Consider the following 115343-nt stretch of genomic DNA (forward strand, 5'->3'; position numbering starts at 1 on the left):
GATATTAGAGCCGCATACCATGCCTTCGGAGAGCTTGCCGCCTTTGTGTGGACAGCGATTTTCCACGGCTTGAATCGATCCGTCGCTCAGTCGGAAGAGGGCGATCTCCAGTTCACCTAGTGTAAAACGGCGTGCGCCTTTCACATCGATATCTGAAATATGTGCAACCTGATAACGGTTCATGTCGGATTCCTCCCTTATTATGGTGCAGATGGCGATGTGCCAGCGAGTGCCGCAGAGTCGTTTAGATCGGTAAAGTTTTTACGCAGCTCGTCGTTCTGGATAATGTTCTGCCATGGGTCGCTGGTGTAGCTAAGTGTGTTTTGTAAACGTGCTACCAGTGCTGCACGTGTATCGCTATCGGCGAGCACTTCCTGTACATGTGCCAGACCGACACGCTCGATCCATGCGGCAGTGCGTTCATTCCAGCGTGCTTGCTCACGATAATATTGCAGGAAGGCGGATGTCCATTCCATTACTTCTTCATCGGTTTTGACGGTACAGAGCAATTCGCCGGCGCGGATCTTCACGCCTCCATTACCGCCTACATATAGCTCCCATGCGCCATCCAGCGCTACAATGCCAACATCCTTGATGCCAGATTCCGCACAGTTACGCGGACAGCCAGATACAGCGAGCTTCACCTTCGCTGGAGCGTCCATACGTTCAAAGGCTTTTTCGAGCTGAATGCCCATGCCCATCGCATCCTTTGTACCGAAGCGGCAGAACGTATCGCCTACGCAGGTTTTGACCGTGCGAAGGGTTTTGCCGTACGCATGACCAGATGGCATGTCCAGCTCCTCCCAGATATGCGGCAGGTCTTCTTTACGAACACCGAGCAGATCAAGGCGCTGTCCACCAGTGAATTTGACGAGAGGGACGTTATATTTCTCCGCCACATCGGCGATTTTTTTCAGATCGGTAGGTGATGTTACGCCACCATAAATGCGCGGTACAACCGAGTAAGTGCCATCCTTCTGGATGTTGGCATGATAGCGTTCATTCGTGAAGCGCGATTCCTTCTCGTCCTCGTACTCTCCTGGCCACAGCATGCCGAGATAGTAGTTGAGCGCTGGACGGCATTTGGAGCAGCCTTCGGGTTCCGACCAGCCGAGTACATTCATCGTTTCTTTGACTGTTTTGAGCCCCATACGCTTGATCTCTGAGACGATCTCGTCACGATCCAGTGAGGTACAGCCGCAGATGCCTTCCTTGACGGCTACGCCTGCATTATCGCCCGCATAGAATTGAAGTAATCCTTCCACGACAGGTGCACAGCCACCACACGATGCAGATGCCTTGGTGCATGCTTTGAGCGACTTCATCGTATTGCAGCCTTTGCCAATGACAGCTTCGCCGATCGCGCCCTTGCTGACGCCATTACAACCACAGACGATCTCATCGTCTGCCATCGCTTCAAGGCGTTGTAGAGGCGAGGCAGTCGCACTGCCACCCGCAGGCTGTCCGGTGAGCAGTTCCTTTTCGCGACCCTGTACCGATTCGCCGCTCTTAATGAGGGAAAAGAGTGGCGCACCATCGCTAGTATCGCCGAACAATACCGCACCGATCAGGCGACCGTCGCGGATGACCAGCTTTTTGTAAATGCCATCGATATCATCCTGCATGCGCAGTGCTCGCGTATCCGCGCTATCTTGAAATTCACCTGCGGAAAATACGTCGACACCGGATACCTTCAGCTTAGTTGATGTGACAGACCCTTCGTAGGGTGGAGTATCAATACCAGCAAGACGCTTGGCAAGAACAGTTCCCTGTTCATACAGTGGAGCAACAAGTCCGTAGCCGATGCCGCGGTGCTCTGCGCATTCGCCTACAGCGGAGATGCCAGGTACATTCGTACGCATATAATCATCTACTACGATCCCGCGATTCACTCGCAGTCCCGAAGTTGCGGCAAGCTCTACATTCGGACGAATCCCGACCGCCATGACGACTAGATCCGCATCGATCGCTGTGCCATCGGTGAAGCGTACGCCAGTAACGCGGCGTTTCCCTGTCAGCTCCACCGTGCGTTTACCGAGTAGAAAATTCATGCCCTGTTGCTCTAGCTCCTGCTGAAGCATGAGTCCGGCTGGACGGTCGAGCTGACGATCCATCAGATGCTCGTTAATATGAATGACCGTGACGTCCATGCCCAGATTAAGTAGGCCTCGTGCCGCTTCCAGTCCAAGCAGACCGCCACCGATGACGGCAGCTTTTTTGTACTGCTTGGCGGTATCCATCATCGTCTCGCAATCCTTAATATCACGGAAGCCGATGACCCCATCTTTATCTGCTCCTGCAACTGGCAGGATGAAGGCGCTGGAGCCTGTAGCAAGAATTAACTCATCGTAGGCAACCTGCTTACCGGAGGTAGAGTGTACCTGCTTCTGCTGAGTATCGATGGCAGTCACGGCATCGCCTGTATACAGCTCGATACCATGCTCGCGATACCAGTCCAGATCGTTGATGATAATATCGTTCATGCCTGCACCACCAGCGAGTACGGATGATAATAGAATCCGGTTATAGTTGGGATGTGGCTCTGCTCCGAAGATCGTAATGTCGTACTTCTGTGGCGCCAGCTTGAGCAAATGCTCGAGCATCCACACACCCGCCATTCCATTACCTACCAGCACCAGCTTTTTTCGATTCTCCATCTGTATCTCTCCCTCCGCGTAATAAGCAGCCTATCCGTTACGATGATTACTCTATGGAATGCTCTGGCAATCATTCGGTATGATCAATAAAAAAAGCCTGTCCCGCACTTGTTCGCAGACAGGCGTGCACATACGTACACATGTCGCGAGCAAGCACGGAACAGGCTTCATTGCCGTCCAGTATGGATACATCATTGTATCCTTTGTCGTTGCTTGAATATGGGCTTAACTATAAAAGAAGTTGATTTACATGTCAATATAAATAACATAAAAATTTTATTTGAAATTGCAGGTTAATTATGTTTACATGAAAAATATCGGAATATTCGAGTAGGAGAATAGCTTTATATTAAGGTTTTCTATACATTATAGAAACAACTAGAAGTGAATGTTCGTTATTTCCATCTTTTCTATTCGCAAAATGTTATCGTATAATTGGAGTATATATGTTAGATTATATATCATAAAAAGCGATTCAGTTACTAAAATGCCTGTCTGAATACTAGACATCCAAACTGTATGGTATAAAGATAGACATCGCGCAAACACGCAAATTTAGAGACGATATCACATGCTTGGGATAGAGATGACAGGAGGGAGCATCTGCATAATGCGTTCGTTACTCATTATCCGAATGGAAAAGAACATCTACGATCCGGATCAGATTGCGTCAGGCATGATATACCCTGAGCTGCTGCTGGGCAACAACGGTTATCAGGTGCTGGTCGCCGATGGAGACGACAGCTCGACGGCTGTCTTGAAAATGCTGAGTGAAGCGGATGCTGCAATTTTGGATCTGCCGATTGAAGATATTCCAGATTGGGAGAAGCTATTGTCTCAATCGAGACCGATCCCGATGCTATGGTGGTGCAGCCCGGACACGGCATCTGAATCCGTAGAGGCATGTGAGACAGAGATTGCGATCGATGGCATTTTGACGCCAACGATGCGTGATCGGGAGCTGCACTGGGCGCTGCATTTCGCTGCACGTCAATGTATAGAGCGCCAGCAGTGGATAAGTGAGCGCAAGCAATTGCAGTCCAGGCTGGAGGAGCGTAAATGGATCGATATGGCGAAGGGTATTTTAGCCGATATGAAGCAGATTTCCGAAGCGGAGGCGTATGATCTCTTACGCAAAAAGGCGATGAACGAACGTAAACGCATGGTCGATGTCGCTACCGCCATCGTCAAAGCACATCAGCTACTGCAATCGTAGAGCAGGGAGGAAGAAACCAGACATGAACATGACCGAGATACTGAAGGAAGTTGGACGCGGCAAGCGCGGTTCACGAGACCTGACCTATGAAGAGTCACTTCATGTGGCGAGCATGATCATGAATCGCGAAGCGACCGATGTGCAGATCGGTGCCTTTTTTATGGCAGAGCGTATGAAAATGGAAAATGTAGACGAGATGCAGGCATTTGTGGACGTATGTCGACAGATGGCGCTGCGTAGCTCGTTTAAAAAGGGCGGTATAGACTGCGCTGGCCCCTATGATGGTCGACTCAAATCCTTTATCGCTGGCTTTGCGACCTCGTTTGTACTGGCAGCAGCAGGCGTTCCGGTAACCCTGCATGGGAGCGAGCCATTACCACCAAAATGGGGAGTGACACTTCCTGTACTGCTGCGCCAGATGGGAGTAGATACCGCTTCACTCACACGCGAGCAGGCATTACATGCTGGCAACGAAACGGGACTGCTATTCGTTGCTGCCGAGCAATGGTGTCCGTCACTGGGCGAGTTACGAGAGCTGCGAGAGCAGATCGGTGTGCGTACCGTGTTAAATACCGCAGAGAAGCTAATGAATTATAGCTATTCGCCGTATCTCGTATATGGCGTATTTCATAATACATTTTTCGAGCGCATGTCTCGTCTGTTATTGCGGCTTGATTATGAGCGTGCTTTTATCGTACAGGGGCCGGAAGGATCAGAGGATTTGTTTATTGATCGTCCGACACGTACGTATGCGGTAGAGCATGGTGAGGCGCGACTGGAAATTATTGATCCCGAAGCATATTACCTTGATATGTCTGTACCAGAGATGGAGTGGACAGCAGAGACGCAGATTCGTGTGACCGAGCAGGTACTGTCAGGGCAGGCGGACAGAGCCTTTTATAATCAGGTGCTGCTGAATAGCGCCTATCGTTTATATCTGGCAGGGCGTTCTGGCTCGATTGAAGAAGGCGTATATGATGCGAAGGCATTGCTGGATAGCGGGGCTGCGTATCGATTGTACGTAAAATGGGGAAGTCTGATGCGAGGAGAGCAGCCGAATGTGCTGCCGACTGGAAGTGTACGCTAGAGAAATATATAATGCTGATGGTAAGCAGATAGAAGCAACAACTGCCATACAGAGTATAGCCGATACCTTTATAAGGATATCAAAAAGTAGAAAAAAGGCTTCCTTCAACGATTATTGAAGGAAGCCTTTTACATGTTATTTATTCGATCCTACAGACGATGAAGTTTGCCCTACAGGTTGAATACCGACTCGCATCTCGTAATGATCACATCGTATAGAAAATGAATATCCGATGCTGAATATCGTATACTGCGTATTACTGAGCTTGCTCAATCGTTTGACGTACCGAGGCTTCCATAATATTCGCATAGTTTGGATAGCTGGTTGGCACGTCTGGCCATACCGGTGCGACTGCTTGAGCGGCAGGCTGGCGATTAAACAGCAGATTGAATGCCGTAATGGCATCCGAGCGAGTAATCGGATCGTTTGGATGGAAGAGTCCGTCTTCCATGCCGCTGAGCATTTGATGATTAACCGCTTTGGCGATTGCATCGGAAGCCCAGTGCTTTTTCACATCCTTGAATGTGATCGTTGCATTATCGTCCATATTCCATTGACTGATATTCGCCAGCACCTGTGCAAATTCTGCACGGGTTACAGGGCGTGCAGGCTGGAACTTGTTGCCTGGATAGCCTTTCAGCCAGCCTTGCTCAGTCGATGTATGAATCGATTTATTTGCCCACTTGGTTGAGGCGATATCTTTAAAAGCAATATCTGACTGTGAAGGCGAATTTTGCGCAAGGACACGGGTCAGAATGGCAGCTAGCTCGGCACGGCTCAAGCCGCGCTCCGGATAGAACTTGCCATCTGGATAGCCGCGCATATAAGGCTCACGTACAACAGAAGCGACATTTGGCTTCAAGTTGAAGTTATAGTTCACAATCTCGGAGCCTACATGAATAATGCCATCCTTCACATAGCTATCGGCGCCATGTTGCTCAGAGCGTGTATCCTGACGGCTATCATACGGTGCATAGCCATCACGCTGGGCGAGGATGTAATAGTCTCCATTGCTGAACACCATCCAGCCATATTCGCCATTAACATTTGACCATTGTGGGACATGGTTCTGGTTGGGCATGAATTTAGGTAGCTCTGGCAGATCAACCAGTGTATTAGGTGTTCTACCTTTGGAGCGATTAAGCTCCGTATCTGCCCAGTAGATTTGCAGCTTGATGCCACTGATCGGTTGTCCGGTGACTTCGTCCTTAATCGTTCCATACGGGTCAACCAGATCGTAGGTCATCGTTGCACCGCCCTGGCTGTTCACAGTGAGCTTGGCACTCGTACCTGCTAGCATCTGTCCATTCGGTGCAGCGATCTGAACGATCATGCTGTACGAACCAGCAGGGAGTGTCGGTACAACAAAGCTACCGTCTGTGTTCAGTGCAATATTGGCATTGATCACTTTACCGCTGGCATCCATTAACTGCCCACTAGCCTTCAAATCTGTTCCAATGACTTGCATCAGCGTGGTGCTTGCTTCTGTTTTGCCGGTTACTGGATCGATTACTTTGGGAGTAATCGTAGTTGGTGCAGCGACCGTGGTTGATTTGGAGCTACCGCCTCCGCCGCTCGTTACCGGTTGAGGTAAAGTCGTGAAGGAGATCGTATTTCCGTAAAACACACCCTGCGAATTAACGATATACGCACGTGCATAATAGGTCGTATTCGCATTCAAGCTTGTTACTGGAGCGCTAAAGCTACCTGTACCATTGCCAAGAACGGCAGCAATTTTAGCATCCTGTCCTATCACAGGCTGGTTGTTCGTAGCATATACAAATCCACGCTCCGTAATAGAAGAGCCGCCATCTGCGATAGCCACACCTGTTAGTGTGCTACCGCTTGTGCTGATATTGCTTGCAGGAGCGGTGCTCGCAGCAGGCAGATTCAGCGTCGTAAAAGAAACCGTATTTCCGTAAAATACACCCTGTGAAGTGATGATATACGCACGAGCATAATATGTCTCATTCGCATTCAGGCTGCTTACGGACAGATCATACGTACCTGTACCGTTACCGAGTGCTGCAACAAGCTTTGTATCCTGCGTTATCACAGGTTGATTAGTTGTAGCATATACAAAGCCTCGTTCGATGATCGGCGTGCCGCCATCCTCTGTAACCGTACCTTCCAATGCTGCGCCACTCGTGCTTACAGCGCTAGCTTGCTCTGTACTGGCAACAGGTATTTTCAGTAACAGGAACGTATTGTTTTGTAGCAATGTGTTCTTTTCTGTCTCTATAATCGTTCCATTTGTTGATAGGCCCTGGAAGACAACGCTTTGCAGACCCGATGAGATCGTATCTGGAAGGATGTAGGTTGTGTTTTTCCATTCCTTGAAGCCGTCCTGTGCATAGGTCGTTGGATTAGCAAGTGTTAATTCCACCTGTTGTCCATCCACAAGAGCAACGACGCGATCCGTCTGGATGGAGCTGATCGCATCCATTGCCAGCACATCGCCCGGCGATTTGGTTAATGGCCCTGACGTTGGAAGGATTCCGAGTGATCCGTCCAGATCAACGCTTGCTGACACCACGAATGTAGTGGACGTTGTGTTTTTGCCGTCGCTTACCGTAAGTGTGATCGTGGTGCTGCCTGTAGCGGCAAGCGCTGGTGTAATCTTCACTGTACGTGCCGTGCTGGAACCGCTCAGTGTAATACCACTTACCGGCACAAACTGTAGATTGCTAGACGTTGCAGTTACAGTCAATGCATTCGCATCGGTTTCAAAGTCCTCTACGGTAAATGGTAACGCTGTGGTGCTTTGATTGACGAATAGATGCTGATCCGCTACCGAAGAGATCGTCGGCTTCTGATCAACCGGGATAACGTTCAGATACACCGTTTTAAACGCCGTTAGTGAACCGCCTTCACCGGTATTACCTTGATCATTTGCGGTGAAATTCAGCTTATCAATACCGTTGAAATTGTGATTCGGTACATACTGTAAAGGAGCAAGCGCCTGATTGATCTGCGTCATGCTACCGCTCAGTGTAATGCTCGACTGATTGTTGCCACCTTGCAGCACAGTTACTCCCGAAGTGCTTGTATCCAGATGGAGCACACCGTTATACGTATCCAGTGTAACCGTCATGCTGGCATTTGGCGTTTCATTAAAATCAACGTCTGTGACGGTTGTACCGTTCAGATCGGTACTGCTGTTTGTATTTTGTAGCATCGTTGAGGTTGGAGGTACAGTCGGGTCATTGACCCATTGCGCGCCTACAATTGTGGCAGAGTTGAAATGTCCACTCGTATCGCTCAGCGTGGTGCCCTGACCTTCAATCGCTGGCAAATACGTGAACAGATTCGCTTCTTTACCGGAAAGTAAGGATTTGTAGGAATCATTAATCTGTTGAGCGGTACGCACTACGCTCCACATCCGTATATCACGTAGCTGTCCCTGGAAATAAGCATCCTGAGCCCAGTTACTGCGACCGACGAAGTTTTTCGTACGCGTAATTTGCTCGGTAATCCCGATATTGCCTGACGTCTGCAATACACCGTTCCAATAAATGGACGCATTGCCTTGATTGTCGATGGTGATGGCAACATGCACCCAGGTGTTGGTCGGAAATACATTGCTTGTCGTGATTGCCTTGCCTGATGAGCCGCGATAGCTCATCAATTGCATTTTACCGCTATTGCTCTCATAGCCTAGATAAACGTTAGAGCTATTGGTTCCATTACCAAAGTCAAAAATCCGGCTCCACGTCGAATACGGATTTGTACTTTTTACCCACGTCTCAAACGTAAAGTTTGACGGCAGATTAACTGTAGGCATGTTCACGTACTTGGTTGAACCATCAAAGGTCAACGTTTTCGGTGTAATGGGGAACAGTATATCTGGTGGGGTATTGACAGGTGTAACCGCGATAGAGGCGGTTTGGGTTTGCGCACTGTAGTTGGTGTCCGCTCCATTCGTGGATACGTCCAGTATCGTACGAGCGGATTGATTGGCTCCGGGATCATTGGCACCGTCCCATGCGCGGTAGGTGATCGTCGCCGTTCCATTCCAGTTTACTGCCGGACGGAAACGGATCTTTTCCCCTGTTCTAATCATGGTAGCGTTCGTATTGCTTGCTTCATTACCACCCGGGCTAATATTCCACCATGTACCACCGGCACTGTATTGTACTTCCCAGGTGCCTGATCCAGTCGTACCGATAACGGCAATATCCGGATGACTATTGCTTCGATTCAAGGTAATACTGTTGCCAACTAGATCGGCAACGGCTGTGCCACTATCGCCTATCGTCGAGCCTTCTTTGATCGTAGTGAACGTAGGTGAGAAGTGTGGATCAATCTCAGGTGATAGGTAAGTCTGCGTTGTTACTGTCGATGTAGTGTTGGTCGATTGTGTTGATGTATCGGTTGTGCTTGTTTGCTGCGTAGTGGAGCTAGTGGACGTATTGTCCGTCGAGCTGTCTGCAAATGCAGTTGCGATGCCTGTACTGCTTACGGTTAATGCCAGACAAACAAGCAAGCTAGCATTGCGTAGCAGAAGTCTTGATAAATTCATTCTAAACCTCACCGTCATTCATAATTTGGTGTCACCATGAACCCATTCGTTTGAAAACGAACCCCAATTAACCGTCCTTTCCGTATCGTTTTGATGTCACTCTATTTATATCGGTCTTTTTACCTATTTTTTAAGGTGCTTAATTACTTTTTTGCGAAAAAGTGAATTTTCACCATAAACAAGAAAAATAATATCTGCTAACAAAATGTAGCAGATTATTTTGGAGACATAATAACGTGTAAAACCGCTGTGTACATGGGAAAATATAACAAAAAACCCGTGTTCTCAAAGAGACACGGGCTGTTCCACTTACAGTATAGGATACAAATTAATCCTGTGTATTCTCGCCATCTGCTTGTTCATTGTCTACGGAATGACGTGTGATTTCCAGCTTGCGATAACGACGTACACCACGGCGAAGGACACGAATCGTCAGATTCTCAAACTCGTATACAGCACCAACCGGAAGGTCTGGACGCTGTCCATACAACCAGCCACCAATCGTATCCAGCTCATCATCATTCAGCTCGATATTCAAAATATCGTTCACGCGATTGATGAATACTTTACCATCGACGATCAGACGATTTTCCTCTACACGCTGAATCTCATCCTCTTCGTCCGCATCGAACTCATCGCGAATCTCACCGACGATCTCCTCCAGAATGTCCTCAATCGTGACCAGACCGGATGTACCGCCATATTCATCGACCAGAATCGCGATATGTGTACCTTCACGCTGCATCCGTTTGAGCAGGTCTTTGACTGGAATCGTCTCCGATACTGACATCACCGGGTGAATGAGGGAAGCGACATGCAGATCCTTCTTTTCCTCAGCGGCAAGGAAGAATTGCTTCGTATTCACCATACCTACGATATTATCCTTGCTGCCCTCGGCAACCGGGAAGCGTGTATATTGCTCACGGCGAATAATTTCGCGGTTTTCCTCCGGTGTCTTATCGGTAAACAGGCAGACCATATCGGTACGTGGCACCATCAGCTCCTTCGCGATCATCTCATCAAAGGCGAAGATACGGCTAACGTAGCCATATTCACTCTGGTTGATTTTACCGCTCTCATAGCTTTCATTCAGCAGAATATGCAGCTCTTCCTCACTATGTGCTTCGTCACCCTCGCTTGCTGGACGCAAACCGATCAGCTTGAGCAGCAGGTTGGCAGAACCGTTCAATATCCAGATAAACGGATACATTACACGGTTAAATAGAATGATCGGACGCGCGGTGTACAGCGTGACCATTTCTGCTTTACGCAGTGCAATTGTCTTCGGTGTCAATTCACCAACAACGACGTGGAAATACGTTACCAGAATCAAGGCAATCGCATAGGATAGCACATGAGACAGTGCAGCCGGCACATTCATATCGTGGAACAACGGCTCCAGCGCTGCTTCAACCGTCGGTTCCCCGAGCATACCAAGACCGAGCGCGGTAATCGTAATTCCGAGCTGACACGTAGACAGATAACCATCTAGATTAGAGATTACCTGCTTGGCATAACGAGCATTTTTGTTGCCTTCGGCGATCAGCTGATCGATGCGACTACTACGTACCTTTACAATCGCAAATTCCACCACAACGAAAAATGCCGTCATAATAATCAAAATAATAAATAATGTTAAATTCAAGCCTATATTAATACCACTGTCCGTCAAAAAAATTCTCTCCCTCCGCGCACAGTCCAAGTATCGATTGTCCTTACGGTGAAGCAAGGAACAGATACGGCTGTACGCACCGATTCATTATATGGATAATGCAACACTAGCAGGTGTCATAAGCGTTTCAACAGAGTAAGACATCAGGTGTGTATCATCTGTGGAGCCTCCATATAATTCGACCGGTACTTGAGCGCTGCCAGCAGCAGACGCTTGAGCAAGAGAGGTATACAGGAAAGCAGATGAGTGCGATCTAATGCAGATAACAGAACGAGGCTGAATATCACGCTAAGCGAGATCCCGCCGCTCGGTTCCGGCGTATCCCCACCATCGTGCACAAAGCGTGCATGCCCGGATAGCAAGGAGCCTGGAGCGATTCCGTTCGTTACAGCAAAATCATAGTCTGTTTCGTCTGCCGACTGAAACGGCACACAAAACAAAAACATGATTAGACCGAAGGCAAACGCACTCATCTGCCGCCTTCGTGAAGGTAAATTGTCCAATGAGCATCTCCCATTTAAATGACGGTATGTCCGTCCTTTGATAGTCCTGTCTGCCGATTCGTTAGTCATGATCGCAGACAAGCTGTACAGCGATTATCCATCTGTCCGTGCTTGAAAGAGCCGACAAATGAAGAACCGACAAAAATAAACGTTCCAAACGTCCATCTCTGTCGGAAAACACGCATCGGTCAACGCCGAATGCGCAGCTAATCGTGTATACGTATTGTAACGCAGCAGGTTTCAAAAGCACATCAATTTTTTTATATTCATGTTGGCATATGAATGATTATACGATGGAGTAGGTGGTAATGAAGATGATCAAAATGCAAAGACGCAAAAAAAAGCCCACCACAGAGGGCAGGCATTTCTTTGTATTTAATATAGAGTTAGACATGCTAATGACATGATAATCAGCTAGCTTCTAACCGATACAGCGGTAAGCATCGACCATTCCCCTGCACTTTGTCATTACGAAGCAAGCAAAATAAAGAAAACGATCGCCAGTACGAAGCGATACACTGCAAATACAGTCAGTGACAGACGTTTCAGCAAGCTCAGGAATGTCTTAATCGCAACCATAGCCACGATAAAGGCAGCGATAAAGCCAGCTGCAAAGAAGCCAAAGTCGTCCATGCTCAAGTACTGTGCACTTTTGTACAGATCCAAGCCCGTTGCGCCGAACATAACCGGTACAGACACAAGGAATGTAAATTCCGCTGCTGCGGTATGCGATACGCCGAGCAGGATACCACCGGAGATCGTCGAGCCAGAACGCGAGAAGCCCGGCCATAGCGCGAGACACTGGAATAGACCGATACCAAATGCCTGCTTATACGTAATATCGTCGACCGTCATTTCGCCAGCGCTACGACCTTTACGCCATTCCGCATAGATCATCAGCAAGCCGCCGACAACAAGGCTGTATACAACCGTTTGTGGGCCGAACAGATACTTTTTGATCACATCGTGCAGCAGCAAACCGACAACGACTGCTGGCAGCATCGCAAGAGCAATATGTAAAATATTCAGGCGGCGGGGTGCTGCAATACCATTGCCTTGCTTGACCCTTCCCCGAAACACGTCTGGAATCGTCATCAGAATATCGATAAACTTGCGCCAGTAGAGTACAACAACGGCGAGTACGGCACCGAGCTGAACGACAATTTCGAAGGTTTTGACCTGTTCGGAGTTCTCGTTAAGCCCGAGCAGATAAGCAGTCAGGATCATATGCCCTGTACTGGATACCGGCAGGAACTCGGTAAGCCCCTCAATAATACCCATAATAATGGCTGAAATAATATCCACGAATGGACCTCCTTTGGATGTGTGTCTGCGAATAGGCAAACACGATTGGACTGAATTGATAATGATCGAATGAGTAACCATCCTATACATGCTGCTTCGTCCAAGATGAACTCGCTTCTATATAGTATGAGAAAAGATAGATGCTCGTCAATTTACGCTTTTTGCACGGAACGGCGTCGCTTTTAGGGCTAATGGCAAGGTTCTGAATCGAAAGCGCTAGACAAAAACCTACCCCTGTATAAAGTAATCGCTTTCAATAGAAGAAACACCATTCGGATACACATCTAACGGTCGAACGCTGTCGATGTAATTAGGGCTAAAAATGTATATTTTCCTGATCCGAAAGTTTGGTTAAGATAAGGATAGTTGCCATGTCGGTTCAACCGACATACCATCTTCTATGATTCAATACAGTAAGTGCTCTAGTGTTAGCGATCTTCTAACACGGGGTGAAATGAAAGGTGATTTTTGCGAAGCAAATTATTTTACTACTATAAGGGAGGCTTTCAAATGGGGTTTAGAATCAATAATTTAACAGACAACAGTAACACGGTGGTTCGTGAAAAGCTGGGTGGCTTTACCGTACTAGAATACATAAAGGATCTGAGCTGTACATCGGTTATGGATGCAACCGCTCAATATTATATGTCTCAGAGCAATATGCGACGCAAGCAGCTGATGATCGAGCTGAACAACAGCGAGATTATGATGAAGGCAGGCGCGATGCAATATACAGTTGGACGGATGGAGATGACAACAGGGATTAATGGTCTGGGCGGCCTGGTAAGTGGCATGTTCAAATCAGCAGCGAGCGGCACAGGTACTGTTAAACCACATTATCGCGGTACAGGCACGATTATGCTGGAGCCAACGTATAACTACATCTGGCTGATCGATGTGGACAATGATGAGGTTGTAATCGAAGATGGACTATTTCTTGCTTGTGACACCTCGCTCAATATCGGCGTAACCGCACGTAGCAATTTCTCCTCCGCCGCACTGGGGGGCGAGGGTCTGTTCAATATGACGGCCAAAGGGAAGGGCGTACTGGCACTCGAAGCACCTGTACCGGCAGAGGAAACGGTCGTGGTCGAGCTTGAAAATGACGAGCTGAAGGTAGACGGCAACTTTGCGATGATGTGGTCGAACACACTCAAATTTACCGTGGAGAAGTCCGGTAAGACGAAAATTGGCTCTGCTGCTTCTGGTGAAGGGCTTGTGAATGTGTATCGCGGCACAGGAACCGTATGGCTCTCTCCGCTGGCATCGTACAGCTAAACTTTTTTAAAATTAGACTTTTCAAATTCAATCCCATCTGCTATGATTAAATCAGGAATTAGAATAAGTCTAAATTTAAAATAAAGAAAAGAGGAACCTAACATGACAACAGTAAATAACCAATCCCATACATCTGAGACTACACAACTGGAAGCCCTCTATAACGCCCTGAACGTACAAATTGCGAACTGGTCTGTTCTTTACACGAAGCTGCACAACTTCCACTGGTATGTAAAAGGCGAGAACTTCTACACCCTGCATGCCAAATTCGAAGAGCTGTACGATGCAGCAACATTGCATATGGATGATGTAGCAGAGCGCCTGCTGGCAATCGGTGGCCGTCCAGTGGCAACACTGAAAGAACAACTGGAAACCGCTACACTGCTCGAAGCAACAGGTAGCGAATCTGCAAGTGCAATGGTAAGTGCAATCGTAGAAGACTATGCAACACTGTCCGGCGAAATGAGCGAAGCGATCGGTCTGGCTGAGCAGCTGAGCGACCATCCAACTGCTGATCTGCTGACAGGAATCCGCGCAGACGTTGAAAAAGCGGCTTGGATGCTGAACGCATACCTGGGACGTTAATTCATCATACTCAAATGAATATAGCACGATAAAAAAAGCACCGATCCGTCTTGATGTAAGACGGATCGGTGCTTTTTGGGTACATATGCTTAATCATTGTATGCGTATAGCGATTTGCCAGAGCTATTTTTAATCTGTACCTGAGTTAGAGCCGTATAAGAGTTTGGATGCTCTTTATCTATAAACACATGAGCGTTGGTATGAGCTAAGGAAATTTTTTCTGTATAACCATTCGCCAATTGTACCGATAGTATGTTAGATGGCTGGAGCAAGCTTCGATCATTGACTACAACGGCTGTGTATGGGTAGCCTGTCGTTCTGCCTAAATGCTTAACTGTAGATTTTTTGTCACGATTGGTTTCTATTTCTTTTTGAAATTGTAGCTTATCATCTTTAGTTGTAACGATTCCTGTTCCCATCTTATCGCTCGATTCATATAAAATAATAGCGAACGGCTCAGGCAGATCGTTGGCAATCGTGTGAGTGATAAGATGTAGCTTTTCAGCTTTAACGAGAGCTTGCACATCTTCATCATTAATCCAGACTGGTGCAGTAGCGGTCTGAGAGCTGGCAACGTAGATACCGATACTTAGCAACAGAGATACAGCGATATAGACATGTATTTTATTCATTTTAAGCCTACCTTTCTTCATGATACATTCATATCATGATGTAGTCGTTCATAATGGATTGCGCGACCATTCCTGATTGATCAGGTGGTCATCACACAGGAGGAGAAGCGATATGTATCGTAGAAGCCTAGGGACGCTCCTATTATCATCGCGTAATTTTAGGAAAAAGTAAAATAATATAAGAAATTGATTTATATGGTACATATAGACTGTTTTCAATAGCTATATGCTTTGCTCATAGCTAATAATGTGAGTTCAAAGAGAATGTAGAAGTCATAATGAGGATGTAGAAGTGTTAATAGGGTTAAAGTTATCTATATTGTATGAAGGAAGTGGACGTAATGGCGGTAACCTATCCGCTGCTGCAAAAGGCAGAACCATTCATCCGCCAGTGCTACGAGGAGCTGGGCAAACGCGCAGACGAGACGGAGCAGCGACTGATGGAGATTAACGAAGCGATTCAAACCACAGGAACCTATACGCACACGATCGAAGAGCTAGAGCATGGCGCTAAGATGGCGTGGCGCAACAGCAATCGCTGCATTGGGCGTCTATTCTGGGATAAGCTGGACGTGCGCGATGCACGTCATGTGCATGGAACGGACGCGATCGCAGAGGAGCTACTGGAGCATATTCGCTATGCGACCAATGATGGTAAGATTCGCCCGACGATTACGATCTTCCGTCCGCGTGATCCGCAGGGCAATGAAGTGCGCATCTGGAACCATCAGCTGATCCGATATGCTGGATATGAGACGGAAAATGGCATCGTGGGCGATCCCGCATCGCTTGCGTTTACGAAGCAATGTCAGGAGCTTGGCTGGACGGGCGGTCAGGGTTCCTTTGACGTGTTGCCGCTGGTAATCAGTGAATATGGAGGCAAGCCACAGCTATACGATATTCCGGCAGAGGATGTGCTGGAGGTGCCGATGGAGCATGCGGATTATCCGGCATTTACAGAGCTGGAATTGAAATGGTATGCTGTTCCCATTGTGTCAGAAATGCGGCTGAATATCGGTGGGATTCAGTATACGGCGGCGCCATTCAATGGCTGGTACATGGGTACTGAAATTGGAGCGCGCAACTTTGCAGATGAGGATCGGTATAATCTGCTACCGGATATGGCGCGTCTTATGGGGCTGGATACGTCCAGTAAGTCCACACTATGGCAAGATCGCGCACTGGTCGAGCTAAATGCGGCTGTGTTATACTCCTACAAAAAAGCGGGTGTTAGCATTGTCGATCACCATACCGCGGCTACTCAGTTCCGCAAATTCGAGGAACGAGAGGAAGCGGCAGGGCGTGAGGTGAGCGGCAACTGGACATGGCTGATTCCGCCCATGTCTCCAGCGACAACACATATTTTCCATCGTCCGTATCCGAATCGAATCGTCACACCGAACTTCTTTTATCAGGAGCGGTTGTACGAGCAGAGCACGGTGGACATGGATTCCTATACGCATGACGATCAGCATGATCAGAGCGAAGTCGATCAAAGTAAACAAATGGGCGGTGGGAAATGCCCGTTCCATTGAGAGGATGAAATGTAAAACATGCTAGGCATTGGTAGAAACGCAGCCGTGCGCCGGATGAACCGGCAAATGCAGAGCTTTGTCCATCCGACAAGGCTCATTCCAATGGGCTTTGCCATTCTGATTGCAATCGGCACGGTGCTGCTGATGCTTCCCATCTCAGGTGCACATGGACATTCGGTCGGCTGGCTGAACGCATTGTTCACGGCAACATCGGCGGTATGTGTGACCGGGCTGGCGGTCATCGATACCGGTACGGCGTTTTCGGTTTTTGGACAGGTTGTGATTATGGTATTGATTCAGATCGGGGGTCTGGGCTTTATGACCTTCGGGATTTTGTTTGCCGTTTTGCTGGGCAAGCAGATTGGCTTGAAGCAGCGTCTGCTCATTCAGCAGGCGACCAATGCGGTATCCACGCAGGGGCTGGTTAAGCTGTCACTGAATATTTTCTCGATCGCTTTTGTATTGGAATCGGTCGCGATGATTACGCTGGCACTCCACTGGACACCGGAGCTTGGCTGGAAAAAGGCGTGGTATTATGGAGCATTTTATGCGATTTCCTCGTTTAATAATGCTGGCTTTGCCTTGAAGCCAGATAGCTTATCCGAGCATGTAGGCGATCCGATTGTAAATACAGTTGTCATTACGCTGTTTGTTATCGGTGGTCTTGGATTTATCGTGGTGACAGATATTTTGCGTAAGCGGCGCTGGCATAAATTTTCCTTGAATACGAAGCTTGTACTCGTCTCCTCGCTTATTGCGACGGTATTCGGCTTTATGTTTGTAATGATTGTAGAATGGAACAATCCAGCCACACTGGCACCGCTCAGCCTGGGCGACAAAATCTGGGCTGCCCTATTTCAGGGCGTCATGCCGCGGTCGGCAGGCTATAATACGGTCGATATTGGCGGGCTGATGGCAGCGACACAGTTTGTGTTTATTATGCTGATGTTCATCGGGGCAGCGAGCGGATCGACTGGTGGCGGCATCAAGATTAATACATTTGCGATTTTGTTGCTCTGTCTGTATAGCGTGGTGCGTGGACGCTCGGAGATTCATGCGTTTCGCCGGAAAATTAGCTTTGATACGGCATTTCGAGCGCTGGCGATCATTATGATCTCGCTTGGGATCGTCGTCGTGTTAACGATCATGCTGACGATCACAGAACAGGGCTCCAGCGCGACATTTCTAGAGGTCTTTTATGAGGCGGTATCGGCTTTCGGTACGGTAGGTTCCTCGATGGGACTGACACCACATCTGTCGCCAGAAGGTAAGATCGTCGTGGTTATTACAATGTATATTGGACGTCTGGGGCCGCTGGCACTCGCGTTTGCACTGGCGCGTAATAATAAGCCGACCAAGTACAGCTATCCAGAGGAGAAGGTATTGATTGGTTGATGAGATCGTGTAATAGATCTGATCGTCTCCTAAATAATGATCAAACGTAAACAATAACGCTCCAAAGTGGAGTATTAAGAGCTGAATAGCAAAGCTGATGGTAAAAGATAAGCATTATGCTTTAAGTGCTAAAAGCTAATTTGTTCACTGATTTTTATATAGAAGGAATAAAATCAAAAGCTCCAACCCATCGTTGCAGGCACAGGAACATGCCGCAAAACGAATGTGTTGGAGCTTTTTTATAATGACTATTCTGGAGCTGATCTAAAGCTTATCTAAAGCCCGTCTAAAGCTCATCGCCCATCATCACAATGCATCTACAATGGAACGTACACGATACTTGAACTCTATCTAATCCATCCCACTCAATGCTGCTCCGATTGATTCATTCGCCGCTCCCACCAGCCCAGCAGCTTGCTGAGTGAATAGGTGAGAATCAGGTAAATAAGCGCGGCGGTCAGATACGGCTCCCAGATGCGTAGATATTGCCCGCGCATCAGGTTGGCATAATACATCAGCTCCTTGGCGGCAATGATCGTTAGCAGAGAGGAGTCCTTGATCAGCACGATAAACTCATTACCGAATGCTGGAATCATACGCTTAATCGCTTGAGGCAAAATGATATAGCGCATCGTCTGACGGCGATTCATACCGAGCGATAGCGCGGCTTCGGTCTGCCCTTTTTCCACCGATTGAATACCCGCACGGAAAATCTCGGCGCTGTACCCGGCAGAGTTGAGGGTTAGTGAAAGAATCGCTGCCACGAGCACGTCTGTCCGATCAATCAGCAACGGAACAACGCCAAAGTGAACGAGCAAAATCTGTACAAGCAGCGGTGTACCACGGAAAAAGTTAATATAACAAGCCGCTGGCAACCGCAGATACGCATGCCTCGACATGCGCCCAAAGCCAACGATTAGTCCAAGCACCGAGCCTAGCAAAATGCTGACAATGGACACGCCAATTGTCAGCAATGTGCCTTTGAGCAGGAGCGGTATATAGTACAGAATAATATCAATCCGAAAATCGCTCATCGTTCCTGCTCCTTTTAGCCTTTAGCCATCTCTGCTTTCAGATTCGTCAGATCCGGCTCAGTGCCAAACCATTTTTTGTAGATTTCAGCGTAGGTGCCATTGTCGATAATCGTCTGAATCGCTGGATCAAGCTTAGCTTTCAGCTCGCTGTCTTTTGGATATAGAATGCCATAGTATTCAGAATTGAAGTTCTTGGAATCGCTGATGCTGACCAGCTTCTTATCCGGGTTGTTTTTAATATATTCGTTAACAATTGCGATGTCGGCAACTACGGCGTCTGCCCCACCATTATCCAGCTCCAGCAGAGCCAGTGCATTGCTCTCAAAACGGCTCAGATTGCTGTTGTCCTTGCCCATAATACCGGACATGAGAATATCTGCGGTCGTTCCGTTTTGTACAGCGACCTTTTTATTTTTCAGATCGAGTGCGGATTTGATATCGCTACCTTCTTTGACCATAATCACATTGGTCGATTCAAAATAAGGCAGGGAGAAGGAGTAGCTTTCTTTACGATCGGCAGTAATCGATACAGAGGAAATGCCAGCTTTGTACTCTGTGCCCTGACGAACACTTTCCAGCATCGTATCCCAGCCCGTATTGGTTACTTCATATTTCATACCCGCCTGCTTCATAACGGCATCCAGGAAATCAATATCAAAGCCCTTCACCTGATCCAGATCCATGAACTCCATCGGTGCATACGAAGCATCCGTAGCAAACTTGATCGGTGTATCATCTGTTGTTGCTGTTTCTGTACTGCTGCTTTCTCCGCTGGTTGCTGCGGCTGGTGTATCCTGTGGCGGTGGTGCTCCACAGCCAGCTAGCACCGCGAAGATCAGTGTGAACAATAATAACATGAGTGGCTTTTTCAAAGTGGTTCCCCCATTTACTGGATTTTTATAGTCGTAATTTTAACAGCAAATGATAGGAACTACAATGTATATTTATACTTTATGTTATATTATTTAACTTTAATTGTTGTATTTAAATGAAAAGAGATTGTATAAAGATACTCGTATCGGAAATTTACGTCAGTAAAGTTTACGTTGATCTAGTGTTGGAAACTGCTGGACAGCGAAGCATGGACGGTTATGATACACTTAAGAAATGACCTAACCTGAATGTAAAGGATGGAGAACGATGAACGAACAACGAATTGAGATCAGTAAAAATGTGCTGATTGATTGTCTGGGCTTGCAGGCGGGCGAATCGCTTGTCGTGGTAACTGATGATAGTCGTAAGGAGCTGGCAGAGGCGCTGTATGAGGGCGGCAAGCGTCTGGGCGCAGAATCGATGCTGGTTGTAATGCAGGAACGTAGTCGCTCCGGTGAAGAGCCACCAGCATCCGTTGCTGTCGCAATGATGAACGCTTCGGTCGTCGTGTGCGTGACGCGCTATTCCTTAACCCATACCGCAGCCCGTAAGCAGGCAGCAGCGGCAGGTGCACGGGTAGCAACGATGCCGGGAATTACCGAGGATATGTTCACTCATGGTGCGATTACGGCAGATTATGCGGAAGTGAAAAGGCTGACAGAGCGGGTAACAGGCTTACTTACAGAAGCTTCCACGGTGCGGATCGAGAAGGGCGGCTACCAGTTTACCTTTTCTATTGAAAATCGGGAAGGTGTACCAAGCACAGGTCTGTATTTGAATCCTGGCGAATCGGGGAATCTGCCTTCAGGTGAAGCCTATATTGCACCGCTGGAAGGAACAGCCTCCGGTCAATTGCTGGCAGATGGCTCTGTAGCAGGTCTGGGCGCGCTGGAACAGCCGCTGCTGCTGACAGTAGAGCATGGAAGACTGGTCGCTGCGGAGGGTGGACTCGGTACCGAGCTGCTGAATATGCTAGGTGATGAGCAGGGACGGATGCTGGGTGAGTTTGGTATCGGTACGAATGATAAAGCGCGTATTACCGGCGTGGTGCTGGAGGATGAGAAGGTGTATGGTACGATCCATGTTGCCTTTGGCAGCAATAATACGTTTGGCGGAACGATTGCCGCAGGCGTACATATTGATATTGTTGTGAAGCAACCGGATGTGTATCTGGATGACCGTCTGATCATGCGCGCTGGAGAATTGATTGAAGGAAAATAAGTCTGCATCGTATGCTGGATAGCGCAGGCTGTAATGAATGGATGTAATGGCGGTGAATCGAAATGACAACAATAGAAATGACCGTACGTGAATTGCTACAGCTGCCGATTATGCAGGGTGCATCCGTGATTAGCGGTGCACAGGGGCTGAAGCGCGCTGTACAGGAAATCGATATATTAGAGCTGCCCGAACCGGAGCAGGGCGTGAAGCCGGGCATGCTACTTATGACGAGCGGATATAGCTTACGTGATCAGCCTTCATGGCTCGCACATATGATCCGAACACTGGCTGGACTTGGAGCGGCAGGTCTGGCGATTAAGCCGGATGGCTATTTACCCGTGCTGCCGATGGAGGCGGTTCAGGCGAGTGAGCAGTATGGCTTACCTGTGCTGGAGTTACCGGATGGCACGAATTATGCGGCGATTATTCAAGCGGTGTCAGCACGTATTGCGAGCCGACAGGCGGTGGCAGAGCAGCATTCGGATGATGTCTACCGTAAGCTGACCGCCATGGTGCTTGAAAATATCGGTATTCAGGCGGTAAATGATCATGTGTCCGGCTTGCTGAAAGCCCCGGTTGCAGTGATTGATAATAGTGGCGCAACGATTGTTGCTTCTCCAGCTGGCTGGGATTATCGTCATGCGATCCATCCGCTACGCCGAACGATTCAGGTGGATCGTCGGAATGTAGCCACCTTAATCGTAGATAAGGAAACACTCGATACGCTGGAGGAAACGGGCATCGAGCAGGCACGGCTTGTACTGGCACTGGAGCTGATGCGTAACCGAATTATTATGGACACCGGGCATCGGCTGCGGGGCAACTTTATCGACGAGCTGATGACACCACCCACACCGCCGCGTCATGAGGTCGAACAGCGTGGTCGTCAGCTTGGTATGGACCCATCTCAGCTATGGGAGGTTGCCGTGATCGAGGGACAGACTGCACCAGAAGAAGAGTGGATCAGTCAACTGCTAGAGCCAGAAGCAGCTCGCTATGGAGTCCGTCCGCATGTGGAGTTTCGCAGTAATCGTGCGATTCTGTTCCTCCCCACGCCTGCTGCTGCCGATGAGCATGAGGCACGGCGTAAGCAGGAGATTATTCCGTGGACAACGATTGTGGGTGGCTGGCTAGAGGATCGTCAGGGGATGCTCACTGGATATCGCGCGGGCATTGGACGTCCGACCTGGCTGTGGGATATTCACGAGAGCTACAGTGAGGCACGACACTCGCTATCTATTTCCAGCCGCTTGAGTGGCGGTGGTGCGATGACAGCATACAAGGATATTGAGATTTATCATTTGCTGCGTGCAACGGTGGATGAGCGTGGCTTTGGTGAGCTATTTGATCGTAAGCTCGGTAAGCTCAAGCAATACGATGAGGAGCATAATAGTGATCTGCTGCGCACGCTATTCTTTTATTTAGAGAGTCGTGGCAGTCTGATGGATACAGCGGCACAGCTATTCATTCATCGCAATTCGGTCAAATATCGGCTGGAGCGTATTCGCGAGATTGCGGGCTTTGATCTGAATGATGCGCATGAGCAGTTTGTATGTCATCTGTGTCTGATCTATTATTATTTGCTAGAGAGCCCGGATTGATCATTGGAGAAGGGTTGCCTAGCTTTAAGCGATTATACGAACAACAGTAAAGACACGACAGTGGTCGTATGTAATATGGATCGTGTGTACTAGGATCAATAGGTCGAATTTCCATGGAGCTTGAAGCATGAAGTTTTCAATGGAATACCAAGATGTACAAAGCACGAATTTCTAAAGCAAGAATTTCTAAATAGCGTAAAGAAATGCAATTATGTGATGAACCAGCCTGAACGCCGAGTGATCGGAGGTTCGGGCTTTTTTATGTATGTAATTGTACATAGAGCAAGAGAATGGACATACTGGATACGAAGAGGGAGAATTTGCTGAAAATAAATAAATTATTTCATGAAAAAATCAAAATTTTAACTAAATATATTAACTTAGCGACCACTCTCGTCCGATAAATGAACAGTCAGTCACTTTTACGAACTTATTCAGGCATACATGATGACTGAGGCGATCTGATCGGTCCGCAAAGTGTGTTATCGTTCTTCTGCGGCATGGAATCATGATGTAGCATCAATAAGACAGGAGAGTTATCGAAGAGATGGGAAAGATGAGTTTTAAGGCTAAGATTATATTATCAGTCTGTCTGGTGATCCTGCTAGGAAGTGGATTGCTGGGCTATTATGCTGTGCAACAGGCAAGTACACAGCTACAACAGGCAGCGCAGAAAAAGCTGCAAGGCGATCTGGATACCGGATTGCTGCTATTGGATGCCTTGTATCCCGGGGAATGGTCGATTCAGGGAGAAAAGCTGTATAAAGGCACAACCGTAATGAATAACAATATGGAATGGCTGGATACATTCGGTCAAAAGACAGGTGATACCGCCACGCTATTCCAAAATGATACACGCATCGCGACCAATGTAGTGAAGGAAGATGGCAGCCGTGCAGTCGGAACGCAAATTTCCGAAAAGGTCGGTAACATCGTATTGAAGCAAGGGCAATCGTATATGGGCGTAGCTGAAGTAGTCGGTCATACGAATCAAGCAGCCTATGTTCCACTCAAAGATGCATCCGGCCAGATCATTGGGATCTGGTATGTTGGCGTGCCTAATGCACCGTATGAGCAGGCAACTGCACACTTCCGTAATAACATTATGGTGTTCATTGCGATTGAGGTGATTGCTGCCATTCTGGTGATCTGGCTGCTGACCCGTCGCCTGCTGCGTCCGCTCGTTATGATCACCCGTGCAGCAGAGCAGGTTGCAAGCGGTAGCTTGCAGGTAGAACTGCCCAAAGTACAGAGTCGGGATGAGATCGGACGTCTGTCTACTGCCATTCAGGGGATGATGGAAAATCTGGGTTCACTTATGCAGGATATCCGTCAAAATATGTACACGACTGCCAATAGTATTAGCGCGTCTTCGGAACAATTCTCACGCTCGCTTGAGGAGATGAGCAGCTCCTACAGTCAGGTCGTGCTGAGTAATAAGGAAATGAACGACAATGCGCGTACCGGTCATACGGTCGTCCAGCAATCCGTTCATACGGTAAATTCACTGTCTAATCTGATCTCACAGGCAGCACAGCGAGTAGATGGTGCTGTGCAGGATTCGCAATATACGCAGGAAACGGCGCTACGTGGTAAAGAAACGATGGAGCAGACGATTCAGGCACTGGAAACCTTCGCTCAGACATCGCATCAAAATGCACAGATCGTAGGCAAGCTACAGGAGTACTCTCAGGAGATTCGCCAGATTGCGGCGACGATCTCCGGTATTGCCCGCTCGACCAATCTGCTTGCGCTTAATGCCTCGATCGAGGCAGCTCGTGCAGGTGAGGCAGGCCGCGGCTTTGCCGTCGTAGCTTCCGAGGTACGTATACTGGCTGAGCAAGCGAGTGAGGGTGCAGGCGCCGTAGAGGATTTTACGAGCAAAATCAGTGATTCCCTCACACAGGCCATCGATATGCTGAATAATGGCCGTACTCAGCTAGAAGAAGGTAGAATTGCTGCCAAATCGTCAGAGGAAGCACTGGAAGCGATCTGGGGGGCGATTGGTACGACATCCGCGAGTATTCAGGAGGTATCGGTAATCGCCAAGCAGAAGGTCGAGCATGCGCGCGAGGTGAAGCAGATGCTGAGTCAGCTAGAAAGCACAATGGAGCATACGTTATGTGCTTCGCGTCAGGTGCTGGAGGTATCGGAGACAGCTGCTGGAGAGTTGGAAAATCTGGCAGCAGGCTCGGAGGAGCTGGATGCGATGTCGTCACAGCTACAGCATGCCGTGTCTCGTGTGCTGACGTAATCGATCTTCGCATTAATGCTGGAGATCAATCATGACTGTTGACCATCAATGATGATCAGTTGCTGTGAATGGCGAGGAAATGATATCGAAACGCACTCAAAGCACATGATATGTAGGAACAACGATAGGACAACAATAGATATAGGATAGTAACAGATGATTCAGCATAGAGGGATCATAGCATAGCGAAAAAGCGGGCTTCCTCATCATATGAGATGGGGAAGCCCGCTTTATTTTTCAAACGGATGTAGTGCCCAATCGGCATCAAGGTACAACCTACCGCCGATTGGGCTATTCTAGCTGATCGGCTTGATCGTCCGCTGCTTTCCAGCGCAGATCGGCAGTAGGTGGCAGCTCGTGACTAACCGCCTGAATTAGCTCCTTCGGATCGGTCGATATGAATAAACGCTGCATGCAGCTGGCACCGGTAAAGCCCTCCTGCACACTATGCTGAAGCATCTGGAGCAGTGGCTCATAATACCCGCGAATATTGTACAGGCCAAGCGGCTTATTATGAATGCCAATTTGTGACCAGCACAGTACCTCGAACAGCTCTTCTAATGTGCCCAGACCACCGGGTAACGAGATAAACGCGTCTGCGGTTTGCTGCATCATCGCTTTACGTTCATGCATGCTGCCTACACGAATGAGCTCGGTTAGCCCTTGATGCGCACGCTCGCCATGCAACAGACCCTCTGGCATAATACCTATTACCTTACCGCCAGAAGCGAGCGCCGCATCGGCTACTGCACCCATCAGACCTAAGCGTGATCCACCATAGATCAGCTGATAGCCAAGTCCAGCGATATGACTGCCCAGACGTGCAGCCTGCTCCATATAGTCGGGATGATGTCCTGTGCCGGAACCGGCGAATACGCAGATTGATCTCATGCTGTACACTCCTCATCAGGAAATAAATTACAGTAACTTCTACTATACCTGAATTGTGTTTGGAGAGGTAGCTTGGAAGTGATGAATTGTGAAAATTTTGAATTTTTGCTGGGTGGGGGGAGGGACGGAATGGTGTTGTGCAATGTTTTGTGGGGGTGTTTAGAAGTATAGAGACAGAGGCTGAAATACAAAGACATAAGCATATAAAAGAGATGAAAATGTCAAAAGGATATAGTATGTTTCTTGAATGATTTTAATGTGAAATGGGGGCACCACTCCGGCAAGGAATAAGGGAACGGACTCGGGTGGAGCCGCGGGAATCTTTTGGAATGGGGTGTAAATGAAGATTCTCGCCCCTCCAAAGGAGTCCTTTTCCCTTATTTCCTTGCCTCCGTTCTGTGGCGCTTGCATCATGTTCATTAATAATTAATACATAACACGGGGGTCAATGGAAAGTGATTTTTATGGGACAAAATATCTTACTGCTCAAGTATAGTGTCTTTTTAGTAATGACTTCTTTTTTTAATCAATTTAGCTATTAAATTGATCTACTTAGCTATTTAAATAATTCTGTTATATGTAAGCTCTAGCTGAGTTTTTGCTTTCGCAAACGCTCAGCTAGAGCGAAAATACATCGGATTAATTCAGGATCAATCTCATTCGGTAGCTCATGTGCCACGAGCGCAAAACTTTAAACTTTTGAGGGGAAGTAGCCGTTAAGTAACAATCTTACAGTTTTTTTGATTTTTCTTACTGCGGGTTGTTTGTCCAGATGCCGGCAGATTTTAAGACGACGCGGGAAGGGAGCTTTAAGCCTGCGAGTACGAGCTGGGCTACGTCTTCGGCTTGCATCATGCGGTCTTCATCGCCGATCGGTAGACCTGCGTTGACTGCCAGTGGGGTGTTGACGGTGCTTGGTGTTAGGGCAGTTACGCGGATGTTGGATTTGCGTACTTCTTGCATGAGGGCTTCGGTCATGCCGAGCAGGGCGAATTTGGATGCGCAGTAAGCGGAGCCTGTGGCAAAGCCGCGTTCGCCGGCGGTTGAAGCGATATTCACGATATCACCGCTTTGTTGCTCCAGCATACCTGGCAGCAGCTCGTGAGTAACATAATACGCGCCCATCAGGTTGACGCGGATGATTTGCTCCCATTGTTCAGGGTCCATGTCGACCATTTTGGCAAATGCGCCTGTACCGGCGTTATTGATCAGAATGTCTACGCGTCCGAGTGAGCTTGCTAGCGAGGAGACAGCAGCACGAACCTCTGTGGAATTAGCGACATCAGCTGTAGCCGTAAATACCTTAACGCCATAGCGACTGCTCAGATCCTGCTGGAGCTGCTCCAGATCGCTCGCCGTACGAGCGAGTAGACCGAGCTGTACGCCCTCAGCAGCGAGTGCTTCTGCGGTTGCTTTACCGATTCCTTTACCTGCACCTGTGATAATTGCGGTCTTGTTTGTCAGTTCCATATGATAAATGCCTCCTGAATATATAAGTTCGCAAACGGGTCATGCCCGCGCCTGATTATTATACTACTTATCCGGATTGCAAAAAAATGGTTTCGTTTTCCGAACAAAAGGGTAAACTATTAGGTTACATAATCCGACATATTCCTGTATAATGGTTTGAATGTTGTTCTGTTGAGAAGTGTTACAAACACGAATAACGCAGAACCAAATTTCAGGAAAGTGTAGGGATGCCCGTGAACCAGCGTCATGTTAAAACCACCATTGAGACCTTGCTTCATCGTGCCAGCAGTGATGTTCGGGTTCGCACCAGAAAGAAATTTCCCGGTTCGCGTTCAGTCGGCGGCAAATTTTCAATGGGCAGCCGGATGATTACCCTGTACTTGCAAGAGATCGAAGAGCAATGCTTTCAGATTTTCGGCTCACTTCGCTCGGTAGATGACTATGTGATGATTATTTTGGCGCACGAGATGGGTCATGCACATGATCCGTTGCTTGAAGAGCTATCGGATGAGCTGGATGGCTGTGAAGAGCCACTAGCAGCGGCACGGCTCGCTCTGCGAATTGAACAAAATGCCTGGGATTATGCGTCCGAGCTAATTCCTGAGGTCGATCGCTTTGTATTTGAGAAAATTGTAGAATGCTCGCTCGAAGCCTACCATGAACGAATCCAAGCAGCAACAACCGCCAGTGGCGAGCTTGAAGTGATTGCTTGAATCGCCTACAATGACCGTATGATGACTCGTATAACGAACGGGAGGTACGGATGGCTAACTATATCGGATGGATACGTTCCAAAACAGGCACCGCCAAAATTTTCACGAATTTTGCCGGTGCCCTTATTGTAAATGAGCAGGGACAGCTTTTATTGCAAAAGCGTCAGGATAACGGACAATGGGGCTTCCCCGGCGGCGCTATGGAGCTAGGCGAATCCGCTGAGCAAACTGTACTGCGCGAGGTGCTGGAGGAAACAGGCTACATCGTCGAGGTTGATTATTTGCAGGGCGTCTACACTCGCTATGACTATACATATCCCAATGGCGATGAAGCACAGACGATGCTGACCGCCTTTGTCTGCCAGATCGTCGGTGGCGAACCGCTGACTGCGAACGAGGAGACAAAGGAGCTGCGTTTCTTCGCACCGGAAGATGCACCGCCCTTATTTAATCAGCAAAATGTCGATATGCTGGCTGATTTTGTAGCAGGGCGACGTGGTGTGTATCGTTGATAATGAATAGGTTCGATGTTTGATAGCAGAAAGATCACAGCAAAGCTGCTTTTTTATCAAGCCCAGCCTTGCATAGATAATCTCAACATAAAAAGGCGCTGATATCACATCAGCGCCTTATCTTCATTTCCAGCAAGTACTCCATCTTCCAGAAAATATTCCATCGCTATCATGTCTGAAAAGTACAGGCTCGAATCAGAGCATCAAGCTATTCAGCAATTCACCCATGCTGACTCGCAGCAATCGCCTGCTCCAGATCGCCAAGCAGATCACGAATATTCTCCGTGCCTACCGACAAACGAATTAGCTCTGGATTCACGCCAGCGGTCAGCTGCTGTTCTTCCGTCAGCTGTTGATGTGTCGTGCTGGCAGGATGGATAATTAGCGACTTGGAATCTCCGACATTGGCAAGGTGAGAGAACAGCTTCACATTACCGATCAGCTTACGTCCAGCCTCAGCACCGCCACGAATACCAAATGTTAAAATGGCACCTGTCCCCTTAGGCAGATACTTTTGTGCCAGCTCATGTGATGCATGACTGCTCAGCCCCGGATAGCTCACCCACTCCACATCGGCATGCTGCTCCAAATATTGCGCCACCTGCAAAGCATTTTCACTATGACGCTCCATACGCAGATGCAGTGTTTCCAGACCTTGCAGCAATAGCCACGCGTTGAATGGAGAGATCGGTGCGCCCAGATCGCGCATGAGCTGTACACGCGCTTTGATAATATACGCCAGTGGCCCAAGTGCATCTGTGTACACCAGACCATGATAGCTTGGATCAGGCTGCGTCAGGCCGGGGAATTTATCATTTTGTGTCCAGTCAAATGTACCGCCATCGACGATAATGCCACCGATCGATGTGCCATGACCACCGATGAATTTGGTGGCTGAATGTACGACGATATCTGCGCCATGCTCAATCGGACGCAGCAAGTATGGGCTTGGGAACGTGTTGTCGACGATCAGCGGAATACCATGCTCATGCGCGATAGCAGCAACCGCTTCGATATCCAGCACATTACCGCCCGGATTGCCTACGGTTTCCGCATATAATGCTTTGGTGCGCTCATTAATCGCTGCACGGAAATTCTCAGGTTGATCTGAATTGACGAAGGCGACTTCAATGCCTAGCTTGGGTAATGTATTCGCAAATAAATTATATGTACCACCATACAGGCTCGATGCCGATACGATATGATCGCCTGCGCCTGCAATGTTGAGGATGGAAAACGTAATCGCTGCCTGACCAGATGCCGTTGCCAGTGCGCCTACGCCACCTTCCAGTGCAGCAAGACGTTTTTCCAGTACGTCTGTCGTCGGATTCATCAGACGCGTATAAATATTGCCAAATTCCTTCAGTGCAAACAGATTCGCTGCATGCTCACTATCTCGAAAGCCGTAAGAGGACGTCTGATACAACGGTACAGCACGAGAAAAGGTTGTCGGATCAATCTCCTGTCCAGCATGAATTGCGAGCGTTTCCAGTAAATAAGGGTTAGGTTCAGTCATCGTCATTCTCCTTTGTATGGGTCAAAATCATAGCGCCATGTATGACATGATCCAACCGGTTATATGGTGATGCTGTCATGTGGTGTCAGCGGTTGAATTGAAACTATTCTCGCACGAGCGAATCGACTATTCAATAACTAAATTGGGATTTGTGGAATATTCTATAACTGATAGAAAATCCAAATGGTTGGGGGGAGCTTCTATATCCAGGGTGTATGCGCAGATTTATGGTATGGAGTAGGCACCACTCCGGGAAGGAATAAGGGGACGGACTCGGGTGGAGCCGCGGGAATCTTTTGGAATAGGAAGGAATGAAGATTCCCGCCCCTCCAAAGTCGTCCTTTCCCCTTATTTCCTTCCCTTCGTTCCGTGCTGCTGATATACATAAGTGGTGTATATGCTTTGGATATAAAAGTGTTGGGGGAAGAAGTAATGGGAATATGTAAGATAGATGCATAAGGCGAATGTATAAAATAAATATACAAAATAAATACGCAGCCGGTATGTTTATAAACCGGCTGCGTATGGAGAGTTGAATGATATAGATGAGTACATTCTGGGTTGCTAATTGTGTAGCGAATGGATGGTTTTAATCATTTTTCTTTGCAGGCTCTGCGTATTCAGCGAATGCTTTTTGTAGGATGTCGTAGCTTTTCTTTTTGCGTTCATGGGTTACAGGCTCGTTCCAGGATTGCCAGGTGTAGCTGCCGAATTGTGGGGCTTGGGCAGTGGCGGAGCTGGATTTGGCGACTACAACTGGGCTAGCTTTGACGGCATCGACGGTCTGTGGCGCGATGCCCTTAGCTTTGTATGGATTCTCCCATGCCATATGACTGCTTGGATCCATAAAGCCGAGCAGCATCCACGGAATTGCCATTTCGATCACATTGTCTTTGACATAAAAGTCGGACAGATTGTTAAAGTCCGGACTATTCGGATCGTTGATGCCGTAATGCAGCTTGCCCACTTCAAGCTCCTCGAACGGCATCGTTACTTTCGTTTGTGGCAGATATAATTGGCGATTGAGCGCCAGTTTCCACGGAAGGAAGTAGCCTTTGGTGCCATCTGCATATTTTGCATCGTACGGAATCTCCTTGCGGCTATATCCATACAGGTACGTATGCTGATCGTAGGCACTATTGATGTAGATATGACCGCCCTTATCTGAGGCTTCTCCAATACTTAGCAGGAATCCGATTGGACCAGGGAAGGTGATGGCTGGTGCTTTGTCCGCAGTCACACTACCATCCCCAGTTGTCTGGAAGCCGACATACAATTGATCCTTATCCAGATCCCAATTGCCGTTTTTCTTTTCCAGCTTCACGTAAAGATTCGCGGCATCGTGAGACATTTGCATCGTCATATCTGGATAATCGGTCGTTGCTACATCCGGGCGCTTTGCCCAATCCTCGGTTTTGCCATCCAGATGAATCATATCGTCTACACTGGCGTCAGGCTCGACCGCAATCACACCGAAGTGCTCCTCATTTGTCAGACGATTACGCCACATTGCGCGGCGGTCGGCAGGCTCCATATCGATCGTATTCCAGGTGAATTTGAACCATTCATCCTGCCACTCGAATAATAGCGCGCCATCCAGACCTTCGTCATAAATGTCTTTGAGCAGTCCAGCATCCAGCGTGCCTTGCTCCTGCTCCGTATGCATGCCCTGATTACGTCCGTTCGGGCCATAATGCGCCATCCCGCGCGAGCTTGGCATCCCGTACTCGGCAACGATCAGCGGTATCCCTTTATGATGCTTGCGCATCGCATTCAGATAGCCTGCATAGGCACTGCTTGTACCATCGGCTTTTTTGAATGTTTTGTATTCCGGCTGCTGACGTAGTAGATCCGGATAATACGGATAAATATGATATGAAGAGAAATACCCGGCTGTCCAGCTATCCTTAACTGGCTGAATATTCATCGGATCAACGGATACCAGATCCTCTTGCTCCAGCGGTTCATTAGGATGAGAGAGCGGATCGGTTGTCACCCAGTTTGTAAAGGACATCGGATGCTGCCATCCGTATTTCATATCGGCCTCAGCAGCTACGTCCAGCATACTGGCAACCCAGCTTTCAAATGCGGTAGCGTCCGATGCTGCACTAAAATATTTCCCCTTATACGGAGGCTGATTCGGATGCGCCTTGTCCGTCACATCAACAGCAAATGGATACCACTCCGTTCCGACTACCCAGCCCAGTACATAGGGAGAGACGTCGGCTGTAAATGTACCATGTGCATGGCCTTGCTTTTCCGCAATGGTCACTTTGCCATGGATTGCGCCGACAGCATCCTGAATCTCTTGCTTGAATGCCTCGGTGATCTCAGGCGTGTACGCATCGCGTCCTTTGCCATCCTCACCGATGAGTTCTTCCTCTGGCGACCACACACCCTGCATGAGGTACAATGGCTCTTTTTGCGTCGCATTAAACTCCTGTAAAGCTTCATAGAAATAAGGCGGCAAAATCGTATAAATACGCAGCACACGAATATTCATCGCCTTCATCTCAGGAAACCAGCGTAAATAATCCTCCTTAGTTGGACTCAGCTCACCTGGATAATGTCCGGGTGTGGTAGCGCCCAGGTTCATGCCTGCCCAGAAGGATGGCTGCCAGCTTTTGCCGTCATACGTTGCCAGCTGTTCACCTACGACGGTGGACGTGCGCTTGATGCCGTCCTTTTCTACAATCGGCAGCGTATACGCAGGCGCTTCTGTAGCGGAGCCGCCTGGCTTATCTGCTGATGAGAACCATCCTCCTATCCCTGCGCGTACTAGCAAAAACGAACCGACAGCGACTACAACAACAGCAATGATAATGGTAACAATAAGGGGGACACGAGAGCGTCGATGGGCTTGTTTTCGAGATCGCATAGTTTCATCCTTTTTCATTTTATGGAATAAATAGTATATTTATAGATTAAACAGTTATTACTAATTTGACAAATGCTGTTATAGCTTCTCTTATAGCGGGTAAGTGCCACAAAGGGAGGGTTGCATCATGAATAAACAACAACCAGAAGTGAAACCAACTCCAGAAAAGAAACGAAAAATCTGTATTCGTCGTCCAGATTCCTATAAGCTAGCCATCGAATTCAAGCGTCGCCGGATCGTAGCAAGTAACCGCTATGAGATGGTGAGTGTGCTAAACGATATCATTACGACGATCTGTTTTCTGATCGGTAGTTATTTCTTTTTTCATAAGCAAACGGAAACGGGAACGATCATGTTTATTATCGGTAATGCCAATACGTTATTTAGGGCGATCATTCGCTTAGTACGCAAAATTCATATCGAATGGATTCAAAATGAATCCTCGGAAAGTGTGAATTTGAAGTGACATGTCACATCATACAGCTCGGAACGAAGTGATATAGCCATCACACTACATGTAGAATAAATAAAGACTGGAAACGCAGGTAGTAAAGCCCCTATTTTTGGACAGTTAAAAAAGCTCTATCCAGTAAACTGGCGTCGGTACTCTATCGGCGTCAGTTTCTTTAATTTTCCACGGCTACTTGAGCTTCGGCTCGTGTGCGTAATTGACGGATATCGCTCAGTGGCGGACGTCCGAATAAACGTGCATATTCCCGATTGAATTGCGACGGGCTCTCATATCCGACACGAAACGCAGCTTCCGCTGCCTGAACCGGCTCGCTGAGTAGCATCTGGCGCGCCTCCTGCAACCGGATTTGCTTTTGAAATTGTAGCGGGCTCATCGCTGTGACCTCACGGAAGTGACGATGCAAGGAGGAAGAGCTCATGCCTGCTTCGCTTGCCAGCTCCTCGATCCGTAGCGGTTCATTATAGCTTTCGCGTATGCGGCGAATCACCTCAGCGATCGAAGCGGCATGCCCTGCACCCGGTGCCATCTGCCTCAGCACAGCGCTCTGACCATCCTGTAGGGCACGATATAGAATCTCGCGTGCTGCCATCGGAGCTAATACGTCTATATCCTCTGGCGTGTCCAGCAGGCGTACAAGGCGCAGAAACGCATCCAGCATGCCCGGTGTTGCCTGACTCACATATAAGCCGCGTGCCGCTGTTCCTCGAGCTGTACGCTCATGCTCCTTGTTCTGAATGAACTCCACCACCTGCTGAGGGTCGATCTGTAGCCGAACAGCAAGATAAGGATGCTCCTCTAACGCCTCGCTCACCTGACCCGAGATCGGCAGATCCACTGATACGGCAAAATATTGAGAAGGCCCATAACGATAAGCCTCATCGCCTAGCATCACAAGCTTGCTGCCCTGGGCAACAAGACAGATGGACGGTTCATAGACGGTATAGACGGGAACGGCAACCTCTGCATTGCGAATGAGTGATAATGGGGCGAAGTCGGTTGAGTACGTACCATCACTTGTACAGAATTGGGCAATCAACCTAGCAAGCTCATCCAGCTGCTCCATCGTCCGTTTATCCGCTGTAGCTGTTGATTTCACAGGAATCCTCCTTTAGTAGATCGCATTCCACGTTTCCCTTATTATATATCCCTTATGTGTCGCTGCGAATAGACTTGCGCGAAATAGGCAATTTTTTGCGTCGATCGTTCTACCTCCTTATACGGCATAGGGGTCATACTGAATAAGAACCCGAACAAGAGGAGGAATCAGCATGAATGCAGGACAGAAGCCGAGTGGACTTGAAGCAGCACACGACTATGTAGGGATGTGGGTGACCGCAGATGGCGTCATAAGGCAGGAGCTGCTGCCCAATGGACGTTATGATGAAGCCCGTGGCCATCGTGCCAGTGCGTATACAGGAAGCTATAGCATTAAGGGCAATCATATTGATTATGTGGATGATACAGGCTTTACCGCAGATGGGGAATTTCAGGGCGATGTGTTATACCACGGCGGCATGATTTTTTACCGACAAAAATAATTCAGGCTTTGTTGATAACTAAACCTTTAGAGGAGGAGCAAGTATGAATACACAACAACCTATGCATGGAACGGAAGGAAAAGTGGTCTTGATTACAGGAGCAAGCAGCGGGATCGGAGAAGCAACTGCACGTTTGTTAGCAGCACGCGGAGCAAAGGTTATGCTTGGCGCAAGACGGGTGGAACGGCTGGAGGCACTAACCGCGCAGATTCGTGAGGAGGGCGGAACAGCCGAATATCTTGCGCTGGATGTAACGAATTGCGATCAGATGGAAGCTTTTGTACAGACGGCAGTAGAGAAGCTAGGGCGCGTCGATGTGATCGTGAATAATGCAGGTGTGATGCCATTATCCAATCTGGAGGAGCGCAAGATCAATGAATGGAATCGGATGATCGATGTGAATATTCGCGGTGTGCTACACGGAATCGCAGCAGGTCTGCCTGTGATGCGCAGTCAGGGAGGCGGACAATTCATTAATGTCGCTTCTATCGGTGCATATGAGGTGACACCAACTGCCTCTGTATACTGTGCAACCAAATACGCAGTACGAGCGATCTCCGAGGGATTACGTTTGGAAACCGAACGTGAGATTCGCGTAACCCTCATCTCGCCAGGTGTAACGGAATCTGAGCTGGCAGATACGATCTCAGATGAGCATGCTCGTGCAGCGATGCGAGAATATCGCCGTATCGCCTTGCCTTCTCAAGCGATCGCCGAAGCTATTGCCTATGCGATTGCCCAGCCTGAGGGTGTCGATGTGAACGAGATGGTGGTACGCCCTTCGAAGGCGAGTAGCTAAATGCAGAGACAAAATGCATTCGATGGTAAGTATACAAATAGCCTGGCAACATAGCACAAAAAGCTCGGACACATGCATCATACATGTCCGAGCTTTTCGTTTGCGCTAGGCTCTGTAGCAAGCCGCCCTGCATTTCGCAGTTTGGCGAGATCAGGATGGTTATTGTACATAATGATCTAGCAATAGTACCTATCACAAGCGAATGCTATGTTCTACAGACGCTGTGCATGATGCTTTCCATGCAGGAGCTCAAGCTCATACAATGCACGTATAGGCAGGCGAGAAAGTAGGTAAGCAGGGTAACCTACTTTACGTAGAGCTACCTACGATTCATCGAATAGAATTTCTGCTCAATCAGCGCTTTTTCAGCGGTTCCGTAGGCGGCCCTTCCAGCACCTCGCCTTTATAATCAAATCGTCCACCATGACAGGGGCAGTCCCATGAGCGCTCAGCCTCATTCCACTGTACCTCACAGCCCATATGCGTACAGGTCGTATCCACCAGATGCAGATTGCCCTCGGGATCGCGGTAAGCTCCGGTACGTTTACCACGCTGCCAGACTACCGCACCCTGATCAGGCTTGAGATCCTCTGCCTTATGCCGATTAAAATCGAGCTTGCCGGTAACCAGTTCCTTTGCTACCGTCATATTGTGCTCGACTGCTGTTTGCATTCGTTTCAGAAACGGAGTTTTACGAGCAGGATCGAATAGCTCTGCATACCGATTGTCACGCCCCATCACCTGATCGGTGAGCATGATCGCAGCGAGCGTCCCTGTAGTCATGCCCCATTTAGCATAAGCGGTGCCGACAAGAATGTTAGGCGTATCCGAGGTGAGCTGTCCAATACACGGTAGCTTATCCAGAGAATACAGGTCTTGAGACGACCAGCGATATGGAATATCATGCAACCCGAACAGATTCCCTGCGAACATCTCCAGATCTGCATAATGCATAATCGTATCGCCTTCCTGCCCGGTGCGGTGACCTTTACCACCGACAATAATATACTGCTGGTCGTCAAAGGTCGCCGAACGCAGTGAATGCTTTGGCTCGTCCGCGCTAATATACATGCCGCCTTCAAATGGCGTTTCCGCACGAATCGCCAGCGTGTACGAACGCTCTGGCTGTAAGCGGGCAAAATAAAAGCCATTCTGGTCAGTTACCGGATAATGCGAGCCAGAAATCACCGTATCACAGCGTATACCAAAGTCACGATCCTGCACGAGTAAGCGCGGACGCTCCTCATTCTCGACCTCGCTGATCATCGTATTTTCATAGATTGTGCCACCGAGACGCAAAAACTCCAGCAGCAGAAATTTCAAATACTGTAGCGGATGAAAACGTGCCTGTCCCGGTAAAGCAATCGCGCCTTCGATCGACAGTGGGATCGGCAGAGACTCCACCCATTCACCTGGCAAACCTAACTCACGATAGGCGTCCATTTCTTTTTTGAGCTGTTTTAATCCGCCATCCTCATTCTCGGCATATATATAGGCTGTTTCCTCCTGCCAATCGCAGTCGATGCCGTTATCCTGAACAAGCTGCTGCATAAATGCCTTCGCTTCTTCTGCGCCTTCATAATAGAGCCGTGCCTGCTCATCGCTAAAATGGCTACGCAGATGATCATAGATCAGTCCATGCTGCGAGGTGACTTTCGCAGTGGTATGACCTGTCGTACCATTGAGCACTCGGTCTCCCTCCACCAGCACAACCTTACGTCCTTCCAAAACAAGCAAATAGGCCGCCGTAATCCCGGTAATGCCTGCTCCCACGACAGCAATCTCAGTATCCAGCTCCTGTTCCAGCGTGGGAAAAGCAGGGAACTCGGTTGTTGCTCGCCAGAAGGAATAAGGCTTCTCAGGCAGCTCTGTTTCTGCTGTCTTGCGTGTGAGATCGCGATTCGAATCGTATTTCATAAAAGTCCTCCTTATTGTGGATGATAGGTCGTTTTCGCTACCTCTCATTACCACTTTCAGGAAGAAGTCTAACCAGATAAAGCTTTGTACACGGTCAGCCCGTTGTTGAATGAGATGATATCGTTCATATATCCAACACATCTATATAACGTAGCAGCATGTAGGAGGAGGCTAGAACATGTATAATAAAAGCACATAGTCACCGATGCGCTGTTCTCTAGCTTGAGCTGCGACAGCGAGCCGATATCGGTGAAAATCAGAAGACTATAGAACAGGAGCTATTTCCCTATGAACATGAGAACGATGCTAATTATACGAGGCATCACCTGCCTTGCTATCATCGTGATTGCCTTTTCGATTATTTTGCGTAATCCTTCCAGCCCGGATCGGATCTATGCTTATGCACTGATGGTTGTCGCTGTGCTCACTTTTGTACTGCCGATTCTGATTCAAAAGTTCATTCGCCGTACGATGCAAAAGCGCGGCAATAGTCGGAAATAAGCCAGCGCATCGTAGTGTAAGGAATGGAAGACAGCGCAATAAAAACACTAAAAGCCGTCATTCTCCAGTAGCCAGCTAGCTGCTCGAAAATGACGGCTTTTTTAGTGATGCAACATTCAAAATAACGAGCGATCGTGCACGCATGGGTAGCAGAACGTGCTAGCCCAACCCCAACCCCAACCCCAACCCCAACCCCAACCCCAACCCCAACCCCAACCCCAACCCCAACCCCAACCCCAACCCCAACCCCAACCCCAACCCCAACCCCAACCCATTTCCCCTTATCGCCGCAGCTCTTCCAGCGTCAGCCGCCAGCGTTCGAGCACCTGCTCTGGCTCATGCAAACGATACGTTACGCCAGTTAATAGCTCAGCATATTTCGCTACATCCTCACGTATATGCTGGATTCTCGCCTGGAATCGTGCGCGTGGATAGGCTGCATCCGGTAGCTCAGGCAATGCTTCTACCTGTAAACGTAAGGCGTAGGACACGCCATCCACGACTACTGTCAGCAATGCCTTGCCATCTCGCCGCAGATTAGCTGTCGTATTCGTGCCCCTCCACAGTGCAATACGCAGGGTCTGCTCATCTATCGCTAGCACCTCACCTGCACTAACCATCGCCTGATGCGGATAGCCATCCTCGCTAATCGTAAGCAGCGGCATAGCTAGATGCTGCTTATGCTCCAGCTCCTGCCCATTCCAGAGCGATTGTAGCGTTGTTGGTAGTGAAGCAGGGGGCTGCTGTGAATCGGTATGGATCGTCTGATCATTCATCTTCGTAACCTCCAGTGCTGTAGCCTCTATTTTTGTACGTTGTATAACGTGATCTTATAGAATCTTGCAAAATATTGAATCGTATAGAGTATGGTGATCAAGGGGAGAGGAAGGGCGATTATTCAGCTGCTCTGCTATGGTTACTCAGCCGATCCGCTATATTGTTCTATTACACTATGTTACCTCCGCTATATGCATGCCCCATTACACTATGTACACGATACATAGCTATCGTACAGGGAGCAACGACATTTTGCACATGGGAGCGCCAGCCTTTACAATAGCTCATAAGCTTAGAGCCATTCATAAGCTCAGAGTTGTTCATTGGGTTCGGGGCTACTTATTCGGTTATCGTTAGATCATCTTCGTGAGTATTGCCTATGTGTTTATAAACCAGCTTGCCAATTGTAGTCCATTTCATGTAACCGTTAAGAGTCCATGCTTCACAATATAACGGATCATATAACGAATACACCTGTACAGCTTCAACTGAGCTACTCACCCGAGGGTCAATATATAGAACATAAAGTACAGATGTACAGAACAGGAGAGAGAGGATGCTCACATTTAATGCTTTTATCTGGGTAATTGGCTTGATGATCGTCGCAGCGGGCTTGCTAATTGCGCAATCGGTCTACCGCAAGCCAGTATCATGGCTACTTGTCGCCGGATTATTCGGTATATATATGCTTAATGTAATTCGATACACGTTTTTCCCTTTTCCGATTCATTCGCAATTGATCGAGCTGATGCGTACAGCGATGGGGGAGCACGGGATGGTGCGACTCAACCTGATTCCTTTTCATTCTCAGTATTACAGCTCGATCTTTCAGGATAAGTCCAATTATTTGAACATTGTGATGACCGTTCCATATGGCATCCTGTTACCACTTTTAATACCGATGCATCGCAAGCGGATGCTGCTCTATGCGCTTGGCATTGGGGTGACGATCGAAGTGCTACAGGGACTGCTTAATCTGGTGCTAGGCTACACGTATCGTACGGTAGATATCAACGATGTGATCTTTAATTTTATCGGTGCTATGATTGGCTGGGAGCTGCTGCGATTACTTTGCCAGACCACCTTTGGTAAAAAAAGGCTTGCCAGATGGCTTCCAGTCGTGGTAAAAAAGTAATAACAACGACGTGTGAATCAGTCCATCGTTCCCGGGAAGGAACATGGGGTGCTGGATCAGACGTTATACCAAGGAGGTGAGGCAGGATGTTGAATTTCCCATTTTCTATGACGCTAGATTGCAGAGTGCAAGGCGTTTTTAGTATTTCAAACACATTTTATGAAGACGGGAGAAGTCTGTCCAAAAATGAATACTACAAAAATGGCGAAATGCCGCTCCTGCCTTCAGCCTCGGTCGGGTTATTTGAGTAACTGTTCAGCGTAATCGGGATACACCGCGAGTGTGTCGCACTGCGATAGTTTGCTGTACCTTTGTTGTACACCACTATTACAGATTGATGATCGCTGTTCGTCTGTGTTACAGACAACCACCGAATTGCTATGATTTAAGCCGCAGGTATGATTACCTGTGGCTTTTTTATATGTTTGCCGATGCTGACGCTAGTCTTGGATCATAGACGTCGCTAGAGTAAGATTATCCGCTCGCTGTCCTTTTCGAGAAGCGATCTGATATCGTTACGATGCAGAGTCGAGGATCAAGCAAGCATATCCGGCAATCACAGCAAGCCTATGCCTATCGGCTGACAGGCAGTAGCATGCATTTCTCCATCATCCACCATTACAAATAATTGGCACATTTCTGCCCATCTAACGATTCCTTTGCAAAAAGCACATCGAGATGGCGGTATGCTGCCCGATGAGGAGAATATACATGTCTATTATGATCGCCTGTCATCAGGTACAACAATATTACGGAGCACAGCAGGTGCTCTCCAGCGTTACATTAGAAATTCACAGCGGCCGCAAGGTTGGTCTAATCGGAATGAACGGAGCAGGGAAAACAACGCTATTTCGCCTGCTATCCGGTCAGGAACGTCCCTACCAGGGCAATGTACACATTCAAAAGGGTGCCAAGGTCGGCTATCTAGCACAGGTGCCAGACTATGCCGCAGGCACGACCGTCATGTCGATTCTGCGTAGCAGCTTCAGCGATCTGCTGGCACTACAGGAGCGGATGGAGCAGCTTGCGCTGCGTATGAGCGATGCAGACCAGAGCGAACAAGCGCTGGACAAAGCAATTCGCGATTATGGCGATGCCCTGGAGCGCTTCGAGCAAGCAGGCGGCTACGAAATGTCCGCCCGTATCGATAGCATTGCCAACGGTCTGGGCATTCCAGCTAAATATTACGATGAGCCTGTCGATAAGCTGTCCGGTGGCGAAAAGACAAGAGTGGCATTAGCTGCCATGCTGCTGACCAACCCGGATATTTTACTACTGGACGAACCGACCAACCATCTGGATATGGAAGCTGTCGTCTGGCTGGAGAACTTTATCGCGCATTCCAGTGCAACCGTCGTCGTGATCTCACACGACCGCTATTTCCTCGATCGCATCGTACAGGAAATTATCGAGCTGGAGGATGGAGAAGCGACCGCCTACCCGATGAACTATTCAGCTTATCGAGATGAAAAGCAGCGCCGACTCGTGCGCCAATTCGAGGATTATCAGGAGCAGCAAAAGGAAATCAAGCGCATTAAGGAATCGATCAAGCGCCTGATCGATTGGGGCAATCGCTCCAATCCACCGAACCCCGGCTTCCACCGCCGTGCTGCATCGATGCAAAAAGCATTGGATCGGATGGAAAAGGTCAAGCGCCCGGTCATGGATCAGGCTCGTATGGATCTGGAATGGCGTCAAAAGGGACGTTCAGGTGAACGTGTACTCGTACTGGAGCAAGTATGGAAAAGTCACGGCGAGCGTATGCTGCTTCAGGAAGCGAGCGCACTGCTGCGCTATGGCGAGCACGCCACGATTATCGGCGGAAACGGAGCAGGGAAAACGACACTGCTGCGCATGATTCTCGGCGAGGATCAAACCGATGCCGGTACGATCCGAATCGGCTCCCGCGCCGATGTCGGCTATCTAGCACAGGAGGCAGCACCACCCGATGCAGGTGAAACCGTGCTGGAATGGTTCAAAGTACACGCCCGCATGGAAGAAGGCGCCGCCCGCGGACAACTTGCCAAATTCCTATTCTACGGTGCCGACGTATTCAAAAAAGTTTCCGGCCTATCCGGCGGCGAATGGAGCCGTCTACGATTGGCGATCCTAATGCACCAGCGCCCGAATCTACTAATTCTGGACGAACCAACAAACCATCTGGACATTTCTGCACGCGAGGCGCTGGAAGAAGCGCTGGAGGAGTTCCCAGGTACGATTCTTGCTGTATCGCATGATCGGTATTTCATTAATCGGATTGCGGAGCAGGTGTGGAATTTGCAGGATGGGAAGTTGAAGGTGACGATTGGGAATTATGAGGATTATAAAGAACATGAGTTGGTTTAAATGACAAAAGCCTGATCACTTAATTAAGTGATCAGGCTTTTGTCAGGTATAAATGAGAATTATGCACCAAGTCCATTACTTTGAGTAGTAATAACTGGACTTTGATGAATATTTCCAGAAGGAATTAGACTAATCAAACCTACTACTAGTACTAACGTATAAACTAGCTTTTTCATATTGGTTAGCCTCCTTTATAATTTGATTAAATAACTCTAATTGGTCTGAATTGGCTACATGTCTAAACTGTTCAAAGAGTAATACACGTTCCAGTGTTTTAGTTCTATTCGAAATATTGAAGGAGATACTTAAACTTTCGAGTAAATGATTTATGCCTTTAGTATAATTCTCTCGTCTAAATTCGTATACTGCTAATTGATAATAAAGATCTACATAGCGATTTATTGAATTAGTCTGGGAATAATAATTTTTATCAGAATGATCATAAGTTAGAAGGTTTTCTAGTAGCTTATTTACTACATTATCAATTTCAATATTATGTTCATTAGCGGATTGCAGTATTATGCTTAAACTTGGAAGAATTTCCAAGGGATTGGCATGAAGAAAATCAACGTACTCATTTAAATAAGAGAAGTCTCCAGAAAGTAAGTTTAAGTTGTGCATATTAGCTGTTGCAAAAAGTTTAAACTTCTCAACTTCTTTTATGCCTGTTTCATCAAGAATCTCAAACCAACTTAGGTCTGAGTATGAAGAAATTAATTTTTTTGCTTCGTCGTATCTTTTTAAATATTCTAATGCCAATGCTTTAATGAGATAACCTTGTCCATAATATACTACTAACCTACGCTCTGTATTGAGTTCGGGATAGTTACCAGTTTCTTGCTTATACTTTTTTTGTTCATTATAAACAGCATGACTCAAGCGAATTAGTTCGTCGCCACATCTTTCTAGGTAATACCAATTTTCCATTGTGTAATAGACACTAGCAAGTCTTAATAATCCATCTAACATGAATCTTTCAGGAAGTCTATCTCTAAAAGGTTCAAATCTAATCGTTGCTCTAAAGTTCTCTTCTGTATTTTCGCCAATCGAAGCCCGAAATACTCGATAATGCGCAATAGCGAGCCTCTCCGAATGCTGATGCTTCTCATTTTCGATAACGCATTCATAAAAAGGAATAGCTTCCTTCACTTTTCCTTCTTCATATAACTCTTCTGCCAATCCAAATACAGAAATCGTATTCGACAAATCCTCCATCAAACGATCAAGAACCGCCTGAATGCAGTCATAACGCCCAATCTCTGTACATCGCAGTAAGAACGCTTTAATCCGACGCCAATCTGCTTTTTCGTTAATAAAACATTCATCCACATAATATTCATACATCCAGCCTTCTTCATGACCGAGTGCTTCAGCCATCAGATCGAGCTGGCGGATGGAAATGGATTTTGGCGGATTACCATTTAAAATACCGCTAATAATCCCGCGATTGATCCCGGCAAGCTTGCCGAAACTGCTGAGGGAGTGTCCTCGTTGACGTATTCCCTTTTCAATCTCCAAACGTATGGTTGTGGTGTTGGTAATCATAACCGAACACACCCCTTTAAGGTAAAAGTTTCCCGTGTATAGCGCCCCAGTTAACCCATGATTTCAAATTTATTACATTATATATTAGAGCTTGAACCATGGTCAATTACTTTTAATTGTAAAAACGGAAAATAGGTATCGAAAATAGGAAACATCATATACAGCTTTTCGATAAAGGTAAGTATATAAATTGCCAGATAAAAATATGATTCTATGCAAAAATAAGAATCACCACCGAAGTAGTAATTCTTATTTTAAGTAATTAATAATATGTCAAACATATTCAAATCTATCGCTTTAAGCTAAATAGAACTTGGAAATCTTCTCAAATAATTGAGTACTATCAAATGAATAGAGGCGATTATATTTTTCAATATTAGACTTTAATACAGATAATATATGCTCTAAATCATCCTTATTTTTTTTACGTTCAAAATAATATAAAGCTAATTCGTAATAAATATTAATATACCTATTTATTTCTACAATCATAGAGTAGCTTGTTATCCTTTGTAAATAATCTAAAATATTAGAAGGATAGATGATATGATGGTACTTTTCTAAAATTTCATCTATATCCCATTTATGCATATTGCTTGCCTTTATTATAATTGTCAAACTAGCTGGATGTTCTTCAGGAAAAAACTCAAGATAGTCTACATAAGGCTTGAGGGCACTATAATTTCCTTGTAAGAGTTCCAGATTGTACCGATTACATTTGGCATAGATAGCATGTTTTTCTACAGAGATCCTACTCTCAGTATCTAAGGGATCTACTTTAGTTACCCAACTTAAGTCCTCATAATAAGGAATTAATTTTTTTGCTTCTTCATAATTGCCACTATGTTCCCATTTTATAAATTGAGCAGTATAACCCTTTCCAAAATAAACGATCAAAGGACGCTCATGTTTTTTTGTGCTTATATGTGATTGTTTCGACTTTTCTTTATAAGCTAGATTTGCAGTGTTCACGAGTTCTTTTCCATACTCGTTTAAGACTTCCCAATCTTTAAGAGCATACGATACATGTATTAATTGCGCCAGCGCGTCTAACTTCAAATACAGAGGCAATGTGTGGCGATAAGGGGCAAACTGAATCATGGCTTTAAAATTTTGTTGTAAATCTAATCCCAAATTCGCACGAAATAAACGATATTGACTTACTGCAAATCGCTCTGTATGCGGATTAGATTCATAATCTAGTACATATTGATAAAACATTTGCAAGTCAGCTTGAGATCCCTGCTCTATAACTTCTTCTGCTAACTCAAAAATATAATTTACATATGCTGTTTTATCCTCCAATGCGTCCAACATCATTTTAATCAAACTAACTTTATTCAATATGAGACAATGAGTCAGCAAATCTTTCACTTTCCGCCAACTCACATGCTCAATATCTTTTATCAACTCTTCTGCATATTGCTTATACAACCATCCCACGGGAAGATGAAGTGCTTCGCTCATCTGATTAAGCTGATTCATAGATAATGATTTGGTAGGAGGATCACTTAACGTGGAACTTAGTACGCCACGATTTACACCCGATATTTTGCTGAAACTACTTAATGTATATCCTTGGCGAACCAGCTCCGTTTTCAATTCATATCGCACACTTCGTGGATTTGTCATGGAACTACGCTCCTTTAATAATTTATGCAGTTAGCGAGTGTTCCCTACAGCTTAAAAGTAGAACTTATACAGCTTTTCAAATAATTCTGTACTATCAAAAGTATGAATTCGATCATATTTCTCAATATGTGATTTGAGAGTTGATAGTACGTGTTCTAGTTGTTCTGTACTTCCTTTGCGTTCAAAGTAATATAAAGCCAGGTCATGATAGATAGTAGTGTAGCGGTTGAGTTCGATAAATATAGAATAATACGTTGTTGTCTGAAGGTACTGGGAAATATCAGGAGGGTAAATCACATCATGATATTTTTCTAAGATATCATCAATATCCCAACCGTACATAATACTGGTTTTTATAATCACCTCTATGCTAGCAGGTTGCTCTTCTGGAAAGAACTCCAAATAATCTATATACGATTTAAGCACGCTGTTATTCCCTAGATAAAGTTCCGTATTATATCGATTACATTTAGCGATAATATAGAATTTTTCTAACTGAATTTTATCAGTAGGATCTGTGAACTCAAACCAACTTAAGTCTTCGTAATAAGAGATCATCTTTTGTGCTTCCTCGTAGTTACCGCTGTATTCCCAGCCAGCAGCTTGAGCAATATGACCTTTTCCATAATAAACTAGCAAAGAACGCTCTGCTTTCTTGATGCAAGAATACTTATATTCTGGCGGTGAATTGTATATCATCATAGTAGTAGCAACAAGTTCTTCACCATATTGTCTTAATTCATCCCATTCTTTGAATGCAAATGCTACGTTACTTAATTGTGCCAAAGCATCAAGTTTCAGATGAAATGGCAAGGCATGTCTTTGGGGAGCGAATTGAATCTTCCACTTTAAAATTTTATGCACGTCTAAACCCAGACTGATTCGAAATAAACGATACTGACTTATCGCGAATCGTTCTGCATGTAAATTGGATTCGTGATCTAGAATGTATTGATAAAACATACTTAATTGGGTATCCTCACCTTGTTCTATGAGTTCCTGTTCTATGAGTTCCTCGGCCAAGTCGAAAATGTAGTTCATGTATGTCGCTGTGTCTTTCAGTGCATCAAGAACTGTTTGAATCAGATTCATTTTTTTGATTTGTACACAGTGAGTTAGCAAATCTTTGATTTTTCGCCAGCTGACAGTCTCTATATCAGCAATAAGTTCTTGCGCATATTCTTCATAGAGCCAGCCTACAGGGAAATTAAGAGCTTGATTCATTTGATTAATCTGATTCATAGATAACGACCTGGTGGGTGGATCATTTAACGTTGAACTGAGTACCCCACGATTAATGCCAGATAACTTACTAAAGCTACTTAAAGTGTAGCCCTGGCGAACCAGCTCCATTTTTAGTTTATAACTCACACTTTGCTGATTCGTCATGCGACTACACGCTCCAATACTCCAATATTATTCAGTACTATTTTGATTGTCTTTCTTTACTTTATGCAGTTTCATTGGTTCGCTCAATTCACGTAATTTTTTGAATAATTGCAAGCAATCGAGTATACGACCACGATTGTATTTTACAATTGTAGTTTCCAGAGCAATCAATATGTTTTCTAATCGATTGTCATAAACTTTATGATTGCAATAATAGATTGCTAACTCATAATACATACTTACATAACGACTAATGATGATCGATTCGTCTCTGAAGCCTTGAAAAATAGCTGTATGAGTCAGATCAGTATCGAGATCACCAACAATTTCGGCAGGATAAAGTAGACCTTCATGATCTGCTAACACAAAATCTACATTCCAATGATGCTTATTTGCGGCTTCTAAAATGGTATGCAGACCAGTTAGTGCTTCTTCAGGATGGGCACGCAACAGAGCAGAATAGTCAGCTAAAACTTCTATATTTCCAGATAGTAGCTCGATGCTAAAGCGATTCAGTGAAGTAAAGAAACGAAAGCGTTCAATTTGCATTTGATTCTGTGGATGATCATCTTCAAACCAGTCTAGATTTTCTAACTGATTCAATAAAGGTTTAGCCTCATCATATCTTTCAGTGTATTCAAACGAACTAAATTGTATTGTCAATCCTTGTCCATAGTAATACACCAGCGGATGTTCGAGTAGAAGTGACCTTGGTGTATAGCCTTTCTTTATTGAGGATTGTCGGTAATCGTAAATTTGTTTGGCAAAGGTGTATAGCTCGGTTCCATATTGATAGGTCGCTTCCCAATCCTGAACTGTATAAAATACATTGCCAAGCTTTAATAAAGCTTCTAGTTTTAGAGGCACAGGCAATTGATTACGAAAAGGCTCAAAAGCAATAGCAGCTTTAAGATTATTCTCAATATTATGGCTGAGCGAGTTAGAAAATATACGATATTGACTAACAGCAAGTCGCTCAGAATGATAATTCCGTTCATTCTCAATAACACAGCGATACAGCACGATCGCAGAGCTATCCTGTCCCGCAGCTGAGAGCTCCTCCGCTAATTCAAACACATGACTAATATGGTTCGGGTCCTCCATCAGCAGCCCCAGTGTACGGCTGATCAAATCGTTTCGATCCAGCTCGATACAGCGCAGTAGTAAAGGGCGAACGCGGCGCCAGTTCGTTTTGCCGGACTCGTTGAAGCATTCCTGGGCGAACTTTTCATACAGCCAGCCTTCGGGTTTATTCAGTGTTTGTACCATTTTATCCAATTGGTTAATGGACATCGGTTTGGGTGGAGAGCCGTTCAGGGTGGAGCTAAGGATGCCCCGATTAATACCAGATGCCTTGCTAAAGCTACTCAGGGAATAGCCCTGACGCGCGATTTCGGCTTCTAGCTCGTGGCGCAGTGTGGTGAAATATTTTTGCAAGTGAATCACCTCTTTATGGTCATGCATAAACTTCATGCGGATGAAGCACCGGTGCAATACGTTGTCGACTTACTCATCTACTACGTAGCAATATAGCCTGCACGTTTCACAATTTTGTAAAATTTTTATAATCAAAGGTACATAACCCATACGTCAACATTTCCGTTTAACACATTTGGATTGCCATATCTTTATATCGACCCTGTACTCTAAAAGAAACGATAGTGCTCGAATACAAGACGCGATTTATTTTGCCAAAAAATGATAATTTTTATTATTATATAGGTTACCCAAAATCTCTAATGTACGTTTTTGGTAACTTGTTATATAGGATCTTTCGAATTCCAGTCAATTCACATTGATTCAAAAAAAAGGATGTGATTACAAAAAAAATAAGTCCGATTTTCGCAAACTGCTGTAATAATAGAAATTGTAAGACATGCAGGTCGGTACTTGTTGACTTGCACATTCTATTGCCTGGTCGTAACGTTTCACCAAAGCATGAATAAGGACGGATCACACGCGGTGGGGAAGTAACAGACTAACACATGCAGCGATAGAGAAGATGCATTTGTGGCTGTACTGGCAGCGTCCCGATCCAGTCTGGGAACAGTAGCTTTACCTATATCATAAGTACGTGTTTTTTATATCATAGAATACCTGTAGCAATTCCGGTAGCCATATGGCTACATAGCTTTACCCCATAGCGTACGCTTAATGGAGTACGCGTAGCAACACATCATGTACCATGCATGATGGTAAGATTACAGCGCATACACGCTGTAACACCTAGCTTTATGAGCAAGAACGCCTGAGCCAGGCACAGGCGAACGAGAGTGGCCCAGTACCGAATTGGTTGGGCTTTTTTTTACATGAATATCTTAAAATGAAGTCATTGTTTATGAAAGTTCTGTCGTATATTTTTTGTAAACTGCTGTCATACTGAGAAATGTGTAGTGATGCTATACATGGAGAAAAAATCTGCTCTACCCGTGGAAGCGCCCCAGCTTCTGGTGCAGGTTTGTCTCTTTGTCGTGGCCATGATGATGGTCTGTTTGCTCATTGATAATTTTCGACAAAAATGTAATGACTTAATTAGTCAATTATACACTGTTCGCGGTGCAGTAAATGTATAATAATGGGGTTCTGTGAGCGAAGATATGCACATTCACAGGCTGTCCTGAGTTTTACCGTTTATGCACTTCCGGCTATGGGTATATGAAACTCGGAAGTCTATTACATCTTTTGGAGGGTCCACCATGAACAGGCTTTTAGTAGCCTTTGTTATGTTTGTCCAGCAGCGGCTGATTGGTAACATCATTCCCGCCGTTATTATCTATTTGTTCTGGCTATACGGTCTGCAAAATAGTGCCGGTGAAGCGCTCGGTACAGCCATTGTGGCATTTGTACTGCTGTCGCTGGGGGATATGATCGCACTTTATTTTTTCAAAGGCAATGCGGTTAACCATAAGAAGCATGCCCGATAAATAAGGCTGCTGACCATCGTAGCTCTGTACAGCTCTCGATAACAGCACAACGTCTGCTAGCGATTGCTGCTACACTCTCATTCTAACGATTATGTCTATATTCATTTCTACTAATTCTAGCTATCGAAGCTTATAGATCCCTGAACATCTTCACAATGAAGCGTCTGATTCCTGTAATCGGGCGCTTTTTACATACTGGGGAGATCAGCTTTACATACTGACCCGCCTGGGTTTACATGCTGTTGATGCTTGCCGTTATCTAAAAGGGACGGCTTGTTTTTTTACTAACGTGTGAGAAAATAAAGATGGATTGACTGCCATTAATGATACATATTACCTGAATATTCCACGATGATGGAAGCTCTGTATGGCGAAATTTTCCTTTGCCCCTGTTGCTCTGCTAAGATGGAGATAGGGCGATGATCGATGCTTGTACGAGCGATCATTTTCCCGCAGGACAGGAGCCGTCATCGGCGGCAGGCTAGCCCTGGATTAGCCGGGTCTGTTCTGCCTGATTTGAAAAAAATGAAACGATTGCTCGACCTGCACAGTATTATGTACCATTACGTGCAAAAAGGAGGCCTATCTCATTCATGACAATCAATCTCGTTAAGGGACAAAAGATTGACCTGACCAAAGGCCGCAGTGATCTGACAAAGCTGCTGGTTGGACTCGGCTGGGACCCTGCCGAAGAAAAATCCCGTGGATTGTTCGGCTTCAAAAAGTCTACGCCTAATATCGACTGTGATGCATCGGCGCTGATGCTTAGTGAAGACGACAAACTGCTGCGCAAGGAAAATCTGGTCTGCTTTTACAATCTGACCAGCGCTTGCGGTTCTGTAAAACATAGTGGCGATAATCTGACAGGCGAGGGTGCAGGTGACGATGAGCAAATCTCTATCGACCTTTCCAAGGTGCCGGCAGATGTGCACAAGATTCTTGTTGTGGTGAACATCTACCAGGCAGAGCAGCGTCGTCAGGACTTCGGTATGATCGCATCGGCTTATATCCGCGTAGCCAATGAGCAAACGGGTGAAGAGCTGGCGCGTTACAATCTGACAGATAATTATGCGGGTATGACCGCTCTCGTGACGGGCGAAATTTATCGCAGCGGCTCAGAGTGGAAGTTCAATGCCATCGGTCAGGGTAAGCATGCGGCTCATGTAGATATCCTTGCTCGTGAATACGTGTAAGTAACAAGGCTCGTATTCTGCGATATCCGCAATAGGTTTAGGAAACAAGGCAAAACCTCTAGTGTACATTAGCAATAACAGCAAACGGAATCACCTATACTTATATATTGAGAAAAGAGGGAACTTATTATGCCAATCAACTTGAGCAAAGGCCAAAAAATCGATCTGACGAAAACAAATCCAGGACTTTCCAAAATCACAGTAGGTCTGGGCTGGGATACGAATAAATATGATGGCGGCGGCGAGTTTGACCTCGACGTATCTGTATTCTGCACAAACGGTGCAGGTAAAGTAGCAAGCGACAAGGACTTCATTTTCTTCAATAACCCACAAAACGAGAACGGCTCTGTTATTCACAGCGGCGACAATCGTACAGGTGCTGGTGATGGCGATGATGAGCAGATCAAGGTAGACCTGCAAAGCGTACCAGCAACAACAGAGAAGATTGCTTTTACCATCACGATCTATGAAGCAGATACTCGCAACCAGAACTTCGGTCAAGTATCTAACGCTTATGTACGTATCGTAAATGATGCAACCAATGAAGAGCTGATCCGCTTCGATCTGGGTGAAGACTTCTCGATCGAGACAGGCGTAGTTGTAGGCGAGCTGTACCGTCACGGCGCAGAGTGGAAATTCAGCGCAATCGGTAGCGGCTATCGCGACGGTCTGGCTGGTCTGGTACGCGACTACGGTCTGCAAGCGTAATTACCATTCCATTGGCATGGCGAGGGGGTTATCCCTACGATATCGTCATGCGATAGGAGTATAATCGGATAATAACAGATATGAATATGTAGCGATTGTTCAGCCTAACCGCTCGCCATCGTTACAGAATAACCAATGACATACAGGGTACGTCCCTGTATGTCATTTTAACATCAGGCGATATCGTTGCAGGAGGTGGAAGCATGAGTAGTACGATCGTCAGAGGACAAAAAACAGATGTAACGAAAAATCGACCGGGGCTGTCACAGTTTAGCCTGTTGTTAGGCTGGCAGGCACCGGATGCGATGGAGCTGGATACATCGGCTTTTTTGCTACAGGCGAATGGGCGTGTAGCTAGTGATGATGATCTGATCTTTTACGGTAATGCTGGCAATGGCTTTATTCGATACATTGAGCAGGGAAGCGGAACCGATCGTCGCCGCTTCGATATTCAACTTTCTTCAATTCCACAGCAGATCGATAAAATTGCGATAACATTGACGATTTATAATGCGGAGATACCCGGTCATACATTTAGCCGCATGCAGCAGATGTACATACGAGGTGTAGTCGATTCGGGACAGACCGAGGTGTTTCGATACAATCTGGAAGCTGGCTTTTCCAATGAAACGGCGATTGTCATTGGGGAACTGTATCGGTATCAGGGAGAATGGAAGTTTGCGGCTGTAGGGGCAGGATATTTTGGTGGATTACAGGAGCTATGTGGTAGCTACGGTGTGGAGGTTGAAGCACCAGCGGAGCCGCAGAGTACGTCTCCACCACCGCCACCTGCTCCGCCAGTGCAGCAGACTCCACCTTCTGTACCGCCATCCGCACCACCTGCTGCTCCTTCGCCGCCGCCCGCTCCACTGAATCTATCGAAGATTGAGCTGAAGAAAAAGGGCGATGTGATTAATCTACAGAAGAAGCCGGGCGGAGCGCTTGGTGAGCTGCTGATTAATCTGAACTGGAATCGGAAGCAGGGGAAAAGCGGTGGATTCTTTGGCTTTGGTGGTTCCAGTACGCAGGGCGCCGATCTGGATCTGGGCTGTCTGTACGAGCTACAGGATGGCAGCAAGGGTGTCGTGCAGGCGCTCGGGAATCGTTTTGGTAGTTTGACAATGGAACCGTACATTTCGCTGGATGCGGATGATCGCACGGGTGAACGTTCGAATGGTGAGAATATGCGCATCAATGGGAATCGTTTATCCGAGATTAAGCGTGTGCTGGTATTCTCCTTTATTTATGAAGGGATTAGTCGCTGGACGGAGGCAGATGGTGTAGTGACGATTCAGCAGCAGGGTGGGCCAGACATTATCGTTCGTCTGGATGAACCGGATAATCGCCGGACGATGTGTGCCGTGGCGATGATTCAAAATGTTGGTGATACGTTTAGCATTGAGAAGGTTGTACAGTATTTTAGTGGTCACAGGGAGATGGACCTTGCCTTCAACTGGAATATGCGCTGGACAGCAGGACGCAAATAATAGAGATCGAGCAGGCTACAAAACGCTCTCTACCTTGCCTGTATCATGAGGAGTGAACGCTCAGCATGGTACGGACAAACGTCTTTGCTTGATCAAGGGTGCAGATCGTCGTTTGCCTGTTATTCAGCGCAACGATACGAACTGCATGAAAAGCTATACGGTATGGATTAAGCAAGTGGTATCCTTCCCGGCACCAGAACGTGCCGGATGACAAGCGTCCCTCCTGTTTGCACAAATAGGAGGGTTTTCGTGTTCGGTTGTCTGAACAAGCCGCATCGTGACAGACATCATGGAAATTGGGCTGTATTGAGAGATAGCCTTACGGAGTAGATTTATATGAGCTGGTGTATACCGGGAGGGGTAATATGCGTTATTTTAATTATTTATCGCAAGCGGAAGAACAGGAGTTATTTTATTCTTTACCTGTAGACTATAACAATACATCGGAGCAGGAGTTACTGGCGTATGCGGTCGGTGCTGCGCTGTATTGCCCGGCTACACGTCCAACGATTGCTACGGATGTACTGTCTGGCAAGCATCTGGGCTTGACCTCATGGGTGTTCGATCTGGAGGATGCGATTGGCGATCAGCAGGTGGAAGCTGCGGAGATGTCCTTGACGGTGCAGATGCATCGTCTGCGTATGTCGCTGGAGCAGGACCCTGCGCTGTATAATCGTGTACCGCTAATGTTCATCCGCGTTCGCAGCGTGGAGCAGCTTCAGCGTGTGCTGGAGCGGATGGGGCCGTTAATGGAGATGATTACCGGGGTGATGCTGCCGAAGTTTGGCGCAGAGCAGGGTGAGCGTTATTTTCAGACGATTGCGCAGCATAATCAGAGCAAGGATAGCTGTGCGCCGGTGCTGTACGGATTACCGATTCTGGAAACCGCTGAGGTGATCTATCGGGAAAGTCGGCTGGATGCACTGCTGGCGATCAAGCGTGTGCTGGATCAGTATCGGTCTTATGTACTGAATGTGCGTATTGGCGCAACTGATTTCTCCAGTCTGTTTGGATTACGTCGTAATCCAGATGTGACGATCTATGAGATTGCGCCGATTCGGGACTGTATTTCGGATATTATTAATCTATTTGGACGGATGGATGCGCCGTATGTGATCTCGGGGCCAGTCTGGGAGTATTTTGCCAGTGGAGAGCGTGTACTCAAGCCGCAGATTCGGCAGTCTCCGTTTGAAGAAGCGTTGGGGCCGGATGGACGTCGCCTGCGTAACGAATATATTAATCGTCATGTGGACGGATTGATTCGCGAGGTGATGATGGATAAGGAAAATGGCATCGTAGGCAAGACGATCATTCATCCATCACATATCCGACTGGTGCAGTCAATGTACACGGTCACACGCGAGGAATATGATGATGCGATCGGCATCATTGAGCGTAACAATGGAGAGCTGGGCGTATTCAAAAGCGGCTATTCCAACAAGATGAATGAAATCAAGCCGCATTTGAATTGGGCTAAAAAGGTACTTGCTAGATCAAAAATATATGGGGTGCTGCATGAACAACAACATTTTATCTCCCTCCTCTCCGAGCAGGAACGAAGTGTATACGTATAATATTTTGGAGCAATTACAGGTAAAGGTGGAAGTGGAGAGCAATCCGTTTGGATTGCCGCTGGAGCGTCTATTTCAGATGGCAGCGCGCATTAATCCGAAGCGCTCTTTTCTATTTGTTAGTCGCGTACTCGGCAAGCATCTGGCGGTTGATCCGTATGTATCGCTGCTTAGCGGAGCCGCCTTATCACTGCTGCTGTATCGTGAGTTGGAGCAGACGGATGCAAATGACAACGAAGAAACGTCTGATCCACTATCTACGCTGTTGCCTGATATATTGAAGGCATTAATGACAGGAGAAGGTGCCAGGGAAGCCTATGAGCGTCTGATGGAGACCGGGCTGGTATTGACGAAGCCTGTATCATTTATCGGCTTTGCTGAGACTGCAACGGCATTAGGGCACAGCATGTATGCACCATTCCGTGGGCAAGCCTCTTATGTACACACCACGCGTCATGATGTAGCCGGCTTAACGCCAGTCATTACCTTTGAAGAGGAACATTCTCATGCAGTATCACATCGCTGTTATGCGCTGGATAAGGATATGATTGCAGGTCAACAGCCGATTGTACTCGTCGATGATGAGGTGACGACAGGCAAAACGACACTGAATATTATTCGTGCGCTACATGAGCGTTATCCGCGCCCGACTTATTATATTGCTTCGCTGCTCGATTGGCGTAGTGAGCAGCATGTGCAGCGCTATGCTGAGCTGGAGCAGGAGTTAGACATCACGATCGTACCGTTATCGCTAGTCAAAGGACGGATCACGGTGGATGGTCAGGCACAGCTTGTGCATCCACCATTTGCACCGATTGAGCTGGATGAGAGCGTTCCGGTTACCTATACCGAGCTGGACGGTGTATTCCAGCAATTAAGCGGCTACCCGTCGGTAGATGGCGCTGGTATTCAGCATCATGCTCCATTCGTTCGCTGGACAGGTCGATTCGGTCTGACATCTGAAAAGAATGCTGTACTGGAGCAGGGTATGCGTCAGGCAGCTCGTCAGTTATGTGCCCTGCGAAAGGGAACGAATACACTCTGTCTTGGCACGGAGGAATTCATGTACATTCCGATGCGCATTGCTGCTGAGATGGGTGAGGGTGTGAAGTATCATTCCACAACACGCAGTCCGGTCTATCGCACAAAGGCAACGGATTATGCGATCTACAGCGGCGATATTTTCCCATCGCCAGAGGATTCCAGTGTAAACAATTACGTATACAATATTCCGTTTGGCGGATATGATGATGTGTTTGTTTTTCTGGAACGGAGTGTACCGGATGGGCATCTGGATGGACTGCTGAATGTATTGCGCTCACGCGGCTTCAAGCAGGTGAATGTAGTCATCTGTGGTTCGCACCGTGATTCGCAGGATGAAGGAGAGAATGGCGATGAGTGAGCCTATAGCACAGCAGGCGCAGACACAGTCTAACTGGGCAGAACCAGCATTAGCGGCACCTGTACCGCTCGGTAGCTACCGTGCCGACGATGTTGTCTTTTTGCTCAAGGATCTGAGTGATGTACAGCTGGAGCGTGGAACGGAAGAACGCGAGGAAGCGATTCAGACGGGGACGCATTATTCGGAGATGCTGCCAGAGGAGTATCAGCCAACCGAGGAATATGTCGGGCTGTTCCATAAGGCATTGGAGCATTCGGCAACGCAGGTAGCGCTCGCAGCAGGTGTTGTGAGTGAATGTATGATGCGCAAGCGTGGGCGACAGCTTGTCCTCGTCTCGCTGGCACGAGCAGGAACGCCGGTTGGTATTTTGATTAAACGTTATATGCAGCAGGTGTACGGACTGGATGTGCCGCATTATAGTATCTCGATTATTCGTGGTAAGGGCATTGACGAGAATGCGCTCAAATATATTTTGCAGCAGCATGGTACAGATGTGCAGCTTCAATTTGTCGATGGCTGGACAGGCAAAGGGGCCATTCGCCGCGTGCTGATGCAGGCATGTCGTCAATTTCAGGAGCGCTACGGTGTGCAGCTCAGCGATGATCTGGCAGTGCTTGCCGATCCGGGTCGCTGCTCGGATACGTATGGCACGCGTGAGGATTTTCTAATTCCAAGCGCTTGTCTGAACTCTACGGTATCGGGCTTGATGAGTCGGACAGTGCTACGCTCGGACTTGATCGGGGAGCATGATTTTCATGGTTCCAAGTTCTATCGTCACTGGCTGGAGCAGGATCTATCGAATCTGTTCGTCGATCGGATTAGCGCTTGCTTCGCGGCTGTGCAGCAGGAGGCCGTAGAGCGTGCGACTGCATTGCTAGAGCAGCCTGAACCGGGCGATTGGCAGGGGATGGAGGATATTCGCTCGATTCAGGAGCAATTTGGACTGAATGATATTAATCTGATCAAGCCCGGTGTAGGGGAGACGACACGCGTGCTGCTACGCCGTGTACCGTGGAAAATATTGATCGATCGCGAAGACAATCCGCACTTGCAGCATATCTTACATCTGGCGCGTGAGCGTGGAGCCGATATCGAGATCAAGCCGGATATGACCTACGCCTGTTGTGGAATAATTAAACCGAGAGATGGTGACGGCTAATGCTGTTATATGCAAGTGATCTGGATCAGACGCTGATCTATTCGGAGCGTTCGCGTGGAATGGAGCTTGATCCGAATACGATGCTGCCTGCTGAGATGGTAGACGGACGAATAACGTCCCATATTTCCAAATTAGCGCTGGAGCGACTTCAGCGCATTGCCGATCAGATTCCATTTGTACCGGTGACGACAAGGGTGATTGAGCTGTATGATCGCATTCATCTGTTTCGTGATCACGTCGTGCCTGCCTATGCGATCACCAGCAATGGCGCGCATATTTTGAAAAGTGGACAGATCGATAAGGAGTGGCACGCCTACATCATGGAGGATGTGCATAAGCTGTCTGCACCTGCGGATGAGGCGATCGCGGTGTTCCACCGGATTGCGCAGCCAGAATGGGTCGTAAGAGAGAGCTATTGGGAGGATACCTTTTTCTCCGTGCTTGTGAAACGGGAGGATATGCCGTATGAGCAGGTTATGGCGCTTGCGCCTGAGCTGGAGCAACTGGGCTGGGGGCTATCGATTCAGGGACGTAAGGTGTATCTGGTTCCTCTTCCAGTGAGCAAAAATCGTGCGATAGCGCATGTGAAGACCTTATGTGGTGCAACGCATGTGATTGCTTCTGGTGATTCGTTACTTGATCTTGGCTTGCTACAAGCGGCAGATGAAGCGATTGCGCCTGCTCATGGAGAATTATATCGTGCATATGGAACGGGAACGCTGAAGGAACTGCCGTTTGGCTTCACCGCACGCTCTGGCATTGTAGCAGCAGAGGATATTTTGCAATTTGTAGTGGATATTATGGACAGGGAAGGAAGCTATGCTAATGAGTACCGATAAAAAGATCCGAATCTGGTTTAACCGCAGCTTTGCGGTAGGCTATCATTATATTCAAGCGGTACGTAACAATGAGGATGGCCTGCAATTTGAAATTTATGGTTCTCATCGCGATCCAGAGCATGTGTCCTTGCTGTCCTGTGATTATACGGAAGTGGAGCCAGTGCTGACAGGAGACGAGTACGCAGAGTACTGTCTTGATTTTTGCCGTCGGCATGAGATTGAGGTGTTTGTCCCGCGCTGGGGAATGCGTTATGTCGTTGCAGCAGCCGAGCAATTTGCGCAAATGGGCGTGAAGCTGGTGTGCTGTACAGATGTGCAATTGCTGGATGAGATCGAGGATAAGGGGAATTTCTTCCGGTCTGCGGATGAACAGCAATTGATGGTTGTACCGGAATATGAGGTTGTACATACGGCCGAGCAGTTCAAGGCTGCTTATGAACGAATTGAAGCGAAGGGATTACACGTATGCTTCAAGCCGACACGGATGGAGGGCGGTGTAGGCTTTCGCGTGATCAATAATGAATCTGATCCGCTGGAGGATCTATTTTCTACAGTTAGTGCGCGCGTTACATTTGACCATGTGTATCGCACATTGTCCAGCGTAGAGACATTCCCAGAGCTAATGGTGATGGAGCTGCTGGAAGGGCCGGAATATAGTATCGATTGTCTGGCTTCGCCAGAGGGCGAGCTGCTCGCTGCAATTCCAAGACGCAAAAATGGCGGCAGATCAAGATTGCTGGAGCACAACGAGGAATTGCTGGCGATTGCGGCGCGGGTAGCAAGCTTCTATCGAATTCCTTATAATTATAATCTACAGCTCATTTATCAGGGGGACACTCCAAAAGCATTAGAGATCAATCCACGCATGTCCGGTGGGCTGCACATGTCTTGCTTAACGGGAATTAATTTCCCTTATCTGGCTGTGAAAATGGCGCTTGGTTATCCGGTAGAGGTTCAGCAGCCGGAATACGGGCTATTAACGACATATGTAGAGCAGCCACTTGTGATGCAGCGCGAGCATACCGAGCAGCCACAAGCCTGATCGGTTCCGTTGAAGATATGTAGTATTTTTTATATTGTTTGCGCGGATGACGCAACCGACGGACATGTGTGTACGTAGCATAGTACATGAGAAATTTGCAGAGGCAGGTGTTTTTCAGATGAGTACAGGCAAAATCGTTGGCAAAACAGTGCTTGGTGGCGCTATTGGATATCTTGCCGGCTGTCTGGTCGGTATATGGACACCCGATTACGTGACGCTGTTATTCCCGCTCGCTGGCTCCATCTATGGCGTAGTGTGGGCAGGGCGTTCGCAGCGTGATGCTGCGTTACCACCGGCACCGACACAGCCCCCTCTGTCCCAGCCACAGGCGCGACCGAATCAAGCGCCTGGTGCAAGTCCGTCCGGTCGTCCTTCGTTGCAGGAGCAATATGAGCAGGCGGCTCGTCAACGGGCTGCGGATCAGCAGCGTCATAGCGAGCAGGAAGAGGCGGCACGCTCAGCGAATACTGCACGTGTGCAGGCATCTAGCGCACAGCAGGCTGCCGCAGAGTCGGCGAATAAGGGCAATATAGACGTGTTACCTATCTTCCATCCCGTGCTGGAATATCTCGGCGTACTGGAGGAAATGATCATTTCCGAGGGTCAGAAGCATAATCTGGATAACGAGATTGTGGAGAAGTCCTGCTCCTTATTTTTACGATTGCAACGTCTTATTCCGATTCTGTCTGAATTAAATAATGATGATATCAACCATACGATCAAGCGTCTAGTTATGAATGATCTGAATAGTGTGATCAATCCATTTCTACGATTAAGTGGTGAAGCAAAAACGAAAAATCGTCGTATTCTACTGGATGGATTAAAGGACGTGAACAATCGCGTGACCCAGATCGTGAAGACGATTGAGCATAAGGACCTGATGGAGCTTCAGTCCAGAGCGGAGCTATTACATCATCGGTATTCTTGATCGGTAGTTTGAGTGACAGCACAGAGCGATACTCGTCATGCAATAATAGGAATCGTAGAGTCTCAGTAGAATATATGCGCCATGTATGAACAGCATCGTGGTAGCATCCAGCCCTAAAATGATGAATGATGCAGTACAACATAGAGCAATAACGATGTGATAGCACTTCATTGCTACGTCATATCGATCCTGGCTGTATACCAGCCTTGAAGGAGATGATCTTATGGCAACACCTGCAATTTCGTTAAAAAAAGAAGATGAGCAAAAGGTAACCCAGGAAGCTAGCGTTATTTTGCAACAGGTATCTCGAGCGGATAATCTGAATCTGGATGGACTGATGGATGAGGTAGGCAAGCTGGGGATGCAAACGCAGGAGCGTGCTACTCAGACGCTACAAATGCTGGATCGTCCGGTTAACGATCTGATGTCGGGTAAGTCCAAGCAGGTATCGAATCTGATTCTAGCGCTGCGCGATGAATGTGAAGCGCTCCAGCAAAGTAAAAATGTAGGCTTGTTCGCCAAGCTACTACGTAAGTCCCCAATCAAAAACTATGTGTACAAATACCAGTCGGTTAGCAAAAACGTCGATGCGATCGTACAGGGTCTGCGCGATGGTAAAGACACACTGGAAGAAAACATGGTTAGCATGCGTACCCTCAAGCGTAACTCGCTGGAGGAAATCTACAATTTGCAATACAAGATCGCCATGGGGAATGAGCTCAAAAAGCTGTTCGAGGCGGAGATCCAAAAGCCGGAAAATGAGCACCGCAAAGTGTATCTGGAGCGCGGGCTGCGTAAGGTCGTCACTCGCGTTCAATCGATGACCGAAAATATTATGCTGTTCAATCAGGCGATTGCCGCGACGGATATCGTGAATGATACGAATGATAAGCTGATCGACTCGGTTAACGACTCCGTTTACAAAGCGGCTAATCTGATTAAAATCTCTGCCATGATCGCGCTGGCAATTGAGGATCAGGATCGTGTAGCCAATGCGGTAGAGAGCGTCAATCAGACGATCGAGGATCAATTCCGTCAAAATGCACAGATGCTGAAGACGAACAGCGAGCGTTCAGCAGAGCTACTGAAAAAGCCGACCATGTCGCTGGAATCGGTCAATCAGGCGATTGCCGATCTGATGTCAGCACTGGATACATCGGAGCGCTCCAACCGTGAGATTATCGCTAGCTGTCAGGATTACACAGCGAAGCTGTCCACCATCAACGATCAGATGACACGTCGTCTCGGTCTGGAAAAAGCAGAGGCGAATACGCCCTCACCCTCGTCGCGCAGCATCGAGTCCACACGCGACCCGCTGGCAGACTTACTCCGTTAAGCATCGTGAGAGACACCGCCATCGGTATAGTGAGAGCTATCAGGATGAACATACTTCTATACACGTAGAGGTAGATGTCGAGGTCGAAGTGGAAGTTGATATACATGTGCATACTGATGCTGACATGAACGTAGAGATTGAGGTTGAAGTAGACGTTGAACCCGAGATCGAAATCAATACAAAAGACCGCTATCTGCGATGACAGAAGCGGTCTTTTTGTATTGAAATGATAATAGGAGGACAGAGAAGAAGATCAGTGGTTAATTGCGCCGTCCTTTGCCTGTGCAAGCGAGCCATCGCCATTATATGAAAAGTGTACTGTATAGCCGTACTGTGCATCGGGCTTCAGATTGTTCAGTTGATCTGCTGTAAAATAACTGGATAAGTAGCGGAATTCGGACTTTTCCAACTGTCCTTGATACGTCCAGCCTGTATTCATCGCTACATCATAGCCAGCACCTTGTAGACGTTGCAGCTCGGTTTTTGCTTCCGTGCTATCTGGGTCGACAGGCTTACCGTTCTGAGTCAGGTCAATCGCGACGAAGTATAGGGCATCCTTATCGCTAGCGTGCTGAGCGATTGCCTGCTTAACATCCTGCATCAGCATCACGTCGCCATTGTTAGTGACTGCATACGATTCGCCAGCAGGCGCATCCTCGATCAGAGGAAGATCGCCCGTTGCTTCCGAATTGTCGGCTGGTGGCGTGGTCTCTGGCTTGAAGCGGTTCAAATAGTTCATGCCATCATACAACATGATCGCGGCATCGGCACGCGTAATATTTTGCTTCGGATTAAAGTTACCGTTCGCATCCAGACTTACAATTTTCAAAACGATAGCGAGCTGGATGGAGCCCACATGACTGATATCGATCTTGGATTCATCCTTAATATCTGGTGGAATGATGCGGAATACAGGCATTTTGCCAGTAAGCTGCATCGCGCTCATCACATAGTCGACGTATTGCTCGCGCGTGATGGGAGCATCTGGATTAATAGTTGTAGGAATATCCAGGCCTGCGCGCGCCGCTGTAGTGAAGGTATCTGCATACCATGCTGAAGACTTCACCTTGCTAAACTCAGGGATGGCCTGCTGCTGTGCTTGATTCTCATCGCCAGACAACGGGTCTGATACAGGTCGTGTAACGGTATCAAGCTTGAAGGCTTTGACCATCATATGCAGTGCTTGTGCTTGAGTTAACGATTTGCCTGGAGCAAAGGAAGTATCGCTCATCCCGTTAATGACCTGTTGAGAGGCTAGAGCTGTAATTTTGTCCTTGCCAGGTACCCCATTCAGATCGTCAAAGCTAGCGGCGAAGGAGCTAGTGGCAATGCCACCGTATAATAACGAGAATGCCAGTGTTGAGATAGCCAGGCGTTGTCCGAGCTTGCGATTTCGTTTATTTGCCGGAGCCGCCTTACCTGCTGCTACGTTACTTTTTTTCCTGCTTGTGCTTCTGTTCATTGTATATTCCTCCTTGAAAATAGGTTTATCCATCCATAACAATGGAACGTTCTATCTTAAAAGACGACAATTCGTAGGAATGGTTATGTCACTCCATATACATTTGTGAGAATAAATCTCGGAATATCTATTTCTGAACAGATATATCTAAACATCAATTTCTAAACATTAATCGTTACGATCCCAACCAATGCCTATTCGTATACATCCAACTAATCATCTAAACCACCGTATTAAACAAACACGATGAAACGAACAGGTTACTTCAAAGCCGGATTATTCGGATCGGTGAAAATTCCCTGCTCAGCCGATAGCGGCGAGCCATCCCCATTTGTAGCAAAATGAATCGAATAGCCGTAATCAGGACTTGCTGCAAATTGCTCCAGCTGTGCGGCGGTTAAATAACCAGCAACCATCGTGCCTGCTGTCTGCTGCATCTCGTCACTGTATGTCCAGTAGCGTGTATAGCCAACTTGATACTGTAGCTGCTGTAGACGCTTCAATTCTGCACGCGTTTGTTCACTATCTGGAGCGACAGGCGTATGATTGTGGAATAGATCAATGGCAACGAGGAAAACGACCTGCTTGCCCTGATTAGCTTGTAGCGCTTGCTTCACCTCATGGCTGTAAAAGAAGGTGCCATTTGCAGGCATCTGCATGGACGGTGATACATCACCACCAGGTAGCTTCTGATTGGACACGTAGCTGTTCACAACAGGCTCGGATGCGGTGTACATCGCAGGCTGATTTTGCCACAATGGGCTGAATATCAATAAACAGGCGGCAACCGCAACTGCTGCCAGAGCGGAAGCGATGCCTGTGCGATGCCAGCGACGGCGACGGGTATTCATCACATCGCTATCAGGCGCATCCACGGTTGTAGGGGCATGCTCGATGAGCTGTAGCTGCTGCTCCAATCGCTCCAGCAGTACATCATCGACCTGACCGATCGCCTGAAACAATCGTTCCTCACGCGTAAGCGATGTCGTCATAGCTCAATCCCCTCCTGAATCAGATAGCTTTTTAGCTTGCCGCGACTGCGGAACAGGCTGGCTTTAATATTGTTTTCCTTCACCTTGAACCGCTCAGCCATCTCAGACAGCGACATGCCGTACCAGTATCTCGCCAAAAATAGATTGCACTCACGCTCTGGCAAGGTGTGCATAAACTGATTAATCGTCCGGTTCAAATCCTGATCCAGTAGCGTCTGTTCAACATTGGCGCTGTCAGGAATACACTCGGTTAGTTCTTCCAGCAAGGACGGCATATCGCCACCCCGTTTCTTCGCTTTTTTGGCTTTGTATTTATCCAGTGACAGATTGCGAGTAATGCGTCCGACAAAAAAGGATAGCTTATTCGGTCGCTGCGGCGGAATCGTATTCCATGTGCGTAGCCATGTATCGTTAACACATTCCTCCGCATCCTCTGAGTCATGCAAAATATTGTACGAAATGGAGTAGCAGTAGCGTCCATACCGATGGGACGATTCCTCAATCGCAGATTCGCGCCGATCCCAGTATAGCTGCACAATGTCTTCATCGTTTAGCATCATATCCCTCTCTTGATCCATAGTCTCTCTATATACACAGACGACAATAAGCAGCAAAGGTTATCCTACAATTACAATTTGCCTGAAATCATGCTCATGGTGATCACTAATTATTACGCTAATTATGACCTGAGGAACAGCTTTGAAAGGGCTTTCTTTTGCAGGGTGATTACTTTACCATTATGGATAAAGCTTACAAAATAGGCGCTTGAATAGCACAGCTTATCCCAGGTAGACGGGCTCGCGCTTCAGCAAAACGATGTCGCTAATTAACGCTTGTTTTTACTACATTACAATCAATCTTATACATAAAGGAGACGATGATAGATGGCAAAAACAACACCGTATCCGTTTCAGGATCATACGCTCGCTCTAGATCAACGAGTAGAGGATCTCGTTTCACGTCTAACCGCAGAGGAGAAGATTGAAGCGATGCTGCAATATCAGCCAGCCGTCGAGCGACTTGGGGTGAAGGCTTATAAGCATGGAACCGAAGCGGCGCACGGAATCGCATGGCTGGGAGAAGCAACGTATTTTCCGCAGCCTGTTGGGCTTGCCTGCACGTGGGATGCAGAGCTGATGCAGCGTATTGGTAACGTGATCTCAGATGAAGCCCGAGTGATGTATAAGCGCAATCCAGAAGTGCATGGCTTAACACTGTGGGCACCAACGGTGGATATGGAGCGTGATCCACGCTGGGGTCGCAATGAAGAAGCATATGGTGAAGACCCATATCTCACGGGCGAATTGACGAGCAAGCTGGTGCAGGGCATTCAGGGTGATCATCCTGTTTATAAAAAAGCAGTGGCAACACTCAAGCATTTTCTCGGTAACAATAATGAAGTGGATCGCGGCTCTGGCTCGTCGAGTATTGACCCGCGTAATATGCGTGAGTATTACTTAAAGGCATTCGAGCGACCATTTGTAGAGGGACAGGCGAAGTCGATGATGACTGCCTACAATTCGATTAATGGAACGCCAGCGCTGATGCATCCGCTCGTGCATGAGGTTGTGAAGAATGAATGGAATATGGATGGCTTTATCGTCAGCGATGCAGGCGATGTGATGGGCATTATGCGTGATCATGGATATTATGATTCTCACACCCCGGGTGTCGCTGCCTCGATCAAAGCAGGCATTGATAGCATTACAGATGATGCCGACCTGTCCAAGGCGGCGCTACGCGAAGCATTGGAGCAAGGGTTGCTCGATTGGAACGATATCGATACGGCGCTACGCAATACGTTTCGTGTGCGATTTATGCTAGGGGAGTTCGATCCAGAGGAGCTGAATCCGTATGCTGCCATCGGTGAAGAGTCGATGATGACAGAGACAGCACGGGCAACTGCCGCTGAAGCTACTCGAAAATCAGTTGTGCTGCTCAAAAATGATGATCATAAGCTACCATTATCGGCGACCTCGACTGGGAGCGTAGCGATCATCGGTGAGCTGGGTGGGGTCGTCTATCGGGACTGGTATTCGGGTACACTGCCTTATACAGTTACAGCTGTAGAAGCGATTCGGAATAAAGTGGCTGGAGCTGTTCATTATACGGATGGAAATGATCGTATCCGTCTACGTACGGCAAATGGTGAGTTGCTGAACGTGCGAGTAGATGGAAGTGTCGGTACGCAAACGGAAAAAGGTGCTACTGATAGCAATCAGGATGCTGGTGCTAGCGAGCCTGCTATAGCGTCGTATTCGTCTACAGCAGACCGCTTTATTTTATCCGACTGGGGCTATGACAGCTATTGCCTGCGCTCGGAAGCGACAGGAACATATCTAGCGGCAGACGATGAGCAGCAGCGATTAGCTACAGCCACGGATGAAGTGTACGGCTGGTTTGCCAAGGAGGTGCTACGACTGATCGAGCAGCCAGATGGTCATATCGGCATTCGTACCTGGAATAGCCGTGAGCTGTACTGGGATCAGACGGAGGGTAACGTTCGTATTGCCGAGGGTGAGCATCGCTATCCACCCGTGCAGGCAGAATGGCAAATTCCAGCTGCTGCACGCGCTGCGCTGGGCGATGTAGAAGCAATCGTGTCTATAGAAGAGGTTGCTCCTTCATCGATCATTCCAGAACCCGCTTCGGCACAAACGATAGGCTCCACAGAAGCCTTTCATTTTAGCAAAGAAGTGCTGGAAAATGGCATCGAACGCGCTGTACAACTGGCAACCGAAGCCGAAACCGCGATTGTATTTGTCGGCAACCATCCGCTCATCAACGGCAAAGAGGAGGTAGATCGTCCGGGACTGGAGCTGGCAGCTTCACAGCTTCGTATGGTGCAGCAGGTCTATGCCGCTAACCCGAATACGGTAGTCGTCGTGGTCGGTAGCTATCCATTTACGATGGATTGGATTCAGCAGCATATTCCAGCGATTGTCTACACCACCCATGCCGGGCCAGAGCTGGGCAATGCCATTGCAGATGTAATGTATGGCGATTATGCGCCAGCAGGTCGACTGAATATGACGTGGTATCGTTCTGCCGAGCAGCTAGGGAATCTGCTGGACTATGATATCATTCGCTCCGGTCGTACGTATCAGTATTTTGAGGGAGAGGTGCTCTATCCATTCGGTCACGGATTGACCTATTCACCGATGAGCTATAGCGAGCTCAAGCTGTCCGCCGATACGCTACAAGCCGATGCACTGCTAACCGTACAGGTAACGATCCAAAACGAAGGCGGATTGGACAGCGATGAAGTCGTACAGCTTTACACCCGTAATACACAATCGCGAGTCAAGCAACCGCTCAAAACACTACGCGCATTCCAGCGTGTGCATATCCAAGCAGGACAATCCATCCAGGTACATCTACAGCTCCCGATACAGGAGCTTGCTTTCTGGGACGTGACACGCAGCAAGTATGTAGTTGAAACAGGAGCCTATGACGTACTTATCGGACGTTCCTCCAGCGATATTCGTTTAGAGCAAAGCATACAGATCGAAGGCGAAACCATCCCGCCACGCGATCCATACCAGACCATACGAGCAGAAAATTACGATAACTATCAGGCTATCCATCTGATCGAAGCTAACGACGGAGGTGCAGCAACAGAAGCCATCAACGACAACGCATGGCTACTCTATACCGATATGAACTTCAATTCCAGCGTATCCAGCCTAACCGCATGTCTTAGCAGTCAAACAAATACACCTGAGATTAAGGTCTATATCGACAACATCGATTCTGAGCCTATCGCTAGCCTATCAGTTCCTGTTACAGAGGAGTCAACAAGCACAGTCAATGCTGCAAACAGTACAAATAAAAACTGGCAAGAGGTAACCGCAGATATAAAAAATCCAAGCCTATACAGCATCCAAGCCGTATACCTCGTCCCAACTCAAGGTACACGGATTAGCGAGTTCCGATTCAATCCAGCCAAGCTGTAATTGCTTTGAGAAGACGAATGCCAGCTTAAATCATATCAGAGCATGAAAATATATTTGCCAGTGTATAAAACAATAAATATCATTTGAAAGGTTTGAGGTTTGAGGTTTGAGGTTTGAGGTTTGAGGTTTGAGGTTTGAGGTTTGAGGTTTGAGGTTTGAGGTTTGAGGTTTGAGGTTTGAGGTTTGAGGTTTGAGGTTTGAGGTTTGAGGTTCAAATTCACCAATTTGCTGCAAGACGCACAGAACGAAGGGAAGGAAATAAGGGGTAAGGACGACTTATAGTGTTAGTGAGTTTCTAACACGTGGTTCAATGAAGAGTGATTTTTGCGAAGCAAAATATCTTACAGCTTTGGAGGGGCGGGAATCTTCATGTACTCCTAATCAAAAAGATTCCTGCGGCTCCACCTGAGTCCGTCCCCTTATTCCTTCCCGGAGTGGTGTACGCTCAAGCACCCCACCACAGCATAAAAAAGACGCTTCAACCGAAGCGCCCCATAATATATTCCTGCGTCGAATTCTTCTCAGGATTCGTGAAAATCTGATCCGTCTCTCCATGCTCAACAAGCGTCCCCAGATAGAAGTAAGCTGTGTAGTCGGATACACGTGCCGCCTGCTGCATATTGTGCGTTACGATAACGATACGCAGATCCTTTTTCAGCTCCGTGATCAGCTCCTCGATTTTCCCTGTAGATACTGGATCAAGCGCCGAAGCTGGCTCATCCAGCAGTAGAATCTGTGGATTAACCGACAGCGCACGCGCGATACAGAGACGCTGCTGCTGACCACCGGATAGTGCCAGTGCTGATTCCTTCAAACGATCCTTAACCTCGTCCCATAATGCCGCACGACGCAGACTCGTTTCTACAATCTCGTCTAGCTGCTTACGGTTTTTGATACCATAGTAGCGTGGGCCAAAGGCGATATTTTCATAGATTGATTTGTAAAAAGGATTCGGACGCTGCCATACCATACCGATCCGTTGACGCAGCTTAATCACGTCGGTGCCTGACGCGGTGAGGTCGATTCCGTCCATCCAGATATGTCCGGTGGAGCGAGAGCCAGCGATCTCATCGTTCATACGATTAAGAGAGCGCAGGAACGTCGATTTACCGCAGCCAGAAGGGCCGATAAGTGCAGTTACACTTGCAGCAGGGAAACCCATGCTGATATTTTTAATGGCTTGAAACTCACCATAATAGATACTTAAATCTTCAGTACTGAAGGGCATTGGCATGACCATAATTGAAAGTTCCTCCTTGAGTGGTTGCCTGACCCGTAAGATCATGGATGTATGAGCTTACGGGCGATAGCGTTGTGCCAGATCAGTTCATCCGTTTGGATGCAGTCATGTAACGGTATAGTGTACGTCCACCCCAGCGTGCGAACAGGTTGAACAGCAATACCATGATCACGAGTACAGCGGAAGCGCCAGCCGCGATCTGAATCGCATCCGGTGCCAGACCTTCACTGTTTACTTTCCAGATGTGCGTGGCCAGTGTCTCAGCAGGACGCAGCGGATTCAGCGGCGAACGCGGATGCAGTGGGTTCCAATCTGAGAAGTTCAGCGGTGGCGTCGTCATACCGGATGTAAACAGCAATGCTGCCGCTTCACCGAATACACGACCAGCAGCCAGAATCGTACCTGTTACAAGTGACGGAATCGCTACAGGAAGCATGATTGATGTGATGATCTTCCATTTGGACAAACCGAGTGCCAGACCTGCTTCTTTTTGTTCACGTGGAACACCAGCAAATGCCTGTTCCGTAATCCGAACCATCAGTGGCAGGTTGAAAATGGTCAGTGCCAGTGCACCAGCCAGCAGGGAGAAGCCCAGCTCAAAGGTGTTTACAAATACGAGCAAGCCGAACAAACCGATAACGATCGACGGGAAGGAAGACAATACTTCAACAACCAGTCGGATAAAACTAGTGATTTTACCAGGCTTTGCGTACTCCGACATATAGATACCGCCACCAAGTCCAAGTGGAATCGTGATGATCATCGTCAGTACGAGCAGGTAGAGCGAGTTAAACAGTGGTGGGCCAATACCGCCGCCCTCACGAATCGTTTGCGGATTCGAGGTTAGGAAGTGCCAGCTAATATGGCCAAGTCCACGGAACATAATAAATCCAATCAAGCCAAGCAAAATAGCGACGATCGACAGAGCAAACACGATAATGACAACCGTGGCGACTTTATCAGCGGTTTTGGCCCGTTTGCGTGCTTTGCTACGTAGGATTTGGGTCTGGGTTGTCATATCCGGTTTCTCCTTTCAAGCAGACGGATGATCATGATGAAGACAAACGTCATCAGCATGAGGACAAGCGCCATACTCCACAATGCGTTATTTTGAATGGAATTCATTGCTGTGTTACCCATACCAAGCGTAATGATACTCGTTAGTGTGGACGCAGATTCTAGCAGGGATGTCGGGATAAATGGAGCATTACCAATAACCATCTGTACCGCCAGTGCTTCACCGAAGGCACGTGCCATACCGAGTACGATACCTGTCAAAAGCGCAGGCAGCACGGTCGGAAGTACCACGCGGTAGATCGTTTGCCAGCGTGTAGCACCCAGTGCATAGGAAGCTTCGCGTTGACCGCGTTGCAGATTCGCCAGTGCGTCAGCCGCGACGCTTGTAATCGTCGGCAGGATCATGATCGACAGTACGAGCGCACCCGCACCTACACCGATACCCTGACCGCCTACATGGTCACGCAGGAAAGGCACGATCAGTGTTAAACCGATAAAGCCGTATACAACAGACGGAATACCCGACAACAGCTCAATCGCTGGTTGCAGGATACGTTTACCGAATGTCGGTACGATCTCAGTCATGAACAATGCAGCGGCAATACTCAGCGGACTTGCGATCAATGCGGCTAGCAGCGTGACGAGGAATGAACCCGCAATCGCTGGCATCGCACCAAAGGCTGGCGGTGATGCATCAGGTGCCCAGCGTGTGCCAAACAGGAAGTCCATGATGCCAACACCATTCACAGCAAAGGTCGCTACACCCTTCGATGTAACAAAGTAAACGATCGATACGATGGTCGCAATCAGAAAGGCAACACAGACCGAAGTATAAATACGACCGATCCAGTCCTCAATCCGATGTTTTTCGAGTGGCAGTCTGCGACGCTGCGCTTCTCTTGGAGTAACCTTGGAATGCTCCATAAATAAAAAACCTCTTTTCTACAAAGCGTTTAAAATCCGTTTTCTTGTCATTGCCCAGTCTATGTCTATATGTGTAGGAACAGGGAGAATAGACCTCTTGCACAGGAGGTATGTGGTGCTAACGTGAAAAGAGAGGCGGAGTATCCGCCTCTTTTCGCTGCGGTTGACCGACAGCCGAATCTTTTCACTCGTTCTATTGGAAGTAAGGCTTATTTTTGAGTTACTTTACCTTCTGCATCACGTTGTACTTGCATGCCGGAGATTGGAATGTAGCCCAGTTGCGTTACATCGCTCTTTTGAACGTCATCGCTCAGCATGTAGTCGAGGAATGCTTTTGTAGAAGCATCTGGTTCGCCTTTTGTATACATATGCTCGTAAGCCCATACTGGGTATTTACCAGCTTCAACGTTTTCTACTGTTGGCTCTACGCCGTCATAGCTCAGTTCAGCTACGCTGTCATCCAGGTAGGACAGTGCCAGGTAACCGATAGCGCCAGGTGTTTCAGCGATCAGCTTTTTAACTGTACCCGAGGAATCCTGTTGGATCGAACCAGCTGGATCTTCTGTTTTTTGACCCAGTGCATATTTCTCAAATGTTGCACGAGTACCGGAGCTGCTTGGACGGTTGATGATTACGATCTTCTGGTCAGCACCACCAACATCTTTCCAGTTCGTTACTTTACCAGTGAAGATATCAACGAGTTGTTGTTTCGTCAGACCTTTTACGTTAGCATCTTTGTTAGCAACTGCTGCCATAGCAACAACGGCTACTTGATGGTCAACCAGTTCAGCTGCTTTGTCAGCATCCAGCTTTTCAGCAGCGAACACGTCGGAGTTACCGATTGTAGCTTGACCTTCGGACACTTGAGTCAGACCAGTACCACTACCGCCACCCTGTACCTGTACAGAGATGTTTGCATATTTGGAGTCTGCCATGAATTTCTGTGCGACCTGGTCAACCAGTGGTTGCAGTGCAGTGGAACCTACAGCGAGAATCGAGCCGCTATCTGTACTGGTTGCAGCTGCTTCTCCAGAAGCATCAGTACCTGTTGTAGTCGAGCCTGTAGTTGTTGAGCCGCTGTTCCCAGATCCGCAGGCAGCAAGCACCAGAATCATCGTCAGCGTGAAAAGCATAATTGGCAGTTTCTTAAACATTTGTAAAGTCTCCTCCCCCTAATTAAAGGCGCAATACTTGTATGTTTTTGTTGATCACAAAACATATTTTAGGAGTCCAGTGTTAGCTTTAAGTCGTAGTTTTGTAAACTCTGTATTAAAATTTTGCGAAAATGTATACGAAATGTAAGATGAAGATTGTGTTTCTTCTTTATAGAAATTGTCATCGTAGAGATAGAATTGATCTGTATGTGATGCAAAAAACAGGCTGAGGTGAGGTCGGTGAGAAAAGGAATTCGCTTACGCTTACAAACGACGATCACATTGCTCGTCTGTCTGGTCGTCGCGCTGGTGCTGCTTTGCGTGTATATTTTGTACAGCATCGAGGTATCCGGGCAGACGCGTGAAGGGCTGGAGCAGCGCGCCGTCGCGATTGCGCGTACAGCGGCGTATACACCGCTTGTATATGAAGCGCTCGATGGAGAAACTGATCCCCGAGAGGTACAGACGTACGCGGAGCATGTGCGGCATATTAACGGGGTTGAATTTGTTGTGGTCATGAATATGCGAGGTATTCGCCTATCCCATCCAGATCCGGCGCAGATCGGCAAGCATTTTCGCGGTGGAGATGAGGTATCTGCGCTTCACGGACAGGAGACGGTATCGATTGCAGATGGCTCGCTCGGGCGATCGATTCGAGCTTTCGAACCGATCTATAATGCGAATGGCAAGCAGGTTGGTGCCGTCGCGGTGGGGATGTCGATCGGAACGCTGATGACAGCGATTAGTGATAACAAATGGATACTGTACTGGGGAATCGCGTTGGGCGCATTGCTCGGTACGATCGGCGCTGTACTGCTGGCACGCAAGTTCAAGCGACTCATGTTTGGCATGGAACCGGAGCAGATTGCACGTCTGCTGGAGGAACGTAGTGCGATGCTACAATCGGCAAAAGAAGGCATTTTATCGGTCGATCAGCGATTTCAAATTACGCTTGCCAATGCGGAAGCAAGTCGATTGATTGGAGCGGCTGGCGATCGTGAAGGGGACGAGCGGCGCTTTCGCGAATTTTTGCGGTTGTTACAGATGGAACGAGCACTGGCAGGTGAACCGCTCAAGGATGTGGAGATTGCCGCTAATGGGCATCGACTGCTGGTCAATGTGGAGCCCCTTCAGGTGAACGGACAGACCGAGGGAGCGATTGCGACCTTCCGGGATATGACGGAGATTAGCAGGTTGATGGAGCGTTTATCGGGGATTTCGATGTATGCCGATACGCTGCGCGCACAGACGCATGAATTTATGAATAAGCTCCATATTATGATGGGACTGCTGCATATGAAGCAATATGAGCGGTTAGAGGAATACGTACGCGGTATCGTGCCAAGCTTGCAAATGGAAGCAGGTACCGTTAGACAGCAGATCAAGGACCCGGTCGTCGCAGGCTTTCTGATCGGTAAGCTGAGCCGTGCACGCGAGCTGCATGTACGCATGACGTTAAAGGAAGATGCGCTATTACCAGAGTCGGCAGAGCCACAAGTAGCGTATGAGCTTGTAACCATCGTCGGCAATCTGCTCGAAAATGCGATGGAGGCATCGCATCAATCCGCAGAGCCAAAGATCGAGCTGGGCTTCGATTATGATGACGAGGAGCTGGCTGTTACAGTACGCGATAACGGGATCGGCATACCGGACGAGCTACTAGAGCAGATGTATGAGCAGGGCTTTTCTACCAAAGGGCCAAATCGCGGCGTTGGCTTATATCTCGTACGCCGTAGTGTCGATAAGCTGGGCGGCGATATTCGTGTGATCAGTGATGAGCATCAGGGCACGACCTTTGAATTCACGATTCCTTATTCTATCAAGCGTGGTGATTAGATGATTAACGTACTGATTGTAGAAGACGATCCAATGGTAGCCGAAATGAATAAATTCTACCTCGGTCAGGTAGATGGCTTTCACTGTGCAGGCTGGGCAGGCTCTACTGAACAGGCATTGGAGATATTACAACAGCCAGAGCATAGTATCGATCTAGTGCTACTCGATATTTACATGAAAGAGCATAGCGGACTAGACCTGCTTGCCGATATCCGACACGCGAATATCGAGGTGGATGTGATCATCATCTCAGCAGCCAGCGACAAGACAAGTATTCGGTATGCCCTGCAAAACGGCGCTGTCGACTATCTGATCAAGCCCTTTGAATTTGAGCGCCTGCGAGCCGCACTATCCGCCTACCGTGAGCGCCATTCTCTGTTATATAACAGCAGTAGCCTTGCTCAGGCAGAGCTCGATTTACTCACTCAGCCTGGGCAGGCACCGGAAAAAACAGAGCTGGGCAAAGGGCTCGCCCGCGTCACACTCAAGCTCATCTGGGACACGATCAGCGCACACGCCGCTCCCATCTTCTCCAGCGAGGAAATCGCCGGACAAACCGGACTATCCCGCGTATCTGTTGGCAAATACCTGACCGCGATGGAGGAGCTAGGGATTCTGGAGCTGGAAACCACCTATGGCACGATCGGCCGACCTGTCAAACGCTATCGCACTACATCCGGTGCCGATGCGATTATTGGTAAATATATTTGAAGAGCGATAGAGTGAGTGGATAAGCGAACTTGAAAGAATGCTAGTAGCAGAGCCGCTGAAGTGAAAAAAAATTATGGATACGCATGGAGTGGAACTGCTACAGACTGTATGCAGTTCTTTTTGTATGTGATTCCGGATGAACTTCGGTACATAGATAAGTGAGAACAGAAATATATATCTATTCTATATGTCATAACTAACATCCACTTTAAAAAGTTTAAAAAAGATATCGATACTTATAAAAATATTAAAGCGCTTTCAAAAAGTTTACTATGATCTTGTAACGAGCAAGCACCATCACATAAACAGAACGCTTGCCCGACAAAGGAGGTAAACCAAAGATGGAAAAGTCAATTCAGCATCCGATTCATAATCATGTAGAAGAGCGACATGTCCCGGCTAACGAAGGCAAGCTCAAGCTTCCCGCTCCGCTCAAGCAGCTTGGACACATCCGAATCGGAGCGATTCCGCTACTGTTATATGTGCTGCTGGCAGTGATCGTTTTTGCTGCGGCTGCGCTAGGGGAGTTGCCTAACGATATGATCGGCGGTCTGGCTGTCATTATGGTGATGGGTGTGCTGCTCAGTGAGCTGGGCTTCAAGCTACCGTTGCTCAAGCATATCGGCGGGCCAGCGATTCTATCGCTGATGGTTCCTTCGTTCCTCGTCTTCTGGCATGTATTGAATCCACCAGTGATTGACTCGGTGCAGACGCTGATGAAGACATCCAACTTTTTGTACTTATATATATCGTGTCTGGTGGCAGGTAGTATTACTGGCATGAACCGTAAAACATTAATTCATGGCTTTATTCGCATCTTTATTCCGATGATTGCAGGTACACTGGCAGCGGTCGCGGTTGGTCTGGCGGTAGCAATGCTGTTCGGCTACAGTGCGTATCATGCCTTTTTCTATATTATCGTACCGATCATTGCAGGTGGAGTAGGCGAAGGCATTCTGCCGCTATCGATTGCCTTCTCGCAAATTCTCGGTGGTGAATCGGCAAGCTATGTTGCTCAAATGATTCCAGCCGCTGTGATCGGAAATGTATTCGCGATTATCGGCGCAGGCGTATTGAAAAAAATGGCGGATCATAATAGCGCCATTACGGGCAATGGCGTATTGGTCAAAGAGAAGAATGGTACAACGATGAGTGGTAGTGTATATGATGGCTTAAAGCCAGATTTTACCCTGATGGGAGCGGGATTACTGTTTGCGTGTGGATTGTTCATTACCGGGCACTTGCTGTCTCCGTTTGTTGGCATTCCGGGGCCGATTTTGATGATTTTTGGTGCGGCACTGCTCAAGGTGAGCAATCTGCTGCCGACAAAAATCGAACAGGGTGCCTACCAGCTATATAAATTCGTTTCCGGTACGTTGACGTGGCCGATCATGGTGGGACTGGGGATTTTGTACATTCCACTGGGTGATGTGGCAGCGATTCTATCGATTTCGTACATTCTCGTCTGTGCGTCGGTCATTCTAGCGATGATCGTGAGTGGTTATGTTGTCGGGAAGTGGGTACGGATGTATCCGGTGGAAGCGGCGATTGTTACCGGCTGTCGAGGTGGTCTGGGTGGAACGGGCGATGTAGCGATTTTATCCGCTTCCGGTCGAATGGAGCTGATGCCTTTTGCACAGATTTCCACTCGAATTGGCGGGGCGCTTACTGTCGTTATTGCGACTCTGCTACTATCCATGTGGGGCTGATCCGTCATGCGATGCAGGCTATGATAGAAGTGGCAGATTGTACTGATGTGGCAAGCCATGTAATGCCGCAAAATCAGCTTGCTCGATTAATGTAATCAACGCTTCACAGATCCATTGCGGTGTTCGCAACACATGAGGCTGATTCCTTTTTACCATTTAGGTTCAACAGCCTTGCTGATGACGATATTAAAATAGAAAAACCGCTCTATACAATCATAGAACGGTTTCTTGATGGTAGCTATTGCTCCATAATTAATCATGAGCGCTGTTGTGTAACGATCCATACGTAATCCATTGTGTTAATAATGATGATAACGAAATTCAGCTTTGGATGTTGCGTACGTTAGAGGAGCTATCGGTTTTATGTTGCTGATTGTTTTGCTTGAAGTCTTTTACCTCTGACTTCACTTCGCTAATCGCAGCGCCTGCTTCGGATTTGAAATCTTGAGCGGTATGCAGTGATTCCTTGATCGCACCGACCACTTCCTGCCCTTTCTCAGCGATTTCATGACCTTTTTCGTTAATCAATGGCCCCTTTTCCTTTACCAGCTCGGATACTTCAGCGAGCTTCTCGCGTACCTTCTGTCCTTGCTGCGGAGCGACGAGTACAGCAACTCCAGCTCCGACGAGCGCACCTGTTACAGCTCCGATAGCAATCGTTTTGGTTGTTTGAGAGTCCATTATTCATTCTCCTTTGCAACTGGTATAGTATAACGACAAATGACATGATTGGAATAAGGAATTCCCCGGAATCATGCCGTTCTGCTTCACTGCATGCTCCGGGGAATCAGTTGTACTATTTACTCAACGTACCGACATTGATAATGCTCGGTGCCTGCTCTGGACGGGAATGCATAATATCAGGCGCTGGTTTGAGAATTGGCGCCTGGCCATAGGCTTTAGGTTGTTGTACGTATTCAAATGTGCCTGTACCGTCCATCGATGGGCCGCTTGCCCACCGTCCGGCTGCACTTTCCTCACCCTGCGAGAAGTTCATGAACTGGTGAGCGACTTCGCGTTTTTCCAGTTCTAGTGGGAAGGATGCAGGCGTGATCGTGCCCTGTTTGGCTTCGATCTCGGAAATAGCGGCCAGCCACTGATTCTGGTGCATTGTATCGCGTGCGATCATAAAGGAGAGCAGATCGCGTACGCCCGGGTCGGTCGTTTGTTCATACAGACGGATGACCTGTAAACGACCCTGAGATTCCGCATTCAGATTGGCACGGAAATCGGACAGCAGATCGCCGCTCGCTACGATATAGCGAGAGTTCCATGGGTACCCTACGCTATCCGATGGAAGGGCGCCCAGACTGGATACGATCGCATGTTGTGGATTCATACCGCCCAGTATGGCTCCAATGGCAGGGTCTTTGGCAGCAGCTTCGACCTGATCGAGCGGTGCGTCATCGAGTAGCTGGGCAATCATCGTTGCAAGCATTTCCACGTGACCGATCTCCTCGGTACCGATATCGAGCAGCATATCGCGGTATTTACTATCTGCACGCGTATTCCAGCCCTGGAACAGGTATTGCATCATGACCGACATCTCGCCATACTGTCCACCTAGCACCTCTTGTAGCTTGCGTGCATAGACGGGATCTGGCTTATCCGGCTTGGCTGTGTATTGTAATTCTTTAATGTGAAAGAACATAATGTAACGCCTCCTTATACTTGGTTGTTATCGCTTGAAGTGGTTCAGGATTTGTACTTGTATGGTGATTTCACTTAAAGTCTGCTAGGTGTCGGGACAGCTACCACGGCACGGCAGCACAATTGGATATCGATGAGCTGCTCTACCGAATCGGCTATAACGTATAACCGCTACTGCCAGACACTAACAATAACGCCTTCCATGGAAAGACTGGTCACGATGGCCATCGCATAACCCTATTAACCATATCATTTCCGAGATAACCGAATATTTGACCATAAAATTGCATTTATGGAATGGAATGTTGTTAGCTCTGCTTTAGCCGAATCAAACAAAAAAGACCGGAGTGAGAGCAAGTAAGCTCGTTCACTCCGGTCTGTATTCATTCTAATTCACTGCTAACCTTCTGTTTAAGATACATGCGGTACAGATGTACGATGCTAATTTTGGCTGCCATATAGATTGGAATAACGAGCAACATTCCGAGGATACCACCCATATCGCCCCCAACGAGCAATAGCACGATGATCGTAAATGGATGAATATCCAGCTGATTCCCGAAAATGATCGGCTCCAGCAGATTGTTCTGAATCAATTGAGCGACAATAACAATGACGATCGACCATACTCCCATCATCGGTGACTCGATCAGACCGACGATCGCTACGGGAACTGCCGACAGAATCGCCCCGATGTACGGAATGAAGTTCAGGAAAAAGGCGAGAAAGACGAGCAGCAACGAGTACGGCAGATCAATGATCAGAAACCCGATATACAGCAGTACACAGAGCGCGAAGTTCACGAGTACACGACCCGCGATAAAGCTGCTCAGCGCATCGTCGATTTCATTTAGCATCGTTTTGCCATCCTTACGGTATTTGCCTGGAAACAACTGCTGCAAGCGAGTCGCCAGCTTGCGGTCGTCCTTGAGCAAATAATAGAGCATGATCGGCACAGTTGCGACGACGAGTACGAAGTTCGATACAAATGAGAACATGCCGGAAATATGCACAGACAGCCAATCAAATACTGTGTTCAGGTACTCGGTTAGCTTTTGCAGCATTTCCGAGCTATTGGCACTACTACCCGCAGGCATAAACTGCTGTACAAATGGTTGTTTTTCCAGAACTTGTACCTGCGCGATAATACTGCGTGTGAAGTCAGGCGCGCTTGTAATAAAGCTTTTCACCTGGTCGCGAAGCGTTGGCCAGCCAATAATGCTGAATACCACCAGAATTACAATCACCAGCAGATAGAGTAATAAAATAGACCACGAGCGCTTCAGCTTTTTCTTTTCTAAATAATTCACGAGCGGACGCAGTGGATAGTATAGAAATGCGGTAATCAACAGCGGTACAATGGTCAGACTAATCAGTGAACGGATCGGTACGAAAATAAAATCAACTAACGTACCCAGATAAATAATGAGCAAAATGAGCGCAACGCCCGCACCGAGGCGGAAAAAGCGGTTTTGCAGCATGCAGGTATTCCCCCTTGAATCGAATTGAGTAGTGTGGAGTGGTAGTGATATTGAGGTGTACATCTAAGATCATATCGCTATATGTATGCTGCCATATGCCGTATTTGCAGGCGGAACATATGGAATCATAGGCAAGCTGCGGCAGTTATCTGTTATATTACGCAGCTCACTTGCAGAACGATTCATCAGAATCTACAAAGCTTCCAATATCACGTGTCTGCTACTTCAGCACCATAGGCTTATATACTTATAAACACAAGCATTGCTTGCCTAATCGCCATCGACAGCACTACAATGGGGGTGTAGAGTTGCTGTAAGCGTATACCTGCTGCTGGATCAACGATTCACGGAGTTAAAATTGCCAGGATCAGACGGACGCATACATCTGCAACTAACTGGATTACATATATGGGAGGGAAAAGCAATGACAATGAACTACAGAAGATTAGGTGGAAGTGGACTGAAGGTAAGTGAGATCAGTCTGGGCAGCTGGCTTACATACGGAGGCTATGTCGAGCGTGAAAATGCAGTGCAATCGATTCGCCGTGCGTATGAGCTGGGCATCAACTTTTTCGATACAGCCAATGTATACGAGCGTGGCGAAGCGGAAAAGGTCGTCGGTGCTACGCTGAATGAATATCCGCGTGAATCGTATGTGCTTGCTACCAAAGTATTCGGCAATATGGGCGATGGCCCTAACGACCACGGTCTGTCCCGCAAGCATATTATGGAGCAGTGCGATGCCAGTCTGAAGCGTCTTGGACATGATTATATCGATCTGTATTATTGCCATCGCTTCTCCCCGGAAAGCCCCATCGAAGAAACGCTACGCGCGCTGGATGATCTCGTCCGTCAGGGCAAGGTGCTGTATGTAGGCGTAAGCCAGTGGACAGCGGCGCAGATGCAAGCAGCCGTCGGTGTCGCCGATCGCTACCTGCTGGATCGCATCGTCGTGAACCAGCCCGTCTATAATATGTTCAACCGTTATATTGAAGAAGAAGTGATCCCGCTAGGTGAGAAATACGGTATCGGTCAGGTTGTGTATTCGCCACTGGCGCAGGGGTTGTTGACAGGTAAATATACATCCACTACGGATATCCCAGCCGATAGCCGCGCCGCTAAGCTGGGCTGGGATGATAAGCGCATTACGGAAGCACGGTTGGAGCAGGTACGCCAGCTGCAATCGATTGCCGATGAAGCAGGCATCTCACTGACACACCTAGCTCTGGCATGGATTTTGCGTCAGGATAATGTATCCAGTGCGCTCGTTGGCGCGAGCCGTCCAGAGCAGGTGGAGCAGAATGCCGGGGCGTCAGGGATTAAGCTGAGTAGTGATGTGGTGGATGCGGTGGAGAAGGTGTTGAGTGGGGAACAGGCTTGATTTTTGCAAGATGATCTAACAGATTGATCATTGTTATGTAAGGGATGGTTGATCGATTTTAATAATAGAAAAAGATATGTATACGATATGCTATCATGCTAAAAGAGCTACAATTAGCTGTTTGCTTGCTAATTGTAGCCCTTTTTATTTAAAGATTATGCAATGAGTAGGAGTAATGGAGGTGTTTGAATGAATCTTGATATGTTAAAAGCAAGAATAATGGAAATGTACATGACGCTGAGAGAGGCTCCGTTCCCGTACAATAATATAAGAGCGATACAGGTCGATTTCAGCGAACAATTTATAGCTTTAGAGAACGCTCTGATTAGTGCTGATTTTAATAATTATGGTATGTTAATTGTAGGAACAGCTAGTTATATCGTGAACGAACGTAGTGAGCATATTCCTGTCAGGCAATTAGAACTGCTAGAAAAAGACTTTTTTGAACGTTTTCCAGAATACATATTTTTGGAATCTCGATTGGCGAGTTATCCTGAATTTCATAAGAAGTATTATGAGCACGAGACGTTACGAAAATTGATTAAGAAATATATACAGCTTACGTAGCCAAAATAAAATAAATTATAGAAGAGATATTGTATTTAATTAAGTCAGGTGATCATATTGAAAATCAGCCTTAAACCATCTTATGGTGTAATTAAGCATAATGAAACAAATGAGCAGCTTGCTCGATTAGTGCATTTATTCGTAGCAGATCATACAAGCTTGTTGTTCTCTTTTTATGAAAGAAATCTTCATCTATATGATGTAGACATACAGAAATTCATCTTAGACAGATGTTTATTTGTTAATTCAAACTGGGTTTTACCGTGGGAAGAAACGATACCGTACTGGGATGAGGGACATACAAGACCTAACATCATTTGGTTTGCTATAACTAATATAGAGGACATAGTAAAGGCAATCGAAATTGATAATCTATTCAAATGTGTAATCCTTGAAAGGGGAAAGGAATTTGATCAGTATTCTAATGTCCTGTTCCATGAGGAATATCATCCTTTGATCGATGAGGAAGATGATTATGATTATTATCTAGGATTTACGAATAAGGAGGAATTTTTCAATAAAGTACAGCCTAGAATTACAGGGGATTTTGACTTGAAGGGGAAAAGCCATAATGTCTGGAAAACAACAAATCAAAGCCTGTGTGAATGATTCTAATCATTTACGCAGGCTTTGATAATCTTTTTTTGCCTTACCCTTTCACTTCTACATCAGCACGTCCATCCGGCAACGGCACCCCAAACTCCGGCGTTCCATCTGCCTTCCAATTCACTACCTGCGCACGCGCATGACGGTTTGGATCATACAGCGGATCGCCTACAATCTCCTTATAATTCCGGGCATGGTATACGATAATATCCGTCTCGCCATCGGGCGATACGGTAAAGCTGTTATGTCCCGGCCCATATTGTCCATTCTCTTCATTCGTCTGGAATACGGGCTTTTCCGACTTTGTCCAGCTTGCTGGATCAAGCAGATCGGCATTCTCATCCGCAGTCAGCAGACCCATGCAATAATTATAGTCTGTTGCACTGGCAGAGTAGCTGATAAATAAGCGACCGTTGCGATGCAGTACAGCAGGGCCTTCGTTTACCTTGAAGCCGATAATCTCCCAATCGTATTCTGGTGTCGAGATCATGACCTGTTCGCCGCGCAGTGTCCAAGGATTTTCCATTTCGGCGATATACAGATTAGAATTGCCTACGATATCCGGGTCTTTTTGCGCCCAGACGAGGTAGCGGATACCTTTGTGCTCGAAGGTGGTAGCATCCAGTGCGAACGTTTCCCATTTTGTGCGAATCTGTCCTTTTTCTACCCATGTGCCTTCCAATGGATTGGCAGATTCATTTTCTAATACATACATACGATGATCGAACAGGCCGTCATTTGTCTCGGCTGTACGTGCAGCAGCATAATGGATGTACCATTTCCCATCGATATAGTGAATTTCGGGTGCCCAGATGTTGGCGCGATTAGCTGGCTTTCTCCATGCGACTACAGGTGTAGCCTCGCGTAGCTCTTCCAGTGTTTGGGCACGGCGAATTTCGATCAGGTCGAATTCGGGAACGGAAGCAGAGAAGTAGTAGTAGCCATCCGTATGACGGTATACCCACGGATCTGCGCGTTGCTCCAGAATAGGGTTATTGAAGGTAATGGAAGTTGCGTTGGTCATGAGAGTAGTCCCCTTTCAAAGTGGATGAATTATAGTTGTTTCTGTATACCGTTTTACCAGGTTTTTCATTGTGAGAACTATTCCATAGGAACAGCACCACAAGCATGAGGAATTGCGAATATTGCCTATTTGCAGTCTTACTTACGGGCAGCCTGAATTTGTTTGCCCCACACCGCAATACCGTGGTCGTTCATGCCTGTCATCACCAGCGCTGGCTGATTGCGCTCCCAATCCCAGGCAGGTAACAGCTTCATTTCCTCGGTGGATGCACCGCCCCACGGACTTTCTGTCCATGTCAGTGTCATCGTCTGCTTACCGTCAAATGTCCAGGTGCCAGCGCCTTGCTCGGCTTCGAGCTTGCCTTTGTCGGTGAGCGTGTACGGTAGCGCCTGTACCTGTCCATCGACAGACGGGTCGATCGCCATGCCTTCCCATGTACCGGCTAGCATGGATGCAGGGATGTTTTGCTCCTGTTCCCCAGCATAGCGTTCAGGTGAAACGACCGGCCAGCCGCCACTCGTCCAGAGCATTTTGCGTACATGCAGATACGGCCAGTGCTTGTCGGTTTCACCGCGAGCATGGTGAACGATGTAATAGTCTTCGCCATCCTCCAGCACAGAATTATGACCTGGCGCAACCCAGCCTTCTCCCTCGGAGAAGCGATAGCCACCGAGTAGCTTCGTACCGACCTCATATTGTGGCAAATGCTCGGTATCAAGTAGATCTCTGCCATTGGCATCGGTGTATGGACCTGTAATAGAATCTGAACGCCCGACGCGCACATTGTAATCCTCAAATAGTGAATCATAGGAGACGAACAGGTAATACTTTTTAAAGGTCGGATTATAAACGATATAAGGGCCTTCTACTGCACCATCTGCGCTGGCGCGATCTCTAGCGGCAATACGTGTACCGTAGCCGTCTTCCTTGAACTTGCCTGTGTCTGGATCAAGCTCGGCAATATAGATTCCATCGAAGAATGAGCCATATACCATCCACATCTTCCCGTCTGCATCGACGATTGGATTGGCATCGATCGCATTGAGACGATCTTTTTCTTGAGCTGCGGTTTTGACGACGATGCCTTCATCTATCCATGGGCCTTCGGGTGAGGTGGACGTCTGTAAGCCGATGGCCGACTGTGTACTGCCAAAGCTGGAAGCGGAATAATACATTCGATATGTATCGCCAACCTTGATCACATCCGGTGCCCAGAGATTGGTGGCACCTGTCCATTCGAGTGCTTCCTGCGGAATGCCTGGTAGCGCCTGACCGACCCATGTCCAGTTGATCAGGTCAGGCGATTTGCGTACCATGACGCCAGGCTTCGGTTCGCCAGCAACACGCACATCGGTGGAATAGACGTAGTAGCCCTGATCGGTTTTGATAATCGCTGGATCATGGGCATTGTTCACTGTCCATTCCGATTCGTCGTTCAGGATGGACGTGTCGTATAGCTTTGTATCCTTAGGTGCTTCGGGAAATGTAGGCGGTGGCGTTGATTCCTCTTCTCCACCACAGCCTGTCGCACCGACCACGAATAACAGCATCAATGCCGCCATGCTTTTGTATGATTTCACACCCATCTTCCTTTCCCGTTATCCTTTTACGCCAGAGATCGCAACCGACTCAATAATTTGCTTTTGGAAAATAAGGAACACGATCAGTACCGGCAATAGTGCGACGATTGATGCCGCCATAATGAGCGGATAGTCCGTTTGGATTGCATAGGTCGCGTTAAAGTTGGCTATCACGAGCTGTAGCGTCTGATTTTCCGGCGAGTTCAGATAAATGATCGGTGCCAGATAATCGTTCCAGATCCCCATGAACCAGAGGATCAATTGCGCCGCTACCGCAGGCTTGATCAGTGGGAAGGTGATGCTGGAATACAGACGGAAGTAGGAGCTACCGTCGATTTTGGCGGCTTCGATGATCGCATCCGGTACGCTCAGCAGATACTGACGCAGGAAGAAGATCATGAACACATTACCGAACAGACCCGGTATGATCAGCGGTAACAGCGTATCCACCCAGCCCAGCTTCGAGAACATCATGAATTGTGGAATCATTAGTGTTGGATACGGAATCATGATCGACGTGAGCAAAGCGAGAAAGAGCTTGCCCTTGTGTGGGAATCTGAGCTTTGCAAAAGCAAAGGCAGCGATACTGGATGTGAATGTACCAATAACCGTAACACTGACCGCTACGATCAGACTGTTCTGAATACCGCTCAGCAGAGGCCCGGCTTCCCAGATTGCTGCATAATTGCTAAATTGAAATACTTCAGGAATCCAGATAGGCGGTAGAGCGAATACATCCTGCTTCTCCTTGAGAGAGGTGGATAGCATCCAGAGGAGCGGTGCGATCATCGCCACCGCGCCGATCAAAAGCACGATAAATATGATTGAATTTGTTAATTTTCGTTTTTGACTGTAAGACATGCTGGGTTTGCTCCTTTCCTGGTTCATCAATCTCCATCGTAGGCCGAACGTTCATTCATTTTGAATTGCACCAGAGTAATGATAAAGATGAAGATACCAAGAATCATCGCCATTGCGGAGGCATAGCCCATTTGCAGGTTACCAAATGCCTTTTGCCAGATATAGAAGACAATCGATGCCGAAGAATACTCGGGACCGCCCGTAGGTGTCATAATGTTCATCTCGGTAAAAATCTGAGAGCCGCCAATAATGTTCGTGACGACGAGGAAGAACGTAACCGGCTGTACCATCGGCCAGGTGATATTGCGGAAAATCTGCCAGCCATTCGCACCGTCCAGCTCCGCCGCTTCATAATAAGTGCGCGAGATGCTTTGCAGTGCTGCCAGATAGAGCAGCATCGTATAGCCCAGACCTTTCCAGACGGTCATGATGATCAGCGCAGGCTTAACGGTGTCTTTATTCGCAAGCCAGTTCGGGCCTTCAATGCCAAACAATGCTAGAAACTGATTGACCAGTCCGTAGTCTCCGTTATATGCCCAGTTCCACATGATGGATACGGCAGCAAGCGAGGAGATGACCGGTATGTAGTAAATAACGCGAAATGTCGTCGTACCCGGAATTTTCCGATTCAGACCAAGTGCCAGTAGCAGTGCGAGCAGCAAGCCGATCGGGATGCCAAGCATCAGGAAAAAGGTGTTAAACATCGCTTTGTAAAACAGATCGTCAGTCAGCAGATCCTTATAGTTGTCCAGGCCGATAAAGTTCATCTGACCGAGTCCATCCCAATCGGTAAACGAGCCGTAGAGAGAGTAGAGGAACGGGAACAGGACAAAGATCAGAAAGCCGATCAACGGAGGTAAAATAAACAAATATCCATAAATCATTTCCTTACGATACAAACTGGATTTGATATTCATGACGGTCACCCCTGTTTCTAGTATGAGCAGGTGGGATGTATGGAACTTTCCAATGCTCGTGTGGACGATGGCAAAATAGGTGCCAGCAGCACATGTCCAGGCTGCTGGCATTACCTTTCGTGCTACTTGTTCATGTGCTCTTGCTACGTAAAACTACTTTTTCGAACGATTTTCCTGTTCTACTGCTTTATCGAGCAGCTTTTGCATCTTCGGCTGTTGCTGCTTCACATAGTCTGCCGCTGTCATTTTACCGTCCAGTACAGGCTGGATATCAGTAAAGAATAGATCGTACCACTCGGAGTTGTACGTGTAGTTGGCTGGAAGTGCGCGGCCATAATCGTCGATAATATTGATGAATTCTTGCTTATTAGCTGGCTTGGTGGACTTGTCGCTTGCCCATGTTTTCGCCATATCGAGCAGGTTTGGAATTTGTACCTTTGCATCTACCAGCTGTTGCATACCTTCTTTGGAAGCAGTCAGGTAGTTGACCAGTTCTGCTGCTTCTTTTGGATATTTGGTTTTGGCAGATACACCGATGCCAAGTGAACCGATCCAGGTTGCTGGTTTGCCAGTGGAGCCTACCGGATATGGAATCAGGTCATAGTCGAATGGCAGCTTTTCAAATGTACTCATATCCCACGGGCCAACAGGGAAGAACGCCATCTCACCCTTCATCCAGCGCTGATACGTATCCAGTGTTTGTGCTTCTTCAATCGAAGGTGTGATTTTGTACTTGTTCTGCATATCAGCAAAAAATTGCAGCGCTTCGGCGAACTTCGGATCGTCGATCGTTACTTTTGTTTTGCTAGCATCAAGCCAGTCTGCACCATTACTCCAGACAAAGGCTTGCAGTGCCCACTGTACGTTAAAGCCTGTACCGAATACATCCGGTTTACCGTCTCCGTTCGTATCCTTCGTTACCTGCTGGTTTACTTTCACGAACTCTTCCCAGGTGTATGGCTTTTTCGGGTCTGGTAACGGAATGCCTGCTTTTTCAAGCAGTGTTTTGTTGTAGCCAAGTGCGAATGGCCCCAGATCCTTTGGCATGCCGTAAATGTCGCCTTTACCTGCCATCTGACCATCGTAGCGGTACAGATCGACACCATATTTCCAGATATTCTTGAGGTCGACGTCCTTATTATTCTCTACATATGGAGTCAGATTCATCAGCACATTGCTGTTCACATATGCCTTCAGATCCCCTGGTCCAAAATAAAATACGTCAGGCATACTGTTACCAGTGATCGCTGCTCTGATTTTAGTTGCATACTGGTCAGCAGCGGTTACGATGATTTTGACCTTCACATCAGGGTGCTTTTCTTCGAACTTTTTCACAACGGCTTGATAGGCCTTTTGCTCATCTGTTCCACCGCGGAACATAAAGGTTAGCTCTTTTTTGCCACTGCTGGAGCCGCTATTGCCACCACAGCCTGCCAGTACAAGGGCGCTTACGAGCATAAGTAGCATACTCGTCACCCAGAATTTTTTCGTAAACATAACGATACCTCCTGATCCGTATATGTAACCGTATACAAAATAGTAAAAGATTGAGGAACAACAGATGCCTGCTTTTGAGCGTACAGGGATCAACATCAGCCGATAGCTACATAGTATAGTCTGGTTCTGTGGCGATGTGAGTCGAAATGGGTTGTGATAATAAGTTGTTAAAAGATTAAATATAACATTATCTCATTCCGCAATGACGTAAGCTGGTTGTCCGCAGAGCCATCGTCCAATGCTGATCCCTTATTCATTTAGTAGGTAGGCCAGCCACTGGAATCCCATAATAGATCACTGATCAATAGCTTTGGATTACCATTGTCGGTCGCATCGTAGGCATGACGTGCAATAATGTTGCCATTGTAAACGTCCTGACCACCCGGGCCTTTCCAGCGATCATTCCCTGTATCAAAGATTGTGCCGCCACCGTTCAGCATGTTGACACCATTTTTGTCGACATAAGGGCCGGTGATGCTGGTGGAGCGTCCATACACCATTTTGTAGGTGCTATTCACGCCTTTGCAGCAGGAATCGATCGAAGCGAATAAATAATAGTAGCCACCACGGTAAATGATACTTGGTGCTTCAATCGCCCCGTTATTGTTCGGACGTGCAGCGATCGAGCTGATGCTGCCTGTTGGCTTCATCGTATTCTTATCCAGCTTCACAATCTTCAGGCCGCTCCAGAATGAACCAAATGCCATCCATGGGTTGCCTGCTGCATCAATCACCAGATTCGGATCGATCGCATTGTAATTGTTAGCACTTGTCGATTGAAGAACGATACCCTCGTCCTTCCACTGTCCTGCACCGATACTGCTTGCACTTGCCAGACCGATCGCTGAACGATTTTCGCCAAAGGCGGAGATGGAGTAGTACAGCCATACTTTACCGTTATACTGCTGGATATCCGGTGCCCATACATCCATTTGTTTATGATTAGGCACGGCTGTTTTCCACCACGCTGGCTCGCTCAGGAAAATCTGTGGTACGCGATACCACGAGGTGCCATTGTCTGACTTCAGCACCTGTAGACCAGGTCCAGTAGAGAACGTATACCACGAATTGCCTTCCTTGATGATCGAAGGATCATGGACTGCGATATCACCCGACAAACTCCAGAATGCTGCAATTGCCCGCGACTGACCGGTTAGCATCATAACGACAACAAGGAATAGCGGCAAAGCTAAGCGTACAACCTTAAATCCTTTCGTCTTGCGGATTTTTTCCAAATGGAACGCCACCTCTCTGGGGATGATCATGATTTGGTTTAGTAAATGCTGAATCAATTTAGATATAATCACATTATAAAAGCGGTTACATGATATTTCAATGGTATATTTTAAATATATATTAATCAGTTTAGATTGATATATTGATGGTTTACAAATCGAAAAAGGGATGAAATTGCAAAAAGTAGCCGTTTTATAAGGATTTTAAGCTTTTTTGCTTTATCTTTCTTTCCTGTTTGTAATGCTTTATAATTATCTGAAATAAAACATAAATGTGCATAGTCTAAAATGATAGGCTTTGCTCAGAACGGAGAAAGGACATCCATCTATGATTTATATTAAGGACCTGATGTCAGGCGTTAATATTTTCAAGGCGCTTAGTTCGGAGATTCGTATTCAAATTATCGAGCTGCTTGCACAAAATCAGAGTCTCAACCTGAATGATCTGGCAACCAAGCTCGGACTGAGCAACGGTGCCATCACCATGCACATCAAAAAGCTAGAAGAAAGCGGCCTGATCGAGATCAATACGGCTGTAGGCAAGCATGGCATACAAAAAATATGCTACCTCAACGAGGAAAAGCTCATGGTCGACCTGCGCTCCAAAGAAATTCATAATCGCTATGAGGTTGAGATTCAGGTCGGTCACTACAGCGATTATCAGGCAGCGCCAACCTGCGGTCTGGCAACGCGCGATAGCATCATCGGTGAATTCGATGACCCACGCTACTTTGCCGATCCACTACGCATCGATGCCGAGATGATCTGGCTAAACGATGGCTATCTGGAATACCGCATCCCCAATTATTTAAAGCCTAACCAGACGTTTAATGAAATCCAGCTATCCATGGAGCTAGGCTCTGAAGCGCCTGGCTTCTGCGATAACTACCCGTCTGATATTTTCTTTTACATTAATGGAAAACAAATCGGCTGCTGGACAAGTCCCGGTGATTTTGGCGATACTCGCGGCACGTTCAATCCCGACTGGTGGCCACCACACCTTAACCAGTACGGTATGCTCAAGCTCATCCGAATCACCCAGGACGGCAGCTACATCGATGGCTGCCGCATCTCCGACGTCACCCTGAGCGACATCGACCTGGACTACAAAAGCAACATCCATTTCCGAATCGCCGTAACCGACGGCCCCGCCAACAAACGCGGCCTCACAATCTTCGGCAAAAACTTCGGCAACTACGGCCAAAACCTGCTCGCAAGAGTACTGTATGACGTAAAGGATGACTAGGTGATCAATTCACAGTAACGACATGCCCATAACAAGACCTATCACTCATAATCATCCCTACCATATTGAAGCGCATGTAGTGTAGCAACGTCATCGTACCGATGATATATGACAACGCGCGCACTAAAGCCAGATCATAACTGAAAGTGAACGACAGCAATAGGATAGAACGACCATGAATAAAGCTGGATAAACAGCAACAAGCCAGACCATAAACAAAGCAAAGCACGAATAAAACAAGTCAAGTCGCTCTATCTTAATTCCTTAGAAAACAGCTAGCAGATCGCCCAGCTTCCACACTAAACCAAACACCAAACCAAGAGAATCGCACCTGGCTTTTTTCAAGCTCTTTCTCTTCTCAAACCCTTATTCAACCCACCTCACTACAGGGTAAATAAAAGTAAATACAAACCCCAAAAAGGAGTGCATCCAGCACTCCTTTTATTTTAAAAAGATAGTAAACACTATTAAAAAATGCTGAACATTTTACATGATAAAGACCTTAACTGCGAAGAACTTAAATACAAAGACCTTAACTGCCACACACCCTAAAGATGAAAACAATATTACGCTTGCTGCGAAAGCACACTTCTATGATGGCAACAGCACAGAACGGAGGGAAGGAAATAAGGGAAAAGGACGCCTTTGGAGCCCAGGAATCTACCTTCACTCCTAATCCGTAGATTTCTGGGCTCCACCGAAGGACGTTCCCTTATTCCTTACCGGAAGTGGATGATGCTCCCCCACACAATCTGCTAAATACCACCCCAGTAAAATTTTTTCCATCCCCACCGATAACCATTATCACTTTAATTTCTAAAGCTATTGACCCGAATTTAAAATGGATTTATACTTATTCTAAAATCAAATTAAGGGAATGATCCATGTGAAAACCATCAATCTGACGACACAGCGTAAAGCTGTATATGATATCGTCTATCATGCTGATGATCACCCGACTGCCGCTGACGTCATGAATCGGTTGGTAGAGCGTGGTCATAATTTCGCTTATGGAACGGTATATAATTCGCTTCGCTACCTAACTGACAATGGATTGATCCGCGAGCTCAAGCTTGGTGAGGCTGCCAGCCGTTACGACGGTAAAATGGATGATCACCAGCATATTGTATGCGAATCCTGTGGTCGAGTAGACGAGGTTATGACAGGTGCACCGCTTCAATGGTATGCAGATGTAGCGGAGGAGACCGGGTACGATGTTCATCATGCACATGTTGTATTTAAAGGAGTGTGTACTGAATGCAAAAACAAATCGAAAAAGTAATTGAGAATGATTATCTTTCTGGTTCCCATTCAGCACTGAACTGGGGAACAGTGACCGATGAAGTTGATGCCGATACGATGGGGCTTGCTTGTCCAGTGACACGCCGCGTCGTAATTATTAGTCCAACTCCGAGCCGTGTGCACGAGCTGACACGCACATTATCCGATAGCTGCTTTGATGTGATGGTATTCCATCGCTGGGAAAATAGTGGCTCCGGTGCGATCAGTGCAGACCTGTACATCTTCGATATGATCTCATCGGCAGGCAGTACCGACATTGAACAGGCAAAGTCACGCATAAATGAGAATAATTCTCATGTGCCTGCAATCTTCCTCGTTCGTGAAGAGATGCTTGCGCTGGGGATGAAGGAATGGACAGAAGAAGAATTGCTCATCTGGCCAATGCGTCCACAGGAAGGGCTGTATCATGTGGAGCGTGTTATTCGTTCAAGTGCTAGCCGTCCGGTAGCTCCGGCTGCTGATGATGCACAGCATCGTATTGTGTTCAAGGATCTGTGGATCGATCGTAAAAAGATGACCGTTTACCGTGGTCAACGCCGTATCGATCTGACCAAAACAGAGTACGATCTGCTGCAAATGCTAGTGGAGAGCGAGGGTGGCGTCCTGTCACGTGAGCAATTGATGAGCGAAATCTGGGGCACGCAGTTTTTCGGCGGTAGCAATGTGGTAGATGTGCACGTCAAAAGCTTGCGTAAAAAGATCGGAGATAATGCGTCCGCACCGCAATACATTGCGACTGTGCGTGGTGTAGGATACCGTTTGGCAGATTAATGATGGAATAGACGGATAATCCAGGCACGTCGATATCGAGGGCGCCTGATATGTCCTGAACCACCTGTTAAGATAATATTTGTTCATTTGCTTGATATAACAAGCATACACATATACGATATCGCTCTGTCGGAAGCAGAAATGACGCTTCTGAGGCAGAGCGATTTTATTTTTATTTTCATATGTCAATCGATTGACATATACCCTGGTCAGCCGTTATTATAAAGCTGAATTTAAAATGTAAACGCATTCATTAATGGAGGGGGTTGCTACATGCTTAAAAAAGTTGCGCCATGGCTGGCTCTGCTGCTGATCCTGTCGCTCTTGGCTGCTTGTTCACAGGGAAAAGGGAAATCTGGAGCGTCATCCGATGCGAATGGTGAGGTCAAGCTGACATTTTTCAATACGTCTGCTGAGGTGAACAGTGTATTTGAGAAGCTGTTTGAAACTTATCATGAGCAGAATCCAAAGGTAACGATTGAATTGATTCCGACACCGATCGGTGGGGCGCAGCTAGAAAAGTTTCAATCCCTCCTCGCTTCAAACAACCCACCAACCATCTCCAACCTTGATCCAGGGACGATTTTGCAATACAAGGATAAGTTCCTTGATCTCGATTCGGAAAAGTCGAAGTATGAAGGATTGACGAAGGCAGGCGCAGTAGAAAATGCACTATTAGACGGCAAGTTCCTCGGTATTCCGTGGACAGCTCAGGGCTATGGTCTGCTGTACAATAAACGTGCTGTAGAGGAAGCGATCGGCGGTACATTTGACCCGGCATCGATCAAGACGCGCGATGATCTGGAAGCACTTTTTCAAAAGATACAGGCAGCAGGTAAGGCGCCCGTTATGCTTCACGGTGCAGATTGGTCGCTCGGTGCGCATTATCTTGGGCTGACGTATTCTCTACAGTCGAAGGATGTGAATACGAATCTGAAGTTTGTCAAAGGGCTGGAGGACGGTACGCAGTCGCTGGCGAATAACGCTGCTTTTAATGGCTTGATGGATACATTTGATGTATTGAAAAAATATAATGCCCGTAGCAAAGACCCACTCACTGCGGATTACAACAAGGATAGCTCTGATTTTGCGAAAGGCAATGCGGCGTTTTATTTTATGGGCGACTGGACATGGGCGGTCATTGGCTCCCTGCAAGGACGCGATCAGGACTTTGGTGTGATTCCTGTGCCGATCAGCAACAATCCAGCTGATTATGGCAATACGCAGATTGCCTATAGTGAGCCAAAGCTACTGGCGATCGATAATTCCGGTTCTTCTCCAGCACAGCAGGAAGCGGCGAAGAAGTTTATCGAGTGGCTGGTGACGAGCGATGAAGGGCAGAAGGCGATTGTGTCCGACATGGGGCTGGCGCTACCGTACAAGGATGTGAAGGTGAAAAGCACGAATGTGATCTCTAATGCGGTGAACGAATACGTCGATCAAGGGAAAACGATCAATATTGGTGTGATCAACTATTTGCCGCAGGATTACTGGGCAAAAACAGGGGCATCGATGCAGAAATATCTGGCTAATGTGATCGACCGTCAGGGCTTGATCGATGAGGTGCAGGCATACTGGAAGTCGCAAGCAGGTAAATAACGCCGTGCGCTCGCTCACAGGTAGAAGTGGACTGGAATAGGTACAATTTACGATGTGCCTGTGAGCGAACCAGCGGTAGGATGACGGCTGAAAGAGAGGTCCACATGACTAGAAAACAATGGATGCGCAATACGGGCATATTTCTTCTATTTGGCGGCCCTTCTGTGATTGCGTTTATGGCGGTCGTCGTGATTCCATTTGTGGTAGGTCTGTATTTGACCTTTACGAATTGGGATGTGAATACCGGGGATAGCTCCCTGGTGGGGCTCGCTAATTATAAGCAGGTCTGGCTGGATACGGTATTCTGGCAGCAGCTCTGGTTCACGCTACGCTATGTATTTTGCACGGTTGTACTCGCCAATGTGGCGGCTTTTTTTATCGCGCTGGCATTAACAGGTGGCAGACGGGGAGAGCAGTGGCTCCGCACTGGATTTTTCACGCCTAATCTGATCGGGGGGATCGTGCTCGGTTATTTATGGCAGACGCTGTTCTCGCAGGTGCTGCCGTATCTCGGGGAAAAGTATGGCTGGTCACTGTTTGCTACATCTTGGCTGACAGATACAGACAAGGCATTCTGGGCGCTGGTGATCGTCACCGCATGGCAGCTGATCGGCTATCTGATGATTATTTACATCGCAGGCTTTGCCGGTGTGCCTGGTGATATATTGGAGGCAGCCAATATGGATGGAGCGAGCCGGATGGCGATTATTCGAAAAATTATGTTGCCGCTTACCGTGCCTGCGATCGTGATCTGTATCTTTGTCTCGTTATCGCGTTCATTTCTTACGTATGATATCAATCTGGCATTGACCAAGGGCGGGCCATTCAACTCAACCGAGCTGGCTACGTATCATATTGTACAAAAGGCATTCCTGTCGAATGAATATGGAGTCGGTCAGGCAGAAGCGGTTGTCTTATTTGCAGTCGTTGCTATCGTGGCATTGACACAATCGTATCTATTGAAGCGATTGGAGGTGGAGTCATAATGACTGCGCAGCGCTGGCTAGTTTCGCTGAAAACGATCGTGTTATACGTATTGCTGCTAGTGTTTTTGACTCCATTTCTGGTCATTATTATGAATTCATTCAAGACGACAGAGCAATTCGTTGATAATCCATTGTCTTTACCGCAGGGGCTGACGCTGGATAATTATACGAGCGCCTGGGATAGTATGAATTTTTGGGACGGATTTATGAACTCGCTGACGATTACGGTGCTGTCGGTGCTGGTTATTTTGTTATTTTCGTCGATGACTGGTTATTTGTTTGTGCGTTTTAAGTGGCGGGTAAATGGCTGGCTCTTTTTTGCAATGCTGGCGTCACTGGCTTTGCCGTTTCAGGTGCTGATGATTCCGCTGGTCATGCTGTATGGGAATCTGGGACTGCTGGATTCGAAGGCGATCTTAATTTTTATGTATGCGGGATTTGGGGTGCCGTTCGGAGTGTTCACCTTTCATGGCTTTATTAAAGGGATTCCGTATGAACTGGAGGAATCAGCATTTATGGAGGGCAGCTCCAGAGTGCATACCTTTTTCCGAATTGTGCTGCCGTTGCTCAAACCTGTGTTTGTCACGCTGATCGTGCTGGATGTATTATGGATTTGGAACGATTATTTGCTGCCGAGTCTGGTGCTGCTGTCACCGGATTATCGAACACTGCCACTATCCACCTATAATTTCTTCTCCTCCTACTCAGTAGACTTTTCCCCATTGATGGCAGGCTTGATTATGACGATCATTCCGGTGCTGGTGATGTATCTGTTCCTGCAAAAGCAGATCATTAAAGGGATTACGGAGGGGGCGCTCAAGTAAAGCATCGGTCGTTATACTGTATAAGTGGCAATAACCGTTTATAATGAAGGTAAACAGCAAGGTGGTCTGAAGCAGATGCCCAAAATCGAAGATGTAGCAAGACATGCAGGCGTATCGGTAACAACGGTGTCCCGCGTTCTGAATGATCGCGGCTATATTAGCCAGAAGACGCGGGATAATGTACACCGAGCGATGAAGGAGCTGAATTATCAGCCCAATGAAATGGCGCGTGCATTGTTCAGAAGAAAGTCGAATATGATCGGCTTGATCGTTCCAGACGTGTCGCATCCCTTTTTCAGTGAGCTGACGTATCATCTGGAGTATGTAGCCGACCAGTACGGGTACAAGCTGATGCTGTGTAACTCCAATCGCGATGTAGCAAAGGAAAAGCAGTACATCGATATGCTGAAAAAGAATCAGGCAGATGGCATCATTATGGGCAGCTCGGTGCTGGAGATCGATCACTACCTGAATCTGGAGTTACCGATCGTATCACTGGATCGACAGCTATCCAAGGACATTCCTGTGGTCACCTCAGATAATGTGCTGGGTGGACAGCTTGCGGCGCAGCATCTGCTGGATAAGGGGTGCAAGCATCCTGCCTATGTGTATCGTGGTCTTGGCGGCCCGCATCATGAAGCGATGCTAGCAAGCGGACGTGTGCAGGGCTATGGCGCTGTGCTAACCGCAGCGGATGTACAATCGCTGCATGTGCAGCTTACCGCGACAGAGCCGCAGGAGCAGATCGTTAATGGGGAGCTGGTGCAATTTTTGCAAGAGCATCCTGAGGTGGATGGAATCTTCGCCAGCAGTGATGTGATTGCTGCCGAGGTCATTCAAGCTTGTTATCAATGTGGGAAAAGTGTGCCGGACGATCTGTGTGTGATCGGATATGACGATGTGAAAATGGCTTCACTGATCACGCCTCGCCTGAGTACGATCCGCCAGCCGATCCGTGAGATGGCAACACACATGATTGAATTGCTGGTGCAGCATATTGCAGGTGAGATTGTTCCACATGAAACGATGCTGCCTGTATACCTGATCGAACGCGAAACGACTTGATCTGTACCGGAGCAGGTTGGATAGCGGAAAAGCGAGTCTGCTTTTCCACGTTCGGTGTTATCCGGTTAACATAGATAATCTCGTAGTAGAGGATGGAATACGATGAATAATGAACAGTTCGAACATGCGCTTCACCCTGAATTGAAGGCAAGTCTTGGTTTGTTACAGCCGTTACAGCTACCGGAGCAGCTAGAGCAGGCGCGTCAGCTCAGACCACCCGCAATGGAGACGAATGAACGGGTCACCATTCAGGAATACTATATTGTCGGAGGAAGTCAGCAGTCTCTACGCATTCGTGTATATGTGCCTGTTCATAGCACAGATTCCGAAACGACGTTACCTGGACTGCTATGGACACATGGTGGTGGCTATATACTCGGTACCCTCGAAGGCGAAGATCGGCTATGTGTGGACATGGCAGACACCGCAGGCTGCATTATCGTCTCGCCCGATTATCGCCTTGCACCAGAGCACCCTTATCCAGCCGGATTAGAGGATGCTTATGCAGCACTATGCTGGATGGTTGATCCTGCCTGTCCACTACCAATTCGTGCTGATCGACTTGCTGTCGGCGGAGCCAGCGCTGGCGGAGGACTCGCAGCCGCACTTGCTCTATTAGCCCGCGACCGTAGAGGCCCTAAGCTCTGCTTCCAGCTCCTGCTATATCCGATGATCGACTACCGCAACGATACCGCATCCAGCCACGAGATTCATCACCCACTCGTCTGGAACCGTGAATATAACTTGATCGCCTGGAAGCTCTATCTGGGTCACGACCCAGCAAATCATGCAGAATCGATCACCTACTATGAATCACCGAGCCTTGCACCTGATCTGACGGGCTTACCCCCAGCCTACCTGTGCGTCGGCCAGCTCGACCCTTTCCGCGACGAAACGATCCAGTACGCCACCCGCTTAGCTCAATCCAGCATCGCCACCGAACTACACGTCCAACCCGGCGCCTACCACGGCTTCGAAAACGTCGCCCCCACTGCCACCCCCAGCCACCGCTTCCGCAACGCCTACATACAGGCACTAGTGAGAGCATTGAATGAGTAAATAGCAAAATTCCAATATACAAGCTTCACCTAACAAGGATGAGCAGCTACGGTTGCTCATTTTCTTTTTGACAGCTTTGCACAAGAACGAGATGAAAAGTTTCAAAATAACGATGCCAATCGCATCATCTTAAATGATCTATGATCTATGATCTATGATCTATGATCTATATCAGGAGGTTTGCAATTACATTGAATAACATGACTTAAATATGAAAAAATTTAATTTGATAAAATGCTCTATTTTAAAACAAAGGCTACTTTTCAAAGGCAAAGCTGCAACAAGTATAAGTATTATTGAATGCGTAGTTGATTGTAAATGTAAGTAATTACAACAAGTAGTACAAATGAATGCCAGTAAATGCCAGTGAATAAAGGCGAATACCTTTAATTACAGGTGATTAAAGACAAGTATAGGTAAGTATAAGTGATTGCAAATAAAGGGGAAGCTAGCATTTCATAAAGTATACTTACACTTCAGATCATTCAATCATCACGCCTCATATCGCTAAACGTTATTAAAAAATGCTATAAAACGATTTTAAATGTGTAATTTAGATGTGTAATCAGGTCAACATGTTGCGAGCAGCACAGAACGGAGGGAAGGAAATAAGGGAAAAGGACGATTTTGGAGCCTGGGAATCTTCATTTACTCCTAAAATTAAAAGATTCCCAGGCTCCACCCGAGTCCGTTCCCTTATTCCTTCCCGCAAGTGATGGATGCACCAACCACCCCACCAACTTAGCAAGCGAAAGAACTAAAGAACTTAAAGAACTTAAAGAAATTAACGAACTAAAGAACTTAAAAGACTTAAAAGACTTTAAAGGCTTCAAGAACTCAAAATAAATCATTTGATCACCTTCACCCCTTCTTCATCCAAGCCTCACAAAAGCATCACCCAACACTCATCCTTCGCTCATGAACGCTCCCACCACCAATGCTAAAATAACACTACATTCAAATTTTGAAATCAGTCTAAATGCAAGTCTAATGACTACCCAGTATTTTACTCTACTATGCGATCGCACGATTCAGACGCATTTCACATCATCAAACCGTAAAATACTCGGCTGTTCATTAGACCGAGCCGATCATGATTTCCGCTTCGAAAGGATGATAACGATGGATAACCGTTTGACGACTAACCAGGGAGCTCCGGTAGGAGATAACCAGAATTCCCGTACTGCTGGACGCCGAGGACCGACGCTGCTGGAGGATTACCATCTGCTCGAAAAGATTGCTCATTTTGACCGTGAACGTATTCCAGAGCGTGTTGTACACGCAAGAGGTGCAGGTGCACATGGCGTATTCCGTGTAGAGAACAGCATGAAGGAATACACCCGGGCTGCTTTCCTGCAAGAGGTAGGCGCAGAAACGCCAGTCTTTGTACGTTTTTCCACTGTTATTCATGGGGTAGGCTCACCAGAGACAGCACGCGATCCGCGCGGCTTTGCAACCAAGTTTTATACGCAGGAAGGTAACTATGATCTGGTAGGTAACCATCTGCCTGTATTCTTTATCCGTGATGCGATCAAATTCCCGGATATGGTGCACTCGCTCAAGCCTGATCCACAGACGAATATCCAGAATCCTGGGCGTTACTGGGACTTTATGACACTCACGCCAGAATCGACACATATGCTAACCTGGTTGTTCTCTGATCATGGAACACCGGCCAATTACCGTGAAATGGACGGCTTTAGCGTCCATGCCTTCAAATGGGTGAATGCTGAAGGTAAAGTGACCTATGTAAAATACAAATGGGAATCACTACAGGGTGTACGTAGCTTCTCTGCTGGTGAAGCAGAGAAGCAGCAAGGCAAAGACTTTAACCATGCGACTCGTGATCTATTTGACCATATCGAAAAGGGCGAGTTCCCGCAGTGGCAGCTCAAAGTACAATTTATTCAGCCAGCTGACATCGACAACTATTCGTTCGATCCGCTCGATCCAACCAAGGTATGGCCGGAAGAGCAATTCCCATTCCATGTTGTAGGCACGATGACATTGAATAAAAATCCAGATAACTTCTTTGCTGAGGTGGAGCAGTCCGCATTTTCACCAAGTGCACTCGTACCAGGCATTGAACCGTCTGAGGATAAGCTGCTACAGGGTCGTCTGTTCTCCTATCCAGACACACAGCGCCATCGTCTGGGACCGAACTATTTACAAATTCCAGTGAACTGCCCGTATGCTCCGGTACGCAATCACCAGCGCGATGGCTTTATGAATGTGAACCAGGATACGAGCCGTTACAACTACGAGCCGAACAGCTATACAGAGGGACCTGTTGAAGATCCAGCCTATCCGGAAACCGAAGTCGAGCTGCAAGGTCACGTAACACGTCAGAAAATTGAAAAGACGGACGATTTTGCCCAGGCGGGTGAACAATATCGTTCATATAATTCGTCGGAGAAGGATAATTTACTGTCCAATCTGGTTAATGATTTACAGGGAGTGAAAAAGGATATTCAGCTGCGAGCGATTTGCAACTTTATCCGTGCTGACCGTGAATACGGCATGCGTCTCGCTCAGGGACTCGGCGTGGATATTAGCGAATTTATGTCCCAGCTACACTCCTGATCAGTGAACCATTGATTCGCACCCTGCGTATATGAGGGTAGGAGGTCAAGCTCCAGTGTATACAGGCTCGGTCTTCTTCCGGTAAGGTCCGCATAACGCGGATTGGTGTGATCCAGTGTCCGGCTTATCGACCATGCAAGGGGTAGCCTTTAAACGGTTAAAGTCGGATGCTTTTATATACAGCCTGTTGAATCGCTCCTGGTAAGTATGTGCAGCCTAAATAGAAGCAGAGGATACGGAGCTGTTCGACAAGCCCACAGCAAAGCTGTCTGCGGCGCATGAAGCCGGGTACTGCGGAGCATGAATGAAGTCGGATGATGTATCGCTATCATTCAGCTGCCGCCTGAGCCCGTAAGCCGCAGCGGACAAGGCCATATGGCCATCATATAGATGTACTGGCAGGGGGAAGCGTTGCATAATGAGTTTGCGCTTCTCCCTGTTTGTTTCTCTCACCGCAGGGTCTGTTAGTCGTTCAATGCCGATTCAGCTTTACAAGAATGCAGGCTTTTGATTCACGATGGAACAGTAGAGGAGAGATCGCCCATGAACAAATGGACAGTTCGGAGTATGGTTAGTGTGCTAGCGGCTGTATGTCTCATCGGTTCAGTTGCTGTTCAGCCTGCGAGGATAGACGCGGCAAGCCTGGCTGCACAGCGAGTGGTAGAACGTACCCAAAACGGAGGCTTGCCATCCGATTTCCCCATTCCAGATGATGCCACCGTGGTTACCGCTGCACGCAGTGATAACAATCAGGAGCACTTTGTTCGTTTGACGCTACGTACAATGCTGAGTATGGAGCTACTTGCCAAAACATATAGTGAATATTTCCGCAGCGTAGATATGCCAGATGCCATCAAGAAGATCAGCGAGGAAGGCCTACTCATTCAAGGCGATAATGCACAGACCGGCGAAAGCTGGATTTTAATAGCTAACCCCGTCGATCCTAGCGCGACCAACGGAGAAGTACAGATGACCTTAATCTGGAACGATGCCCGGTAATGATAGGTTGTAGTAGCATAGATAAAATAAATGAACAATGTAACGCAACAAAACCTACATTGTCCAAAATTCTAACCCCTTACGTTATCCTACCGAACGCCCACCTGTTACAAACTCCATGTAACAAAACGGCGTTCGGATAGAATAGCGTTTACGAATGCCTACAATGATGTACAGATGCACACCATTCGTCAATTTGTCCCTATAAAACCAACGCTCAAAGAAGCCCACATCTACATCCATAACAAGCCTATATACAGATGTATAAATGTACACAGAGCTATATAAACCAGACATCTCTACAAACAGACATCTCTACATAAAATAGACACTAAACTATCGAACAACATATCAATTCCCGAAGTATACTTTGCCAAAGAAACAAGAAACAAGAAACAAGAAACAAGAAACAAGAAACAAGAAACAAGAAACAAGAAACAAGAAACAAGAAACAAGAAACAAGGAAATCAAAATAAAAAAATGAAGAAATAAAGGCAGGAATGAAAAAACAAATACAGCATTGAGAAATGATGAAATCAAGCTGTAAAGTTTAGCAATTGCTCCATCCCTACCCTGCCACACCACCCGTGGCATATAAGCAAGCGCGTAGGGATGCCACATGCACGGAACGCAGGCAAGGAAATAAGGGGAAAGGACGACCTTTGAGCACGGGAATCTACATTTCCTCCCTACTCCGTAGATTCCTGTGCGAGACCGGAGTCCGTCCCCTTATTCCTTGCCGGAGTGGCCCCATGCCCATCCCCCCAAGTCTTCTCATCCCCACCAAAAAACATTTATTTCCAAAAAAATAACTCAGAAGCTATCAAAAAGTATAGACTGATACGCAAAATGTGTTAATATACAATTAACTATATGAGTTTGACTTGCTCTAAAGGTCAGCACTACAATAAGTAGTGTGAGGTGGCGAGCAGAATGAAAATTAAAAAGTTTAATGTAGGTACGACGGGATTGGATCGTTTCTTTGGCCCACTGGAAGCTAAAATTATGAATGTGCTCTGGGATGCGGAGCATCCGCTAACGATCAAGGAGGTTCAGCAGTCGCTGGATCATGAAAAGTCGCTTAGCTTTAACACGGTCATGACGGTCATGAATCGACTGGTGGAAAAAGGGGCGCTACAGAAGCAAATGGAAGGCAAAAGCTTCCACTATGTGCCACTGGAAAGCCGTGAGGACTTTCTGGATCATCAATCCAGAGAATTAACCCATGAACTGATGGAGGAATTTGGCTCGCTTGCTGTCAACCATATGGTCGATGTGCTGGAGGAGGTTGACCCCAAACTTATTCAAGCCTTGGAGGACAAAATCAGACAATGGAAAAACAACGGGTAGAATGGTGGAAACGTCGCTCTGATCGTCTGCTAGGCACAGGGATGGGCATGGCTGGTTTTACGTTTGTACTGATGAGTATGTATGCCATGCATATGCTGTTTGGCTGGAATATTCCGTTTGACGTGCTGCGTATTTGCAATATGTGGATGCAGGAGCATGGCTGGTTTTCGGTGAGTCATCTGCTGGCAGGGCTGGTGATCTGTACATTCGTGCTATTTACAGGCTATGCGATGGATCAGTGCTATGGCTCCTATCGTGCAGCACGACGTTGCCGTAAGCTGGAAAATCGTGCATTATCGGAGTGCTTCAATCAGCGCTATCGTCCACATGATGAGCCGATCTTTATGATTGTGCGTCATCCTGAACCGCTGGCTCTGACGATGGGGATACTACATCGACGTATTATCCTGTCTGAGGGACTACTACATCTGCTAGATGAAGAGGAGCTGGAGGCGGTTGTGTATCATGAGCTGTTTCATTATGAACAGCGTGATCCGCTGCGAACCTTTTTGCTCACGCAGGCTGCATTTGCACTGTGGTTTCTACCTATGCTGCGCAATGTAGCAAATCATTACAAAATCTCACGCGAGGTGCTTGCCGATCATGCTGCGATTCAGCAATTAGGCACCCCCGCAGGTATTGGAGGCGCACTGCTCAAGCTGGTGAAAAGCTCACGAGCGCGTATGCAGCTTCCATCGCGAATGATTTATTCTTCATTCGCGGAGACATCGCTCAACTACCGCATTCACCGGATTATCGAGCCTGATAGTGGTCATTCACCACGTCTTGCTTTATGGTCGGTCGTCATTTCATTGCCTATTTTAATCGTACTTAGCGTATTGGTGTTATGGTCGCTCGTATAACGATACAGGGCGGCTTTTCATAAAATAAAACTACAAACTGTAGTGTAACGACAAAGGAGGCATTTATAATGAATTTGCTTAAAAGAAATGTGGAGGTAGGTCTGCTGATCGTGCGTGTGCTGACGGGTATTATTTTCCTGGTGCATGGTATCTCCAAATTCCAGGGTGGTATTGCAGGCACGCAGGGCTTTTTCCAGAGCGTAGGGATTCCAACCTTCCTCGCTCCAATCGTCGGTGGTCTGGAGATTGTCGGTGGTATTGCACTGATCCTCGGTCTGTTCACGCGTATTGCGGGTGTCGTGCTAGCAGTCATTATCGTAGGTGCCTTGCTGACAGCGAAGATGGGGCAGCCGTTTATGATGGGAACCGAGTTCGATTATCTGGTGCTGTTCACTAGCTTGCAAATGGCACTGGCAGGTAGTGCGCTGCTGTCACTCGATAGTGTAATTTTCGGCAAAAAGGCACGCGGTGAGAATAGACGTCTGGCGGAGAACTGATCCTCGTTATTCGTTCAGCTGCTGCATGGCGTACAGCGTTTAGCAGGTAGGGAACTAGTCTAACGGCATTATTTTATAGCTCAACGATTATGCTTCTTATCGAAAAGCCTTTGTATAAAAAAGCGGGATATGGCGCAGTAGCCAGAAATCCCGCTTTTTTTGTATGTCCTAAAAGATCAAAGCCCAATGCTGAAGGAATATGAACGCTATGAAAAATGACACGAGTTGCAGCATGGAGTGGAGAAGTCGTGAACGGTGAGTCCTTGAAAACACAGGAAATTTTATCGTTTAAAAATAGGTGAAATATATCGAAATGAAAATAAACGAGTGTATTTTGAACGTTTATCATTGTGTCAAACGTTTAAAAACGTGCAAAAAAATTCACATTTCTGCAAATTTCGCATTCCATGTTAGATATGTATAAATAAATGGGTTCATAAGGGCGATATATACAATATTAGGTATAATTTCATACCCGTGTCTTATTAATTATTGTATGTCTAAAGGGGAAAAGAGTGTGGTCAATGTGAAGAAAGCGGTGAAGGCACCAAAGGTACCAAAAGCACCGAAAATAAAGAAGGAGAAAAGCAAGCATTTTCGCTGGACGATTCGCAATCAGCTGATTGCCGCTTTTATCGTTATTTTGCTAGGTCCGAGTCTTGGCATTAGTTTAACGCTATATGATAAAGCTAGAGATCAGGTACAGTCGCAGCTGGTTACCAGTGCAGGTCAAAGTGTGAGTACGGCAAATAATTTTGTGAAAAGCTCATTAGAAGCGAAATTTTACGATGCAGAGTATTTGTCCAAGCTGTTCAATGCTTCGATGCTGGATGGACGCTTAAGTCCAGAAATTGTACCGAAGCTGGCACAGTATAAGGGCTTGCATCCAGAAGTCGTGGATACTTTTGTAGGGACAACAGATGGCACGATGATCCGTGCCATTCCTAAGGAAAATGAGAACGGTTATGATCCACGTGAACGTGATTGGTACAAAATGGCGATCGCAGCGCCAGGTACAACGATCATGACAAGCGTTGTGATCAACTCCAGCAATCTGCCGGTTGTCGTTATTGCACGTACATTGCCAGATAATTCAGGTGTACTGGGCGTATCGCTTAACCTGCAAAATATCGCCAAGCTGGTCGATATTCCGGTTGGACATGAGGGCTACGTAATCGTGCTGGATCAGGATCGCAAATATATCGTTAGCCGTAATGGTACACCAGGCGATGTAGCGACAGGTAATTATCTGGAGCAAATGTATGCGAAAGATAGCGGACAAATCGATTATGTATTCGAGAATCGTGCCAAAAAAATGGTGTTCCAGACCGATAAGCTGACTGGCTGGAAAATTGCTGGCACAATGTATACAAGTGAGATTGATAATGCTGTAGCACCGATTCGTCATACGGCAATGATCATCGTAGCGATTGCACTGGTTATCGCCGCTGGGATTATGATCTTCAGCATCCGTATGATTATGAAGCCGATTCGTGCGCTTCGTCAGACGACACAGCAGATCAGTCAGGGCGATCTTAGCGTTAAGATTGATCAGAGTAAAAATAACGAGATTGGTGATCTGGCACGCGACTTTGCGGTCATGGTTGGCAATCTGCGTGATATGATCGAGCGTGTTCGGGATACGACCGATAATGTATCGGCTGCCTCGGAGGAGCTATCTGCTGGAGCGGAAGAAACAAGTCGTTCGGTGGAGCATGTAACGATGGCGATTCAGGAAGTCGCAACAGGCAGTGAGCGTCAGGTAAATAGTGTGAATGAGGGAGCGACAGCGATTCATCGTATGTCGGAGCGTGTAACCGAGATGTCTACGCATGTAAACGAGGTAACCACGACACTGGGTGAAGCCTCCAAAGCTGCTGCTCGTGGTAATGATTCGGTTATCGATGTAGTACAAAAAATCTATGATATCCAGACAACGGTCGAGCATCTGAGCACGGTGATTAATCAGATGAGTGAGCATTCCTCCGAAATCGATGGTATCGTGGTGCTGATCCGCAATATCGCCAAGCAAACGAACCTGCTGGCACTGAATGCTTCAATCGAGGCAGCACGTGCAGGCGAGCATGGTAAAGGCTTCGCTGTAGTAGCAGAGGAAGTACGTAAGCTTGCTTCCGAGTCGTCAGATTCGGCACAGCGTATTGGTGATCTGATCGTTGGTATGCAGGGTGTGGTTACACAATCGCTGGAGGTTATGGATCAGGCGAAGCAAAATGTTGAGGGCGGTATTATGGCGGTAGATACGTCGGGTCGTTCGTTCTCGAAAATTAACCGCTCGATCAAAGCGGTTGCTCGTAAAATGGACGATATGACAGGCGTAACCGGACAGCTGACTGGTGATGCCGAAGCGGTTGTTGCTGAGATTGAAAATATCGCTAGCATCTCGGATCAGGCAGCAGGCAATACAGAAACAATCTCCGCCGCAGCCGAGGAACAGCTTGCTTCCATGCAGGAAGTATCCAGTGCAGCAACCGATCTGACACGTCTGGCAGAGCAGCTGCAAGAGCTGGTAGCGCGCTTCCGTCTGTAAAAGAAACGGGCGATAGTCAGAATTCATTTCTTACACGTAAAGACGATAAAGTATTCCGTGTATGTTGGATCAATGCAGGCAAGTGCATGGATGATGTCTAGCCGTGTACGTGGATTGGATCTAACGATGACGCTGGTTCATTTTCATAGCATATCGCTGTAAAACTTGATCAAATATAAGGAAATCATATAACGAAATATGCTCAGGCTTGTTTGATTGTTCAGCCGCTGCTCCATATATAGAATGGGGCAGCGGTTTTTTTGTGGAAATAAGGCATCAAGGAACTGGTATATGCGTTTGAATATTTTATCGTATGCACGCGACCATCTTCCGCAAATGATAGTTGTCGGATGACAGGTCGAAGATTATGCTAATGAGGACAGAAGACGTTTGCAACTGTCGTCAGCTAGCAGGTATAATACATTATATTCGTTAGTTTGTTACAATTATTCAGTGAAATGAGTGTAAACTCTATCGAATCCAGCTTTGTGCATGTAGGCGCCGCTTGCATGCAAACAGATCAGGCAGACTATTTCAATTTTGAGGAGGCAATCCGTCTATGATTCAGGTGTATCCTGCAGGTGAACGGTTTCATTTTGACCGTGAGTGGCTGCGTGGCAGTCACAGCTTCTCCTTTGGTGAATATCAGGACCCGAACAATATGAGCTTTGGGCCGCTGCGTGTTTTTAACGATGATACGATTGCGCCATCGTATGGCTTTGGTGCACATCCGCATAGCGATATGGAGATTGTATCGATTATTTTACAGGGACAGCTTCGACATGAGGACAATATTGGTAATGTGGCAGTAAGCTCCTTTGGTGGTATTCAGCGTATGTCAGCAGGCACCGGTGTTATTCATACGGAGCATAATGCGTCTAAGGAAAACGATTGTAATCTGTTGCAGCTCTGGTTTGAGCCGGAGGTACGCGGATTGACGCCATCGTATATGACATCCTCATTTAATCCAGCATCATTAAATGGGAAGCTGGTTCCGGTCGTGAGCCGTCAGGGTGGAGAGAATCAAGCGACGATCCATCAGGATCTTACCATCTATTTAAGCCGTCTGGAAAAGGGCGAGCAGATCGAGTTTGTGCAGCAGCCGAATCGCCGCATGTATGTATTCGTGATTAATGGTGCACTGCGTCTTGGCGATGGACAGGTATTGTCTGCACGTGATGCGGCACGAATCGAGCAGGAAAGCCGTCTGGAGCTGACGGCGGAGCAACCGGTATTCTGGATGCTGATTGATTTGCCTTGAGCACAAGGGGGATGAATATGAAGGAAACGGTAATGGTGAAGCATGCGGTAACAGGTCGCGAGTTTTTGAATAATAATCGGCAAGCGCTGGATTATCAGTTTTCCGAGTTGCCGGAGGGACGCTATCGGCTGGAGTTTGCTGGGATCGAGCCAGAGCTGGCGCAGGATATTTTGCGTTTTCGGCAGGAATTGAATATGTTCCGCTTTGAGCTTCCGGACAATGAGCCACAGATTAAGCACTGGTATTATGTGAACCCGGAACGAGTACAGTTTGATGCTGAGCAGGGACGTTTGACGATTGAGGCAGATTCGCAAATTCGCTATTTGCCAACCGACTACTGGGCGTAAGTGTAGCTTTAGTCGTTTCGTCTAGGAATAGAATGTAAAAATAGGCCAGTTACCCTAGGTGACTGGCTTTTTGTTGTTGAAAATTAAGAGCAGTTGTATTAACATAATTTGTAATTACACTTCATAAGATCCCTAATTTACTTGATCTCCCCATCTTATTAATCCCATTTCCATGTAGCGCAATCCAACTGGCTGCATGGGCGACAAAGAATGGCTTTATAGCAGTCTTTGCGCTACTTTCGCCAGATGATCTGGCAAATGCTTTCCACATCAAGGCATTTTACATAATGCTCCACCACTCTGAATATGGGATATTCACCTTCTTCAATAACAATACGACTTTTTTAAATGAAAACGGAATCTGTACGGCTACATCGAATGCTCACCATCGAATAATCAATATACAGGTCTAAATGACCAGTACAACAGCGGAGTCTCTCAATGTATTTGCTGTCGATTAGAGCGCTATTGATGATAGATCAGTAACGTGCATACGTGTATTTTACAGTCCTATGATCTGGCAATACTGAATGTAAGACAGCGAATGATGTTGTCATGGTGACGTAATGCTTGCTAGCTTGCTTGGGGTATACAAAACAGGCAGTCTCGTGTCTGGATAGATTGATGAACAGGAGGCCAGTGGTGCCTATGCACATAACGGATGACGAGCAGAATTCGTCCATAACGTCAGACACCAATGCCAGTGCAGGCTTTCGTACCGGATTAGAGCATATCGGTCAGGAGCTAAGACATGCAGAGCTGCTTGTGCGTGCAGCGATGCTACGTTATCCGCCACAGCTTGCCGCCGAGATTGAGCAGTATAAAGGGCTGTTCATTAGCGACGAGGAGGTGGAGCTGCTGCTAGCAGAGCACAGACCACCCGAGGATCACGCCCGGCTAGAGCAGCTATATGCCGAGCAGGCTGCATTGGAGCAGGAGCTAGACGAGCGTGTGAAGAGTAGCGATATTCGGCAGCTACCACTTGCACTACTACGTGAACGACTACAGCTGGAGCGCGAGGAATACATATGCGTAATTGTACTGCTGGCGATTGAGCTGGAGCGACGATATGAGAAGCTATACGCCTATTTGCAGGACGATATTACATGCAAATATGTGACACCCGATCTGATGCTCAAGCTGGCGGCAACGGATGCCGAATCGGAAATGAAGCTACTACAGGCGCTTCACCCGGGAGCAACAGTGAGCCGCTTGCTGTTAAAGCGCGGCGCGGTCAATGACCAGCAGCATTTTCTCAGTCGACCGTTACTATTGGAGCCGCAGGTGATTCGGTTTCTTCTCGGCGATACAGAGCGCTATCCTCCGATGCAGGGCTGGCTGGACATTCAGCGTCCAGAAGGTGCACCGGAGCCGCCTATTGTCCAGCAGGACATACAGGAGCAGCTACGTCGCATCATCGAATCCAAACGAGATGAACGAGAAGCGCGCTATTATGCGCTGAATGGGCGCACAGGCAGTGGCCGCAGACATCAGCTCTATGCGTTGTATGGACGTCTTGATCGAGAGCTGGTCATCGCGGATCTGAATCGTATGGATGCCAACGGATTGGAGGACTCGATCGATACAGCCGTACGCGAAGCAAGGCTCCGCGATGCCGATCTGGTGCTGCATGGCTGGGGAAGCTGGGCGGTGCAGCGTGAACGCGAGCTTCAGCTTATCCGCGGTGGATTGCGTGACTTTACCGGAATCATCTGGCTACATGGCGAGGATGGTGCTGGGCGAGCCGATATGTCGAATCGTGAGCTATGGCCGCTGCACGATGAGGTGACGATTCCGTTACCTGACCGTGAACAAGCGAGGCAGCTCTGGCAGTATTACGCGGAGCAACTATTACCTGTGTCGATCGAGCTGGATGATGGCAATCTGGCTGCCACATTTCAGATGACGCCCGGACAGATTCGGCAGGCGCTGGCATGGCTGGCTACTGCATGTAAGGAGCTTAGTGAGCCACCGCAGACTGAGCGGCTACGTGATTTGCTACATCAGGCATGCTATCGGCAGATTCATACACGGCTGGAGGATAAGGCTACCCGAATCACAGGAGGGTGGACATGGCATCAGTTAATTTTGCCAGAAGCACAAAAGCGTCAGCTACGCTATGCCTGTGATCAGGTGAAGCATCGCAGCAAGGTATATGACGAATGGGGATTAGGCGAGCGGCTACCGTATGGTAAAGGGCTGAGTCTATTGTTCACAGGCCCACCGGGGACAGGGAAAACGATGTCTGCGCGTATTATCGCTGCCGAGCTACAGATGGAGCTGTATCAGATTAATCTGTCGCAGGTGGTCAGTAAGTATATTGGTGAGACCGAGAAGCATCTTCAGGAAGTGTTTGACGAGGCGCGTTACAGCAGCAGCATTTTATTTTTCGATGAAGCGGATGCGCTATTTGGTAAACGGTCAGAGGTGAGTGATTCGCATGATCGCTTTGCCAATATGGAAACGTCCTTTTTGCTACAGCAGATGGAGTCGTATGAAGGCATTACCGTACTGGCAACCAATTACCGCCAGAATCTGGACGATGCGTTTATGAGACGGATTAGCTTTATTATTCGGTTTCCATTTCCCGATGCGGTTAGTCGGAAGCAAATCTGGCGGTCGATGATGCCGGAGCAGCTTCCACTGGAGCCAGGGCTTGATCTCGATTTTCTCGCACGGACATTCGAAATATCTGGCGGTCAGATCAAAAATATCGTTGTTGCCGCCGCCTTCATCGCGGCAGCACAGGAGCAGCCAATGTCGATGGACATGCTGTTAACCGCTATTCGTTTAGAGCTGGAAAAGGGCGGTCTGCTCGTATCATCTGATGCGCTGGGCATGTATGCCGATCTATGGTGAGTGAATCGGCGGCATCGCATAGCGTAATCATCGCTGTACATAGGATGGTGCTGGAAAGGGGGAAGGAACGATCGGAAATGCAAATGTGATCGCAGATACAGGGCTAACTATTGTTGGCTTGCTACGCCAGCAGCTCGTGCCGGATACGGTAGCCCATCCAGAAAGTATTGGGATGGCTTCACCGCTCGAAGAAGGCGAGCTAGCGGTGAGTGTGTACCTGTACGATATTCGGCAAAGCCGGGATTATCAGACTCATGAAATGATTGTGCACAATCGCGGTACGCTGCGGTATCCACCGCTTTGTCTGGAGCTCTATTACCTGATTACGATTCATTCGCGTGCCGATCTGCCTGTGCGTGCGCTGGATAGTAATCGCATGATGGGTGGTGTGCTTCAGACGCTACATGATTATGGAAGTGTGGGTGTGGCTGAGCTGGTCGGTACACTCAAGGATAATAATGAGGAGTTGCGACTGATACTGGAGGATCTGCCATCGGAGCGTTTGAGTCAGATATTTTCCCAGAAGCCGTATCGGTTGTCGATTGCCTGTCGTGCAGGGCCGATCATGCTGGAATCACAGCGGACGAAAAAGGTGGCTCGTGTACTGGATGCGAGTCTATCAGCAGAGCATCGAAATGGAGAAGGGCTATGAGTTCATCTGGCTCGATTCGTCATCGCTGCTCGGTTGCACTGCGTCTGATCGATTCGGTTACCGGTGGAGCGCCTTCGGTAAGTGGGCTCAAGCTTAGCCTTGGTTTACTTGATGAGCTGAACCAAGCAACTTCCGCGCGTTCGTTACCACCGCTACATGGCAGAGGCTTACAGCACAAGGGAGGCGGCTACTACGCGGCTAGTGCGCTGGAGCCAGGACATTATGTACTGACCGTGGACTCACCGAATTATGTGAGAGCCCAGCTACAGTGGACACTGGAGCCACAGAGCTCCATACCATTTCAAGCGGAATTACGCTTGCTACCCTCGCCCAATTATCCATATGCGGAACGCTTAACACAGATTCGCTGTCGTTGTGTGGATGAGCAGGAACAGCCTGTTGCCGGAATAGAGCTATTACTACATGGTATACAGCCTGCGGCTGCACGTGCCAGATTACGGCGTGCCGCCGAAGCAGGAGCAACCGAGCTGTATGTACGAGCGACTGGAGTATCACCTGTCGCTGGGGAGTCATTCATGCTGTTACCGGAATCAAGTACAGATGACGATTCGGTAGCTTCGGCTCTACTGGAACGAATCGGTATAGCGACCAGAGAGGATGACGATGAGGTTCGGCTGGAGGTGTCAGGGGAGCGCTGCTGGCAGCTGGCTGAGCCCCTACAGCATAGCTATAGGGCAGGCGCTTCACTGTTGTCGCTTATTCAGGGGCAAAGTGATGCACGAGGAGAAGCATTACTCGTATTGCCTGTCATGCCGGGTGGTGTGACTGATTATCGGTTGTCGACAGGTGAAGGGGACGCGGCAGTGCAAGCTCAGTTAACTTTGAAAGAAGGTGAGGCGCTGCGGGTGGAGCTGAATATAGCAAGTGGACAGGCTCGCATTCGTAACAGGTAGTTATTGTCGCATGGATCGCCGCATATGCAGTAAGCCGTTTGCCGGATTCGGCTGATGGAGAACGTCCAAGTTCAATGATGAGAGGGGAAAAGCACCATGCCTGAATATTTATCTCCCGGAGTATATGTGGAGGAGTTTGACAGCGGCCCTGTGCCCATGCAAGGGGTAAGCACCAGCACCGCCGGCTTTCTCGGATTGGCGGAACGCGGGCCTGTAGAGGGCTTGCCTGTACTGATTACCGGCATGGCAGATTTCCAGCGTAACTTTGGTGGATATTTGTCTGACAATGCATTTGGCGTCTATCGCTATCTGGCATATGCAGTAGAGCATTTCTTTGTGAATGGCGGCTCGCGCTGCTATGTGATGCGTGTGGCTCCAGAAGGCGCTCTGCCTGCTGCGAATGTGCAGCCAGATGAAGCGGATGAGAAGAAGCCGGGACTGCGTATTGTGGCGCGCAATCCGGGACAATGGGGCAATCGGATCATCGTGACATTGCGTCCAGCGAGCAAGGCGAAGACGCAGATTCTAGAAGCGCTCGACAATAATAAATATCGGGTGAAAAGTACAGCAGGCTTCCGTGCAGGCGATGTGATTGCATTTACCGATGAGTCGAATGCGGAGGAGGAACCGAAGCGCTCATATCATCGCGTGGTCTCTTCACTCGATAATGTATTGGAGCTAGCCGATGCTATTCCTGGCGATGTCGAGGACACGAATCTCGTTCCAACCAAAACGCTATCGACACGCGAATTCAATCTTGAGGTCGCGTATGGCAGTGAAGCAGAGCTGTTCGAAAATGCGTCCCTTAATGCGGCTGCACCTAACTATATCGGCATCGTAGCCTCCCGCTCAGCGCTGATCAATGTAAGCTGGAATGAAGGCGAGCCCGATGCAGCAACGGCAGACAAGGCATTGTCGCCATTTGAGACGATTAGCGGTGCGGCAGAGGATACTGGGCGTTATCAGCTAACTTTATCCGGTGGCAGTGACGGCAGTGTGGACAGCATCACACCGGCTGATTTTATGGGCAAGGACTTAGGACCAGGTAAACGGACGGGCATCCAAGCCTTTATCGATAACGACGAGGTGAGTCTGATGGCTGTGCCGGGCATCACTGACCCGAATGTACAGCTCGCGCTGGTGGCACATTGTGAAAATGCGACGAACCGATTTGCGATTCTGGACGCACCGCGTGATAGCACGAAGGTGCCGGACATTACGGCGCATCGGAACTATTTTGATACCTCGTATGCAGCATTGTATTCCCCGTGGCTGCTCGTATTTGATCCCTTTGAAAAGCGCAGTGTAGCGATTCCACCTTCCGGCTCGATGGCAGGGATTTATGCACGCTCTGACAATACGCGTGGTGTGCACAAGGCGCCAGCGAATGAAGTGGTGCGTGGTGTAACGGGACTGTATTGCCAGTACAACACAGGTGAGCAGGATATTCTGAACCCGCGAGGGATTAACCTGATTCGCCAGTTTACCGGACAGGGCATTCGCGTCTGGGGTGCACGTACCTGCTCCTCCAATGGATTATGGAAATACATCAACGTACGGCGCCTGTTCATCTTTGTCGAGGAATCGATTCGTCGCAATACGAACTGGGTCGTATTTGAGCCAAATGATGCACCGTTGTGGGCGCGTGTACAGCGCACGATTGATTCATTCCTGACTACAGTATGGCGTGATGGTGCCCTGCAAGGCTCTAGCCCCGGCGAGGCATTCTATGTGGATATTGGCCCGAACACGATGACGCAGGATGATATCGATAATGGGCGCTTGATCTGTGTGATCGGGATTGCAGCGGTGAAGCCAGCAGAGTTTG

92 protein-coding genes (2 of these 92 only partly in view) are annotated in these 115343 nt (G+C 47.6%); 56 read left to right on the forward strand and 36 right to left on the reverse strand.

The genetic code is table 11. The features are described 5' to 3' along the window. On the reverse strand, window positions 1-183 hold the 5' portion of the coding sequence (gene nirD, locus SK066_RS02340) for a nitrite reductase small subunit NirD (RefSeq protein ID WP_320543503.1). Its footprint begins 150 nt before the window's first position; the window shows 183 of its 333 coding nt (coding positions 1-183); the start codon lies at window positions 181-183; the stop codon falls past the left edge of the window. 17 nt (window positions 184-200) lie between these two features. Continuing rightward, window positions 201-2657 (reverse strand): nitrite reductase large subunit NirB, encoded by a 2457-nt coding sequence (gene nirB, locus SK066_RS02345; protein ID WP_320543504.1) that lies wholly within the window; start codon window positions 2655-2657, stop codon window positions 201-203. Window positions 2658-3267: 610 nt separating this feature from the next. On the opposite strand from nirB, the gene SK066_RS02350 reads away from it, so the two are divergent. Beyond that, window positions 3268-3873 carry an ANTAR domain-containing response regulator gene (locus SK066_RS02350; RefSeq protein ID WP_320543505.1) on the forward strand — a complete coding sequence of 202 codons (606 nt, stop codon included), beginning with the start codon at window positions 3268-3270 and terminating at the stop codon, window positions 3871-3873. Window positions 3874-3895: 22 nt separating this feature from the next. After that, window positions 3896-4960, forward strand: a complete 1065-nt coding sequence (locus SK066_RS02355; RefSeq protein ID WP_320543506.1) for an anthranilate phosphoribosyltransferase — start codon at window positions 3896-3898, stop codon at window positions 4958-4960. Window positions 4961-5216: 256 nt separating this feature from the next. Here SK066_RS02355 and SK066_RS02360 read toward each other — a convergent pair whose 3' ends face one another. The 4 genes from SK066_RS02360 to bacA all read right to left on the reverse strand — a co-directional run bounded on the left by SK066_RS02360 (window position 5217) and on the right by bacA (window position 12962). Further along, on the reverse strand, window positions 5217-9482 hold the full coding sequence (locus SK066_RS02360) for an S-layer homology domain-containing protein (protein ID WP_320543507.1): 4266 nt from the start codon (window positions 9480-9482) through the stop codon (window positions 5217-5219). A 328-nt stretch (window positions 9483-9810) separates the two neighbouring features. Further along, window positions 9811-11094 (reverse strand): hemolysin family protein, encoded by a 1284-nt coding sequence (locus tag SK066_RS02365; RefSeq protein WP_320544783.1) that lies wholly within the window; start codon window positions 11092-11094, stop codon window positions 9811-9813. Between the two features lie 203 nt (window positions 11095-11297). Further along, window positions 11298-11657 carry a hypothetical protein gene (locus SK066_RS02370; protein WP_188774300.1) on the reverse strand — a complete coding sequence of 120 codons (360 nt, stop codon included), beginning with the start codon at window positions 11655-11657 and terminating at the stop codon, window positions 11298-11300. A gap of 468 nt (window positions 11658-12125) precedes the next feature. Beyond that, the gene (gene bacA / locus SK066_RS02375) at window positions 12126-12962 is read right to left on the reverse strand and encodes an undecaprenyl-diphosphate phosphatase (protein WP_188774299.1); all 837 of its coding nucleotides are present in this window, start codon (window positions 12960-12962) and stop codon (window positions 12126-12128) included. A gap of 510 nt (window positions 12963-13472) precedes the next feature. On the opposite strand from bacA, the gene SK066_RS02380 reads away from it, so the two are divergent. Both SK066_RS02380 and SK066_RS02385 read left to right on the forward strand, forming a co-directional pair. Continuing rightward, a complete protein-coding gene (locus SK066_RS02380; RefSeq protein WP_320543508.1) occupies window positions 13473-14240 on the forward strand; it encodes an AIM24 family protein in 768 nt (255 codons plus the stop codon). 102 nt (window positions 14241-14342) lie between these two features. Next, window positions 14343-14825 carry a Dps family protein gene (locus tag SK066_RS02385; RefSeq protein ID WP_188774297.1) on the forward strand — a complete coding sequence of 161 codons (483 nt, stop codon included), beginning with the start codon at window positions 14343-14345 and terminating at the stop codon, window positions 14823-14825. A gap of 89 nt (window positions 14826-14914) precedes the next feature. Here SK066_RS02385 and SK066_RS02390 read toward each other — a convergent pair whose 3' ends face one another. Beyond that, a complete protein-coding gene (locus SK066_RS02390; RefSeq protein ID WP_320543509.1) occupies window positions 14915-15457 on the reverse strand; it encodes a hypothetical protein in 543 nt (180 codons plus the stop codon). A gap of 341 nt (window positions 15458-15798) precedes the next feature. Between SK066_RS02390 and SK066_RS02395 the strand changes: the two genes are divergently transcribed. Both SK066_RS02395 and SK066_RS02400 read left to right on the forward strand, forming a co-directional pair. Further along, window positions 15799-16992, forward strand: a complete 1194-nt coding sequence (locus SK066_RS02395; protein ID WP_320543510.1) for a nitric oxide synthase oxygenase — start codon at window positions 15799-15801, stop codon at window positions 16990-16992. An 18-nt stretch (window positions 16993-17010) separates the two neighbouring features. Then, a complete protein-coding gene (locus tag SK066_RS02400) occupies window positions 17011-18387 on the forward strand; it encodes a TrkH family potassium uptake protein (RefSeq protein WP_320543511.1) in 1377 nt (458 codons plus the stop codon). Between the two features lie 365 nt (window positions 18388-18752). On the opposite strand, the gene SK066_RS02405 is transcribed toward SK066_RS02400, so the two are convergent. Beyond that, the gene (locus SK066_RS02405; protein ID WP_188774293.1) at window positions 18753-19421 is read right to left on the reverse strand and encodes an amino acid ABC transporter permease; all 669 of its coding nucleotides are present in this window, start codon (window positions 19419-19421) and stop codon (window positions 18753-18755) included. 14 nt (window positions 19422-19435) lie between these two features. After that, window positions 19436-20278: a basic amino acid ABC transporter substrate-binding protein gene (locus SK066_RS02410; RefSeq protein ID WP_407673807.1), complete on the reverse strand. Its 843-nt coding sequence runs from the start codon at window positions 20276-20278 to the stop codon at window positions 19436-19438. Between the two features lie 283 nt (window positions 20279-20561). Here SK066_RS02410 and SK066_RS02415 point away from each other — a divergent pair, with 283 nt between their 5' ends. From SK066_RS02415 to SK066_RS02425, 3 genes are all read left to right on the forward strand, one after another. Further along, complete coding sequence (locus tag SK066_RS02415) at window positions 20562-21515, forward strand: aminopeptidase (protein WP_320543513.1); 954 nt, start codon at window positions 20562-20564, stop codon at window positions 21513-21515. Window positions 21516-21577: 62 nt separating this feature from the next. Continuing rightward, on the forward strand, window positions 21578-23116 hold the full coding sequence (locus SK066_RS02420; RefSeq protein WP_320543514.1) for a PucR family transcriptional regulator: 1539 nt from the start codon (window positions 21578-21580) through the stop codon (window positions 23114-23116). Window positions 23117-23672: 556 nt separating this feature from the next. Next, entirely contained in the window at window positions 23673-25370 is a 1698-nt protein-coding gene (locus SK066_RS02425) for a methyl-accepting chemotaxis protein (protein ID WP_320543515.1), read from the forward strand. A gap of 291 nt (window positions 25371-25661) precedes the next feature. Here SK066_RS02425 and SK066_RS02430 read toward each other — a convergent pair whose 3' ends face one another. After that, window positions 25662-26261 (reverse strand): LOG family protein, encoded by a 600-nt coding sequence (locus SK066_RS02430; protein WP_188774289.1) that lies wholly within the window; start codon window positions 26259-26261, stop codon window positions 25662-25664. Window positions 26262-27011: 750 nt separating this feature from the next. Further along, window positions 27012-27731: a 3-ketoacyl-ACP reductase gene (locus SK066_RS02435; RefSeq protein ID WP_188774288.1), complete on the reverse strand. Its 720-nt coding sequence runs from the start codon at window positions 27729-27731 to the stop codon at window positions 27012-27014. A 227-nt stretch (window positions 27732-27958) separates the two neighbouring features. Between SK066_RS02435 and SK066_RS02440 the strand changes: the two genes are divergently transcribed. Together SK066_RS02440 and SK066_RS02445 are read left to right on the forward strand one after the other, a co-directional pair. Beyond that, on the forward strand, window positions 27959-28444 hold the full coding sequence (locus SK066_RS02440; protein WP_188774287.1) for a hypothetical protein: 486 nt from the start codon (window positions 27959-27961) through the stop codon (window positions 28442-28444). Between the two features lie 50 nt (window positions 28445-28494). Beyond that, a complete protein-coding gene (locus SK066_RS02445) occupies window positions 28495-28956 on the forward strand; it encodes an NUDIX hydrolase (RefSeq protein ID WP_188774286.1) in 462 nt (153 codons plus the stop codon). 220 nt (window positions 28957-29176) lie between these two features. Here SK066_RS02445 and SK066_RS02450 read toward each other — a convergent pair whose 3' ends face one another. Beyond that, window positions 29177-30472: a homocysteine synthase gene (locus SK066_RS02450; RefSeq protein WP_320543516.1), complete on the reverse strand. Its 1296-nt coding sequence runs from the start codon at window positions 30470-30472 to the stop codon at window positions 29177-29179. A gap of 589 nt (window positions 30473-31061) precedes the next feature. Further along, the gene (locus SK066_RS02455; protein ID WP_320543517.1) at window positions 31062-33350 is read right to left on the reverse strand and encodes a hypothetical protein; all 2289 of its coding nucleotides are present in this window, start codon (window positions 33348-33350) and stop codon (window positions 31062-31064) included. A 127-nt stretch (window positions 33351-33477) separates the two neighbouring features. On the opposite strand from SK066_RS02455, the gene SK066_RS02460 reads away from it, so the two are divergent. Next, window positions 33478-33816 (forward strand): YrhK family protein, encoded by a 339-nt coding sequence (locus SK066_RS02460; RefSeq protein ID WP_320543518.1) that lies wholly within the window; start codon window positions 33478-33480, stop codon window positions 33814-33816. A gap of 160 nt (window positions 33817-33976) precedes the next feature. On the opposite strand, the gene SK066_RS02465 is transcribed toward SK066_RS02460, so the two are convergent. Beyond that, window positions 33977-34918: an AraC family transcriptional regulator gene (locus SK066_RS02465; protein WP_320543519.1), complete on the reverse strand. Its 942-nt coding sequence runs from the start codon at window positions 34916-34918 to the stop codon at window positions 33977-33979. A 172-nt stretch (window positions 34919-35090) separates the two neighbouring features. Between SK066_RS02465 and SK066_RS02470 the strand changes: the two genes are divergently transcribed. Both SK066_RS02470 and SK066_RS02475 read left to right on the forward strand, forming a co-directional pair. Beyond that, a complete protein-coding gene (locus tag SK066_RS02470; RefSeq protein WP_320543520.1) occupies window positions 35091-35360 on the forward strand; it encodes an Atu4866 domain-containing protein in 270 nt (89 codons plus the stop codon). 61 nt (window positions 35361-35421) lie between these two features. Then, window positions 35422-36159: an SDR family oxidoreductase gene (locus SK066_RS02475; protein WP_320544784.1), complete on the forward strand. Its 738-nt coding sequence runs from the start codon at window positions 35422-35424 to the stop codon at window positions 36157-36159. Window positions 36160-36513: 354 nt separating this feature from the next. On the opposite strand, the gene SK066_RS02480 is transcribed toward SK066_RS02475, so the two are convergent. Then, window positions 36514-38076 (reverse strand): FAD-dependent oxidoreductase, encoded by a 1563-nt coding sequence (locus tag SK066_RS02480; RefSeq protein ID WP_320543521.1) that lies wholly within the window; start codon window positions 38074-38076, stop codon window positions 36514-36516. A 288-nt stretch (window positions 38077-38364) separates the two neighbouring features. On the opposite strand from SK066_RS02480, the gene SK066_RS02485 reads away from it, so the two are divergent. Beyond that, complete coding sequence (locus SK066_RS02485) at window positions 38365-38577, forward strand: hypothetical protein (protein ID WP_320543522.1); 213 nt, start codon at window positions 38365-38367, stop codon at window positions 38575-38577. A gap of 281 nt (window positions 38578-38858) precedes the next feature. Here the strand turns inward: SK066_RS02485 and SK066_RS02490 are convergent, their stop codons facing one another. Beyond that, on the reverse strand, window positions 38859-39353 hold the full coding sequence (locus SK066_RS02490; protein ID WP_320543523.1) for a pyridoxamine 5'-phosphate oxidase family protein: 495 nt from the start codon (window positions 39351-39353) through the stop codon (window positions 38859-38861). A 557-nt stretch (window positions 39354-39910) separates the two neighbouring features. Between SK066_RS02490 and SK066_RS02495 the strand changes: the two genes are divergently transcribed. Both SK066_RS02495 and abc-f read left to right on the forward strand, forming a co-directional pair. Next, window positions 39911-40489, forward strand: coding sequence for a VanZ family protein (locus tag SK066_RS02495; RefSeq protein ID WP_320543524.1), 579 nt, complete (start codon window positions 39911-39913; stop codon window positions 40487-40489). A 711-nt stretch (window positions 40490-41200) separates the two neighbouring features. Continuing rightward, complete coding sequence (gene abc-f, locus SK066_RS02500) at window positions 41201-42835, forward strand: ribosomal protection-like ABC-F family protein (protein ID WP_320543525.1); 1635 nt, start codon at window positions 41201-41203, stop codon at window positions 42833-42835. Window positions 42836-42964: 129 nt separating this feature from the next. On the opposite strand, the gene SK066_RS02505 is transcribed toward abc-f, so the two are convergent. The 4 genes from SK066_RS02505 to SK066_RS02520 all read right to left on the reverse strand — a co-directional run bounded on the left by SK066_RS02505 (window position 42965) and on the right by SK066_RS02520 (window position 48874). Beyond that, a complete protein-coding gene (locus tag SK066_RS02505; RefSeq protein WP_188774276.1) occupies window positions 42965-44380 on the reverse strand; it encodes a DNA-binding protein in 1416 nt (471 codons plus the stop codon). Window positions 44381-44677: 297 nt separating this feature from the next. Next, complete coding sequence (locus tag SK066_RS02510) at window positions 44678-46012, reverse strand: hypothetical protein (protein ID WP_320543526.1); 1335 nt, start codon at window positions 46010-46012, stop codon at window positions 44678-44680. A 51-nt stretch (window positions 46013-46063) separates the two neighbouring features. Next, window positions 46064-47401, reverse strand: coding sequence for a hypothetical protein (locus SK066_RS02515; protein WP_320543527.1), 1338 nt, complete (start codon window positions 47399-47401; stop codon window positions 46064-46066). A gap of 27 nt (window positions 47402-47428) precedes the next feature. After that, complete coding sequence (locus SK066_RS02520) at window positions 47429-48874, reverse strand: DNA-binding protein (protein ID WP_320543528.1); 1446 nt, start codon at window positions 48872-48874, stop codon at window positions 47429-47431. Window positions 48875-50097: 1223 nt separating this feature from the next. Here SK066_RS02520 and SK066_RS02525 point away from each other — a divergent pair. The 12 genes from SK066_RS02525 (at window position 50098) to SK066_RS02580 (ending at window position 61990) form a co-directional block, all read left to right on the forward strand. Then, window positions 50098-50325, forward strand: coding sequence for a hypothetical protein (locus tag SK066_RS02525; RefSeq protein WP_320543529.1), 228 nt, complete (start codon window positions 50098-50100; stop codon window positions 50323-50325). Window positions 50326-50918: 593 nt separating this feature from the next. After that, window positions 50919-51518: a TerD family protein gene (locus SK066_RS02530; protein WP_188774270.1), complete on the forward strand. Its 600-nt coding sequence runs from the start codon at window positions 50919-50921 to the stop codon at window positions 51516-51518. 129 nt (window positions 51519-51647) lie between these two features. Continuing rightward, complete coding sequence (locus SK066_RS02535) at window positions 51648-52226, forward strand: TerD family protein (RefSeq protein WP_188774269.1); 579 nt, start codon at window positions 51648-51650, stop codon at window positions 52224-52226. Between the two features lie 203 nt (window positions 52227-52429). Next, on the forward strand, window positions 52430-53713 hold the full coding sequence (locus SK066_RS02540) for a TerD family protein (protein ID WP_320543530.1): 1284 nt from the start codon (window positions 52430-52432) through the stop codon (window positions 53711-53713). 52 nt (window positions 53714-53765) lie between these two features. After that, window positions 53766-53924, forward strand: a complete 159-nt coding sequence (locus SK066_RS02545) for a hypothetical protein (protein WP_320543531.1) — start codon at window positions 53766-53768, stop codon at window positions 53922-53924. Between the two features lie 154 nt (window positions 53925-54078). Continuing rightward, window positions 54079-55287 (forward strand): HpcH/HpaI aldolase/citrate lyase family protein, encoded by a 1209-nt coding sequence (locus SK066_RS02550; RefSeq protein WP_320543532.1) that lies wholly within the window; start codon window positions 54079-54081, stop codon window positions 55285-55287. After that, window positions 55274-56686, forward strand: a complete 1413-nt coding sequence (locus SK066_RS02555; RefSeq protein WP_320543533.1) for a phosphoribosyltransferase family protein — start codon at window positions 55274-55276, stop codon at window positions 56684-56686. Before SK066_RS02550 ends, SK066_RS02555 begins: the two co-directional genes overlap by 14 nt. Next, the gene (locus SK066_RS02560) at window positions 56679-57845 is read left to right on the forward strand and encodes a cysteine protease StiP family protein (protein WP_320543534.1); all 1167 of its coding nucleotides are present in this window, start codon (window positions 56679-56681) and stop codon (window positions 57843-57845) included. The genes SK066_RS02555 and SK066_RS02560 overlap by 8 nt, the downstream gene beginning before the upstream one ends. Beyond that, a complete protein-coding gene (locus SK066_RS02565; RefSeq protein WP_320543535.1) occupies window positions 57845-58684 on the forward strand; it encodes an HAD family hydrolase in 840 nt (279 codons plus the stop codon). The genes SK066_RS02560 and SK066_RS02565 overlap by 1 nt, the downstream gene beginning before the upstream one ends. After that, a complete protein-coding gene (locus SK066_RS02570) occupies window positions 58671-59726 on the forward strand; it encodes an ATP-grasp domain-containing protein (RefSeq protein WP_320543536.1) in 1056 nt (351 codons plus the stop codon). Before SK066_RS02565 ends, SK066_RS02570 begins: the two co-directional genes overlap by 14 nt. Window positions 59727-59844: 118 nt before the next feature. Then, a complete protein-coding gene (locus SK066_RS02575) occupies window positions 59845-60654 on the forward strand; it encodes a cell envelope integrity TolA family protein (RefSeq protein ID WP_320543537.1) in 810 nt (269 codons plus the stop codon). Between the two features lie 223 nt (window positions 60655-60877). Next, a complete protein-coding gene (locus SK066_RS02580; RefSeq protein WP_188774262.1) occupies window positions 60878-61990 on the forward strand; it encodes a toxic anion resistance protein in 1113 nt (370 codons plus the stop codon). Window positions 61991-62243: 253 nt separating this feature from the next. Here SK066_RS02580 and SK066_RS02585 read toward each other — a convergent pair whose 3' ends face one another. The 3 genes from SK066_RS02585 to SK066_RS02595 form a co-directional block, all read right to left on the reverse strand. Then, a complete protein-coding gene (locus SK066_RS02585) occupies window positions 62244-63452 on the reverse strand; it encodes an S-layer homology domain-containing protein (RefSeq protein WP_320543538.1) in 1209 nt (402 codons plus the stop codon). Window positions 63453-63712: 260 nt separating this feature from the next. After that, window positions 63713-64444, reverse strand: coding sequence for a hypothetical protein (locus SK066_RS02590; RefSeq protein WP_320543539.1), 732 nt, complete (start codon window positions 64442-64444; stop codon window positions 63713-63715). Next, complete coding sequence (locus SK066_RS02595) at window positions 64441-65004, reverse strand: RNA polymerase sigma factor (protein ID WP_320543540.1); 564 nt, start codon at window positions 65002-65004, stop codon at window positions 64441-64443. Before SK066_RS02595 ends, SK066_RS02590 begins: the two co-directional genes overlap by 4 nt. A 324-nt stretch (window positions 65005-65328) precedes the next feature. On the opposite strand from SK066_RS02595, the gene SK066_RS02600 reads away from it, so the two are divergent. Then, window positions 65329-68400: a glycoside hydrolase family 3 C-terminal domain-containing protein gene (locus SK066_RS02600; RefSeq protein ID WP_320543541.1), complete on the forward strand. Its 3072-nt coding sequence runs from the start codon at window positions 65329-65331 to the stop codon at window positions 68398-68400. 478 nt (window positions 68401-68878) lie between these two features. Here the strand turns inward: SK066_RS02600 and pstB are convergent, their stop codons facing one another. From pstB to SK066_RS02620, 4 genes are all read right to left on the reverse strand, one after another. Further along, window positions 68879-69634 (reverse strand): phosphate ABC transporter ATP-binding protein PstB, encoded by a 756-nt coding sequence (pstB, locus tag SK066_RS02605; RefSeq protein ID WP_188774581.1) that lies wholly within the window; start codon window positions 69632-69634, stop codon window positions 68879-68881. Between the two features lie 88 nt (window positions 69635-69722). Continuing rightward, entirely contained in the window at window positions 69723-70658 is a 936-nt protein-coding gene (gene pstA / locus SK066_RS02610) for a phosphate ABC transporter permease PstA (protein ID WP_188774258.1), read from the reverse strand. Continuing rightward, window positions 70655-71581: a phosphate ABC transporter permease subunit PstC gene (pstC, locus tag SK066_RS02615; protein ID WP_250344454.1), complete on the reverse strand. Its 927-nt coding sequence runs from the start codon at window positions 71579-71581 to the stop codon at window positions 70655-70657. The genes pstA and pstC overlap by 4 nt, the downstream gene beginning before the upstream one ends. A gap of 209 nt (window positions 71582-71790) precedes the next feature. Next, entirely contained in the window at window positions 71791-72735 is a 945-nt protein-coding gene (locus SK066_RS02620) for a phosphate ABC transporter substrate-binding protein (RefSeq protein ID WP_188774256.1), read from the reverse strand. 240 nt (window positions 72736-72975) lie between these two features. On the opposite strand from SK066_RS02620, the gene dcuS reads away from it, so the two are divergent. The 3 genes from dcuS (at window position 72976) to SK066_RS02635 (ending at window position 76991) form a co-directional block, all read left to right on the forward strand. Further along, window positions 72976-74571: a DcuS/MalK family sensor histidine kinase gene (gene dcuS, locus SK066_RS02625; protein WP_320543542.1), complete on the forward strand. Its 1596-nt coding sequence runs from the start codon at window positions 72976-72978 to the stop codon at window positions 74569-74571. Next, window positions 74572-75282, forward strand: a complete 711-nt coding sequence (locus SK066_RS02630; protein WP_320543543.1) for a response regulator — start codon at window positions 74572-74574, stop codon at window positions 75280-75282. A 341-nt stretch (window positions 75283-75623) separates the two neighbouring features. Next, on the forward strand, window positions 75624-76991 hold the full coding sequence (locus tag SK066_RS02635) for a 2-hydroxycarboxylate transporter family protein (RefSeq protein WP_320543544.1): 1368 nt from the start codon (window positions 75624-75626) through the stop codon (window positions 76989-76991). A 321-nt stretch (window positions 76992-77312) separates the two neighbouring features. Here SK066_RS02635 and SK066_RS02640 read toward each other — a convergent pair whose 3' ends face one another. The 3 genes from SK066_RS02640 to SK066_RS02650 all read right to left on the reverse strand — a co-directional run bounded on the left by SK066_RS02640 (window position 77313) and on the right by SK066_RS02650 (window position 80122). Then, window positions 77313-77672, reverse strand: a complete 360-nt coding sequence (locus tag SK066_RS02640; protein ID WP_320543545.1) for a YtxH domain-containing protein — start codon at window positions 77670-77672, stop codon at window positions 77313-77315. 115 nt (window positions 77673-77787) lie between these two features. Then, a complete protein-coding gene (locus SK066_RS02645) occupies window positions 77788-78642 on the reverse strand; it encodes a manganese catalase (RefSeq protein ID WP_320543546.1) in 855 nt (284 codons plus the stop codon). Between the two features lie 382 nt (window positions 78643-79024). Then, complete coding sequence (locus tag SK066_RS02650; protein WP_320543547.1) at window positions 79025-80122, reverse strand: AI-2E family transporter; 1098 nt, start codon at window positions 80120-80122, stop codon at window positions 79025-79027. Between the two features lie 430 nt (window positions 80123-80552). Here SK066_RS02650 and SK066_RS02655 point away from each other — a divergent pair, with 430 nt between their 5' ends. The 3 genes from SK066_RS02655 (at window position 80553) to SK066_RS02665 (ending at window position 82679) form a co-directional block, all read left to right on the forward strand. Beyond that, window positions 80553-81503, forward strand: a complete 951-nt coding sequence (locus SK066_RS02655; protein WP_320544785.1) for an aldo/keto reductase family protein — start codon at window positions 80553-80555, stop codon at window positions 81501-81503. Window positions 81504-81692: 189 nt separating this feature from the next. Beyond that, the gene (locus SK066_RS02660; protein WP_320543548.1) at window positions 81693-82070 is read left to right on the forward strand and encodes a YxiJ family protein; all 378 of its coding nucleotides are present in this window, start codon (window positions 81693-81695) and stop codon (window positions 82068-82070) included. Window positions 82071-82118: 48 nt separating this feature from the next. Beyond that, entirely contained in the window at window positions 82119-82679 is a 561-nt protein-coding gene (locus SK066_RS02665; protein ID WP_407673736.1) for a hypothetical protein, read from the forward strand. Between the two features lie 40 nt (window positions 82680-82719). Here SK066_RS02665 and SK066_RS02670 read toward each other — a convergent pair whose 3' ends face one another. The 6 genes from SK066_RS02670 to SK066_RS02695 all read right to left on the reverse strand — a co-directional run bounded on the left by SK066_RS02670 (window position 82720) and on the right by SK066_RS02695 (window position 89718). Beyond that, window positions 82720-83700, reverse strand: a complete 981-nt coding sequence (locus SK066_RS02670; protein ID WP_320543550.1) for a glycoside hydrolase family 43 protein — start codon at window positions 83698-83700, stop codon at window positions 82720-82722. 137 nt (window positions 83701-83837) lie between these two features. Continuing rightward, on the reverse strand, window positions 83838-85253 hold the full coding sequence (locus tag SK066_RS02675; RefSeq protein ID WP_320544786.1) for an arabinan endo-1,5-alpha-L-arabinosidase: 1416 nt from the start codon (window positions 85251-85253) through the stop codon (window positions 83838-83840). Between the two features lie 45 nt (window positions 85254-85298). After that, a complete protein-coding gene (locus tag SK066_RS02680) occupies window positions 85299-86141 on the reverse strand; it encodes a carbohydrate ABC transporter permease (protein WP_250344464.1) in 843 nt (280 codons plus the stop codon). Between the two features lie 26 nt (window positions 86142-86167). Then, window positions 86168-87058, reverse strand: coding sequence for a carbohydrate ABC transporter permease (locus tag SK066_RS02685; RefSeq protein ID WP_188774241.1), 891 nt, complete (start codon window positions 87056-87058; stop codon window positions 86168-86170). A 153-nt stretch (window positions 87059-87211) separates the two neighbouring features. Beyond that, on the reverse strand, window positions 87212-88555 hold the full coding sequence (locus SK066_RS02690) for an ABC transporter substrate-binding protein (RefSeq protein ID WP_188774240.1): 1344 nt from the start codon (window positions 88553-88555) through the stop codon (window positions 87212-87214). A 257-nt stretch (window positions 88556-88812) separates the two neighbouring features. Continuing rightward, window positions 88813-89718 carry an arabinan endo-1,5-alpha-L-arabinosidase AbnA gene (locus SK066_RS02695; protein WP_320544787.1) on the reverse strand — a complete coding sequence of 302 codons (906 nt, stop codon included), beginning with the start codon at window positions 89716-89718 and terminating at the stop codon, window positions 88813-88815. A 400-nt stretch (window positions 89719-90118) separates the two neighbouring features. Between SK066_RS02695 and SK066_RS02700 the strand changes: the two genes are divergently transcribed. From SK066_RS02700 to SK066_RS02795, 20 genes are all read left to right on the forward strand, one after another. Continuing rightward, a complete protein-coding gene (locus SK066_RS02700) occupies window positions 90119-91036 on the forward strand; it encodes an ArsR/SmtB family transcription factor (RefSeq protein ID WP_188774239.1) in 918 nt (305 codons plus the stop codon). 886 nt (window positions 91037-91922) lie between these two features. Beyond that, window positions 91923-92318: a Fur family transcriptional regulator gene (locus SK066_RS02705; protein WP_188774238.1), complete on the forward strand. Its 396-nt coding sequence runs from the start codon at window positions 91923-91925 to the stop codon at window positions 92316-92318. Then, on the forward strand, window positions 92294-93109 hold the full coding sequence (locus SK066_RS02710) for a winged helix-turn-helix transcriptional regulator (RefSeq protein WP_188774237.1): 816 nt from the start codon (window positions 92294-92296) through the stop codon (window positions 93107-93109). Before SK066_RS02705 ends, SK066_RS02710 begins: the two co-directional genes overlap by 25 nt. 273 nt (window positions 93110-93382) lie before the next feature. After that, window positions 93383-94708: an ABC transporter substrate-binding protein gene (locus SK066_RS02715; RefSeq protein WP_320543551.1), complete on the forward strand. Its 1326-nt coding sequence runs from the start codon at window positions 93383-93385 to the stop codon at window positions 94706-94708. Between the two features lie 104 nt (window positions 94709-94812). Then, complete coding sequence (locus SK066_RS02720) at window positions 94813-95694, forward strand: carbohydrate ABC transporter permease (protein ID WP_188774235.1); 882 nt, start codon at window positions 94813-94815, stop codon at window positions 95692-95694. Then, the gene (locus SK066_RS02725; protein WP_320543552.1) at window positions 95694-96518 is read left to right on the forward strand and encodes a carbohydrate ABC transporter permease; all 825 of its coding nucleotides are present in this window, start codon (window positions 95694-95696) and stop codon (window positions 96516-96518) included. The genes SK066_RS02720 and SK066_RS02725 overlap by 1 nt, the downstream gene beginning before the upstream one ends. A gap of 75 nt (window positions 96519-96593) precedes the next feature. Further along, entirely contained in the window at window positions 96594-97583 is a 990-nt protein-coding gene (locus tag SK066_RS02730; protein ID WP_320543553.1) for a LacI family DNA-binding transcriptional regulator, read from the forward strand. Window positions 97584-97685: 102 nt separating this feature from the next. Next, the gene (locus SK066_RS02735) at window positions 97686-98642 is read left to right on the forward strand and encodes an alpha/beta hydrolase (protein WP_320543554.1); all 957 of its coding nucleotides are present in this window, start codon (window positions 97686-97688) and stop codon (window positions 98640-98642) included. Between the two features lie 1122 nt (window positions 98643-99764). Next, entirely contained in the window at window positions 99765-101225 is a 1461-nt protein-coding gene (locus SK066_RS02740) for a catalase (protein ID WP_320543555.1), read from the forward strand. Window positions 101226-101768: 543 nt separating this feature from the next. Then, a complete protein-coding gene (locus tag SK066_RS02745; protein WP_320543556.1) occupies window positions 101769-102224 on the forward strand; it encodes a hypothetical protein in 456 nt (151 codons plus the stop codon). A 933-nt stretch (window positions 102225-103157) separates the two neighbouring features. Continuing rightward, entirely contained in the window at window positions 103158-103574 is a 417-nt protein-coding gene (locus SK066_RS02750; protein WP_188774230.1) for a BlaI/MecI/CopY family transcriptional regulator, read from the forward strand. Continuing rightward, window positions 103556-104437 carry a M56 family metallopeptidase gene (locus SK066_RS02755; protein WP_320543557.1) on the forward strand — a complete coding sequence of 294 codons (882 nt, stop codon included), beginning with the start codon at window positions 103556-103558 and terminating at the stop codon, window positions 104435-104437. Before SK066_RS02750 ends, SK066_RS02755 begins: the two co-directional genes overlap by 19 nt. Before the next feature lie 68 nt (window positions 104438-104505). Continuing rightward, a complete protein-coding gene (locus tag SK066_RS02760; protein WP_320543558.1) occupies window positions 104506-104934 on the forward strand; it encodes a DoxX family protein in 429 nt (142 codons plus the stop codon). Between the two features lie 517 nt (window positions 104935-105451). After that, window positions 105452-107482 (forward strand): methyl-accepting chemotaxis protein, encoded by a 2031-nt coding sequence (locus tag SK066_RS02765; protein WP_320543559.1) that lies wholly within the window; start codon window positions 105452-105454, stop codon window positions 107480-107482. A gap of 559 nt (window positions 107483-108041) precedes the next feature. After that, on the forward strand, window positions 108042-108743 hold the full coding sequence (locus SK066_RS02770) for a pirin family protein (RefSeq protein WP_320543560.1): 702 nt from the start codon (window positions 108042-108044) through the stop codon (window positions 108741-108743). Between the two features lie 17 nt (window positions 108744-108760). Then, the gene (locus SK066_RS02775) at window positions 108761-109090 is read left to right on the forward strand and encodes a hypothetical protein (RefSeq protein WP_188774225.1); all 330 of its coding nucleotides are present in this window, start codon (window positions 108761-108763) and stop codon (window positions 109088-109090) included. Between the two features lie 648 nt (window positions 109091-109738). Continuing rightward, the gene (locus SK066_RS02780) at window positions 109739-111949 is read left to right on the forward strand and encodes an ATP-binding protein (RefSeq protein WP_320543561.1); all 2211 of its coding nucleotides are present in this window, start codon (window positions 109739-109741) and stop codon (window positions 111947-111949) included. Window positions 111950-112034: 85 nt separating this feature from the next. Continuing rightward, window positions 112035-112601, forward strand: coding sequence for a Pvc16 family protein (locus tag SK066_RS02785; RefSeq protein WP_320543562.1), 567 nt, complete (start codon window positions 112035-112037; stop codon window positions 112599-112601). Beyond that, window positions 112598-113515, forward strand: a complete 918-nt coding sequence (locus SK066_RS02790; RefSeq protein WP_320543563.1) for a hypothetical protein — start codon at window positions 112598-112600, stop codon at window positions 113513-113515. The genes SK066_RS02785 and SK066_RS02790 overlap by 4 nt, the downstream gene beginning before the upstream one ends. Before the next feature lie 96 nt (window positions 113516-113611). Then, window positions 113612-115343, forward strand: partial view of a phage tail sheath family protein gene (locus SK066_RS02795; protein WP_320543564.1) — the 5' portion only. 38 nt of this gene lie beyond the right edge of the window; 1732 of the gene's 1770 nt are visible here — the first part of the coding sequence; it begins with the start codon at window positions 113612-113614; the stop codon falls past the right edge of the window.

This window comes from Paenibacillus hunanensis, assembly GCF_034055775.1.
Lineage (GTDB): Bacteria > Bacillota > Bacilli > Paenibacillales > Paenibacillaceae > Saccharibacillus > Saccharibacillus hunanensis.

Excerpts from the sequence above, each read along its gene's own strand:
- nirB (WP_320543504.1), bottom strand. The coding sequence starts at position 2,657 with ATGGAGAATCGAAAAAAGCTGGTGCTGGTAGGTAATGGAATGGCGGGT.
- SK066_RS02350 (WP_320543505.1), top strand. The coding sequence starts at position 3,268 with ATGCGTTCGTTACTCATTATCCGAATGGAAAAGAACATCTACGATCCG.
- SK066_RS02355 (WP_320543506.1), top strand. The coding sequence starts at position 3,896 with ATGAACATGACCGAGATACTGAAGGAAGTTGGACGCGGCAAGCGCGGT.
- SK066_RS02360 (WP_320543507.1), bottom strand. The coding sequence starts at position 9,482 with ATGAATTTATCAAGACTTCTGCTACGCAATGCTAGCTTGCTTGTTTGT.
- SK066_RS02365 (WP_320544783.1), bottom strand. The coding sequence starts at position 11,094 with ATGACGGCATTTTTCGTTGTGGTGGAATTTGCGATTGTAAAGGTACGT.
- SK066_RS02380 (WP_320543508.1), top strand. The coding sequence starts at position 13,473 with ATGGGGTTTAGAATCAATAATTTAACAGACAACAGTAACACGGTGGTT.
- SK066_RS02385 (WP_188774297.1), top strand. The coding sequence starts at position 14,343 with ATGACAACAGTAAATAACCAATCCCATACATCTGAGACTACACAACTG.
- SK066_RS02390 (WP_320543509.1), bottom strand. The coding sequence starts at position 15,457 with ATGAATAAAATACATGTCTATATCGCTGTATCTCTGTTGCTAAGTATC.
- SK066_RS02395 (WP_320543510.1), top strand. The coding sequence starts at position 15,799 with ATGGCGGTAACCTATCCGCTGCTGCAAAAGGCAGAACCATTCATCCGC.
- SK066_RS02400 (WP_320543511.1), top strand. The coding sequence starts at position 17,011 with ATGCTAGGCATTGGTAGAAACGCAGCCGTGCGCCGGATGAACCGGCAA.
- SK066_RS02405 (WP_188774293.1), bottom strand. The coding sequence starts at position 19,421 with ATGAGCGATTTTCGGATTGATATTATTCTGTACTATATACCGCTCCTG.
- SK066_RS02410 (WP_407673807.1), bottom strand. The coding sequence starts at position 20,278 with ATGTTATTATTGTTCACACTGATCTTCGCGGTGCTAGCTGGCTGTGGA.
- SK066_RS02415 (WP_320543513.1), top strand. The coding sequence starts at position 20,562 with ATGAACGAACAACGAATTGAGATCAGTAAAAATGTGCTGATTGATTGT.
- SK066_RS02420 (WP_320543514.1), top strand. The coding sequence starts at position 21,578 with ATGACAACAATAGAAATGACCGTACGTGAATTGCTACAGCTGCCGATT.
- SK066_RS02425 (WP_320543515.1), top strand. The coding sequence starts at position 23,673 with ATGAGTTTTAAGGCTAAGATTATATTATCAGTCTGTCTGGTGATCCTG.
- SK066_RS02430 (WP_188774289.1), bottom strand. The coding sequence starts at position 26,261 with ATGAGATCAATCTGCGTATTCGCCGGTTCCGGCACAGGACATCATCCC.
- SK066_RS02435 (WP_188774288.1), bottom strand. The coding sequence starts at position 27,731 with ATGGAACTGACAAACAAGACCGCAATTATCACAGGTGCAGGTAAAGGA.
- SK066_RS02440 (WP_188774287.1), top strand. The coding sequence starts at position 27,959 with ATGCCCGTGAACCAGCGTCATGTTAAAACCACCATTGAGACCTTGCTT.
- SK066_RS02445 (WP_188774286.1), top strand. The coding sequence starts at position 28,495 with ATGGCTAACTATATCGGATGGATACGTTCCAAAACAGGCACCGCCAAA.
- SK066_RS02450 (WP_320543516.1), bottom strand. The coding sequence starts at position 30,472 with ATGACTGAACCTAACCCTTATTTACTGGAAACGCTCGCAATTCATGCT.
- SK066_RS02455 (WP_320543517.1), bottom strand. The coding sequence starts at position 33,350 with ATGCGATCTCGAAAACAAGCCCATCGACGCTCTCGTGTCCCCCTTATT.
- SK066_RS02460 (WP_320543518.1), top strand. The coding sequence starts at position 33,478 with ATGAATAAACAACAACCAGAAGTGAAACCAACTCCAGAAAAGAAACGA.
- SK066_RS02470 (WP_320543520.1), top strand. The coding sequence starts at position 35,091 with ATGAATGCAGGACAGAAGCCGAGTGGACTTGAAGCAGCACACGACTAT.
- SK066_RS02475 (WP_320544784.1), top strand. The coding sequence starts at position 35,422 with ATGCATGGAACGGAAGGAAAAGTGGTCTTGATTACAGGAGCAAGCAGC.
- SK066_RS02480 (WP_320543521.1), bottom strand. The coding sequence starts at position 38,076 with ATGAAATACGATTCGAATCGCGATCTCACACGCAAGACAGCAGAAACA.
- SK066_RS02485 (WP_320543522.1), top strand. The coding sequence starts at position 38,365 with ATGAACATGAGAACGATGCTAATTATACGAGGCATCACCTGCCTTGCT.
- SK066_RS02490 (WP_320543523.1), bottom strand. The coding sequence starts at position 39,353 with ATGAATGATCAGACGATCCATACCGATTCACAGCAGCCCCCTGCTTCA.
- SK066_RS02495 (WP_320543524.1), top strand. The coding sequence starts at position 39,911 with ATGCTCACATTTAATGCTTTTATCTGGGTAATTGGCTTGATGATCGTC.
- abc-f (WP_320543525.1), top strand. The coding sequence starts at position 41,201 with ATGTCTATTATGATCGCCTGTCATCAGGTACAACAATATTACGGAGCA.
- SK066_RS02505 (WP_188774276.1), bottom strand. The coding sequence starts at position 44,380 with ATGATTACCAACACCACAACCATACGTTTGGAGATTGAAAAGGGAATA.
- SK066_RS02510 (WP_320543526.1), bottom strand. The coding sequence starts at position 46,012 with ATGACAAATCCACGAAGTGTGCGATATGAATTGAAAACGGAGCTGGTT.
- SK066_RS02515 (WP_320543527.1), bottom strand. The coding sequence starts at position 47,401 with ATGACGAATCAGCAAAGTGTGAGTTATAAACTAAAAATGGAGCTGGTT.
- SK066_RS02520 (WP_320543528.1), bottom strand. The coding sequence starts at position 48,874 with ATGAAGTTTATGCATGACCATAAAGAGGTGATTCACTTGCAAAAATAT.
- SK066_RS02525 (WP_320543529.1), top strand. The coding sequence starts at position 50,098 with ATGAACAGGCTTTTAGTAGCCTTTGTTATGTTTGTCCAGCAGCGGCTG.
- SK066_RS02530 (WP_188774270.1), top strand. The coding sequence starts at position 50,919 with ATGACAATCAATCTCGTTAAGGGACAAAAGATTGACCTGACCAAAGGC.
- SK066_RS02535 (WP_188774269.1), top strand. The coding sequence starts at position 51,648 with ATGCCAATCAACTTGAGCAAAGGCCAAAAAATCGATCTGACGAAAACA.
- SK066_RS02540 (WP_320543530.1), top strand. The coding sequence starts at position 52,430 with ATGAGTAGTACGATCGTCAGAGGACAAAAAACAGATGTAACGAAAAAT.
- SK066_RS02550 (WP_320543532.1), top strand. The coding sequence starts at position 54,079 with ATGCGTTATTTTAATTATTTATCGCAAGCGGAAGAACAGGAGTTATTT.
- SK066_RS02560 (WP_320543534.1), top strand. The coding sequence starts at position 56,679 with ATGAGTGAGCCTATAGCACAGCAGGCGCAGACACAGTCTAACTGGGCA.
- SK066_RS02565 (WP_320543535.1), top strand. The coding sequence starts at position 57,845 with ATGCTGTTATATGCAAGTGATCTGGATCAGACGCTGATCTATTCGGAG.
- SK066_RS02570 (WP_320543536.1), top strand. The coding sequence starts at position 58,671 with ATGAGTACCGATAAAAAGATCCGAATCTGGTTTAACCGCAGCTTTGCG.
- SK066_RS02575 (WP_320543537.1), top strand. The coding sequence starts at position 59,845 with ATGAGTACAGGCAAAATCGTTGGCAAAACAGTGCTTGGTGGCGCTATT.
- SK066_RS02580 (WP_188774262.1), top strand. The coding sequence starts at position 60,878 with ATGGCAACACCTGCAATTTCGTTAAAAAAAGAAGATGAGCAAAAGGTA.
- SK066_RS02585 (WP_320543538.1), bottom strand. The coding sequence starts at position 63,452 with ATGAACAGAAGCACAAGCAGGAAAAAAAGTAACGTAGCAGCAGGTAAG.
- SK066_RS02590 (WP_320543539.1), bottom strand. The coding sequence starts at position 64,444 with ATGACGACATCGCTTACGCGTGAGGAACGATTGTTTCAGGCGATCGGT.
- SK066_RS02595 (WP_320543540.1), bottom strand. The coding sequence starts at position 65,004 with ATGATGCTAAACGATGAAGACATTGTGCAGCTATACTGGGATCGGCGC.
- SK066_RS02600 (WP_320543541.1), top strand. The coding sequence starts at position 65,329 with ATGGCAAAAACAACACCGTATCCGTTTCAGGATCATACGCTCGCTCTA.
- pstB (WP_188774581.1), bottom strand. The coding sequence starts at position 69,634 with ATGCCAATGCCCTTCAGTACTGAAGATTTAAGTATCTATTATGGTGAG.
- pstA (WP_188774258.1), bottom strand. The coding sequence starts at position 70,658 with ATGACAACCCAGACCCAAATCCTACGTAGCAAAGCACGCAAACGGGCC.
- pstC (WP_250344454.1), bottom strand. The coding sequence starts at position 71,581 with ATGGAGCATTCCAAGGTTACTCCAAGAGAAGCGCAGCGTCGCAGACTG.
- SK066_RS02620 (WP_188774256.1), bottom strand. The coding sequence starts at position 72,735 with ATGTTTAAGAAACTGCCAATTATGCTTTTCACGCTGACGATGATTCTG.
- SK066_RS02630 (WP_320543543.1), top strand. The coding sequence starts at position 74,572 with ATGATTAACGTACTGATTGTAGAAGACGATCCAATGGTAGCCGAAATG.
- SK066_RS02635 (WP_320543544.1), top strand. The coding sequence starts at position 75,624 with ATGGAAAAGTCAATTCAGCATCCGATTCATAATCATGTAGAAGAGCGA.
- SK066_RS02640 (WP_320543545.1), bottom strand. The coding sequence starts at position 77,672 with ATGGACTCTCAAACAACCAAAACGATTGCTATCGGAGCTGTAACAGGT.
- SK066_RS02645 (WP_320543546.1), bottom strand. The coding sequence starts at position 78,642 with ATGTTCTTTCACATTAAAGAATTACAATACACAGCCAAGCCGGATAAG.
- SK066_RS02650 (WP_320543547.1), bottom strand. The coding sequence starts at position 80,122 with ATGCTGCAAAACCGCTTTTTCCGCCTCGGTGCGGGCGTTGCGCTCATT.
- SK066_RS02655 (WP_320544785.1), top strand. The coding sequence starts at position 80,553 with ATGAACTACAGAAGATTAGGTGGAAGTGGACTGAAGGTAAGTGAGATC.
- SK066_RS02660 (WP_320543548.1), top strand. The coding sequence starts at position 81,693 with ATGAATCTTGATATGTTAAAAGCAAGAATAATGGAAATGTACATGACG.
- SK066_RS02670 (WP_320543550.1), bottom strand. The coding sequence starts at position 83,700 with ATGACCAACGCAACTTCCATTACCTTCAATAACCCTATTCTGGAGCAA.
- SK066_RS02680 (WP_250344464.1), bottom strand. The coding sequence starts at position 86,141 with ATGTCTTACAGTCAAAAACGAAAATTAACAAATTCAATCATATTTATC.
- SK066_RS02685 (WP_188774241.1), bottom strand. The coding sequence starts at position 87,058 with ATGAATATCAAATCCAGTTTGTATCGTAAGGAAATGATTTATGGATAT.
- SK066_RS02690 (WP_188774240.1), bottom strand. The coding sequence starts at position 88,555 with ATGTTTACGAAAAAATTCTGGGTGACGAGTATGCTACTTATGCTCGTA.
- SK066_RS02695 (WP_320544787.1), bottom strand. The coding sequence starts at position 89,718 with ATGATGCTAACCGGTCAGTCGCGGGCAATTGCAGCATTCTGGAGTTTG.
- SK066_RS02700 (WP_188774239.1), top strand. The coding sequence starts at position 90,119 with ATGATTTATATTAAGGACCTGATGTCAGGCGTTAATATTTTCAAGGCG.
- SK066_RS02710 (WP_188774237.1), top strand. The coding sequence starts at position 92,294 with ATGCAAAAACAAATCGAAAAAGTAATTGAGAATGATTATCTTTCTGGT.
- SK066_RS02715 (WP_320543551.1), top strand. The coding sequence starts at position 93,383 with ATGCTTAAAAAAGTTGCGCCATGGCTGGCTCTGCTGCTGATCCTGTCG.
- SK066_RS02720 (WP_188774235.1), top strand. The coding sequence starts at position 94,813 with ATGACTAGAAAACAATGGATGCGCAATACGGGCATATTTCTTCTATTT.
- SK066_RS02725 (WP_320543552.1), top strand. The coding sequence starts at position 95,694 with ATGACTGCGCAGCGCTGGCTAGTTTCGCTGAAAACGATCGTGTTATAC.
- SK066_RS02730 (WP_320543553.1), top strand. The coding sequence starts at position 96,594 with ATGCCCAAAATCGAAGATGTAGCAAGACATGCAGGCGTATCGGTAACA.
- SK066_RS02735 (WP_320543554.1), top strand. The coding sequence starts at position 97,686 with ATGAATAATGAACAGTTCGAACATGCGCTTCACCCTGAATTGAAGGCA.
- SK066_RS02740 (WP_320543555.1), top strand. The coding sequence starts at position 99,765 with ATGGATAACCGTTTGACGACTAACCAGGGAGCTCCGGTAGGAGATAAC.
- SK066_RS02745 (WP_320543556.1), top strand. The coding sequence starts at position 101,769 with ATGAACAAATGGACAGTTCGGAGTATGGTTAGTGTGCTAGCGGCTGTA.
- SK066_RS02750 (WP_188774230.1), top strand. The coding sequence starts at position 103,158 with ATGAAAATTAAAAAGTTTAATGTAGGTACGACGGGATTGGATCGTTTC.
- SK066_RS02755 (WP_320543557.1), top strand. The coding sequence starts at position 103,556 with ATGGAAAAACAACGGGTAGAATGGTGGAAACGTCGCTCTGATCGTCTG.
- SK066_RS02760 (WP_320543558.1), top strand. The coding sequence starts at position 104,506 with ATGAATTTGCTTAAAAGAAATGTGGAGGTAGGTCTGCTGATCGTGCGT.
- SK066_RS02770 (WP_320543560.1), top strand. The coding sequence starts at position 108,042 with ATGATTCAGGTGTATCCTGCAGGTGAACGGTTTCATTTTGACCGTGAG.
- SK066_RS02775 (WP_188774225.1), top strand. The coding sequence starts at position 108,761 with ATGAAGGAAACGGTAATGGTGAAGCATGCGGTAACAGGTCGCGAGTTT.
- SK066_RS02780 (WP_320543561.1), top strand. The coding sequence starts at position 109,739 with ATGCACATAACGGATGACGAGCAGAATTCGTCCATAACGTCAGACACC.
- SK066_RS02790 (WP_320543563.1), top strand. The coding sequence starts at position 112,598 with ATGAGTTCATCTGGCTCGATTCGTCATCGCTGCTCGGTTGCACTGCGT.